The organism is Bacillus sp. V5-8f, from assembly GCF_002863565.1.
Taxonomy (GTDB): Bacteria; Bacillota; Bacilli; order Bacillales; family DSM-1321; genus Peribacillus.
Genome location: NZ_PGUW01000005.1, coordinates 1 through 115,343 on the forward strand (window position 1 = coordinate 1; position 115,343 = coordinate 115,343).

104 protein-coding genes and 3 pseudogenes (2 of these 107 only partly in view) are annotated in these 115,343 nt (G+C 41.7%); 8 read left to right on the top strand and 99 right to left on the bottom strand.

Features of this window, described 5'->3' with window-relative positions; all coding sequences use genetic code 11:
- Positions 1-214 precede the first annotated feature (214 nt).
- Positions 215-961, bottom strand: coding sequence for a type II toxin-antitoxin system PemK/MazF family toxin (locus CUU64_RS07610; protein WP_101632966.1), 747 nt, complete (start codon positions 959-961; stop codon positions 215-217).
- A gap of 399 nt (positions 962-1,360) precedes the next feature.
- A complete protein-coding gene (locus CUU64_RS07615; protein WP_142383604.1) occupies positions 1,361-1,612 on the bottom strand; it encodes a hypothetical protein in 252 nt (83 codons plus the stop codon).
- Between the two features lie 304 nt (positions 1,613-1,916).
- Here CUU64_RS07615 and CUU64_RS07620 point away from each other — a divergent pair, with 304 nt between their 5' ends.
- Positions 1,917-2,462 (top strand): DUF7010 family protein, encoded by a 546-nt coding sequence (locus CUU64_RS07620; protein WP_101632968.1) that lies wholly within the window; start codon positions 1,917-1,919, stop codon positions 2,460-2,462.
- Between the two features lie 53 nt (positions 2,463-2,515).
- Here CUU64_RS07620 and CUU64_RS07625 read toward each other — a convergent pair whose 3' ends face one another.
- The 11 genes and pseudogenes from CUU64_RS07625 to CUU64_RS07680 all read right to left on the bottom strand — a co-directional run bounded on the left by CUU64_RS07625 (position 2,516) and on the right by CUU64_RS07680 (position 9,450).
- Complete coding sequence (locus CUU64_RS07625; RefSeq protein ID WP_101632969.1) at positions 2,516-2,962, bottom strand: ArpU family phage packaging/lysis transcriptional regulator; 447 nt, start codon at positions 2,960-2,962, stop codon at positions 2,516-2,518.
- Positions 2,963-3,044: 82 nt separating this feature from the next.
- Positions 3,045-3,203 (bottom strand): hypothetical protein, encoded by a 159-nt coding sequence (locus tag CUU64_RS21915; protein WP_180954513.1) that lies wholly within the window; start codon positions 3,201-3,203, stop codon positions 3,045-3,047.
- Between the two features lies 1 nt (position 3,204).
- Positions 3,205-3,635: pseudogene (locus CUU64_RS07630) on the bottom strand (hypothetical protein).
- A gap of 29 nt (positions 3,636-3,664) precedes the next feature.
- Entirely contained in the window at positions 3,665-4,189 is a 525-nt protein-coding gene (locus CUU64_RS07635; RefSeq protein ID WP_101632970.1) for a hypothetical protein, read from the bottom strand.
- A gap of 32 nt (positions 4,190-4,221) precedes the next feature.
- A complete protein-coding gene (locus CUU64_RS07640; protein WP_101632971.1) occupies positions 4,222-4,491 on the bottom strand; it encodes a hypothetical protein in 270 nt (89 codons plus the stop codon).
- A gap of 2 nt (positions 4,492-4,493) precedes the next feature.
- A complete protein-coding gene (locus CUU64_RS07645) occupies positions 4,494-4,976 on the bottom strand; it encodes a sigma-70 family RNA polymerase sigma factor (protein ID WP_142383605.1) in 483 nt (160 codons plus the stop codon).
- A 110-nt stretch (positions 4,977-5,086) separates the two neighbouring features.
- Positions 5,087-5,320: a hypothetical protein gene (locus CUU64_RS07650; RefSeq protein ID WP_101632973.1), complete on the bottom strand. Its 234-nt coding sequence runs from the start codon at positions 5,318-5,320 to the stop codon at positions 5,087-5,089.
- A complete protein-coding gene (locus tag CUU64_RS07655) occupies positions 5,313-5,648 on the bottom strand; it encodes a DUF3310 domain-containing protein (RefSeq protein WP_101632974.1) in 336 nt (111 codons plus the stop codon). The genes CUU64_RS07650 and CUU64_RS07655 overlap by 8 nt, the downstream gene beginning before the upstream one ends.
- Before the next feature lie 337 nt (positions 5,649-5,985).
- Positions 5,986-6,519, bottom strand: a complete 534-nt coding sequence (locus CUU64_RS07670) for an ERCC4 domain-containing protein (protein WP_101632977.1) — start codon at positions 6,517-6,519, stop codon at positions 5,986-5,988.
- Positions 6,516-6,788, bottom strand: coding sequence for a hypothetical protein (locus tag CUU64_RS07675; RefSeq protein WP_101632978.1), 273 nt, complete (start codon positions 6,786-6,788; stop codon positions 6,516-6,518). The genes CUU64_RS07670 and CUU64_RS07675 overlap by 4 nt, the downstream gene beginning before the upstream one ends.
- Positions 6,789-7,088: 300 nt before the next feature.
- A pseudogene (locus CUU64_RS07680) lies at positions 7,089-9,450 on the bottom strand (phage/plasmid primase, P4 family).
- 167 nt (positions 9,451-9,617) lie between these two features.
- Here CUU64_RS07680 and CUU64_RS07685 point away from each other — a divergent pair.
- A pseudogene (locus tag CUU64_RS07685) lies at positions 9,618-10,711 on the top strand (tyrosine-type recombinase/integrase).
- 103 nt (positions 10,712-10,814) lie between these two features.
- Here CUU64_RS07685 and glnA read toward each other — a convergent pair.
- From glnA to CUU64_RS07725, 8 genes are all read right to left on the bottom strand, one after another.
- A complete protein-coding gene (gene glnA / locus CUU64_RS07690; protein WP_101632979.1) occupies positions 10,815-12,149 on the bottom strand; it encodes a type I glutamate--ammonia ligase in 1,335 nt (444 codons plus the stop codon).
- Between the two features lie 44 nt (positions 12,150-12,193).
- Positions 12,194-12,598: a MerR family transcriptional regulator gene (locus tag CUU64_RS07695; RefSeq protein WP_101632980.1), complete on the bottom strand. Its 405-nt coding sequence runs from the start codon at positions 12,596-12,598 to the stop codon at positions 12,194-12,196.
- Positions 12,599-12,731: 133 nt separating this feature from the next.
- The gene (locus CUU64_RS07700; protein ID WP_101632981.1) at positions 12,732-14,003 is read right to left on the bottom strand and encodes a methionine gamma-lyase family protein; all 1,272 of its coding nucleotides are present in this window, start codon (positions 14,001-14,003) and stop codon (positions 12,732-12,734) included.
- An 11-nt stretch (positions 14,004-14,014) separates the two neighbouring features.
- Positions 14,015-15,268 (bottom strand): GTPase HflX, encoded by a 1,254-nt coding sequence (gene hflX / locus CUU64_RS07705; protein WP_101632982.1) that lies wholly within the window; start codon positions 15,266-15,268, stop codon positions 14,015-14,017.
- Positions 15,269-15,759: 491 nt separating this feature from the next.
- Positions 15,760-16,707, bottom strand: a complete 948-nt coding sequence (gene spoVK / locus CUU64_RS07710; protein ID WP_101632983.1) for a stage V sporulation protein K — start codon at positions 16,705-16,707, stop codon at positions 15,760-15,762.
- A gap of 354 nt (positions 16,708-17,061) precedes the next feature.
- A complete protein-coding gene (gene hfq / locus CUU64_RS07715) occupies positions 17,062-17,295 on the bottom strand; it encodes an RNA chaperone Hfq (protein WP_101632984.1) in 234 nt (77 codons plus the stop codon).
- Between the two features lie 30 nt (positions 17,296-17,325).
- Complete coding sequence (gene miaA / locus CUU64_RS07720) at positions 17,326-18,282, bottom strand: tRNA (adenosine(37)-N6)-dimethylallyltransferase MiaA (protein WP_257985461.1); 957 nt, start codon at positions 18,280-18,282, stop codon at positions 17,326-17,328.
- 122 nt (positions 18,283-18,404) lie between these two features.
- Positions 18,405-19,019: a LysE/ArgO family amino acid transporter gene (locus CUU64_RS07725; RefSeq protein WP_101632986.1), complete on the bottom strand. Its 615-nt coding sequence runs from the start codon at positions 19,017-19,019 to the stop codon at positions 18,405-18,407.
- Positions 19,020-19,142: 123 nt separating this feature from the next.
- On the opposite strand from CUU64_RS07725, the gene CUU64_RS07730 reads away from it, so the two are divergent.
- From CUU64_RS07730 to CUU64_RS07740, 3 genes are all read left to right on the top strand, one after another.
- A complete protein-coding gene (locus CUU64_RS07730) occupies positions 19,143-20,597 on the top strand; it encodes an aminotransferase-like domain-containing protein (protein WP_101632987.1) in 1,455 nt (484 codons plus the stop codon).
- Between the two features lie 102 nt (positions 20,598-20,699).
- The gene (locus CUU64_RS07735) at positions 20,700-20,894 is read left to right on the top strand and encodes a hypothetical protein (RefSeq protein ID WP_101632988.1); all 195 of its coding nucleotides are present in this window, start codon (positions 20,700-20,702) and stop codon (positions 20,892-20,894) included.
- Between the two features lie 14 nt (positions 20,895-20,908).
- Entirely contained in the window at positions 20,909-21,208 is a 300-nt protein-coding gene (locus CUU64_RS07740) for a spore coat protein (RefSeq protein WP_101632989.1), read from the top strand.
- A gap of 427 nt (positions 21,209-21,635) precedes the next feature.
- Here the strand turns inward: CUU64_RS07740 and CUU64_RS07745 are convergent, their stop codons facing one another.
- Together CUU64_RS07745 and CUU64_RS07750 are read right to left on the bottom strand one after the other, a co-directional pair.
- Positions 21,636-21,839, bottom strand: a complete 204-nt coding sequence (locus CUU64_RS07745) for a 2-hydroxymuconate tautomerase family protein (protein ID WP_101632990.1) — start codon at positions 21,837-21,839, stop codon at positions 21,636-21,638.
- Entirely contained in the window at positions 21,820-23,016 is a 1,197-nt protein-coding gene (locus tag CUU64_RS07750) for a YbfB/YjiJ family MFS transporter (protein WP_180954514.1), read from the bottom strand. The genes CUU64_RS07745 and CUU64_RS07750 overlap by 20 nt, the downstream gene beginning before the upstream one ends.
- A 127-nt stretch (positions 23,017-23,143) precedes the next feature.
- On the opposite strand from CUU64_RS07750, the gene CUU64_RS07755 reads away from it, so the two are divergent.
- The gene (locus tag CUU64_RS07755; protein WP_101632992.1) at positions 23,144-24,049 is read left to right on the top strand and encodes a LysR family transcriptional regulator; all 906 of its coding nucleotides are present in this window, start codon (positions 23,144-23,146) and stop codon (positions 24,047-24,049) included.
- A 202-nt stretch (positions 24,050-24,251) separates the two neighbouring features.
- Here CUU64_RS07755 and CUU64_RS07760 read toward each other — a convergent pair whose 3' ends face one another.
- From CUU64_RS07760 to tdh, 11 genes are all read right to left on the bottom strand, one after another.
- Complete coding sequence (locus tag CUU64_RS07760) at positions 24,252-25,154, bottom strand: alpha/beta fold hydrolase (RefSeq protein WP_101632993.1); 903 nt, start codon at positions 25,152-25,154, stop codon at positions 24,252-24,254.
- 383 nt (positions 25,155-25,537) lie between these two features.
- Positions 25,538-26,296 (bottom strand): hypothetical protein, encoded by a 759-nt coding sequence (locus CUU64_RS07765; protein WP_101632994.1) that lies wholly within the window; start codon positions 26,294-26,296, stop codon positions 25,538-25,540.
- Positions 26,297-26,433: 137 nt separating this feature from the next.
- The gene (locus CUU64_RS07770) at positions 26,434-29,652 is read right to left on the bottom strand and encodes a DEAD/DEAH box helicase (RefSeq protein ID WP_101632995.1); all 3,219 of its coding nucleotides are present in this window, start codon (positions 29,650-29,652) and stop codon (positions 26,434-26,436) included.
- Between the two features lie 252 nt (positions 29,653-29,904).
- The gene (locus tag CUU64_RS07775; RefSeq protein WP_101632996.1) at positions 29,905-31,614 is read right to left on the bottom strand and encodes a sensor histidine kinase; all 1,710 of its coding nucleotides are present in this window, start codon (positions 31,612-31,614) and stop codon (positions 29,905-29,907) included.
- A 550-nt stretch (positions 31,615-32,164) separates the two neighbouring features.
- Complete coding sequence (gene mutL / locus CUU64_RS07780; RefSeq protein ID WP_101632997.1) at positions 32,165-34,108, bottom strand: DNA mismatch repair endonuclease MutL; 1,944 nt, start codon at positions 34,106-34,108, stop codon at positions 32,165-32,167.
- Positions 34,109-34,124: 16 nt separating this feature from the next.
- Entirely contained in the window at positions 34,125-36,773 is a 2,649-nt protein-coding gene (gene mutS, locus CUU64_RS07785) for a DNA mismatch repair protein MutS (protein ID WP_101632998.1), read from the bottom strand.
- Positions 36,774-37,009: 236 nt separating this feature from the next.
- Positions 37,010-37,546, bottom strand: a complete 537-nt coding sequence (locus tag CUU64_RS07790) for an outer spore coat protein CotE (RefSeq protein ID WP_101632999.1) — start codon at positions 37,544-37,546, stop codon at positions 37,010-37,012.
- 417 nt (positions 37,547-37,963) lie between these two features.
- On the bottom strand, positions 37,964-38,389 hold the full coding sequence (locus CUU64_RS07795; protein WP_101633000.1) for a YlbF/YmcA family competence regulator: 426 nt from the start codon (positions 38,387-38,389) through the stop codon (positions 37,964-37,966).
- Between the two features lie 2 nt (positions 38,390-38,391).
- Entirely contained in the window at positions 38,392-39,936 is a 1,545-nt protein-coding gene (gene miaB / locus CUU64_RS07800) for a tRNA (N6-isopentenyl adenosine(37)-C2)-methylthiotransferase MiaB (protein ID WP_101633001.1), read from the bottom strand.
- 243 nt (positions 39,937-40,179) lie between these two features.
- Positions 40,180-41,361, bottom strand: coding sequence for a glycine C-acetyltransferase (locus tag CUU64_RS07805; protein WP_101633002.1), 1,182 nt, complete (start codon positions 41,359-41,361; stop codon positions 40,180-40,182).
- Between the two features lie 69 nt (positions 41,362-41,430).
- Entirely contained in the window at positions 41,431-42,471 is a 1,041-nt protein-coding gene (tdh, locus tag CUU64_RS07810; protein WP_180954541.1) for an L-threonine 3-dehydrogenase, read from the bottom strand.
- Positions 42,472-42,713: 242 nt separating this feature from the next.
- On the opposite strand from tdh, the gene CUU64_RS07815 reads away from it, so the two are divergent.
- On the top strand, positions 42,714-43,247 hold the full coding sequence (locus tag CUU64_RS07815) for a hypothetical protein (protein WP_180954515.1): 534 nt from the start codon (positions 42,714-42,716) through the stop codon (positions 43,245-43,247).
- 74 nt (positions 43,248-43,321) lie between these two features.
- On the opposite strand, the gene CUU64_RS07820 is transcribed toward CUU64_RS07815, so the two are convergent.
- The 20 genes from CUU64_RS07820 to CUU64_RS07915 all read right to left on the bottom strand — a co-directional run bounded on the left by CUU64_RS07820 (position 43,322) and on the right by CUU64_RS07915 (position 65,695).
- Positions 43,322-44,188: a 2-oxoacid:ferredoxin oxidoreductase subunit beta gene (locus tag CUU64_RS07820; RefSeq protein ID WP_101633004.1), complete on the bottom strand. Its 867-nt coding sequence runs from the start codon at positions 44,186-44,188 to the stop codon at positions 43,322-43,324.
- Positions 44,160-45,926 (bottom strand): 2-oxoacid:acceptor oxidoreductase subunit alpha, encoded by a 1,767-nt coding sequence (locus CUU64_RS07825; RefSeq protein ID WP_101633005.1) that lies wholly within the window; start codon positions 45,924-45,926, stop codon positions 44,160-44,162. Before CUU64_RS07825 ends, CUU64_RS07820 begins: the two co-directional genes overlap by 29 nt.
- Before the next feature lie 253 nt (positions 45,927-46,179).
- Positions 46,180-47,100: a dipeptidase gene (locus tag CUU64_RS07830; protein WP_101633006.1), complete on the bottom strand. Its 921-nt coding sequence runs from the start codon at positions 47,098-47,100 to the stop codon at positions 46,180-46,182.
- Between the two features lie 166 nt (positions 47,101-47,266).
- On the bottom strand, positions 47,267-47,527 hold the full coding sequence (spoVS, locus tag CUU64_RS07835; RefSeq protein WP_003181955.1) for a stage V sporulation protein SpoVS: 261 nt from the start codon (positions 47,525-47,527) through the stop codon (positions 47,267-47,269).
- A gap of 209 nt (positions 47,528-47,736) precedes the next feature.
- On the bottom strand, positions 47,737-48,534 hold the full coding sequence (locus tag CUU64_RS07840) for a TIGR00282 family metallophosphoesterase (protein ID WP_101633461.1): 798 nt from the start codon (positions 48,532-48,534) through the stop codon (positions 47,737-47,739).
- A 271-nt stretch (positions 48,535-48,805) separates the two neighbouring features.
- Entirely contained in the window at positions 48,806-50,368 is a 1,563-nt protein-coding gene (gene rny, locus CUU64_RS07845) for a ribonuclease Y (protein ID WP_101633007.1), read from the bottom strand.
- A gap of 260 nt (positions 50,369-50,628) precedes the next feature.
- Positions 50,629-51,672 (bottom strand): recombinase RecA, encoded by a 1,044-nt coding sequence (recA, locus tag CUU64_RS07850; protein ID WP_101633008.1) that lies wholly within the window; start codon positions 51,670-51,672, stop codon positions 50,629-50,631.
- 338 nt (positions 51,673-52,010) lie between these two features.
- Positions 52,011-53,249 (bottom strand): competence/damage-inducible protein A, encoded by a 1,239-nt coding sequence (locus CUU64_RS07855; RefSeq protein ID WP_101633009.1) that lies wholly within the window; start codon positions 53,247-53,249, stop codon positions 52,011-52,013.
- Between the two features lie 20 nt (positions 53,250-53,269).
- Positions 53,270-53,854 (bottom strand): CDP-diacylglycerol--glycerol-3-phosphate 3-phosphatidyltransferase, encoded by a 585-nt coding sequence (pgsA, locus tag CUU64_RS07860; RefSeq protein WP_101633010.1) that lies wholly within the window; start codon positions 53,852-53,854, stop codon positions 53,270-53,272.
- Between the two features lie 79 nt (positions 53,855-53,933).
- The gene (locus tag CUU64_RS07865) at positions 53,934-54,845 is read right to left on the bottom strand and encodes a helix-turn-helix domain-containing protein (RefSeq protein WP_308302347.1); all 912 of its coding nucleotides are present in this window, start codon (positions 54,843-54,845) and stop codon (positions 53,934-53,936) included.
- Positions 54,846-54,853: 8 nt separating this feature from the next.
- On the bottom strand, positions 54,854-55,648 hold the full coding sequence (locus tag CUU64_RS07870) for a DUF3388 domain-containing protein (RefSeq protein WP_101633012.1): 795 nt from the start codon (positions 55,646-55,648) through the stop codon (positions 54,854-54,856).
- Between the two features lie 304 nt (positions 55,649-55,952).
- On the bottom strand, positions 55,953-56,210 hold the full coding sequence (locus tag CUU64_RS07875; RefSeq protein ID WP_101633013.1) for a DUF3243 domain-containing protein: 258 nt from the start codon (positions 56,208-56,210) through the stop codon (positions 55,953-55,955).
- Between the two features lie 83 nt (positions 56,211-56,293).
- Entirely contained in the window at positions 56,294-57,019 is a 726-nt protein-coding gene (ymfI, locus tag CUU64_RS07880; protein WP_101633014.1) for an elongation factor P 5-aminopentanone reductase, read from the bottom strand.
- Between the two features lie 75 nt (positions 57,020-57,094).
- Positions 57,095-58,381, bottom strand: a complete 1,287-nt coding sequence (yfmH, locus tag CUU64_RS07885) for an EF-P 5-aminopentanol modification-associated protein YfmH (protein ID WP_101633015.1) — start codon at positions 58,379-58,381, stop codon at positions 57,095-57,097.
- Entirely contained in the window at positions 58,381-59,658 is a 1,278-nt protein-coding gene (yfmF, locus tag CUU64_RS07890; RefSeq protein WP_101633016.1) for an EF-P 5-aminopentanol modification-associated protein YfmF, read from the bottom strand. The genes yfmH and yfmF overlap by 1 nt, the downstream gene beginning before the upstream one ends.
- Before the next feature lie 371 nt (positions 59,659-60,029).
- Positions 60,030-60,950: an ABC transporter permease gene (locus CUU64_RS07895; RefSeq protein ID WP_374702710.1), complete on the bottom strand. Its 921-nt coding sequence runs from the start codon at positions 60,948-60,950 to the stop codon at positions 60,030-60,032.
- A gap of 39 nt (positions 60,951-60,989) precedes the next feature.
- Positions 60,990-62,015: an ABC transporter permease gene (locus CUU64_RS07900; RefSeq protein ID WP_180954542.1), complete on the bottom strand. Its 1,026-nt coding sequence runs from the start codon at positions 62,013-62,015 to the stop codon at positions 60,990-60,992.
- 58 nt (positions 62,016-62,073) lie between these two features.
- Positions 62,074-63,609: an ABC transporter ATP-binding protein gene (locus tag CUU64_RS07905; RefSeq protein WP_101633018.1), complete on the bottom strand. Its 1,536-nt coding sequence runs from the start codon at positions 63,607-63,609 to the stop codon at positions 62,074-62,076.
- 191 nt (positions 63,610-63,800) lie between these two features.
- Positions 63,801-64,889, bottom strand: a complete 1,089-nt coding sequence (locus CUU64_RS07910; RefSeq protein ID WP_101633019.1) for a BMP family lipoprotein — start codon at positions 64,887-64,889, stop codon at positions 63,801-63,803.
- 80 nt (positions 64,890-64,969) lie between these two features.
- Positions 64,970-65,695 carry a GntR family transcriptional regulator gene (locus CUU64_RS07915; protein ID WP_101633020.1) on the bottom strand — a complete coding sequence of 242 codons (726 nt, stop codon included), beginning with the start codon at positions 65,693-65,695 and terminating at the stop codon, positions 64,970-64,972.
- Between the two features lie 435 nt (positions 65,696-66,130).
- Between CUU64_RS07915 and CUU64_RS07920 the strand changes: the two genes are divergently transcribed.
- Complete coding sequence (locus CUU64_RS07920; RefSeq protein WP_101633021.1) at positions 66,131-66,424, top strand: DUF6509 family protein; 294 nt, start codon at positions 66,131-66,133, stop codon at positions 66,422-66,424.
- A 69-nt stretch (positions 66,425-66,493) separates the two neighbouring features.
- Here the strand turns inward: CUU64_RS07920 and CUU64_RS07925 are convergent, their stop codons facing one another.
- A complete protein-coding gene (locus CUU64_RS07925) occupies positions 66,494-68,854 on the bottom strand; it encodes a DNA translocase FtsK (protein ID WP_101633463.1) in 2,361 nt (786 codons plus the stop codon).
- Positions 68,855-68,984: 130 nt separating this feature from the next.
- Positions 68,985-69,200, bottom strand: coding sequence for a YlzJ-like family protein (locus CUU64_RS07930; protein WP_101633022.1), 216 nt, complete (start codon positions 69,198-69,200; stop codon positions 68,985-68,987).
- Positions 69,197-69,904, bottom strand: coding sequence for a ClpP family protease (locus tag CUU64_RS07935; RefSeq protein ID WP_374702711.1), 708 nt, complete (start codon positions 69,902-69,904; stop codon positions 69,197-69,199). Before CUU64_RS07935 ends, CUU64_RS07930 begins: the two co-directional genes overlap by 4 nt.
- Before the next feature lie 438 nt (positions 69,905-70,342).
- Positions 70,343-72,007 (bottom strand): ribonuclease J, encoded by a 1,665-nt coding sequence (locus CUU64_RS07940; protein WP_257985462.1) that lies wholly within the window; start codon positions 72,005-72,007, stop codon positions 70,343-70,345.
- Positions 72,008-72,211: 204 nt separating this feature from the next.
- Entirely contained in the window at positions 72,212-73,003 is a 792-nt protein-coding gene (locus CUU64_RS07945) for a GNAT family N-acetyltransferase (RefSeq protein ID WP_101633024.1), read from the bottom strand.
- A 213-nt stretch (positions 73,004-73,216) separates the two neighbouring features.
- Complete coding sequence (gene dapA / locus CUU64_RS07950) at positions 73,217-74,083, bottom strand: 4-hydroxy-tetrahydrodipicolinate synthase (RefSeq protein ID WP_101633025.1); 867 nt, start codon at positions 74,081-74,083, stop codon at positions 73,217-73,219.
- A 28-nt stretch (positions 74,084-74,111) separates the two neighbouring features.
- Positions 74,112-75,356, bottom strand: coding sequence for an aspartate kinase (dapG, locus tag CUU64_RS07955; RefSeq protein WP_101633026.1), 1,245 nt, complete (start codon positions 75,354-75,356; stop codon positions 74,112-74,114).
- Between the two features lie 70 nt (positions 75,357-75,426).
- On the bottom strand, positions 75,427-76,482 hold the full coding sequence (gene asd, locus CUU64_RS07960) for an aspartate-semialdehyde dehydrogenase (RefSeq protein WP_101633027.1): 1,056 nt from the start codon (positions 76,480-76,482) through the stop codon (positions 75,427-75,429).
- A 174-nt stretch (positions 76,483-76,656) separates the two neighbouring features.
- Positions 76,657-77,256, bottom strand: a complete 600-nt coding sequence (locus CUU64_RS07965) for a dipicolinate synthase subunit B (protein WP_101633028.1) — start codon at positions 77,254-77,256, stop codon at positions 76,657-76,659.
- Positions 77,253-78,155, bottom strand: coding sequence for a dipicolinic acid synthetase subunit A (dpaA, locus tag CUU64_RS07970; protein ID WP_101633029.1), 903 nt, complete (start codon positions 78,153-78,155; stop codon positions 77,253-77,255). Before dpaA ends, CUU64_RS07965 begins: the two co-directional genes overlap by 4 nt.
- Before the next feature lie 193 nt (positions 78,156-78,348).
- Positions 78,349-78,633, bottom strand: a complete 285-nt coding sequence (locus CUU64_RS07975; protein WP_101633030.1) for a YlmC/YmxH family sporulation protein — start codon at positions 78,631-78,633, stop codon at positions 78,349-78,351.
- A gap of 150 nt (positions 78,634-78,783) precedes the next feature.
- Positions 78,784-80,010 (bottom strand): M16 family metallopeptidase, encoded by a 1,227-nt coding sequence (locus tag CUU64_RS07980; RefSeq protein WP_101633031.1) that lies wholly within the window; start codon positions 80,008-80,010, stop codon positions 78,784-78,786.
- Positions 80,011-80,178: 168 nt separating this feature from the next.
- Positions 80,179-81,144 carry a polysaccharide deacetylase family protein gene (locus CUU64_RS07985; protein ID WP_101633032.1) on the bottom strand — a complete coding sequence of 322 codons (966 nt, stop codon included), beginning with the start codon at positions 81,142-81,144 and terminating at the stop codon, positions 80,179-80,181.
- A gap of 235 nt (positions 81,145-81,379) precedes the next feature.
- Positions 81,380-83,497 carry a polyribonucleotide nucleotidyltransferase gene (pnp, locus tag CUU64_RS07990; protein WP_101633033.1) on the bottom strand — a complete coding sequence of 706 codons (2,118 nt, stop codon included), beginning with the start codon at positions 83,495-83,497 and terminating at the stop codon, positions 81,380-81,382.
- Positions 83,498-83,849: 352 nt separating this feature from the next.
- Positions 83,850-84,119, bottom strand: coding sequence for a 30S ribosomal protein S15 (gene rpsO / locus CUU64_RS07995; RefSeq protein WP_101633034.1), 270 nt, complete (start codon positions 84,117-84,119; stop codon positions 83,850-83,852).
- Positions 84,120-84,247: 128 nt separating this feature from the next.
- Complete coding sequence (ribF, locus tag CUU64_RS08000) at positions 84,248-85,198, bottom strand: bifunctional riboflavin kinase/FAD synthetase (protein WP_101633035.1); 951 nt, start codon at positions 85,196-85,198, stop codon at positions 84,248-84,250.
- Between the two features lie 34 nt (positions 85,199-85,232).
- Complete coding sequence (truB, locus tag CUU64_RS08005; protein WP_101633036.1) at positions 85,233-86,150, bottom strand: tRNA pseudouridine(55) synthase TruB; 918 nt, start codon at positions 86,148-86,150, stop codon at positions 85,233-85,235.
- 196 nt (positions 86,151-86,346) lie between these two features.
- Positions 86,347-86,715: a 30S ribosome-binding factor RbfA gene (gene rbfA / locus CUU64_RS08010; RefSeq protein ID WP_101633037.1), complete on the bottom strand. Its 369-nt coding sequence runs from the start codon at positions 86,713-86,715 to the stop codon at positions 86,347-86,349.
- 17 nt (positions 86,716-86,732) lie between these two features.
- Positions 86,733-87,011, bottom strand: coding sequence for a DUF503 domain-containing protein (locus tag CUU64_RS08015; RefSeq protein ID WP_101633038.1), 279 nt, complete (start codon positions 87,009-87,011; stop codon positions 86,733-86,735).
- Positions 87,011-89,221, bottom strand: a complete 2,211-nt coding sequence (infB, locus tag CUU64_RS08020) for a translation initiation factor IF-2 (protein ID WP_101633039.1) — start codon at positions 89,219-89,221, stop codon at positions 87,011-87,013. Before infB ends, CUU64_RS08015 begins: the two co-directional genes overlap by 1 nt.
- 19 nt (positions 89,222-89,240) lie before the next feature.
- A complete protein-coding gene (locus tag CUU64_RS08025; RefSeq protein WP_101633040.1) occupies positions 89,241-89,543 on the bottom strand; it encodes a YlxQ family RNA-binding protein in 303 nt (100 codons plus the stop codon).
- The gene (gene rnpM / locus CUU64_RS08030) at positions 89,540-89,824 is read right to left on the bottom strand and encodes an RNase P modulator RnpM (RefSeq protein WP_101633041.1); all 285 of its coding nucleotides are present in this window, start codon (positions 89,822-89,824) and stop codon (positions 89,540-89,542) included. Before rnpM ends, CUU64_RS08025 begins: the two co-directional genes overlap by 4 nt.
- A gap of 22 nt (positions 89,825-89,846) precedes the next feature.
- The gene (nusA, locus tag CUU64_RS08035) at positions 89,847-90,971 is read right to left on the bottom strand and encodes a transcription termination factor NusA (RefSeq protein WP_101633042.1); all 1,125 of its coding nucleotides are present in this window, start codon (positions 90,969-90,971) and stop codon (positions 89,847-89,849) included.
- Positions 90,972-91,006: 35 nt separating this feature from the next.
- Positions 91,007-91,477: a ribosome maturation factor RimP gene (rimP, locus tag CUU64_RS08040; RefSeq protein WP_101633043.1), complete on the bottom strand. Its 471-nt coding sequence runs from the start codon at positions 91,475-91,477 to the stop codon at positions 91,007-91,009.
- 257 nt (positions 91,478-91,734) lie between these two features.
- On the bottom strand, positions 91,735-96,051 hold the full coding sequence (locus CUU64_RS08045) for a PolC-type DNA polymerase III (protein ID WP_101633044.1): 4,317 nt from the start codon (positions 96,049-96,051) through the stop codon (positions 91,735-91,737).
- A gap of 202 nt (positions 96,052-96,253) precedes the next feature.
- Positions 96,254-97,951 (bottom strand): proline--tRNA ligase, encoded by a 1,698-nt coding sequence (locus CUU64_RS08050; protein WP_101633045.1) that lies wholly within the window; start codon positions 97,949-97,951, stop codon positions 96,254-96,256.
- 111 nt (positions 97,952-98,062) lie between these two features.
- Complete coding sequence (gene rseP, locus CUU64_RS08055; protein ID WP_101633046.1) at positions 98,063-99,334, bottom strand: RIP metalloprotease RseP; 1,272 nt, start codon at positions 99,332-99,334, stop codon at positions 98,063-98,065.
- Positions 99,335-99,340: 6 nt separating this feature from the next.
- Entirely contained in the window at positions 99,341-100,498 is a 1,158-nt protein-coding gene (locus CUU64_RS08060; protein ID WP_101633047.1) for a 1-deoxy-D-xylulose-5-phosphate reductoisomerase, read from the bottom strand.
- A 157-nt stretch (positions 100,499-100,655) separates the two neighbouring features.
- Positions 100,656-101,447 (bottom strand): phosphatidate cytidylyltransferase, encoded by a 792-nt coding sequence (locus tag CUU64_RS08065; protein ID WP_101633048.1) that lies wholly within the window; start codon positions 101,445-101,447, stop codon positions 100,656-100,658.
- Between the two features lie 25 nt (positions 101,448-101,472).
- Positions 101,473-102,246 carry an undecaprenyl pyrophosphate synthase gene (locus CUU64_RS08070; protein ID WP_101633049.1) on the bottom strand — a complete coding sequence of 258 codons (774 nt, stop codon included), beginning with the start codon at positions 102,244-102,246 and terminating at the stop codon, positions 101,473-101,475.
- Positions 102,247-102,638: 392 nt separating this feature from the next.
- Positions 102,639-103,196 (bottom strand): ribosome recycling factor, encoded by a 558-nt coding sequence (frr, locus tag CUU64_RS08075; protein WP_101633050.1) that lies wholly within the window; start codon positions 103,194-103,196, stop codon positions 102,639-102,641.
- 2 nt (positions 103,197-103,198) lie between these two features.
- Positions 103,199-103,921, bottom strand: a complete 723-nt coding sequence (pyrH, locus tag CUU64_RS08080) for a UMP kinase (RefSeq protein WP_101633051.1) — start codon at positions 103,919-103,921, stop codon at positions 103,199-103,201.
- 141 nt (positions 103,922-104,062) lie between these two features.
- Positions 104,063-104,947, bottom strand: coding sequence for a translation elongation factor Ts (gene tsf / locus CUU64_RS08085; RefSeq protein ID WP_101633052.1), 885 nt, complete (start codon positions 104,945-104,947; stop codon positions 104,063-104,065).
- A gap of 218 nt (positions 104,948-105,165) precedes the next feature.
- Positions 105,166-105,906, bottom strand: a complete 741-nt coding sequence (gene rpsB / locus CUU64_RS08090; RefSeq protein ID WP_101633053.1) for a 30S ribosomal protein S2 — start codon at positions 105,904-105,906, stop codon at positions 105,166-105,168.
- A gap of 162 nt (positions 105,907-106,068) precedes the next feature.
- Positions 106,069-106,734 carry a DUF6115 domain-containing protein gene (locus CUU64_RS08095; RefSeq protein WP_101633054.1) on the bottom strand — a complete coding sequence of 222 codons (666 nt, stop codon included), beginning with the start codon at positions 106,732-106,734 and terminating at the stop codon, positions 106,069-106,071.
- A 10-nt stretch (positions 106,735-106,744) separates the two neighbouring features.
- On the bottom strand, positions 106,745-107,059 hold the full coding sequence (locus CUU64_RS08100) for a hypothetical protein (RefSeq protein WP_101633055.1): 315 nt from the start codon (positions 107,057-107,059) through the stop codon (positions 106,745-106,747).
- Between the two features lie 235 nt (positions 107,060-107,294).
- The gene (locus tag CUU64_RS08105; RefSeq protein ID WP_101633056.1) at positions 107,295-108,062 is read right to left on the bottom strand and encodes a FliA/WhiG family RNA polymerase sigma factor; all 768 of its coding nucleotides are present in this window, start codon (positions 108,060-108,062) and stop codon (positions 107,295-107,297) included.
- Between the two features lie 173 nt (positions 108,063-108,235).
- On the bottom strand, positions 108,236-108,733 hold the full coding sequence (locus CUU64_RS08110) for a chemotaxis protein CheD (protein WP_101633057.1): 498 nt from the start codon (positions 108,731-108,733) through the stop codon (positions 108,236-108,238).
- On the bottom strand, positions 108,726-109,364 hold the full coding sequence (locus CUU64_RS08115; RefSeq protein WP_101633058.1) for a chemotaxis protein CheC: 639 nt from the start codon (positions 109,362-109,364) through the stop codon (positions 108,726-108,728). The genes CUU64_RS08110 and CUU64_RS08115 overlap by 8 nt, the downstream gene beginning before the upstream one ends.
- Before the next feature lie 5 nt (positions 109,365-109,369).
- The gene (locus CUU64_RS08120; protein WP_374702712.1) at positions 109,370-109,837 is read right to left on the bottom strand and encodes a chemotaxis protein CheW; all 468 of its coding nucleotides are present in this window, start codon (positions 109,835-109,837) and stop codon (positions 109,370-109,372) included.
- A gap of 142 nt (positions 109,838-109,979) precedes the next feature.
- Positions 109,980-112,040, bottom strand: a complete 2,061-nt coding sequence (locus CUU64_RS08125) for a chemotaxis protein CheA (RefSeq protein ID WP_101633060.1) — start codon at positions 112,038-112,040, stop codon at positions 109,980-109,982.
- A gap of 21 nt (positions 112,041-112,061) precedes the next feature.
- On the bottom strand, positions 112,062-113,156 hold the full coding sequence (locus CUU64_RS08130) for a protein-glutamate methylesterase/protein-glutamine glutaminase (RefSeq protein ID WP_101633061.1): 1,095 nt from the start codon (positions 113,154-113,156) through the stop codon (positions 112,062-112,064).
- A 117-nt stretch (positions 113,157-113,273) separates the two neighbouring features.
- The gene (locus CUU64_RS08135; RefSeq protein WP_101633062.1) at positions 113,274-114,140 is read right to left on the bottom strand and encodes a MinD/ParA family protein; all 867 of its coding nucleotides are present in this window, start codon (positions 114,138-114,140) and stop codon (positions 113,274-113,276) included.
- Positions 114,137-115,343 carry the 3' portion of a flagellar biosynthesis GTPase FlhF gene (gene flhF, locus CUU64_RS08140; RefSeq protein WP_101633063.1) on the bottom strand. The gene runs 2 nt beyond the window's last position, so only the last 1,207 of its 1,209 coding nucleotides appear in the window; only part of the start codon is in view: it crosses the right edge, with 1 base visible at position 115,343; its stop codon occupies positions 114,137-114,139. The genes CUU64_RS08135 and flhF overlap by 4 nt, the downstream gene beginning before the upstream one ends.
- On the bottom strand, positions 115,342-115,343 hold a 2-nt sliver of the coding sequence (gene flhA / locus CUU64_RS08145) for a flagellar biosynthesis protein FlhA (RefSeq protein WP_101633064.1). It continues 2,035 nt past the right edge of the window; a 2-nt sliver of its 2,037-nt coding sequence is all that appears in the window; its start codon lies off the right edge, out of view — the gene reads right to left on this strand; only part of the stop codon is in view: it crosses the right edge, with 2 bases visible at positions 115,342-115,343. The genes flhF and flhA overlap by 4 nt, the downstream gene beginning before the upstream one ends.

Sequence of the window (115,343 nt, forward strand, 5' to 3'; positions counted from 1 at the left end):
ACTTTTCAGCAGGTTTGCCATTATCGTTTTTAATGCTATTCACATGTTTTTCCAAGACTCTGGAACTAATTATTTAAACAATAGTACATAAGTATCAATACTTTTTTTAGATAAATTTACCTAAGATGTAATTTTTTATCTTCATTTCAAACAATCTTCACCTCAATCACCTCTTTAGGCATAATAAAAAGCACCCGATTATTTGGATGCTGAATTAATTGTCTATATTAGCTCTTCCTATATGAAACGCTATTGCCTTTTCTATTTCATTCAGTTTAGAATCATCTAACTTCGTTATATGCATTTCTAAATCACTCTTCTTTATCGACGTAATGAGTGGAATAGCAGCAAATTGTTCTCGATCCTCTATTTTTAAAGGTATAGATAAAGGCGAAGGAGTTGCATTACTTATAAGTGGAATACCTGTAACAAATGACGAATGTTTATTCCCAATATCGTTTTGTATAATTAAAAACGGACGAACAACTTTTCTTCCGTTATCGGACATAATTATGTTTGCTAAAAATATATCACCACGTACAATGTCTGATTTTGTATGTAAGTTATCCTTTATAAATGGCATTGACGACTGATTACTATCTTCGCTTAAACTAGTGTTTGTTTCTTTATAGTTTTGTTGTATGCTAGCGTTTAGTTTTTTAAATTCTGCGGAATTTTGTTCTTTCATCCGTTTTAATTCAAGTTCAAACTCTTCTACTCTTCTTACATAGTCTCCTGACTGAATAATTTTATTTATTGTAGTTTGAGCCTCAGTTATTTTTCTTTCCTGTTCAGTAAGGTTTTGAATTAAGACCTTCGCATTTTCTTCGCTTTCCTTAATTTTTCTACCCCAGTAACCATATAATAATGTTACTATTGCAACTACTATAGCAGCTATCGCAATTAACCAATTTACGTAATTACTAAGTAAGGTAATCTTATCATCTTTAGATTCTAGCAATACTTCATATACGTCCTTAGTTGAAACTGGTTCCTCTGTATTCGTAGCAGAAAAAAACTTGGATATCGTTGTTAGTAACAATAATTAAAAGAAAAATTATTACAAACAAAATCTGTTTCATATGGTACTCCTACATTTTTTGTTTTATTTTCTCATAAAGTGATTGAAAAACAAATATGTACCTCCCTTTATTTTGAAAAAGAAAAAAGCCACCTACAAAGTAAGTGACTCACCAGAAGGGAGAATGTTTCAAAACTTGGTACAATATCATCTTATCAGGGTATAAACCTAACAACACGACTTTATTTAGGATTATTTTAGGAAAGTTTTAGGAATATTTTAGAACGACTTTAGGAGTAAATAAAAAGCACTCACCTATGTGAATGCATTATCGATTCATTATTTACTTTCTATTTCATCAATACCACGTGAAGTAATTTTAGCCCGACAATAATTTTTTCCAAAGATTTTGTAGTTAACTAACTCTTTATCAGCTAAATACTCGTACGCTAGATGTTCTTGCTTTTCTCCTTCGTTTTCACGAAGATTATTATACCTAATAGTGGCTTCCCGACCTCCGTTTTTTTCGTTGTGGTCGTATAACTCTTGAAGCTTTTGTTCTCTCAATACTTTCTTTTCTGCTACTTCCATTTCCATCCCTCCCTCCTGCCATCTAAATACGACAAAAGGGAAGAAATTTCCTGCTTATACTCCAATTGGCGGTTTCTCTTTATTTCCCCCAACCGGTGGTTTTTCTTTAAATGCTCTCATTGTCCATTTCTCCCTTCATAAGATTCTATTTCGACAAAGAACGTTTGAATCCCTGTAGTTTCGGACTACGCTATAAATCTTTTAATTATTTCCTTCACTGAATAATAAAATGGTGGTAATTCTATTACAGTATTGTTAAATTATAGAAAAGAATAAAATACTAGTTTTATGAAGGCGTGTATTTATGAATCGAACACTCGAACAATTACAAACTGATATCATTTTGACTGCAAAGAAAGGGTTTCCTATTTTATTATCTGGTGCCATTGTCTTTTTACTATTTACCTTCATGCCCTTAGTTTTCCCGAGGAAAACCGTATATCTAATATGGATTTTTGGTTTGAGTGTCATTTTTCCATTTGGAATACTAATAAGTAAACTAGTGAATGTTAATGTTTTAGTTACTGATAATCCAATAGGTACATTAGGAGGAATAGTTGCAGCTCCTCAAGCATTTTACATACCTGTATTTATCATTGTGTATATGCATATCCCTGAATACCTTCCTTTTACTATCGGATTATTAGGAGGCTCTCACTTTCTACCCTATATGTGGATTTACAAAAGCAAAGCTTACTTATTTGTTACTTTAGCTACCTGTATTTCCTCTCTCATCTTAGGTGGATTCTATGTTGATTTATCCTTTACTCTCGTACCTTTGGCAATTTCTATTGTGTATGCAATTGGTGTTCTACTAATTCTTAGAGAACTTAAAGCCAATCCCGTTTAATCACCTTTTAATAGGTGATTTTTTTCTTTATTCCATTGTTGTGCAGTTTAAGTCTACAATGCCTTAGTCACAGCAATATTTAAGTTCAAAGCCAGTTTATAGAATGCGTTCCACCGGAATTTAGAAAATGTCTTTTCTGAAATAGGTGGCTGGAACTTGAAACAGTAAACCTTGTAATCAGATAAATAATCCGCATCCTCGGTCATATATCGTTCTTTGATAAGAAACTTCTCCATAGGTGGCAAACGATTCACAGCCCGTTCTGTACGTTCACAGAAATGTTGTCTGTACATCTGAGCATCCACATTATGAATGGCAATGCTGCCGGTCTGATCGCTGGTTTGATTAGTAGGCCCATGATATCTGACTTCACTACTTGCCGTTACCACGGCTTCTCTTTCCTCAAAAATTAAGTATTTGTATAACCGGTATAATTCAAAGTGTTTTTCCACTTTTGCCTGTGTTGCTTTTCTGTCTAATTCAGGTAGTTCAAAACTCATTCTCTAACCCCCATTACTAAGAGGTGCCCCGGGTCAATGAAGCGCCCAGGGCTATTATTACATGTAATCGATGAACTATTTATCAACCAATCTCTTTTTCAAAATCATTCATTTTCTTGATTATGGTTTCAATATCATCGATTCTTTTTCTGTTGCGTATTTTCCCATCGTTTTTTAATGCCCAAAGAAAATTCTCTAGCCTTACTTTAAGTTCAAACCAAGCGTCTTTATAATTTTCCATGTTAATTCACCACTTCATCTTCAAGGCTTAACTGCCCGTCCACAACCACAGTGTCATCATTATTGACTTTATATAATCAATGCCCTCATGCTGTTCCTCGTAGAACTCATCAATGGACATTTGAGAAGGTTTGAGATTAAGAGAAACATTGGCGCCGCCTAATGGATATAGTTTAGTAACCTTCTTTTCTACATCACGCTTGATATGGAATTTCAGAACGACTTTTTTATCGTCACGCTGGATGGACACAAATTCTGCACCAATTTCCCCAGCTTCACTTTCTTCCACATTGAGGAGAGCAATGGTACCCGGCATTTTCATTAATTCTTCAGCATGTGGAAGATCCCCACCTTGAACTTGGAAAAATAACACTTCTTTCTTGTCGTCCTTTTGGATTTTCTTAAATAATACGTTCAATTTAATTTCGCTCATTTTAATTAGCTCCCTTGATTTGTATTTTTTTAATTTCTTATCATGCCGCGATTTTCTCTAGCTTTTTTAAAATTAGGATTATATAAACCTCTAATATCAAAATTCCTTTCTTCGCCGAGTACAGATTTTTCAAACGCCCATTTATATAGTTCAGTTGGGATTACCGTTTTCGTAAAAGTTGATTCTTCTTTAGATGATTTTACTTTCACAACACCAAGCTGTGATTTTCTACGCACTCTACCAGGCTGTTTAGCTTCTTGAAATGTATATCCGTTTTTCATCCGCCATCTAAGGGTTTCCAATTTCACTCCATTGTCTAACGCTTCTTGTATTTGCTCTGGTGTTAACTTACTGAAAACACCTACGCTATAAGTACCCCTGGCACCCCTTTTTTCTTTTGGTCTGAGGGGTGGAGTATTGATTGCTTTTTCTTTTGTCCATTTCTTTTCATATGTCATTAATCGTTTATATAGAGTTCGATAAGTAATCCCATGACTCTTGGCGATTTCTATTTCTTCATCCGTAATCACGTTCAACCCGATATAATATGGCAAGATCACCACCCCTTTACAATTCGGATTGCTTGTTAACCACTCGTCCTAGCCTTAGCAAACCTTTCAGCAGCCTTTTGCCTTTGTTCTTCCGTTACAACCCGTTCTTTTTTCATACTGACCATTTTCTCGGTCAATTCCCCTCTGACAGCTATCGGTCTGTCATCCTCCGATTCTAGGACGAATAACTCCACGAAATTAGAGAGTTTTCGGATATGTTTGGGAACAGTAGAGTAAACAGTCCACTTACCTGTTCCATTGTCAAAAACCAATGTAGTTTCTTGTTCTTCTCGGGAATATCCCACATTCAAGCTCCTCTCATTTTTTCTAAAGCCTGTAAGTAAATTTTTCTGGGATGGGAACGACTAAATCCCATTTGTTCTGCAATCTCTGGAAAGGTGTAATTATTAAACCTTCGTATGACCACAGTTCTTTCTTTTTCACTAAGAAGGGAAAACAGTTCATGCAACCACAATCGGTTTATGACCAATCTTTCAGCATTTTTATCACTCACTAAATGGATAGGTTGTTCTTCATCATCAATGGTGACTGTCTGTCCAAGACGTTTTTGTAATTTACTATTCCGTGCAATATCCTTTAAGGCATTAACCATAAACCGTGCCCAGAACCCTAGAAAGGGATGCTTTCCTGGTTTGAACCATTTCAGTGCATCGAACGCTTTTATTGAAAAAACTTGGATTATATCTTCGATAGTTGTGTGTAAAACTTCCTCAACATACTGCTTGGAGAACCATTTTGAGATAAATTTGAGCATATAGGCTTGATACAAATTTCACCGTATAGCTTCTTCCACAGTTTGATGAAGGAGGACGACAGGACATTCGCCATCCCCTTCAATGATGCTTTTAATTTGTTCATCAGTTGCTAAGTGCCATTTCATTACAAAGACCTCTTTAATGCTTCATAAGCCTGCTCGACAACCTTTAACCGTTGAACTTCCAGGACTAAAGCTAAGTTTTCTTCATATACTCTAAAGCGAGTGCTTTTTCTCAAATCACGGATTGTCTTATGTAACTCCTCGATGATTTGAACCAATTCAAGGCCCTTTCGAGCAGATTCTGAAAAACTTTGTCTATGTTCGAAATATTTCTTGATGTCCTCGACTCTATCCATTGGGGCTGCCCTCCAATTCCTTTTTGTGTTCAGGAATATATTTTTTACCTTCATAGGATTCAATCAGGCGTTCAGAATTGAATCTCATTTTCTTCAAATCTTCCAAGCCGCCTTTCATAGATTCCCTCAAAACATATTTCAAAATATTTCCTTTGCAAAACCCTTGATATTCTTCAGGTGTGCATTTCACCTGCATAATTTCATAAATATCAATGCCGCCTTTGTGATAATGGTTAGGTGTGTTGATTAGATCTTCAGGAGCTTCTTCATAGTTGATATTGCGGACAGGAATCTTCACTCCTTCCACATGATTACAAAGGCATTTCATTGGTCAACCTCCTTCAAATATCCGGTTCTCACAAAATGATCTCTCCAAAGTTTTGCGCGCTTCTCCCGTTGCAATTGCTTTCTACACTTTGCCCAATACTTCTTACACCGCCTTTTGTTCATGGTTCATCCCCCTTTTATTCATCATCCAAGGAAATCATCCGAAGCCGTTTAGGACTATCCCCACAACGCTTTTCATAAATTGGGTAAGTCATATATCTAAGAAAATTTATGGTTTTATTCGTTTCTCTACTGATTTCCCGTATCGTTCCTTCGGTAATGAATTGTTCACCTTTATATAAAGATAAACTCGTTTGTGCCATGGTATTTTCATTGAATCAACCACCCTTCAACTGTTCCCGGGCCCTATACAAGAAATGGTGGTAGATATAATTCCCTGATGTCTTTGGATCCACAAAAACGGTTGAGAAATTGTATCTTGTTTCGAATGTTTTTAAGCTGCCTAATAGTGATTCTGGTTTGTACTGACTGCGATATTTACCGTTCAGAATTTTTTCATATCCCTGGAGATCTTCCACAATCAAGACGAATGGATGACGGGAAGCACGGATTAATTCATTTTCAAAACGTGTACGATCCTTGATTGATTCCACAAGTTCATCTACACCGTTTTTTCTTTCCAGCAGAGCATTTAAGTATAAATCCCTGTGTATGCCCAGTTCTGGAATCGCTGGAATCATTGCCGAATAATCTCCTGTTTTCATGGTCCTGATTCTGTATTGGACATCTTTCTTTCTGAAATAATCCAGAATATGCATATTCTTTTGCTCCCTGGTGTCCACAGTGATGATTAGGCTATCTAGGATTGTCTTTAATTCCTTATCTGAGAAGTGATAATTTATAGCGTTCACACCGTTGCTCCCTTCTTAAAGAAAGCCATTGCCCTATCATAGATTTCTTTTGATAGTTTTTCAGTTTCATCATTTTCATAGTTTGCTACTGGATCCGTAGCAGACCATCCGTTATACGAAAATTCCACAAAGAGTGTCATGATCATGTTCAGTGCTGCTTCATCCTGATTTAGCCAGGCATTAATTTTTTCGTTCATATTTTGCTCTTGACCTAAATAGAATTTAATAATCTTGTCCACAGTTTGATTAATCGCCTGTTTATTTTTCATTCCCCACCTCTTTTTGTAAGAAATTAGGAGTATTTCTATAAAAGGGTTAGTTAAGGGTTAGTTAATTTTCTAACTTTCTAACCCACCAAAACCTTGATATATCAACGTTTCTATTCCCTATGGGTTAGTGAGTTAGTAAAGGTTAGCTATTTTCTGGTTAAAGACTATATAATATATATTTATTTTTTATTTATTATTTTTCATGGGAGGTAACAAAGAAAATAACTAACCCTAACTAACCCATAGGCTGAAACCCTTGATACTACTGGGTTTTTCGGGGTTAGTTAACTTTTTCAAAAACTAACCCTTACTAACCCGTTCGCTATCAACTGTAAAAAATCCATTGCTTGTTAACTCATTTACAGTCAATCCCAGGAAAAACATTTTGTTTTTTGCCCCGATTTCCTTTTTTGAATCCCCGCACTTCCAATTGCCTATAAAATTGGCGGTTTTTTAATTCCATTTCATGATTCTTGTAGCACCAATTCCTATAATTTTCATATAGGGTTTTAGATTCGATTTTTGCTGCTGGATGGACTGTGCAGTTTTCACTAATGAAAGGACCTAAGATATCCATATCCTCTCTGTAGCTTTCTGTCGCTTCGGTCACGGCTTTCGGCTCACCCAATCCATCCTTCTGCCACTTCAAGCAGCCTTCCACAGCCCAGTGAAGGATCCCGGGCATTTCATTAGCCAGTTTTTCCGGTAAGTCATAGTCGATTTTTTCTTTTGGTATGGTGACAGTGAAAGGAATCAACTTGATCCTTCTCCAAATCCCTTCGTCTGAACCTTTGATTATCGGCTTATGGTTTGTCGTGAAGAAAACCTTAAACTCAGGAGTGAATTCAAAGTATTCTTGGCGAAGGAAACGTGCAGACATTTTTTCCCCACCGGTGATTTGCTTTACTAAGGCTTCTGATAGCTGTCCGCCTTCCTCGCTCTCTACGGCTGAAACAAACCGGGCACCATCCAACCGGGCCACATCATTGTTAATCCCACTGTCATTTTTCTTTTTGATGAAAGTATCGCTGTTTGCTTGCCGGCCGTAATCACCAATCAAATCCTTAATGATGTTAATAAAAGTGGATTTACCATTCCGGCCGTTCCCGAATAAGAAAAACATGATTTGTTCTTTCGTGGATCCTGTTAACGAATAACCAATGGACCTTTGAAGGAACTCAATTATTTCATAATCCGGTTTATCATCGGTGATGAATATGCTTTCTAAGAAGGAAATCCAGTTTGGGCATTTTGCATCCTTTTCATATGGAATCGGTGATATTTTTGTCAGTAACAAATCCCTATCATGTGGAAGGAGCTCACCTGTTTTCAGATCAATTACTCCATTAGCACAATTGAAAAGAAAATTATGTGAGTCAAAATCTTTCTTCCTGACAGATACCATAGGTCGAACATCTAGAATGCTATTTATCCGGATGGACCTTCGTTCGCATTTCTTCGCCCAATCCAATAATTGCTTTGCACGATATTTGTCTTCCTCGGCTTTTGATTCTGCATACAAACCTCTAAGTGTCTTGGCTGCAAGTGCTTCAATTTTCCTTTTGTTATCCTCCTGCCACTGTTTACCGTTCCAGATAAGCCATTACAACTCATTGCAGTATTTGAGGTTTTCGCCGTGATAGTAGACGATCCGTTCTGCATTTCCTAACTCGGTTAAGTGAAAAGTAGGTGGCTTGTCGATAATCTCTTCTGTTTCCTCAATGTCCTGGTCTCCGTTGGATATATAAATCTCGTAAGGTTTTTCCGGTACCGGTTCAAAATCAGAAATTGTTGAAGGAGTAGAATGGATGGCTGCATTGATGGTCAGCTGGCCGTATGTGTGTCCCTCAGATGAATGCATCTTGTCCCATTTCTCACGATACAGACTTGATTCCCGGAACATATCATCCATCTTTGCCGGGTCCTTATCCGTCCAAAAGGCTAAGTGATTGCATAAAGCAATATCTGTGGAAGAATGGTCACCATTGATAAGGTGGCCGTTGAATAAGTCCTGTATGGTTTTCCCACTCTTGGAGTTGAACATCTTCTCCCACAGTTCGAAGTTTGTCAGATTGCTAATGTCATGCCTCGGTGTGCCTTCCACACTCTGCTTAGGTGTGATTTTCTTTTCCTCTAGATATTTATCAAAGAGGGTTTTGAAATCCTCAGTACAATCATTCACTGGCTTATCGTTCAAGCTGTTTCCAGTAAAGGTGAAGTATCTACCGTGCCTATAAACCTCTAATCCAATTGTGGAATTTTTCTTCCCTGTCCCCGGACCTGGAAGTGGTAATCTTCCTTTGGTAATGATGTGTAATCCCTCACCACTTGGGGAATATTCTGTATAGCTATCAATTATTTTCATCACATCTTCAGCAAGTGTGGAAAGAACACCGCCATCCACACAATGGTCGATGTCTATTCCTATAAACGGATCATCTTTTGAAAACATAAACCCTATTCCGTCATATCCACCTTGATTGAAGTATTTGATGACTGTCGGACAGGTGGACCATGTTCTCCTGTTGTTAGACTGGGCCATCTCTCCAGTTATTTGATAAGGAACCTTTGTCTTTTTCCCATCACGCATTTCCGATTTCCACAATATCCAGTGAGGAGTATTTTTCAGTTCAACCGGTATCTTGTTAAAGTTGTATTCCATGCCGACTCCCCTTTAGAAAAAGAGGAGCAATGCTCCCCCTCCTATTCAACTAATCTTTATTTCTTTTATTAAAATGGCACATCGTTATCTGAGACTTTAATTTCATTCGCTGGTGGTTGTGCTTCAGAAACTTTGAATGCTTTGATTTCTGGGTATTTCTTGCCATCATGAAATATAAAGATCCATTAACTGAAAAGTTCAAGGAGAAATCAAAACGTGGTTTCACCACTAAGAAAGAAGCACAAAAGGCAGCTATAGATGAGGAAAATCGCTTAATGGAAGGTCATGAACAATCACCTATGTCTTTAGAACAATACCTTCTTACCTGGCTTGAGGAATATAAAAAGGGGACTGTTCGGAAGAATACCTACGAAATTCATGAAAGGAATATAAAGAATCACATTCTACCGTATTTTAAAAATGTTCTACTAAAGAATGTAAAACCGATTATGTATCAAAAATTCTTGAATCACCTTACTGAAAAGGAATACAGTAAACGAACAGTCGAAATTATTCATGGAACTATGTTTTTAATGCTTTTGAGAAGGCTGTCATATTAGGTAAAGTTCAAAAGAATCCTTGTGAAGGGGCTACAATAAAAGGGAAAACAAAAGAAAATACACTAAAATTTATCGACTCCACTGATATCCCTGTCTTCTTACAGGAAGCATATAAATATGATTATATTTACTGGATTTTCTTTAAAGTTTTGATTGAAACTGGTTTACGAAAAGGCGAAGCTGCAGCACTACAATGGTCTGATATTGATTTAAAAGAGCGAACTTTATCTGTTGCAAAAACACTCGATTTCCAAGCGAAAGATAGATCGGAGCTGTTTGGGGATACAAAAACCTATAATTCCACAAGGGTAATAACAATTAGTCAATCTTTGGCCAATGACTTGCACTTCCTTAAGAAGTACCAAAACCAAAATAAAATTGCATTAAATGATGTATATCAACATGACTTAAATTTAGTTCTATGCAGGAATGACGGCGACTTCTTACCGAAATCAACTTTATTTAATGCTTTTTCTAGGATATTAAAAAGGGCTGGACTTCCACAGTTCCCTATCCATTCATTAAGACACACCCATGCTGTCCTTCAATTAGAAGCTGGTGCTGACATGAAGTATCTCCAGAAGCGACTTGGACACGGAAGCATGCAAATAACAGCTGATGTGTATGCTCACGTTTCTAAGAAAATAGAAAACGATACAATGGACAAATTCGAAGCATATACAAAAAATATTTTAAATTAATTTGTGGGTATTTCGTGGGTACGCGTTAATACTCAATCCTCTATCCCTCTTTTTACCCACATAAAAAAAGCCCCGATACTAGTAGTATCAAGGCTGCCCCATATTAATACATTGTCATATACTGCTCGCGCTCCCAAGGGTGAACTTGTGTACGGAACATATCCCATTCGATCTCTTTTGCTTCGACAAAGTGTTCTAACAAATGGCTGCCAAGAGCTGAACAGATTACTTCGTTAGATTTCAAGACATCAAGCGCAGCTGCCAATGTAGCTGGTAGGTCAACAATGCCTGCTTCTTCTCTTTCTTCTTTGTTCATGACATAGATGTTGCGGTCGACTGGGTTTGGAGGAGTCATCTTGTTTTTGATTCCATCCAGACCGGCTTTTAACAATACAGCTAAAGCAAGATAAGGGTTTGCTGCTGGGTCAACGCTACGTACTTCAACACGAGTACTCACGCCACGCGAAGCAGGAATTCGGATCAGCGGGCTGCGGTTTTTCGCGGACCATGCTACATAGCAAGGTGCTTCATAGCCTGGAACCAAGCGTTTGTAAGAGTTGACAGTCGGGTTTGTTACCGCTGTAAATGCTGGTGCGTGCTTAATGACGCCGGCGATAAACTGCTCAGCCGTTTCACTCAATTCAAGATTTCCGCTTGTATCATAGAAAGCATTTTCTTTTCCTCTGAATAATGAAACGTTGCAGTGCATTCCAGAACCGTTCACTCCGAATAATGGTTTAGGCATGAAGGTAGCATGCAAGCCATGTTTACGGGCGATTGTTTTAACAACTAGCTTAAAAGTTTGGATATGATCGCAGGCAGTAATCGCATCTGCATATTTGAAATCGATTTCGTGTTGTCCAGGAGCAACCTCATGGTGAGATGCTTCGATTTCAAAGCCCATTTCTTCAAGCTCAAGAACGATATCACGACGGCAGTTTTCCCCAAGGTCAGTCGGTGCAAGGTCAAAGTATCCGCCTTTATCGTTAAGCTCTAAAGTAGGTTCACCTTTTTCATCCAGTTTGAATAGGAAGAATTCCGGTTCTGGTCCAAGATTAAAGTCTGTGAAGCCCAATTCCTTCATTTCTGCAAGGATGCGTTTAAGGTTAGCACGTGGGTCGCCTTCGAAAGGAGTGCCGTCAGTGTTATAAATATCACAAATTAAGCGGGCAACCTTCCCCTTTTCTGAAGTCCAAGGGAATATAACCCAAGTATTTAAATCAGGGTATAAGTACATATCTGACTCTTCAATCCGTACGAAGCCTTCGATGGAAGATCCGTCGAACATCATTTTGTTGTCTAGCGCTTTATCAAGCTGGCTTACAGGGATTTCAACGTTTTTGATTGTTCCAAGAATATCTGTGAATTGAAGGCGGATATACTTTACGTTTTCCTCCTTAGCCAAGCGTGTGATGTCTTCTCGAGTGTACTTTGCCATAACCATAATTCCTCCCAAATAAATTTTACTTTTTTAAGCTTTTATTATTGAAAGAAACGGGACATGTCTCCTTGGCGGAGTGTAGTGCGGTGCTTGCCACCATGCATTATCTCGTTTCTTAGAAGCTTGCGCAGTTCTTCATCAGTTAAATTAGGTTTTTGTAATTTTTTTTCAAAATTCTCGGATGTTGGCTCTTGTGAGTCTTCTTTCCCCGCGAAAATCTTTTTAATGCCTGCCAGATTGACACCTTGTTCGATTAACTCTTTGATTTCAAGGAGCCGGTCGATATCATTCAATGAAAAAAGCCGGCGGTTTCCTTCTGTCCTTTTAGGAGTAATCAGCTGATGCTCTTCATAATAACGAATCTGGCGTGCAGACAACTCAGTCAGCTGCATAACGATTCCGATAGAGAAAAGAGGCATCGAACGCCGAATGTTATTGCCGCTCATCCAAGCATCCTCCTTTAATTTGTTTGCCTATTTAAACTATATTATATGTTATGTTTTCTGTCAATGAAATGTAAGGTTAAATAACATTAAAATTTTAAAATAATCAGATAACTAATTCACATGCTAGTAAAAGTTATATTATATTGATTAATTTTTTATCGATCAAAGAATCAACGGCAGTGAGTACCGCTATTTTTACATGCGAATATGTTAAGCCACCTTGGACGTAGGCAACATATGGGGGTCTGGTTGGACCATCTGCTGTAAGCTCTATGCTTGCGCCTTGGATAAATGTTCCTGCAGCCATTATTACATCATCTTCGTATCCGGGCATATAGCTTGGATACGGAGTTACATAGGAATTCACAGGTGACGCAAATTGGACCGCCTGACAGAAAGCGACCATTTTATCCCGGTCATCAAATTGGACTGACTGAATAAGGTCTGTTCGTTTCGCATTCCATACTGGTGACGTGTTCATACCTAGTTTACTTAGAAAGGCCGACGTGAAAATAGCGCCTTTAAGGGCTTGTCCTACAACATGCGGAGCTAGAAAAAAACCTTGATACATTTCCTGAAGGCTGTAAAGCGATGCTCCTGCCTCAGCCCCGATCCCAGGTGATGTCAGCCTATAGGAGCATGCTTCTACATATTCCTTCTTTCCGACAATATAGCCACCGGTCTTGGCAAGCCCGCCACCTGGATTTTTAATCAGCGAACCAGCTATTAAATCTGCTCCAACATGGCACGGTTCTAGGGTCTCGACAAATTCACCATAACAGTTATCGACAAAGACCACCACATCCGATTTGATTTCCTTCACAAAATCAATCATTTCCTTGATTTCATCCACCGTAAAGGATGGCCGTGTTGCATATCCTTTGGAACGCTGAATCCCGATCATTTTCGTGTTCGGTGTTATTGCGTTTTGAACAGCGTCGTAATCAATTTTTCCAGCATTAGTAAGCGGCACAGAGCTATAGCCTATCCCAAATTCCCGCAACGATCCATTGCCGCTGCCACGAATCCCTACAATTTCTTCTAGAGTATCATAAGGCTTTCCCGTTATGTATAAAAGTTCATCGCCAGGCCGCAATATCCCAAAAAGAGAAATAGAAATGGCATGGGTACCTGAAATGATTTGTTGGCGAACCAACCCCGCCTCCCCGCCAAATACATCGGCATAGATCATTTCCAGTGTATCCCTTCCAATATCATCATATCCATATCCGGTTGAGGGGATAAAATGTGAATCACTTACTTTATGTTTCTGGAAACTTTGCAGAACCCTGTACTGATTGCTTTCTATTCTTTCATCGACTTCTTTATGGGCATGAGCAACCATTTCCTCTACAGAATCCACGAGGCCCTTTAAATATGCTCCATTTTTTAAATTCTCGTACATTTGTTTCTCCTTTATTTTGCATAGTTCTTGAGTTGTCCTGTTAGGGGATGGTCTACTAAAGCAAAACCTTTACACTCATAACTTTCCTTTTCTTCATCAAAGGATAAAGAACGCATAATGGTTTCATTTTTTAGCTGGGAGAGCAGCTTTCCCTCACTGGCTGGAAGGAACACATGGTAAGCTTCCATTTCGCTAATCACTGTTTCCTCAATTTGTGCCAGGACCGCTTCGAGATCCTTTTTTTCAAAGGCAGAGATCAACATGGACTTTTCCTTGGATGTTGGCACGAAATCTTCATTTTTCAAGTCCCTCTTATTATATAAAGTCAGCTCTGGAATATGGTTTACCTCAAGATCGGAAAGAAGCTCCCTGACTGTCTGTTCATGATTAAAATAATCTGGGGCTGAGGAATCCACGACATGGAGCAGTAAATCCGCTTCCTTTACTTCTTCCAAAGTGGAACGGAATGCTGCAATCAACGTGGTAGGCAAATCCTGGATAAATCCTACTGTATCAGTTAAAAGGACGGTAAACCCACTAGGCAGTACTGACTTTCTCGTCATCGGGTCAAGTGTGGCAAAGAGCAGGTTTTCTTCAAAAGATTCTGCTTCCGTCAATCGATTGAACAAGGTCGATTTCCCGGCGTTTGTGTAACCGACAAGGGCGACCTGGAGCGTTTTGTTCCTCTTTCTTCTGTCACGATATCGCTCCCTATGCTTTACAACAACATCCAGTTGTTCTTTTATATCATCAATCCGGCGGCGGATATGACGCCTGTCACTCTCCAGCTTTGTTTCCCCTGGTCCTCTTGTACCAATTCCTGCACCAAGCCTCGAAAGTGCCGTACCCTGACCTGCCAACCTTGGCAGCAAATACTGCAGCTGTGCAAGTTCCACTTGAAGCTTGCCCTCCTTGGAACGGGCTCTCTGGGCAAAAATGTCCAAAATCAGTTGAGTTCGGTCGATAACCCTAGCTGCAAAGTGTTGGGATAAATTCCTGATCTGACTTGGGGAAAGCTCATCGTTAAAGATAAGTAAGTCGGGTTCCAGTTCTTCTTCAAGGTTTTTGAGTTCCTCGACTTTCCCTTTTCCAATGTATGTTGAAGGATGCACACGGTCCCTCTTTTGTGTAACAGTGATTAACACCTCACCGTTTGCTGTTTTAGTCAAAGACGCAAGCTCTTCTAACGAATATTCATAACGAATGTCATCCTGTGTCGTTTGGCATCCGATCAATATGACTCGTTCTTTTTCTTTATGTTCCATCAATACTCACTTCCTTTAGTGTCCCTACCCATCATATCAAAAAAATGAAACATTCCAAACTAAATTGAAACAAGAAAGCTTTTTAAACTGCAAGCTTGTTTCAAAAGATGAGGTTTATTATATTCTCACCTATCAGCCTGCCCTAGTAATTGTAAAAAAGCGTAAAGAGACAGCTAATATAGCTGCCCCTTACACAATAAGAAAGATCACAATGAACTTCAGATAGCCCTGTTGCCAATGTCAGGATGATCCGGATACTCAATCCAAACACACTGGAGAAGGGTCTGAGGAACTCCTATTTGCCCTGTTTCTTCAATAAGCCCTTCCGCTGCGTGAAATCCACCTGTACATTTATTTTTTTATGGAATAACTTTCCTAAAGGAACTTTATCAGTTGGCACACAATAGGGGGAGGTTATTGATATACTCGGCGATTTCGTTGATTGCCGCTTTCGGTTCCTCCCTCTCTGTGGAATGCTTTTTGTTAAGGACTTAACCATCCTCTTCAAAAACTAAATCCTGGCTCCTTAAGGTTAACAAATCAGCCTTATCATAGGTGTCCTCTACTAATAGCCTCATTGCCTGCGCACGAATCGTCTTTTCTAGAACATTTCGGATATATCTGCCGTTTGAGAACGATATCGGCGCCAGCACAGTTTTTACGTAGGAAAGGTGATCCCTTAACTTGCGCTCAGCATCCCGACTCATGATATATTCACGGTCCTCAAGCATTCCTTTTGAGATGTCAATCAATTGGTCGATAGAATAGTCCGGGAAATCCACAACGATCGGAAAACGCGAATGAAGACCCGGATTAAGGGTAAGGAAATAATCCATTTCCCGGGAGTACCCTGCAAGGATAAGGACGAACTCATGCTGCCGGTCCTCCATATGTTTTACCAACGTATCAATAGCTTCCTTCCCAAAATCTTTCTCACCGCCCCTACCGAGTGAATAGGCTTCATCGATGAACAGGATGCCCCCGATCGCTTTTTTAATCAAATCCCGTGTTTTCTGGGCCGTGTGCCCTATATATTCCCCGACTAAATCTGCCCTTTCCGCTTCAATCAAATGCCCCTTGGAAAGGACCTGCATTTTAAGAAAAAGCTTCCCTATTAATCTTGCAACGGTGGTTTTACCCGTTCCAGGATTCCCTTTGAACATCATGTGCAAGGCTTGCTTGCCTACCTTCAACCCCCGTTCTTCTCGCTTTTTATTGACATAAATCCACGCGTAGATTTCTTTTATCATCAGTTTCATCTGTTCCATTCCAACAAGCGATCCCAATTCCTCCTCTATCTCCTTCAAGGCAACATGCTGTAAAGGGATTTGCCTTTCCTGAAGCTCTCTGGGAGGATCTTTTTTTAACGCTTTTCGGTTTTGCCCATTTAAGACAACATTTATTTGTCCGTTATTTTTCATACGGATCGGTTGTTCCAACGCCTTCACCTCTCCATTCCAAAAACGTATGCATATTGTATTAATGGGAATGCATGACAAGACACAAGTATTCCAACAAAACTAGACACACCTTTATGAATTCTACAATTTCCTGACAAATTTCCTTTGCTTTCAACAATTTTGTCCATCAACTTGTCATTTCCTGCGGTTTCCCAAGAAATATTTCCTACCTTTATTTGTATTCAATAAACGGAAAAGAAAGTATACTTTGTTGGAAAAATTGTTGATTGGGGGGATACGTGACTGCAGAAATTATAGCTCCTTTACCTTATGAGCCATTTTGAGTTTGAGAATAAAAAACAGGCACTCATGAATGTGCCTGCTTTAGGAAGGTTATTCTTTTGATTCGAAATCAATTTGAACATTGCGCTGCGGTGCGAAGGTGGAGATGGCGTGCTTGAAAACCAGCTGTTGCTTTCCTTCAGATTCAAATAGAACGGTAAAGTTATCAAAACCTTTGATTTGCCCTCTTATTTGAAACCCGTTTAATAAAAACACGGTACAATACGTACCATCTTTTCGTAATTGGTTTAAAAACTGGTCTTGGATATTAACGGATTGCTTCATTACTAAATCCTCCTCTATTCTCTCTATTTTTTATTTATTCGCTTTTAATGAGAGCTTTCCTGCAATAAAAGCGGATATTTCATCAAGTTTTTTAAATAAATTACTGGTATCGGTCATGTCAAACCAGCTAACGTCCATCTTATTTCGGAACCAGGTTAACTGACGTTTCGCATATCGACGGGAATTCTGTTTCAATAACGAAAGTGCCTCATCCAAAGTCATTTCACCATCAAAATACGCATAGAGCTCTTTATAGCCTATTGCCTGTATGGAACCACAATCTCTCAGCCCTTTTTCATAGAAAAAGCGGACTTCATCAATGAGCCCTTGTGAAACCATTAAGTCGACCCTTTTATTTATACGGTTGTATAATTTTTCTCGCTCCATCGTCAATCCAATGATTGCCGTGTCATACTTTAGATGGGTTTGTTGGACGGAAAGCTGGTCACTCATTGTCTTGCCAGTACAATGATATATTTCAAGGGCACGAATTACCCTTCTCACATTGTTAGGGTGTATCCTTTCAGCGCTTTCAGGATCAATGGCACGCAGTTTCGCAAAAACGGGTTCTATTCCTTCTTCCTCTACCTGTCTTTCAAGATTACTGCGATAAGCTGGATCCGATGGCGCTTCTGAAAAATGATAATCGTAAATCACTGACTGGATATATAAACCTGTACCGCCGACAATGATCGGGAGTTTCCCCTTCTTATGTATCTCAGGGATGATTTTATTCACGCAATCCTGAAATTCTGCCGCATTGAATGGTTCATCCGGTTCCTTGATATCAATTAAATAATGGGGAATCCCTTCTTTTTCTTCTTCAGTAATCTTAGCGGTTCCGATATCCATACCTTTGTATACCTGCATGGAGTCTCCGCTTATTACCTCTCCATTGAATCTTTTAGCAAGTTCGATACTTAATTTTGTTTTTCCTACCGCCGTAGGTCCAATGATCACAAGAAGTTTAGCTTTATTGCTCTCCAAATAATCCACTGCCTTACTTATTTTTCCCTATCTTACCATAAGAAAAGATTTCTGTTAAACATCTACCCATTATTTACAAAACAAATGGAATTTATTCTGCCGTTTTATTCTTCCGTACAAAATTAATCTAGAATCAGTGCTTTTGCTAAATAAATCGCAATCCCCCACATAATGAGCGCGGATATTTTATTCAAGATTACCATCAGCTTCCCTGATGTATCAATGCGGCTGAATATTTTTCCTGCTAATGCCAAAAAAGCAAACCATGTCCAGGAAACCGCTATACAAGAAAGGCTAAATAGAAGCTTTTCGTTTCCGGAATATTGCAATGAACTGGTGCCAATTACACCAATTGTATCGATTATTGCGTGTGGATTTAATAAAGATATGGTTGCAGCAAAGATCATCTGCCTTTTAAAAGAGTATGCTTCTGCCTTTTTGTCAATTGTGGTCGGTTTGCTTTTCCATGTCATCCAGCCCATATAAACCAAAAATATGACCCCAGCGCTCATTAACACAACTTTAAACCAATCATTTGCCAATACAAGGACTGAACTTCCTGTCACAGCAAGGATGATTAGCAACGTATCGCATACAGACGCTGTAATAACTACAGGCAGTGCCCGCAGATAGTTTGGCTGGGAAGCTCCTTGCTGAAAAATAAAGACATTTTGAGCTCCTAATGGCAGTATCAAACCAAAAGCAAGAATTATACCATGCATGAACACTTCTAACATCAAAAATCCTCCATTACATATTATAATTCTTCAATTGTATAAAGGAATGGAGCAAGAGTCTCCATCCATTTGGATGGTAGGAATACCAACCAAATTGTATAATAGTTGCTGAGGTGGATGACTATGAAGAATTTAGGCTGGAAACCTGACCGAATGTCGCCTGTCCCTTTACACAGGCAAATTGAAGAGTTTATAAAAGGAAAGATACTGAACGGGGAATGGTCGACTGGTACAAAAATCCCATCCCAAAGAGACCTTGCTGATATATTTAAAGTGAATCGAAGTACCGTTGTCTCCGCGTTGGATGAATTAACGGCCCAGGGGTTGCTTGAGGGGAAAAAAGGAGGTGGAACGAGGGTTATAAATAATACATGGGGTGTTGTTGGCACTGATACCCCATTGGATTGGAGTACATACATTCAAGCGGGGATGCACAAGCCAAACATGCCCTCAATCCAGGAAATTAACCGTGCTGAGTTCCAGCCAGGTATTATCAGGCTTGGCACAGGAGAATTATCACCCGATCTACTCCCTCATTATCAAATGGAAAACATATGGAACCGATTGTCTTCGCGACAACTGTCTTTAGGGTATCCCGAACCAAAAGGTGACTTCTTCTTACGAAAAACGCTTTCTGACCATTTACGAGGAATAGGCATCGAAATTTCCCCATCTTCCATCATGATTGTTTCCGGTGCCCTCCAAGCTTTGCAGTTAATCTCGATCGGCCTGTTGTATAGAGGGTCTTCCGTCCTGCTTGAAAAACCTTCTTATCTTAATTCTGTCCATGTGTTTCAATCCGCAGGGATCAAATTAGTGGGTGTTCCGATGGATAAAGAAGGGATTCAATCTTCCATGCTGGGGAAATATAAAAAGCAATTTGGCGGTGATTTATTATATTCGATACCTTCCTTTCATAATCCAACTGGCATTCTCATGTCTGAGGAACGGAGAAGATGTCTTCTTGCCATCAGCGAACAAGAAAAGCTGCCTATTGTAGAAGACGACGTTTACCGTGATCTTTGGCTTGATAGCCCGCCCCCACTACCATTAAAAGCAAATGATAAAAGCGGAAACGTTCTATACATCGGAAGCTTATCCAAATCTATAAGCCCCGGATTAAGAATCGGCTGGATTGCCGGTGCGGAACCAGTGATTGATCGCTTGGCTGATATTAAGATGCAAACAGATTATGGATCCAGTTCCCTGTCTCAATGGGCAGCGGCGGAATGGATTTCCACAGGTTTTTATCAAGACCACTTAAACCTTCTCAGGAAGGAACTGAAAATCCGGAGAGACGCGACAACGAAGCTTCTGGAAACGCATTTTGGAGGCCTTGCAACTTGGAGTGTGCCGAAGGGCGGTTTCTATGTTTGGTTGCGAATACTTCCATCAATCTCCATTCGAGAGCTTTTCGAAGCCTGTTTGAAAGAAGGAATCCTGCTTAACCCCGGTAATATCTACGACCGGAATGCGGCACAATATATAAGAATTTCCTACTCCTATGCCTCTCTTCAGGAAATGGAAAAGGCTCTTTCCCGCCTTTCTTCAAAAATAGACGATATAAGCAACTGTTAGAATAATTTTTTTCTCCCAAACCATAATAAAGTTGAAAGCCAATTTTATGAATTGGTTACAAGGATAATAAGATTTATCTGAATTATGTAGAGGAGGTATAGTATGCAACAGAATTTGGCGCTTCATGAATCCCTCGAAGTACACGAATTGTTAACATTCAAAAATAACTGTTTGACAAAGTCTTCTACAATGAGCGTGCTAGCGAAAGACGAGGAATTAAAACGGTTGCTTGCTATGGATGTAAAACAATCCAAACAGGAAATCGAGCAATTACTTTCATTTATGCCAAAACAATAGGAGGTAGTGCGCATATGAACGAAATTATCCAAAACATGACCGGCATGGGCGACATGTCGGATCAGGTAATTGCCACCGATCTTTTGATCGCAGCAAAGTCAGCAGTGAAAATGTATTCCTTTGCTGTAACAGAGGCAGCTACCCCGGAGCTTCGCACAACGCTCCATAGCCAACTTAATAATGCAATAAATATGCATGAACAGGTCACAGACTATATGATTGCAAAAGGATATTATCATCCATACAATTTTAACGAACAAATTAAGATTGACTTAACAACATCACAAACAGCATTAAATCTGCCGCAACCTTAACTTATCAAAAGAAGAAAGGACCCTTTGGTTCCTATTTCAGTCCTTTCTTCTTTTATTTTCTTTAAACACCTACACGGTCAGATCCCATAAAGCCTTGCGCTTTCTTTATAGAAACGATATGCGACCATGAAGTAGAAATGACATATGTTTGTCCGCATTGTGAACATTATACGAATAGTCCAGTTTTAAAAGCTGGAAAGGATTGATTTTGGTTTTGGTTTTCCTATTAAATAGCACAAAAAATGATTATTACGGCAGCAAATAAAACAATGAAATAGGGATTCGGATTCTTACCATTGGCGAACCCCTTCTATCGAGAATTTCAATCCAAACCTTTCATGACTTGTGATTTCTGTGATTGATCACACAAAGTCATCGTAATTGAAACTAATAATACCACTAAATTACAATTCTATAACAATTCAATTTATATCCCTTTTTTCCTTCTTGATGTAACGTTTTCCCCTGCAATGCCCCAATTATCTGTTGGTACCTCCTCAATGACCACTACAGTCGTAGCAGGGTTCTTGCCCAATACATCCTTAAGGAGGTTTGTTACTCCCGCAATTAGTTCCTGCTTCTGTTCAGCCGTTGCTCCTTCATTGGTAATTTTAATATTTACGTACGGCATAATTCAACTTCCTTTCTTTCTTTTTATTATAAAGACTTCCTGCTCCTAACAATAACACAGCCAGTAAAAGTGTGCCGGAAGCCAGAACAAAAGCCGCGTGATAGGAACCGGTTTCATGAAACAAATACCCGGCACCTGCCGGAGCAATGATCTGCCCCAATCCATATACAACAGTTAAGACACCAATTACCCGGTTGCTTCCAGAAGGCAGCATACTTCTTGCATAGGAAGTGGCCATTGTCGTGATTCCCATGAATGTAGCTCCAAAAAGAAATGCTCCAAGCAGCACGAAGAACGGAAGTTGGACCATTACCGGTAAAACCACACCTAATGCCTGCACAATGAATGCTATACAGAGAGCTTTGATGTAATCTAATCTTTTTGCCAGCGCCATCCAAAGATAAGTAGATGGAATAGCAGCAAGGCCGACAATAACCCAGGTAAAGGAAGAGATGTTATCCAAGCCCTCGGTACCCTTTACCATATCAACTAGAAATGTTCCGCTGATAATATAACCTAACCCTTCTAAGCCATAAGCAATGATTAGCGGAATCAGAATAGGAGGAATCGTTGCTCCTGTTTTAGTTCGCATAGAGGGAGACAATGTATCCCTAGATTCATCTTCACTGACAGCGATGTACACGACAACGCTTAAGACTAAAGAAAGAATTGAAAGGATGAGCCATATCCCCTGCCAGTTCACAAAAGCTTGTGCCACAGGAACGATGATTCCTGTAAAGAAAATTCCGGTTCCTACACCGCTATAAAAAATTCCTGACAGTATGGTTTTGCCGTTAGAGGCAAGTGCATCCAGAACAATGCTAGACGATAAAACAAATATCAAGCCGCTTGCCACGCCTGCTATGAATCTGAGAAGAAGCCAGCTTTCATAATGGTCTGCAATACCCATGCCTGCCATTGAAAGTATGCAAGCAAACAGGCTCCAAAGCAGCCAGATTCTTAGCTTTCTCTTGCCTGTTACAAAGCCTGCCATTCCAGCTCCTATAAGGTAACCCAGATAATTAGCGGATGCAAGATATCCCGCTTTAACCTCTGTTAAACCTCCTGACAATTTCATAAGCGGCAAAATCGGCGTATAAGCAAATCGGCCTATTCCCATTGCCACTATCAAAGCACAGAACCCGCCTGCCAGGAGGATAGAAATTTTTCTTTTCATCCACTGCCCCCTTTTCCAATTGATACTAATATTGTAAATTAAAATTAGTATCATTTAAAACGAATAAAAAAGATAAAAACCATCATTTTTATTGATAGCATTCCCTCGAAGCGAAAGGAGAGCCCTGATGGATACTACGAGCCTTAATGTATTTCTAACAGTTGCAAAAGAAGGAAACATTAGCAAAGCTGCAAAAGAGCTTAATTTTGTCCAGTCCAATGTGACTGCAAAAATTAAGCAGCTAGAGGCAGACCTTGATAGCCAGTTATTTTACCGGCACTCTAAAGGCGTTACTCCATCTCAAGCCGGAAAGACTCTTATTGAATACGCACATCGAATTCTTCACTTGCTTGAAGAAACAAAAAAGGCTGTTCAGGATTCGCCTATTCCGAAAGGAACCCTATCAATCGGTTCTATGGAAACAACAGCCGCTGTTAGATTGCCTCCCATACTTGCTGGCTATCATAAGCAATTTCCTGAAGTTAACCTGTCATTAACAACAGGCCCCAGTGAATATCTAGTTCAAGCAGTCCTTCAATATGATCTTGATGGAGCGTTTGTTGCCGGCCCAATTGATCATCCGGATTTACTCCAGCAGACCATTTTAGAAGAAGAACTTGTTTTGGTGACGGATGACCAAAAGGGCGAATTCAACCATATTAACGAATTAATGAGAAAACCAATTTTAGTTTTCCGTCAAGGGTGCTCGTACCGCTCACGCCTGGAGGCTTGGTTAAGGCTCGAGGGTCTTTTGCCGGTTAAAGTCATGGAGTTTGGCAGCCTTGAGGCAATATTAGGTTGTGTAATGTCAGGGTTTGGGATTTCTCTCCTCCCGAGGTCTGTAGTAAAGGATCTGCAATCCAGAAATTCGCTAAACTGTTACTCCCTGCCTAATGACTTCGGAAAAGTCTCCACGGTATTTATCCATAGAAAGGATTTATTTTTAACAAGTGCTTTAAAGAGATTTATTGATATAGTTCATTTGAATGCAACCGAAAAAGGGCAGGAAACCGAGTTTTTAGCTAAAAAATAACAACACAATAAACCAAAAGAAAGACAAAATGAAAAAGGGCATGAGCCGGGTTCAATACTCGACTCATGCCTAAGCAGACTGGAAAAATACTTGTCTAACTCTAGGGTTCAATCATTGTTCCCCAGCCGGAGTTAATAACTTACGTAAGACAATGAATCCCATTAAGCTAATACACGGAATTCTCCCCGAATTAAGATGGCATTTATAGAAATTCCAAAACCGTTTCTATAACCGTGTCGGGAGCCTCAAACGGTACAAAATGGCCTATTTCCGGCAATGTTTTTAGCGAAACATCGAAAAAATGTTCCCTTAATTTATCAGACCAGGAAACAGGTATTACCGGATCCTTCTCCCCCCATAAAACCTTCGTTGTTTGGTAGATTGGGGGTTTGGAGGATTGATTGACAGCTTGGACAGTTTTAGCGGCAGCCCTGGCCTTATAATATAAAATACTTTTATTAAAATGTCCTTCTCTTGTATAAACGTTAAGAATGTCGTTTAAATCGCCTATAGTTGCTTTTGACCCTGGCCCTGTCCAGTGATCATAAAAGTGTAAAATATAATGTTTGATGTTGTCAGTTGAGCTGCCTATTAAGGTTTCAGCTAGTGGTAAATTGTGAAGATGCTGGTACCAAAACTCCTTTTGGATTGAAGGTTCAAACCTCCTGCTGCCAATGCCGGGATAAGGCGGATTTAAAAGGACCATTCCCTTTACATACTCAGGATAACTATACGCAATCGTTTGGGCCACTGTTGCCCCAATATCATGGGCCACAAAAATCGCTTTTTGTATGTGTAATTCAGCCATAAGGTTTATAATGTCCCTGGCTAAATGCTCAGGTGTATAGCCCTCAGACGGGAGGATGTCAGGTTTGTCCGAATCACCAAAACCGCGGAAATCCGGAGCGATGACGTGACAATGTTCAGCTAGCCCTGGTATCACATACCTCCAGTCAAACCAGAACCCCGGCCACCCATGCAACAAAATTACAGGCTCGCCTTTCCCTTTCCTAACATAATGCAGCTTTATATTGTCTGTTTCTGTGGAGTAATAATGCTTCCATTCGTTGCTTGCCAAACTGGTATCGAATCCAAGAATCCTCATTTGCAACCTCCCGTCTAACTAAAGTCTTCTTTTATAAAAACGAGATCAAAATCCTAAGAGGTTATTCACGTGATCGTCAACTTTAGTATATTAAATATATTATACATTCACCTTTATATGTAAATAATCGGATATTTTTCTTTTAATTGGAAATAAACTCATGAAATAACAGGGTTAATCGTTCATTAACTATTTCTTATCTTTTTCATGAAATGCAGTTCCCCCAAATCTTCTTTACCATTGACTGAATATTATTCAATTAACGGTTATTCGTCCACCATTCTAATTGATATAAAGAATGTAATTCTTTAATCTATTCGTTGAAAGGAGCAAAATTTATTCACTCCTTTCTTTATAACCTTATTGAGAATGACACAACCAATTTATTTCACACTATATTCTGATAAAGCTTTACTACTCCAATCATCTAATTCAGCTATCTTCTTGGTTTGGTTAGATATGTCGTTCATAGTCCCTAGGAAATCGTCTAAAAAGTCTCTCGGAGTAGGGTAGGATTTAAAGTAGCTACTGTGTTTCTTAAACTTTCTAGTAATTAAAGTGATATGATGAATAATATAATCAACTTGTTTTTTAGTGCACCATATGATGCCCATGTTTTCTGTTACACAATTTTTCCTTGGGCAAAGGATTCCCTGCTCCATGTAGAAAGGATGGTCATGTTTCACCCAACAGAAGCACCATTTATTATTTTCATTATCAAATCCCACACATATATCCATGTCGAGGAATTCTATACTTTCAGAAGCCTTATTTTCTATGTAAATTAATTGAGCATAGTTCCCCTCAATTAATTCTCTGGCACTTTTCGTATTAAATTGTGAAGTTTCTAAAAGAAATGCAAACTTTCCTAACCAGTCTTTTTCCTCTATATAATTAGATATTCCTTCAAGTGGCTTATTATTTCTTGCATCTTTTATAACTTCGGTAAAGAACAAATTTTTACTGAACAAATTTAGATCTTTATGATCCTGGTCCAGAAGAATATATCTTTTTTCTATAAATGAGGTAGCAATCAGTAAATGTTTGTTTCCTTCATTCCAATCTAAATGAGCAACTAATTTACTATTGTATATTCTATCCTCAGATATTACATTTCTTAATTGTTTATCTATGTTAGTCATGTCAGCTTTAACTCCAGGATATATTTTTAAAATGATTATGGAATAAACAGATTTTTTCACACTGTTCCAGTTTGGTGAAATTCTAAGGTAAAAATCAATGCTTTAAAAACTTCATACTAAAATGATATCTTATCAATCTAAATCATTAAAATCTCTCGAATATCCTCTTCTGTAATCATAGAAGCTGAACTTTTATCTTTTGAACCCATAATCTCCTGAACCAATTTCCTTTTCTTTTCCTGTAAGGCATCCATTTTTTCTTCGATAGTGCCTCTTGTCACAAGCTTGATGACTTCTACAGTTTTTTTCTGTCCCATGCGATAAGCCCGGTCTGCTGCCTGCTGGTCTACGGCAGGATTCCACCATATGTCATACAAAATAACAGTATCAGCACCCGTTAGATTTAGGCCTGTCCCCCCCGCTTTTAACGAAATGAGAAATAAATCACGCTCTCCGGAATTAAACCGATCACATATTTCTACTCGCTGTTCTGATGGAGTCAAGCCGTCAAGGTAGAAATAGGAGTGCCCCCTTCCAACCAGCTCTTTTCCGATTAACTCAAGCATCTTAGTGAACTGGGAAAAAATTAACACTCTTCTGCCTGAAAGCTTTGATTCTTCAAGAATCTGCATCAGCTGCTCAAACTTTGCTGAGCTTCCTTTATAACCGTCCACAAACAGGGCTGGATGGCAGCAAATTTGACGCAGCCGGGTCAACCCCGCGAGTATTTTTATCCGGTTTTTCCTTAGGGTATCCTTTTCTAAATGCTTAAAAGTATCATGCCGGAGTTTAGCCAAATAAGCAGCGTACAGCTTCTTTTGATCTGGAAGCAGTTCCGTTGTCTCCAATAGCTCGACTTTTTCAGGAAGTTCTTCCAGAACATCTTCTTTCATCCTACGAAGCAAAAAGGGCCTAATTCTGCGGGCAATCGTTTTCCCGTTTAAATTGCTGTAATCCCTTAGTCCTTTAAGTAATTCAGGGAAAACAACATGAAAAATAGACCACAGCTCTTCGAGAGAATTTTCTACCGGTGTGCCAGTTAGAGCAAATCGGTGATTAGCAGATAACTGTTTTACCGTTCTGGCGGTTTGGGTAAAAGGATTCTTAAATGCTTGGGCTTCATCAAAAAACACGGTATGGAAGGCTTGTTTTTCAAACCATTTAATATCCCTGCGTAAAAGTGGATAAGAGGTAATCACAACGTCTATATCCGCTAATTCCCCCTGAAGTTTCATTCTCTCACTTTTAGTTCCATCCATTACGACAACTTGGACATCCGGAGCAAATTTCGTAAACTCACTGAGCCAGTTATACGTCAAGGATGATGGACAGACAATAAGGACCGGGAGTTTTCCACCACGTATGTCTAAAAGCACGGATGTTATGTACGTGATGCTTTGGAGTGTTTTCCCCAGCCCCATGTCATCCGCAAGTATACCGCCAAATCCATAGTATGCAAGAGTTTTCATCCAGTAAAATCCTTCCCTTTGATAGTCACGCAAAATAGAATTTAGACAATCGGGCACCATAAAATCCAGGCTCCCCGGATGTGCGAGTTGCTCCAAAAACGTTTGGAAGGATTTTTCTGAAATAAATGCCTTACTGCTTCCTATAAAATCCAGCATTTGCATCCCTTCAACGAGTGGGACACGGATGGATGTACCCTTTTGACTTTTTGCCGGAAGGGCATTCAGAAAGCGGTGAACTTCTTCGAATTCCCGTGTCTCTAATGATAATAGTGATCCATCCCGCAAGCGATAATACTTGCGCTTTTCCTCAAGAGCTATAAGAATATGACGGATATGTTTTTCATGAATGCCATCCATTTCAAATGTAAATTCCAGCCAATTGGTTCTTTCCTTTTTAAAGCCTACTTTTATCCTTGGGTGCGAGTTTCCCTTAAACAGCCTGTTTCGCACTGCTGTCGTAGCGTATATGTGAACAAGCTTTTGAAGCTTAGGGACAATATGATTTAAAAACTCGTATTCTAATTCCTCATTCTGCAAAAAATAGCCCGCGTCTGTTTTGGTAAACGAACTATCCTCCATGAGCTTAAGAATAGCTCCCTCCTTTTCCACATCTCTTATAAGAACAGAGCCGGCCTTCGGTTCAAGATTCTCTACAGGGTTAATCACAATATGCTCATAATGAAATTCAAGACCAGCAAGGAGCCGGTTATTCACGCGGTCTAGATATAACTTCGCGTCTAAAGGGGTTTTTCCAAATATTCCTGATATAACTCCCGATATAGTAACAGTGCCTACCTTTTTTAAACCTGGGACCACTTTTTCCAAAAACAGTCCTAACTGATCCTGGTGAATAGAAATTTGATTTGCACCTGAATCCTCCAGCATCTGCTGTAGATTTAAAAGACGGCTACAATCCTCACCACTCAACTGCACTATTTTCCCATCAAACATAACCGCACTATATGTATTCAGAACCTTCAGCCGATCCAAACCATTCACCAACAATTTCCACCCCTGACCCACCGACTCCGCAAGCTCGAATGTCAATGGAAGGAGCTCTTCTGTCAGCTGTAATCGCTTGTATACGACGCCTTCAACTATAAGCTTTACGATCGGCGCCTTACAAAGCATGGGTCTGACTCTCTCCCATGAAGATGGAGGGATGAGTAAACTTGTTTCTCTGTTTTCATAGTCATATTGTGACGGCAGATTCTCAATAAAGGTTTTTTCATCATAAATGACTCGAATTAGCTCCTGAATTAATGCATGGTTCAATTCATGAAAACAATGTAGCTGCGGGTCAAATGTAAAGGAACTAGATAGTGTATGAGAGCCGCCTTTATGAACCTGCTCCAAAAAATGCCGAATATTTTGAACTAGTAGCTGCCCGATTTTGATTTCTATACCCATAAGCTGTAATCCACTACCTACTAACACAGGCTTACACAAGAATTCGACTTCACAAACCTGCCTTGATTCAAAATGGAGTTGATGATCACTTGAGCGTCTAATTTGCTCGCTAAATAAACTGAACAAGTTTTCTGTCAGCGGGGAGTTTAGCGAATGTGAGATAGGCTCAGATTCAGCGATAGAGGTGTTTCCTGAACGGTTATGTTCAGTATACGCCAGAAGTACAGCTGCTACATGCTGGCATTCCTGCTGAAATGATACAAGGGAAGGACAACTGCATAATGCCTGAATATTTCCACTTGACTCAATATTTATGTCTACATGGAAATCTTCGATACCTGTAACGGTTGCGGAACATCCAATTGACGAAAATTTTTTAAATACGACTTTATCGGCACGATAAAAAGCCTCACCTCTTTTGAAGGAGACAGCACCGCACATTTCCATGATCTTTTTCCGATCCAATTTTAGTTTCAAAACTTTACTCCTTTCAAAAGCACGAGAAAGAAAACCGTTCACAAAAAACTGTTTCATTGCACTGTTTTGGTAACTAAAAATATTTTATTATAAAGTGGTTCGTGCATAAATATAGCAAAACCAGACAATCATTCAATACATTGAAAAGGCATTCTGGGGTAGCATTTGTGGTCGCTTTGGTTACCGCCACGTAAGTATCGAATGAAAAAGCATGCGCTAATGCCACATTCATTCCCATTATTCCTTTTTCTTTTACCGTTCATCCCTATGTTGACTATTTTGCGAGATTGGAAGGACAATGTTAAAACTCGTACCCTTATTCTCGTCACTTTTTACCTTAATCTCTCCGCCCATGGCTTTAACAATGCTATAGACGACCATGGTGCCAAGTCCTGTGCCTTTGTCTTTTGTTGTGTAAAAAGGCGTTCCCAGCCTCTCCAGCTGCTCCTCACTCATCCCTGTTCCACTGTCAGTGATACTTAGACATGCATTGGAGCCCGCTTTCTTTAAAGAGACACTGAGTTGTCCCCCTTCAGGCATCGCTTCAATTCCATTCTTAATTACATTAATCAAGCACTGATGAAGCTTTTCGGCCTCTCCGGATATATACAAACTTTCCTCCCCGGACACTTCAATATATACGTTATTCATATTTGCATACGGAATTACAACCGTTAAGACATGATCCAATTCTTCAGCCAAATCCAATAACGTTACATTCTCGAGCGACGGCTTCGCGAAGGTTAAATAATCGGTAATAATATGTTCGGCACGCTCCAGTTCATCCAACGAAATTTTGAGATACAACAACTTATCTTCCTCAGTATGATCACGCTCCTTTAACAGCTGGAGAAACCCTTTGATTACAGTCAGAGGGTTGCGCACTTCATGGGAGATGCTCGCTGCTATTTCACTTACTGTCTTCAATTTTTCCAGCTTCCTCATTTCTTTTGCCAATTTGCTGAAATTATTCGTAAAACGGATGCTGATAAATACGGAAATGACGATCGCGATAATAACGACAAGAGATCCTGTGATCAAAATATTCCGGCTACTTTGATCCGCAGATGCCGCCAAATCTTTTTTTCCAATGACAGTTATGTATTTCCAGTTACGATTTTCCGAAGTAATAACATGTAAAATGGATTCTTGGCCGTCTACTTTTGCCTCAAAGGTGCCTCCCTGCCTGATCGCTTCCAACTTGGGAATTTTTAATTCAGAGATTGATTCAAAATTCAATTCAGGCTTTTTAGGATGTGCAAGAATTGTACCATTGCTTTGCGTTAGAATGACATACCCGCTTCCGCCTATTTTTACATCATGAATCAGGCTCGTCAGCCCGTCCAGACTGACATCCAGCCCTATGACCCCGATTCTTTTGCCATTTCGTTGAATCGTCACGACATTGCTGACTATTTTATGGGTGATTCCCGATGAAACATAAGCACCTGTCATCAATACTTCGCCTGGGTCCTCAAGGGCCCTTACATACCAGGGCCGTTTTCTAGGATCATATCCAGGCAACGTGGGTCCTTCAGGGTACTGGATATATCGGCCTTCCTCAGTGCCCATATACACATACATTGCATCCGGATGGTTTTTTCCAAAGTGGGAAAATACCTCATAGATTTCCTTTTCCACTGCCCCATTTTTGCTTGGGGTCATCTGGAGGAATCCACCATTCCTTTTAATATCTTTATATGTAGTTATGCTGCTGTCCGCTTTCAGCACTCGCGGGTCCGTCGCCAGCGTATTCAAATCTTCCTCTATTCCCGTAAAGTACAGCGAGATCGCATTATCCACTTTTTCGATTTCCCTCAGACTGGAATTCAGATACTCCTGTTCAGTCGTTTCCCGGACCTTTCCGTTCGCAAAAAGCGTAATAATGGAAAGAGGAATTAATAAAAGAAGGAGTGAATTCAATATCAGCTTCCTCTTTGCTGAAAACCATTTAACTTCCATGACAAACTCCTTTTATCACAAACTGAATGCTTTATTGTGATGCCAATATTCAGGTATATTCTCTTATATTAATACTTTGGCTGATTAAAAACCTCCATTTATTCAAAATGTTTTAGAAACCCCTACATTTAATTCCTGTTCCAATATTTTGGAAATAGTTCAATTCTTCACAAAAGGCAGCAAGTTATTTAGGTGGTTTCTGCACAACAAATTCACTTTCCACTCCCCCTTTCAAAAAACAAATGACCCACCTTGGTCCGCATTCCTAAGAGGAATAGTGGGGTTTGTTTCAAATAATATACCGTAAATAGGTAGATATGTTAAGGTTTCCACTTCAATGTGTCACCAACCCGCACCAAGTACAATAACTTATTTAACTCAAATAATAAATTTCTGGAAAAATATGATAAATCATTCGAGCTATGTACTAGTAATTGCATATGAAAAGACACTTAGCAGGGAACATCTTTCTAGTAACATTAAATATGGTCAATTTATACTTAAAAACAGCCTAAAAACACTGTAGTATCAATGTTTTTAGGCTGTTATTTTACATCACCCGCTTGAACATCTTCTCCATTTCATAAGTTGAATAGGAGATGATGATTGGCCTGCCGTGTGGACAGGTGAAAGGATCCGTTGTCTGGCGCAGTTTATCTAACAGTGCTTGAATTTCATCGTTACGCAAATGTCGGTTCGCTTTGATGGATGCCTTGCAGCTCATAAGGATTGCTGCCTCTTCCCTTAACCTTTTGATATCCACTTTTTTCATCGAGAGTAGCTGCTCAATCATTTCTTCAATGATTTGCTGTTCGATTCCTGGAGGAAACCACTGCGGATGGGACCGTACGATATACGAATTGTACCCAAACTCCTCAAGGAAAACACCCACTCTGGCAAGTTCGTCGTTATATTCATTAATCCGGATGCATTCATCTGTCGAATATTCAAGTGTGATCGGTACAAGCATTTCCTGTACCTCTTCAGCCACCTGTCCCACCTTTTCAGAGTAGAATTCATATTTAATCCGTTCTTGGGCGGCATGCTGATCAATGATATACAGCCCATTTTCATTTTGGGCAAAGATATATGTGCCGTGCATTTGGCCGATTGGATACATAGATGGCACCCTGGAAGCTTTCGGTTCTTTCGGCCTTTCTTCCAAGGTATCGAACGGACTGAAGTCAAAACCGGACCCTGTTTCAGGTTCCGCTTCAGGATAAGGATGGATCTTGTTCGTTGCCCTAGTTTCAGGCTCATACATTGAGGGTTCCTGTTTAAACTCCTTTGGAGGCATAGTTTGTTTAAATTCGGGCTCACGAACAACAGTTTTAGAGAAGTATGGAGTTTCTTTTTCTGTATATTCACTTCCCGGTTCCGTGCTGTCTGATAAATGGTGCAGTTCAAATGAAGGCTGGTCTGATTCAGATATATGATCCAGCTCAAATGAAGGCTGCTCGGTCTTGACTTGGTCTTTTTTTATTGTCCCGGCTCCACTTGGAATTAGCTCCATTTTTCTGAATGCTGTTTTGATGGCCCCGGAAACAAGCTGGGTTAGCTCCGTCTCCTTACTTAAACGCACCTCCATCTTGGAAGGATGGACATTTACATCAACCAAAATGGGATCCATCTCAACGGAAAGCAACGCAATGGGATACCGACCGATTGGCAACAGAGTATGATACCCTTCCAGAATGGAATTGGCCAGCGGATAGTTTTTTATAAAGCGGCCGTTAATCATGGTTGAAATATAGTTCCTGGAAGCTCTTGTGATCTCAGGTAGTGCGAGATAGCCTTTCACCGTAAAATCGAGTGACTTAGCATCAACAGGAATCATTTTCTTTGCAATATTGAGTCCATAGATGGCGGCCAGTACTTGGCGGACATCTCCGCTTCCATTTGTATGCACCAGTTTTCTCCCATTGTGGGAAAGACGAAACGAAACTTCAGGATGGGCAAGTGCCATCCTGTTCACAACATCCGTGATATTCCCAAGCTCCGTATGGATCGTTTTCATATATTTCAGCCGGGCCGGTGTATTATAAAATAAATCTGAAACAGTAATATCTGTGCCTTTTCGGCTGGAAGATGCTTGAAGCTCCTTTACTACTCCGCCTTCCAGCGTAATGCGGGTACCGGCGCCCTCACCTGTACTGCTATTTAATTCAAACCGGGAAACGGAAGCAATACTGGGCAGGGCCTCACCACGAAAGCCGAGGGTGCGAATCCTGAACAAATCGTTCTCATCTTTAATCTTGCTTGTAGCGTGGCGCTTGAATGCAGTTTCCACATCATCTGGCAAGATCCCATCCCCGTTATCTATAATTCTGATCTGAGCAAGCCCAGCTTCTTCTAACTCTATTTCCACAATGGAACTGCCTGCGTCGATGGCATTTTCAACGAGTTCTTTTACAACCGAAGCGGGACGCTCTACCACTTCTCCCGCAGCTATTTTATTGGACAATGCCTCATCTAGCTGAACAATTTTTCCCATTGTATTTCCCTCGCTTTTACTTCAATTTCTTTTGCAGCTTATATAATACATTCAGTGCATCGAGTGGTGTCATTTCAAGAATTTCCAATGTTTTTAGCTCATCAAGGACCTTCTTTTCTTTTTGTGATGGCACTTTTTTCACTGGGACAGTCACATCGGTAAATAAGGAAAGCTGGGCCTCTTCTACCGAAGCAGCCGTCTCTGTTGCCTGAACAGATGGTTTGGCAATTTTTCCAACCTGTTCCTTTCCCGTTTGCCCATTCGATACTATCTTCTGATCGAAGCTATCGTTTTGTTCAAGCTGAAATAAAATTTCATTTGCCCTGTTTATCAATGATTCCGGTAACTCCGCAAGCTGGGCAACATGGATTCCATAGCTTTTATCCGCTGCACCTTCTTTGATTTTATGAAGAAACACAACATTCCCGTTATGCTCCACGGCACTTACATGGATATTCCTAAGGCGTAGAAGCTCGTCCGCTAACACCGTTAATTCATGGTAATGGGTAGAAAAAAGGGTTTTGGCGCCGATTTTTTCATGGATATATTCAATGATTGCCTGAGCGAGCGCCATGCCATCATAGGTTGATGTCCCCCGCCCAATTTCATCAAATAATATTAAGCTGTCTTCGGTGGCGTTGACAATTGCATTTTTTGCCTCAAGCATCTCGACCATAAATGTACTTTGGCCGGAAATTAAATCATCCGCAGCCCCTATTCGTGTAAACACTTTATCGAATATTGGCAGCACTGCTTCAGCTGCCGAGACGAAACAGCCTATTTGGGCAAGGATCGCGGTAAGTGCAATCTGGCGCATATAGGTGCTTTTCCCTGACATATTCGGGCCGGTAATTAGGAGGATTTCTCTGTCAGCGTCCATATAACAGTCATTCGGAACATATTCTTGTGTTTGAAGCACCTTTTCCACGACAGGGTGGCGGCCATCCTTCAAGACGATTTTCCGTTCATTGGAAAACATTGGTTTCACATAATGCCTTTCCTCACTGACAGTTGCAAAACACTGAAGCACATCAAGCTCGCTTATTGTTTTTGCAAGAGCTTGAAGCCTCGGTATAAACGATTTCACCTGTTCCCGGATCTCAAGGAACAAATCATATTCAAGGCCAATGCTTTTTTCCTCAGCCTGAAGAATTAAAGATTCCTTTTCCTTCAATTCTGGAGTGATGAATCGTTCAGCGTTTGTCAATGTCTGTTTCCGCTCATATCGGCCCTCTTCAAGAAGATGAATATTTGCCCTTGTTACTTCAATATAATAACCAAACACACGGTTATAGCCTATTTTGAGCGATTTAATTCCCGTTTTCTCCCGCTCTTGCCGTTCAAGCTGTGCAATCCAAGTTTTTCCGTTCCTGCTTGCATCCCGATACCTATCCAATTCAGCATGGAAGCCGTCCTGGATGATGTTTCCTTCTTTAATAGAAAGAGGCGGATTATCCACTAGTGACATTTCCAATAAATCGGTTACTTCCTCGCAAGGATCGAGTTTATTTGTTAGAAAAGAAATCTCATCATTTCCCATTGAAGCCGTAATTTCCTGAATGGCGGGGATTTGCTGAAGTGACTTTTTCAACTGGATCAAATCCCTGGCATTTACATTCCCAAACGCGACCCGGCCTGCTAGCCTTTCTAAATCGTATACTTCTTTTAACCGTTCCCGAAGATCCTGGCGTTCAAAATAGTGGTTTTTTAAGATTTCTACAAGAGATTGTCTCTTTTCAATCTCTTTCCTGTTGATCAAGGGCCTTTCAATCCATTGCTTTAACAGTCTTCCGCCCATAGCCGTTTTCGTTTCATCGAGCAGCCATAGCAGCGATCCCTTTCTGCCTTTGGAGCGTATGGTTTCTGTCAGCTCCAAATTTCGCTTCGAAAAATAATCAATTTTCATATAGGAGTTTGTCTCATATGGCAAAACAGGTTGTAAGTGGTCAAGGCTGCGTTTTTGTGTCCTGTATAGATAGTTTAGCAATCTTGAAACTGCAATCTGCGGCTTTCCTTCAGGTAAAAATTTAAACAAGGATTCAAAATTCCCGTTGTCATCGGTAGCTTCTTCATAGGAGAGGGCAGTGACTCCTCTTTCCTTCATTTTATGCTGCCATTGGGGCTCAAACCCGCTGCTTATTACTACCTCTTTTGCTCCTAAAATAGAAAGCTCGTTAAGAATATTTTCGAAGCTGCCTTCAACGATGGTAACCTTGGTTTCTCCAGTTGATAAATCATTGTAGGCAAACCCGTAAGTTCCATCCGCAAAATCAGTCACCGATGCAATGAAGTTGTTTTCTTTCTCGTCCAGGCCCTTCCCGTCCATTTTTGTACCCGGAGTAATTAGCTGGACCACTTCTCGCCTGACGACTCCCTTTGCTTGCTTTGGGTCCTCCGTTTGTTCACAAATAGCCACTTTGAAGCCTTTTTCTATCAAAATATCTATATAATTGGGGGCCGAATGATAGGGCACGCCGCACATTGGGATCCGTTCTTCACTGCCGCCCTCCCTACTTGTCAAAGTAATTTCAAGCTCTTGGGAGGCCTTTAGCGCGTCCTCAAAAAACATTTCATAAAAGTCGCCTAAACGGAAAAATAAAAAGGCATCCTGGTACTCTGCCTTGATTTTTAAATATTGTTGGATCATCGGAGTATAACCGGACATAGCTTTCAAAACCTTTCTGACAAGTATTGCTCTATGTAATCGTGTACTATATTATATCATAAGTAATTATGTTATTTATAAATCCGGTCCAATGTTAAGGTCCTTGTATATATTGGATAAAAATAAAACCGGATGAAGGTGACTCATCCGGGGATTACTTAACGTTATTATTCCACAAGCGGGAGTGCCTCAGAACAGTAGAAGCCACAGTTCCATTTATTGTTCTGCTGACTTTATTACTCATCCTCAAAATCAACAAGGAAATCCGGATTTAAATCTTCAAACTCTGCATCTGAGTCTAAGCCCCATTCTTCATCGTCACAGCCATTCGGATTGACGGCAACGCATACCTTCGTTTCTCCGACTACTTCCACAAAGAATTCCCTTTCCACATGTACCATGATCTTTTTCCCATCCGGGGAGATACTGGCCTCGATGCAGTTCGGCTGTTGGACTGCCTTGGCAATGATATCATCATCATCATTGTATTCAGGGTCCCGGTACTTTAAGGAAACGGTATCCGTATAATGCACTTTTTCACACACTAGGTCAGTTTTTGTATTATGTTGAGTAGAATACCAGACGTTAATTTCAAATGTACCGCGTATCTCCACTTTGTTGCCGATCTTTTTTGCCTCATACTTATGATTGATAATCCAGCAACCTAAAATGCTTGATGGTTGATGTGCCGGGGAAATGGTATGTGTGGACTTTGTATATTTACGTCCTTTTCCAACCACGGCCTTGGTTATAATTTCTCTGTATTGTGCCATGCTAGCGAACCCTCCTCATACAGTTTCCATTCATCCTATGCGTGTTATTAGTCCAGTGTGCGAATTATTTTTATAAAAGAACCTGACATCTGAATCAGTTGATTGCGATATTTTATGCCGTCATTTAATGATATGTGCCAAGACGGACTATTATGGTTTAGATCTGTTAATTATTAATTCGCTTTCCTTTAACGGGAGACTGGGAATCTATTCTTCTATATATATGCATATTTTTGCGACCAGACATTTATCATACTGCGTAACATAAGGAGGGGTGTTTTGTATGGATCATTTTTTATCAATTCACATGAAATTTGGTTACTCTCCGCAAATAAAAAAACTGCCTGTATTACTTAACTAGTACTACAGGCAGTTTTGTATTTAGAATCAAATTTTTTTAATGCCAGTTATAGGCAATCAGCAGCTGCTGCCGCCGGCACGGACTTTTGATCCTGTTTCACCACTCAGCAAATCGCCCCCGGTGGATTCAATAATCGAGTCCGTTACAGTATTGGATACCTGAGATGCAACCATCTGGAGCAAATCATTAACATCTCCTTGAGATTGTTTGAATTCCTGGACAATCGGAAGTTCATCCAATTCCTGCTCCAGTGCATCGATTTTATCCTGTACCTGCTTAAAAGCCTTATCTTTTCCGTAATTCTGGAAATTAACTGCTTGTTTTTGCAGGCTTTTGATACTAGCAATCATTTCGCGTACCTTCTGGTTTTCGTTAATTTGAGCTTCTGCACGCTTAAAGAAATCAACTTCTTCAGTTTCTGCAATCATTTTCGCAAGGTCTGCCGCTTTTGCTAGGATGTCATCTTTTGTATATTTCGCCATCTTTATTCCACCTCTACCGCTGTAGCTTCTTCAACCATCTCTCCGTTAAGTGACCAGGTTTTTGCTTCTGTAATTTTCACTTTAACAATCCGGCCAATTGCAGACTTAGGTCCTATGAAGTTTACAAGCTTATTTTTTCTTGTATAGCCGGCAAAAACATCCGGATTATTCTTGCTTTCCCCTTCAACAAGTACTTCCACTATCTGGCCTTCCATTTCTTTCATTTTCTTGGCGGAAAATTCGTTAACAAGAGCATTTAACCTCTGCAGACGTTCTTTCTTAACTTCCATTGGTACGTTATCTTTCATGTTTGCCGCGGGCGTTCCTTCACGCGGTGAATAAATGAATGTGTAAGCAGCATCATACCCCACTTCCCTGTATAGGGACAGTGTTTCCTCAAATTGCTCATCTGTTTCATTAGGATAGCCTACGATGATATCAGTTGTCAGGGCAACATCCGGAATAGCCGTTTTAATCTTCCTGACAAGGTCCAAATACTGTTCTCGAGTGTATTTACGTGCCATGATTTTAAGAACATCGCTGCTTCCGGATTGGACAGGAAGATGGATATGCTCGACTAGATTGCCGCCTTTTGCGAGTACTTCTATGAGGTAGTCATCGAAATCGCGCGGATGGCTTGTTGTAAAACGTATTCGCGGGATATCAATTTTGCGGATCTCATCCATCAAGTCAGCAAGACCATACTTAATATCTTCGAAGTCCTTTCCGTAGGCGTTTACGTTTTGGCCAAGAAGCGTAATCTCCTGGTATCCTTGGGAAGCCAAATGGCGAACCTCCTGGATAATATCCTCCGGGCGCCGGCTCCGCTCTTTACCCCTTGTATAAGGTACGATACAGTACGTACAAAACTTATCGCAGCCATACATAATATTAACCCAGGCTTTAGTCTGGCCTTTACGAACTTTTGGAAGGTTTTCAATAACATCGCCTTCCTTGGACCAAACTTCGATCACCATTTCCTTTGACATATAAGCATCATTCAAAATGTGCGGCAGGCGATGAATATTATGAGTACCAAAAATCATATCCACAAACTGGTGCTTGGAAAGAATTCGATTGACTACAGATTCTTCCTGAGACATGCAGCCGCATACACCAAGCAAAAGATCCGGCTTTTCCATCTTCAGGGCCTTTAAGTGGCCAAGCTCGCCAAATACTTTGTTTTCAGCATTTTCACGGATTGCGCATGTATTTAGCAGGATGACATTAGCATCTTCCACTGTTTGTGATGGTTCATATCCAAGTGCCATGAAGATTCCGGCCATTACTTCTGTATCATGTTCATTCATTTGGCAGCCGTAAGTGCGGATGTAAAATTTACGGCCCTCGCCCATCCCGCGATATTCCTCTGGAATCCCGAAGTCTTTATGATATTTTACTTCTTCTTTGCCTCGTTTTTTTGCATCCTTTAAGGAAGGCGGGACATATACGGCCTGGAAGTACTTGCTGTAATCCTTTTCGGATTTTTTGTCCGCTGAATTTTCAGCCTGTACTTTTTGTGAATCTAATCGTTGCTCTTCGTTCATGTTTATCCCCTTTCCAGTAAGCCAATTCCCCATAATGGGAAAACTTATTAACAGATAACCGCAAGCCATGTACTTTCTTTTAGTCGTTTTACCATACACATTACTATAGTATATAGCTTTTAATAGGAAGAAACAATACTTCACACAGGGGAGCGCTAATTGTTTGAGAGTTGTCACAGTCTTATATGTAAATCCGAGGCAGACCCTCCTATCCCCTGCCTCAGGAACCCTAGATCACTCTTGTTATCTTTTAATAATACCAAAGTCTTTACCGGCTCTATCAAAAGCATCAAGTGCCTGCTGCAGGACTTCCATAGAATGCTGGGCGGTAACGATGGTACGAACTCTCGCTGATCCCTTTGCAACTGTTGGAAAGGAAATTCCCTGTGCAAACACCCCGTATTCCATAAGCTTATCAGAGAAACGGTGTGCTAGTCCTTCATCTCCTACAATAACAGGAGTTATTGGCGTTTCGCTTTTTCCGGTGTTGTAGCCTAGGCTTCGTAATCCCTTTTTAAAGAATTTCGTATTTTCCCATAGCCTTTCTATTAACTCGGGTTCTTCCAAAAGAACATCAAGCGCTTCAATACACGCTGCCGTGACGCTAGGGGGATGGGACGTGCTGAACAAGAACGGCCTTCCTTTATGAATCAAGTAATTTATTAAAGTCTGTGTGCTGGCGACATAGCCACCCAGGACTCCAATCGCCTTGCTTAAAGTACCAACTTGGATATGGACCCTTCCATCAAGTCCGAAATGATTCACTGTACCTCTGCCATTCTTGCCGAGAACTCCTGATGCATGGGCATCATCCACCATGGTCAATGCATCGTATTTATCCGCCAGGGCCACGATTTCAGGAAGAGGGGCGATATTCCCATCCATCGAAAAAACTCCATCGGTAACAATAAGCCGTTTGCGGTATTTTCCGGTCTCCTTAAGAACTGCCTCAAGCGAATTCATATTTACATGTTTATATACCTTTCGTGCTGCCTTTGTTAAACGGATGCCATCGATGATAGAGGCATGATTCAATTCATCGGATATTACAACATCTTCAGGTGAGAGAATTGCGGAGAGTACTCCTTGATTTGTGGTAAAACCGGATTGAAAGACAAGGGTTGCTTCTGTGTGTTTAAATGCGGCCAGTTTTTTCTCAAGCTGTTCATGCATTGATAGCGTGCCGGCAATGGTTCGTACAGAACCCGTTCCCGCCCCGTATTTTTCAATGGCCTCTATTGCTGCTTTACGAAGCCGCGCATGCGAGGTTAGTCCTAAGTAGTTATTTGATGAAAGCTGAATTAGCTCCCTTCCATCAATCGTAACTTTTGCTCCCTGTTCTGACTGCAGTGGTACCAGCTCACGAAATGTACCACCCTTCTTCATGGCATCCAGTTCTTCATGCAAGTACTCAAAACCTTTCAGGGAAATCTCCTCCTCTAATGTTTACTATCTACTATGTTTATTTTTCAATAGCGCTATTAGAATCCCTTTTTAAGGATAAAGGACAATTTTTCCACAGTTTCCCTTGATCATTAAATCAAATGCTTTTTTATAGTCTTCAAGAGGAAAATGATGGGTGATGATTGGCTTGACGTCCACCTGCCCAGAGTTGAGCAGGCCAGATACCTGCTGCCAGGTTTTAAACATTTCCCTACCGGTAATTCCCTGAACTGTTATGCCCTTGAAAACTATATCTTCGGTAAAGTCGATTTCCACTAGCATTGAAGGCAGGCTTAGGATAGAAACGCGGCCGCCGTTTGTCACCATTTTAAATCCCTGGTTAATAGCGGTAGGATGCCCGCTCATTTCACATACAACATCTACTCCATTTCCATGTGTCAATCGTTGCACTATTTTTATAGGATCCTGCTTTGCGGAATTTATCACCACGGCTGCTCCAAGCTTTTTGGCTATAGCAAGGCGATAATCATTAACATCAAACGCATAAATCTTTGAAGCTCCAGCTGCTTTAGCTATACATACAGCCATCATGCCTATAGGGCCGCAGCCAATCACCGCTACATTCATTCCCGCAATTTCACCTGCGAGAACAGTATGAACAGCATTTCCCATAGGTTCTTGTAGGGAAGCCACATCATAAGGCATATCCTCCGGGTTTTTCCACAAGTTTCCTTCAGGTAAAACTACATACTCTGCAAAGCAGCCTTGTGTGTCCACACCGATAATTTTTGTATGTTTGCAAATATGAAACTTCCCGGATAGGCATTGCGGACATCTGCCACATACGATATGCGTCTCAGCCGAAACAAAATCCCCTGGTTTAACACTCTTAACCTTAGACCCTATCTTTGCTACCTCTCCCGAGAACTCATGACCGAACACATACGGGGGATTGACCCTTCCTGCCGCCCATTCATCCCAAGTGTATATATGAATATCTGTTCCACAAATCGAGGTAGCTTTTACTTTAATTAATACTTCCTCGTCATTAATTATTGGTATTGTGATATTTTCCAATTGGGCGCCATATCCACGGCAGTGCTTCACCAACGCTTTCATTTTTCCGTTCACCATGAACACTCTCCCCCAAAAAAATCGGGTTAATTCTTATCTTCATAGTATTCTAGCCTATCCAAAAAATGCATGTACCTTTCCATGTCTTTTTCACACGAACAATTGGTTACATAGAAAGTATGATTTATATCCGACTATGCATGTTTCTTTCATTCTTTTGTTGAATTGTGGACATTGTCCCATGCAGCTTGTCAATTCGTGCATAAAATATGTTAGAAATTCAATAAATTTTTTAAGGAGTGACAGCATGGGCCAACGAAACAAACGGCGCCGAGCACGAAATGAAGAATTTCGTGATTGTGATTGCAACTGCAATGAAGACTGGGATTACTGTGATGATTGGTGTGGCGATGAACCTGATGAGCGCGATTATGGATACAGAAATAGATACGGTAATGAATCCGAAGACTGTGATAATGATTTGGAAAACAGTGATGATGAATTCAGGCGAAGAGATGAAGAAGAAGACCGGCGCAGGGAAGAAGAGGAAGTTAGACGAAGACGTGAAGAAGAGGATCGTCGCAGGGAAGAAGATCAATTTAGACGAAGACGTGATCGATTTGGCAGAAGGGAAGAAGATTATAGGGACACTCGTGATACTGATTTCCGGAGCAGACCTGGAGCATTTAGAAACACACAAGAAGATGAACGAGACAGAAGAATCAGGCGTGGTCCATTCAGATGGTTTTAATCATCCATTATTTAAAAACCAGTTTACGAAAGCAGAAAGAATAAGTCCGGTTCATAATGAACCGGACTATCACATTTTTTAGCTATCTGAAAAATGGTGTTTACTGCGCAGATTAGGTTGAAGAAAAAATTATCGATTTGACAAAGAAAGAGTAGCTTACATAAACTCAGCGACTAGCTGGTCAAAACTTTTTTCGCTCAACCTTAGGTCTGCTTTTGTCAAAGATTCTTCCCCATAACCAGGGAGCAGTTCCTGATAAGACTGGCGCTCGGTATTTTGATAGATGATTCCAGTTACCAAACCATCATGTTCCATTACGGTTTGCATAGCCATTTCACGATTTGAAGACTCATAGCCTTCAATCGTGGCAAGCTTCGTTAAGTTCTCTTTAAACCAGTCATACGTATTAATTTTATTGTATGTTACGCATGGACTGAAAACATTGATGAACGAGAAGCCTTTATGTTTGATTCCTGCTTCTATGATTGCAGTCAAATCTTTTAGGTCTGTTGAAAAACTTTGTGCGACAAACGTTGCTCCAGCTGACAAAGCCAGTTCCATCGGTGAGATTGCCTGTTCAATGGAGCCCTCCGGCGTAGATTTCGTTTTAAATCCTGCCGCTGATCTCGGGGAAGTTTGCCCCTTCGTCAGCCCATAAATTTGATTGTCCATAACAATATACGTGATATCGATATTGCGGCGGATTGCGTGTATGGTATGTCCCATACCAATTGCAAAACCATCCCCATCCCCGCCTGACGCAATGACTGTCAATTCGCGGTTTGCCATTTTGACACCCTGAGCAATCGGAAGCGCGCGGCCATGGATGCCATGGAAACCGTAAGATTTAATATAGCCAGAAATACGCCCTGAGCAACCGATTCCTGATACCACGGCAAGCCCTTCAGGTTCAAGGCCGACATTGGCTGCAGCGCGCTGAATTGCGGCCTGGACTGAGAAGTCGCCGCAACCAGGGCACCAGTTTGGTTTTACATTATTGCGGAACTCTTTGAATGATGCCATTATCGACCAACTCCTTGCATTGTGAATGTATTTCATGCGGCAGGAACGGATTTCCGTCGTACTTTAGGATGCTTTTAATCTTCCTTACATTGCCGACATTCATTTTCATAATATTAGCTAACTGCCCTGTGGCATTATTTTCGATTACAACCACATTTTTAGCAGAATCTACTAACGTTTCAATTTCTTCAGCCGGGAATGGATGGATTAATCGGATGTGAGCGTGATTCACCTTGATACCCTCTGCCTCTAATCTGCCCATCGCTTCTTCAATTACCCCACGGGTTGAAATGTAACCAACAATCAGGAGATCTGCTTCTGCATGTGGCGCATTCTTATATACCGGTGTTTTAAAAGCAACCTGCTCAATTTTCCTCATCCGCTTATCCATTTGGGCTTTACGGTTCCCTGATGATTCAGACGGTTTCCCTGTTTCATCATGTTCAACACCTGTTACGTGGAATATACCGTTTGGTGTTCCTGGCAACACACGCGGGGAAATCCCATTTGCAGTTACTTCGTAGCGCTTAAAGTATTCACCGTTTTCCAATGCAGGAAGCTCCTCGGTAACCAGCTTACCGCGCCTGATTTCAACTCTGCTGTAATCAAGCGGCTCAACAGTCTGTTTGCCTAGCGACAGCTGGAGGTCTGAAAGAACGATTACCGGACATTGGTACTCTTCTGCCAAATTGAACGCCTCTGCTGTATCATAAAATGCTTCTTCAACCGTGCTTGGCGCCATCACAATTTTTGGTATCTCTCCGTGAGTTCCATAGATCATTGCCATAAGGTCTGACTGCTCCTGTTTTGTTGGAAGACCGGTAGACGGGCCTCCCCTTTGTGTATCAACGATAACAAGCGGTGTTTCGGTAATCCCAGAAAGACCGATTGCTTCCATTTTCAACGATAGGCCAGGACCTGCAGATGCAGTAAGCGCACGGATTCCGCCGTAATTAGCACCGATCGCCATTGTCGCAGCGGCAATTTCATCTTCTGTTTGAATCACCGTTCCACCAAGCGCAGGAAGTTTTTTAATTAAGTACTCCATAATTTCAGAGGCAGGGGTGATTGGATACGCTGCCATAAAACGGCATCCACCGGCGAGTGCACCAAGAGCAATAGCATCGTTACCAATCATAAATAATCTTTTTTTGCCATCCGCTTTTTCAAGTTTCATAGCTCCTACTTTATCGCCTAGCTTTTCTGTCATATGTTCATAGCCGGCTTTAATAGCATCCATATTCTTCTGGACAACCTGCTCACCTTTTCTGCCGAAGATTTCTCCGACAACTTCGGAAAATACATTAATATCCAATTCTAGAACGGCACTGGATGCGCCGATAGCTACCATATTTTTCATAAGGGATGTTCCAAGGTCCGTGGCAATTTCAGTAAATGGCACAGCATACAATACCGCATTCGTATCGTCAGGACGCACCGGGTTAAACTTGGCATCTGCAATGATAATTCCGCGATCATGAAGCTCTTTATAGTTTACGTCAATTGTCTCCTGGTCAAATGCAACAAGGATATCCAAGTCGTCGGAAATGGATCTTGTTTGCACAGTGCTGACACGAATTTTGTTATTTGTATGCCCACCCTTTATACGAGATGAGAAATGGCGGTATCCATACAAGTAGTATCCTAACCTATTCAGGGCTATACTGAAAATTTCCCCCGTGCTTTCAATACCTTCCCCTTGTTGTCCGCCAACTTTCCACGAAAGTTGATTGATCATGTTTTACACCCCTCCAGATACGGTTAAAATATTATTCTCTCGTGAAAACTACTATTGAGACACCCCTCTTAATAAATGTAATCATCTGAATATGTATAAAAATAGGTTCATTTTATCATAGGAAAGGTGTACTAAACGCTTTCAATTCTAGCCCTAAACCCCCAAAAAAGCAACCCTTTGCCAACAATAATTGGTAGTTTCAGAGGTAATTTTTTGTATATTTTGATAATTTAGAGAAATTTAGCGAACGCAGTTAGACAGGGAATCTGGATGAAAAATTTTTAAACAAAATTCCTTTTATAAAATCTTCAGGATAATGCTTGTGCAGTTCTTCAATCAGGTTACCGTATTCTTTGTAGGATGATAGATTATATACAGTGTAGTCGATACCGTCAAAGTCTGAACCGAGTCCAATATTTGTTGCGCCGCCCATTGCGGCTATGTAATCAATTTGACTAAGGACATCCCTAATACTTGCCCTAGTTTTTTCCGTCAAAAAATGGGGTACGAAGGTAATGCCTATTACGCTGTTTTTATTAATTAATGCATGAATTTGGGCATCCTTTAGATTTCGGGGATGCCGGCAGATGCTATAGACATTGGAATGTGACGCAATTGGAAATTCAGCAATTTCGATCGTATCCCAGAACGCTGCTTCCGATAAGTGTGAAACATCGCACCACACAGATTGTTTATTTAACTCTTTTACGACTTGTTCCCCAAAGGCCGTTAAGCCTGCCCCCCGCTTTTCCATGGCACCATCTGCAACCCTATTGGCGAAGTTCCATGTCAAACCGACGGCCGATACACCTAAACGGAGTAAGGTTTTCAACTTCATTAAGTCATCACCAATACAATCACAGCCTTCTAAAGTTAATACCGCTCCGATTTCTCCTTCCCGAAGACCCTCAATATCCTTTTTGCAAGTTACATGCTTCATTCCTGGCATCGTGAGTATCTTTTCATAGAAAATATCAACCATGCCGAGTGCTGCTGCAAACCTTGCATCCGGATGAATGTCCTCCGGAACATATATAGCAAAGCATTGCACCTTGCTGCCGGCAGCTATTAGAGATTGATAGTCAATATGAAGGTTTTCATTTTGTGAAAATGAGATGGATGGATCAAGAAACAATTTCATTAGTACATCGCAATGAGCATCAAAGATTTTCATTCATTCAGTTCCTTTCAATACAGTTTCTATCTCTAACTATTTAATAAATCATGCTTTGGTGAATCCACCTTAATGAGAACGGGATGTGCAGGAACAAACAAAACCTCTCACCCCTCAAAAAAAGAACCTGTCTGCAAAATGCAAACAGGAACCGACGCACTGCCAATTATCTAGGCTCAACAATAAGCTTGATAGCCGTACGTTCTTCGCCATCAATCTGGATATCTGTAAAGGCAGGAATACAAATCAAGTCTACTCCACTAGGTGCCACAAACCCTCTTGCGATTGCTACTGCCTTGACGGCCTGGTTTAACGCACCGGCACCGATAGCCTGGATTTCGGCCGCTCCTCTTTCTCTTAACACTCCGGCCAGTGCGCCTGCTACAGAATTAGGATTAGATTTTGCTGAAACCTTTAATATTTCCATCCCTAGTCCTCCTTGTTTTCCCCTTACCCATTGGATCTGTAGTCCATAGGTATAACTCTTTCCATTGCTACTATATTCAGGGAATAAACCCTGTATGACAAATACATCTGGACTTGTCCGAGAAACGCAAAAGGAAAATTTAGAGTTTGAATCGAACTTCAGGATAGGTAGCAAAATAACGGTCCTAAGTCTGACTACAATCCGCTGATTTATGAAAAAAATGGATTGTCATCATTGATGAGGATACGATCGATTTTTCGTGATTGGCCCGTTTGCTCATCAATGTCGATTATGACAGCACTTAAAATGGTCCTTCCTGATTTCGGAACCTCAAAGCGGACTGGTAAACTTGTTAAGAATCGCTGGATGACTGCCTCCCGCTCCATACCTAATATTCCATCATAGGGGCCGGTCATACCGACATCTGATAGAAAAGCCGTACCGTTTGGAAGAATCCGATTATCCGCAGTTTGGACATGGGTGTGCGTTCCGACGACAGCTGACACCCTCCCATCCAGGTACCATCCGATAGCCTGTTTTTCGCTTGTAGCCTCGCCATGGAAATCCACAAAAATAATTGGAGTCCTTTTCCTGGCCTCTTTCACCAGTTGATCCGCTTTAACAAATGGACAGTCTAGAGGAGGCATGAACGTACGACCTTGAAGATTAATAATGGCAATCTCGTATTGGTTCCATTTCAAAAACTTCAATCCGTTTCCGGGTGTTCCCGCAGGAAAATTGGCGGGCCGCACGAGGTATTTCGCTTTATCAATAAACTCAAAAACCTCCCGGTTGTCCCAAGAATGGTTGCCAAGTGTAACTGCCTGGGCACCCCATTCTAGGAACTCACGATATATTTTCTCAGTGATACCTCGGCCGCCAGCAGAATTTTCTCCATTTACTACTGTAATATGCGGCCGGTATTTCTCCTTCAGTCTTGGAAGATATTCCTTCAGCATGTCCCTGCCGGGTGATCCGACAACGTCTCCAATAAATAGCAACTTCATTTTAGATTCCTTTCTACCCATCCAATCCTTATACCTATGAAGGTACGGACTTCTTTTGGCAGTTCTTACCTGCATATAGCTGAACACAGAATAAGTACCCCACATTTGTGGGCCTACTCCTCTGTCTCTGCAAATACAAAGGCTCGCCACTCGCCGAGTTTTTCTAATTAGTTTATATAGGTATTGTAACATAATTCTTATAAAGTAATAATTGCCCCAACAGCAATCTGAGAATGGGTATAAAAAAAAGCAAAGTGGTGAAAACACCACTTTACTTTGCGTACTCAACGGCTCTTGTTTCACGGATCACCGTTACTTTAATATGTCCAGGATAATCCAATTCTTCTTCAATGCGTTTGCGAATATCCCTTGCAAGGCGATGTGCTTCAAGATCATCGATTTGTTCAGGCTTTACCATGATTCTCACTTCGCGACCGGCCTGGATGGCAAAGGATTTCTCTACCCCGTCATAGGATTCAGAAATCTCTTCAAGTTTTTCCAGCCTACGGATATAGTTTTCAAGCGTTTCGCTTCTTGCCCCAGGTCTTGCAGCTGATAGAGCATCCGCAGCGGCAACAAGGACGGCGATAATCGAAGTTGGTTCTGTGTCGCCATGGTGGGAAGCTATACTGTTAATGACAACAGGGTGCTCTTTATACTTGGTTGCGAGTTCGACGCCTATTTCAACATGGCTGCCTTCTACTTCATGGTCGATCGCTTTCCCGATGTCATGAAGCAACCCGGCACGGCGGGCCAGCGTTTCATCTTCACCAAGCTCAGCGGCTAGCAATCCGGATAATTGGGCGACTTCCATTGAATGCTTTAAAACATTTTGGCCGTAGCTTGTACGGAATTTCAAACGGCCAAGAATTTTAATTAGATCCGGATGGAGCCCGTGAACACCAACCTCAAATGTGGTTTGTTCCCCGATTTCACGGATATGTTCATCCACCTCGCGCCTAGCTTTATCCACCATCTCTTCGATCCGCGCTGGATGGATCCTGCCGTCCTGCACAAGCTTATCAAGCGCTAGGCGAGCAGTTTCACGCCTGATTGGATCGAATCCCGATAGGATAACAGCTTCCGGTGTATCATCAATGATTAGATCAATACCAGTAAGCGTCTCTAAAGTACGGATATTTCGCCCTTCACGCCCGATAATCCGACCTTTCATCTCATCGTTTGGCAAGTTGACCACTGAAACTGTCGTTTCTGCAACATGGTCAGCCGCACAACGCTGAATCGCCAGGGAAAGCAATTCTTTCGCTTTCTTGTCAGCTTCCTCTTTCGCACGATTTTCACTTTCCTTAATCATGACCGCGGTATCATGGGTCAGCTCTTTATCAAGACGGTCAAGAATGATTGCTTTTGCTTCTTCACGCGTCAAGCCGGAAATACGTTCGAGTTCAGTTTGCTGCTTGCGAACCATCTCGTCCACTTTGCTTTCCATCTCTTCAATATGCTGTTGTCTTTGGTTCAGAGAATCCTCCTTTTTCTCCAAAAGTGTTTCACGTTTATCTAACGTTTCATCTTTACGGTCAAGGTTCTCTTCTTTTTGCAATAATCGATTTTCTTGTTTTTGCAATTCAGTTCTTCGTTCCCGAACCTCTCGTTCTGCATCGGAACGAATCTTATGAATCTCATCCTTTGCTTCCAATAGGGCTTCTTTTTTAGCTGCCTCTGCTTCACGTTTTGCATCTTCTATGATCTGTTCAGCTGAGTTTTTAGCCCCTGCTATTTTGTTTTGTGATACAGTCTTGCTTACAAAATAGCCAACAACTGCACCGACGATTAGGCCAAGCAAAATGGAGATGATTACTGTAATGGGTTCCATCGTTTCACCTCCCCTTGCTATGAACTTGTAACTAAAGTCTGTCGGCATGTACATTGTACATAACTTCAATATACAGCACTTTGCTTTTCAAAATTTTAGTTTGAAAAAATGTAAAATATACATATTAATTGTATAGTTGTGAATTTTTGTTGTCAAGGGTTTGTCCTTGTGTGGCATGAATTATAGAGCGAAAGAACAACCTATTGCGTACTAATACAAAAAGGGTTGGCAGCAAATGCTACCCAACCCAATATGTTTCATTAATCAAGCAGTTCGAATTCCTTTTGGTCCTGTTCATCTTCAGGGGCAATATGCTCCCCGTCCAGATTGAAATGGTCACGTATTTTCTGCATGATCTCTAAACGAAGTTCTTCATTTTCCTTTAAGAACAGCTTTGCGTTTTCACGGCCCTGTCCCAGACGTTCGTCATTATAGGAATACCATGAACCGCTTTTTTGGATGATATCCAATTCAGAACCCATATCAATAATTTCACCTTCGCGGGAAATTCCTTCTCCATACATGATATCCACTTCCGCTGTACGGAAAGGAGGCGCCACCTTGTTCTTCACAATCTTGATTTTTGTCTTATTCCCTACAACATCATTTCCTTGCTTTAATTGCTCGGCGCGGCGGACTTCCAAGCGTACGGAAGAATAGAATTTAAGCGCGCGTCCGCCAGGGGTTGTTTCGGGATTGCCAAACATGACACCAATCTTTTCACGGATCTGATTAATGAAGATGGCGATTGTATTTGACTTATTGATCGCGCCTGAAAGCTTTCTGAGCGCCTGTGACATCAGCCTTGCCTGAAGGCCGACATGGGAATCTCCCATCTCCCCTTCAATTTCTGCTTTAGGTACTAGGGCAGCAACAGAGTCAATAACAATAATATCGACAGCACCGCTTCGCACCAAAGCTTCGGCAATTTCAAGTGCCTGCTCCCCTGTGTCCGGTTGTGAAAGGAGCAACTCATCAATATTGACACCTAACTTTTGGGAATAGGCTGGGTCTAGCGCATGTTCAACATCAATAAAGGCCGCCTGGCCGCCCCTAGCCTGGACTTCAGCAATCGCATGCAAAGAAACAGTTGTTTTACCTGAACTCTCAGGTCCATAAATCTCTATAATTCTTCCACGTGGATATCCGCCCACTCCAAGTGCAACATCCAATGCTACAGAACCGCTCGGCACGGCTGAAACTTTCCGGTCTGATTGTTCACCGAGCTTCATGATGGAACCTTTTCCGAACTGTTTTTCAATTTGCTTTAACGCCATTTCTAACGCCGCTTGACGATCACTCACTACGGTTTTCCTCCTCTATGTTTAACCAATCGGTATGCCTGATTGGGTTAAAATAAAACTGATAGATTTTTCGTTTGTCTCGTCTCAAAACCTATCTCTACTATATACTTTTTTCCCTGGTTTGCCAAGTAAAAAGTCGAACATTCATTCGTTTTTTTTATTAACACTTTGGTGGCGAAAATGTCTGTTTTTCCCAAATTAAATAACCTTTTAAAGGTAATATTGCATTAGAAACAGGTATTTTTGTGATTTATCTGTCTATTTGGCGTGTAAACAGACCTAAAGTACGGCAGGACAAGCAAAAAGCTGGGCAGCTCCTGCCGGCCCAGCTTCCGCAGTTATTCAGTTAAATGCCGGAGCAAGTAGTGGCAGCCATATTTCACGCTTCGAATCCGGTTTTGTGCCCTGCTGCCTACAAGATTTAAACGTTCAGACTTTGTCTCACCATTGCGGAAGGATATGCCTATAAATACTGTCCCCACTGGCTTTCCTTCCTGTTCATCCGGGCCTGCTACCCCTGTAAAGCTGAGACCGACGTCTGCATCCACAAGTTTCCTTACGTTTTCTGCCATTTCCATTGCACATTCCCCGCTAACAACACCATATTCGGAAATGGTGTTGTCACTCACTTTAAGTACATTAGCTTTTACATCATTCGTATATGAAACAACCCCGCCTTTAAAAACTTTTCCTGCACCCGGGATAGTTGTGAGATATTCCTGGAACATACCTCCGGTCAAGCTTTCTGCAGCAGCGATTGTCAATTTTCTCACCGTCATCTCCTTAACAAGCTCTTTTATCAAGGATGTTTCATTACTTCCGTAATAGTATTCTCCCACACGGTCCAAGATTTGTTTTTCTGTTTCTGCTATCATTTCTTCACATTTTTCCCTTGAAGAATGCTTGGCGGTTATCCTTAAGGTCACTTCACCCTCGGAAGCGAGTGGAGCGATCGTTGGATTTGTTTGGTTTTCTAGCAAATCTTCAATCTTTGTTTCTAGAAGTGATTCCCCTATGCCGAAAAACCGTAGAACCTTGGATTCAATTCGTTCATGCGACTTGAGCTTGTTCATGATGCTCTTAAAGCCATAGCCTAAAAACATCGGCTCCATTTCTTTAGGCGGTCCCGGCAATAGCATATATGTTATTCCTTTTAACGTTAACACCATCCCCGGTGCCATCCCATGGTCGTTGGGCAGCACTTCAGCACCTTCGAGCACTAGTGCCTGCTTCTTGTTGTTTTCGGTCATTTCACGCCCTGTTTTGCTAAAGTAAGCCTGTATGGATCGCAAAGCATCTTCATCATAAACAAGACCCCTGCCAAGGTGGCGGGAAATTGTTTCCTTAGTTAGGTCATCTTTAGTTGGTCCCAACCCCCCGGTAAAAACAATTAAGTTTGCCCGCGATTCTGCGTTTTCAATGGCGGCTTCAAGGCGTTTATTATTGTCCCCTACAACAGTATGGTAAAAAACGTTCACACCCATTTCCGCAAACTTTTGGGATAAAAATTGCGCGTTGGTATTCACGATTTGCCCAAGCAGCAGTTCAGAGCCCACTGCAATAATTTCAGCATCCATGACTCACCCTCCTAAGCCATTTATTTAGAATTCAAAAAGACTTGCTTATTTTTTGCAAAATAGTCCCATCCAGACCAAAGGGTAAAGAACAGAGCTACCCACAATGCTATATTCGCAAACGGAAAGGAAATCAAGGAAAATGGCAGATTGTGCAACAGCAAGGCAGAGATAGCAATGATCTGGGTCCATGTTTTTATTTTACCAAGCATGTTCGCTGCCACCACTTCCCCAGTTCCCGCGAGAACCAGCCTAAGCCCGGTTACCGCAAACTCACGGCTTATAATTGCAATGACTATCCATGATTGGCCATAGACGAGATCCAAATCAACCAAAACGATCAACGCGGCTGATACAAGGAGCTTATCTGCCAGAGGATCAAGGAATTTCCCCAGGTTTGTGACAAGATTCAGCTTGCGTGCATAGTAGCCGTCAATCCAGTCGGTTGTAGCGGCGATGATAAATAACAAGGCCCCGATAACATGGGCTACTGGAATAGATTCATCATCGAGCCGCCACTCGCCCCAATTGAACGGTGCTAGCATAAGAATTAAAAACAAAGGGATTAAAAGAATCCTTGATACAGTAATTTTATTAGGTAAATTCACAGACGTTAACCTCCCAATCGTACAAGCTTATACGAGATTTTAAAATGAACAAAGAGAAAAATAGCCACCTTAAAGATGACTATTGGGCTTTAGCAAACTGAATGGTTATATTCTGGGTAACCATGTTAGTAGGAGAAATCACATATTCCAGTTTTTGTCCATTTACAAATATTTGGGTATCGGCTGCATTCCCAATAACGATTACTGCCTCTTTTTCATTCGTAAAATCCATTTCCTGGCTTTGATTTTGCTTAAGCGTTCCCTGGAAGAAGGATTTTCCGCTGCTATTTTTTATGTTTACCCATGTTGTACCTGTAGATGAAACCTTCAATGTGAATTTTTCAGCATTTTTCAGCTGGAATGTGCTGTTTTTCCCACTGGAGCTTACAGATGCAAGTTCCTGTTTCACTACTGCAGGTTGTTCCGGTTTTGCCTGCTCTGCCGGTTTTTCTTTTTGTTCAGATTCTTGTTCTTTGTTGCCAGACTCTTCTTTCTTTTTTTCATTCGTCAACGGAGAGTCTTTTCTTTCCTCATAAGCTACCTTTTCCTCTTCCGTTTCTTCCTTCGCTTTGTTCTCTGACGCATTAAAGTTTTTAGCAATCAAAATATAGATCAAGATCGCGGCACCTAAGATAAAAACACCAGCAAGTATTTTCGGGAATAATTCCATGGCTTTAGAATTTCCCGAAGGAACTGTCTTCCTTGATTGCACCCTGGAAAGCTTGGTAGGCATCTCACCATTGGAGATGCTAGGTACATCATTTTTGTACTGGTCAAAAATTTCTTCAGGAGGAAGGCCAACCGCTTCACAGTACTGCTTGATAAATGCGCGAACATAAAATTTTCCGGGCATCATATCATAATTTCCTTCTTCAATGCCGATCAGGTAACGCTTTTGGATTTTTGTCGCTTCTTGTAAATCGTCCAAGCTCATGCCCTTTGCTTCCCGAGCTTCTTTAAGCCTGTTTCCTAATTCAGTCAAATAAACCACCTGCCATATTAAAAATCAAAAGAACCAAAATCCGAGCCCGCAAATTGGCCGTTTTGGTCTACAACTTCATATGTAATTTCTTCCTCGGGATTATTCCGGAGCTCAATAATATAATCAAAGTCCTCCAGCGTGTACTCTGTGTTTTGGATGAAAACATCCGGGTGCTCGACAACCTTGACTGAATTTAATCTCATAATTTCACGGACCAACTGCCAGTGACGTTCATTAGCCCTTCTGGTAGAAACAATTCCATCAAGAATGAAAAGGTTATCGTCACTGTATTCATCCTCAATCAACTGGCTTCGAATCGTCTGTTTTAGCAATGTGGAGGAAACAAACAACCACCGCTTATTGGCGCAGACGCTTGCTGCCACAACCGATTCCGTTTTTCCAACACGGGGCATGCCGCGAATGCCAATTAATTTATGCCCTTCCTGCTTGAAAAGCTCGGCCATAAAATCTACTAACAAGCCAAGCTCGTCCCGGACAAACCTGAATGTTTTCTTATCATCGGCATCCCGTTGTATATAGCGGCCGTGGCGGACTGCAAGGATGTCACGTAATTTCGGCTCTCTCAATTTAGTTACCTTTATCGTATCCATCGTCTGCAGGATCGATTCAAACCTTTCAATATTCCTGCTGTCCTTTGTCAAAAGCAGCAATCCGCGCCTGCCCTCATCGACACCGTTTATCGTAACTATATTAATAGATAGCATTCCTAGCAATGATGAAATATCACCTAACAATCCCGGGCGGTTTTTTTGAATTTCATATTCGAAATACCATTCTTTGCTTTCAGTCATCACACTAGCCTCCTCGGCGACGGGCAGTTTCCTCGAGACCAGGGGAATAATACGGCCTGTTACGACAAAAGTTTATCCCTCTGCTTCAATTAGATTGCAAATTAACTCCACTTACAAATACTGGTTGCCCTAAAATAATTCGCCCCCGGGCGAGTTTTAATCTAGATTCTATAATATAGCATTTCATAGTAAGTTAAAAGGAAAAACCTTTTAAAAATTCCTTTTTATATAGTGTGGCCTGCCACACATGATAAATCCCCTTCCTGGCAATAAGGAAGGGGATTTCACAGCATGAATCCTGGAATTAACGACTACCATTATTTTCTACTAATTTAACCATGAGGCTTGCGATTGTATGTTTTTCATCTTCAGACGCCACCGACCAAAGATCTGCCAAAACACGTTCCTGTTCGTTTTTTGGATCAACTTGGTTGGCCAGGTAATCGCCGACTTCAGTAGCTAAATCGTTGATTGCGCTATGGGAAAGCCCTTGGCTTTCACCCTGATGCAATCTGTCGCCTAAAAAGTTTTTCCATTGATCCCAATTTTCCAATACAGACATGTATGATCATCCTTTCCTTCAAAATGGTACAGTCGTATTTTGCGAAGGAACCGCGTTATTTATACCATCAAATTCTTGGCCACTTAGGTGTACCAACCTCCATTTACTCTTAAGATTTGCCCTGTGATATAGGAAGCTTTATCGGATAGTAAGAATTCTACTGCATCTGCCACTTCTTCTGGTATCCCTACGCGCCCCATCGGAATGTCACCTTTAATTAAGTCAAGATCTTCTTCGCTAAACGATTCCAACATCGCTGTGGAAATCGCTCCTGGGGCTACTCCGTTCACCCTAACACCGGTTAAAGACAGTTCCTTGCTCAATGCTTTAACAAAAGCATTTTGCCCCCCTTTTACCGTCGAGTAAAGAACCTCACACGAAGCACCGGTCTCGCCCCATATGGAAGTAATAGCAACGATCGCACCCTTTTCTTGATTGATAATCTTCGGCAGAAGCTCCTTTGTAAGCAGAAATGGAGATTTTATATGCAGCTGAACCATTTCATCTATGAGCTCTTCATTCACATCTGTAATTAGTCCGTAATGGCTGTTGCCGCTATTCAAGACAATAGCGTGTAAGGAATATATATTTTCAGCCAATTTTTTATACCCCGATTTTTGGCTCAGATCTGCCTGAATTGGGATTATTTCAATATCATATGCAGAAAGTTCTAATATCAGCTGCTCAATAGCTTTCTTATTTTTATTAAAATGTAAATATAAGGAATAATTTTCTTGAGCAAGCTTTAAAGCAATGGCCCTGCCTATTCCACCGCTCGCTCCAGTTATCAGCACAAATCGTTTTTCCAACCATTTCTCCTCCTATTCCTTAAGACACCGTATAAAAACCTTGTCTCCATAATTGGGACAAGGTTTTTATGCGGATTATTTCGGCAACACTTGGCAGACGGTAATCCGCTCGTCATCTATCAGATGAACTGCTGCCTCTCTAACATCCTGGCTTGTAATTTTCTCAAGAGCAGGAACCACATCGAACAAATCCATTTCATTAAATGCATAACGTGTGAATTGATTGGCTATATACTCAGGTGAATTTAATGAGCGGAGGAACGATCCGATTTTTTTCTTTATTGTCCTGGCAACCGTTTCATATGTGATGCCTTGGCCGGATTTGGCCTTCTCAAGCATCGTCTTCAACCTATCAGTCAGCTCCTCTGGCTTGGCTGAGTCCCCTCCGATTAACGCAAATCCGAAGCCTTGTTCCTGTGTGTAATCATACGAAAATGATTGATCAATTAATCCTTCCGAATATAACTCTTCATAAAAATCTGAGCTCCTGCCAAAGAGAACCTCAAGTAGCACATTAACCGTCAGTTCAGCATTAAGCATTTCTCCACCTGTGAGATTCACGTCGGTTGCTTTGACACCGACCATCACTTTTGGCGTTTGCACATTCATTTTCAGAATTTGGGTTTTCTTCGCAACGGTTGCAGGCTCCATCTCAAAATTTCTCGCAATTTCAGGTTGTTTCTTATATTCCTTGCTATTTTGATTTTCCCTAATGAGCTTCATGGTTTCGTTAGGATCTACCGGCCCGACAACGAACAGGAGCATATTGCTTGGATGATAAAAGGTTTCATAACATGTATACAGCATATCCTTCGTAATTTCGGCTATAGATTCCACCGTACCCGCAATATCAATTTTGACCGGATGATTATGGAACATATTCTCGATACAGCCAAAATAAAGACGCCAATCCGGGTTATCATCGTACATATTTATTTCTTGTCCGATGATTCCTTTTTCTTTCTCAACCGTTTTTTCTGAAAAATACGGTTCCTGAACAAAATCGATGAGGGTCGTCAGGTTTTTTTGAAAATCAGTAGTGCTAGAGAACAGGTACGCTGTCCTAGTAAAAGAGGTAAAAGCGTTAGCGGATGCACCCTGTTTGCTGAATTGCTGAAAAACATCCCCATCTTCCTTCTCGAACAGTTTATGTTCCAAAAAATGAGCAATTCCGTCAGGAACCTTAATGAATTCATTTGTATCCAATGGTTTGAAATGGTTGTCAATCGAACCGTATTTGGTTGTGAATGTGGCATATGTTTTATTGAATCCCTGTTTAGGAAGTATGTAAACTTGTAAGCCGTTTTCCAACTTTTCGTGGAATAATTCCTCCTGGAGCTGGTCGAAGGTTATTTTCTCCATTATTCCTGCACCTCCATTCCTGTCAAGAAATAAATCGTATCACATTCGATTTTTTGGGCAACGTTTATAATCTGTTCTTTAGTCGTTTTTTCCGTTCTATCCATCCATTCATCCAACGAAATATTTGAGCCGGATACAACATTATGGTAAAGGATTTCCACTAATCCCCTAGCTACATCAATCGTCTCCAAGATCTGGTTCCTCACTACCGCCTTAGTCTGAGAAAGTTCATCTTCTGTGAAATTGCCCTTTTTCATTTCCTCCATTTGCTGGCGGATAATATCAACCGCCTGGTCGTAATTTTTGTTTTCTATTCCCGACATGACCATAAGCAACCCTTTATGGCTCTCTATACGAGAAGCTGCATAATATGCTAGACTGGCTTTTTCACGCACATTTATGAAAAGTTTTGAATGAGAGAAACCGCCGAAAATACCATTGAACAACTGAAGCGCGTAGTAGTCCTCGTCACCATACACAACATTCGTACGATAACCGATATTGAGCTTGCCTTGTTTGACATCCTGCTTTTCAATCACTTCATTTTCTTTTTCTACTTTTTTCTGTACTGGATTAACTATTACAGCATTACGTTCGCTTAAGCTAATATATTTATCTGCAAGGCCTTCTGCCTCTGTTTCGTCGACATCCCCGATTATATAAAGGTCAATCTCATCCTCAGCAAGCACTTTTTTATAGTACTCAAATAATGACTCGGGGGTTATCTTGTCTATATCCTCCTCGTTTCCCGTTTGTTCGAGGGCATATGGCTCATCCTTACACATTTCCTCGACGAGGCGTTTTGCAGAATAACGCATTTTATCATCATAAATGGAGTGGATGCGCTGCTTTAGGGAACGTTTTTCTTTCTGTACAGTATTTGGTTCGAACGCTTCGCCTTCAGTTTTAGGATGAAATATCACATTTGTCAATAACTCGAAGCCTTTTGCTAAAAGCGGAGTTGGATCTGACAAAAATTTTTCATTTGCAATTTCCATTGTCAAAGTAATAATATGATATTCTCCTTTTTTACCAACATCAACATAAAGGTTTGCCCCATACAGGTCATCCAGATAGGATCGTAGTTCTGTGGAAGTGGGATGCCTTTCGGTCGCACTCTGTAACACGTATGGCAGCAACGAACGTAATGTCACTGTACCTGCAGATAAAGGAGCCTTCATTTTAAATACCAGGGTATTGGTTTTATACTTTTCCGTCTTGACAACATGGAGCTTATATCCCGGTCGTGCTTTTAATATATCAGAAGCAATCGCCATGTTAAGAGCCCTCCTCGATAAATCGCTTATGTAATAAGCTTTATTGTTTGTTGTACGTTATTCTTTTAAACATCGGATGAAGAAAAATCAATCAAACAGTTGCCGAATTGCATGACTCGGCAAGGAAGGCTTAGGACGGGGAACACTATAGAGGTGGATAATTTTTCTTTCTTATTAAAATATACATGGTTTGGCAATTTTCATGCAAGTTAGATGAACAATTCAGTAACAAGTTGACATAATATTATTATTTTTTACCAATGGATAATATGCATCTCAGAGTAACTGTCCAAAAGAAAAAACCCAGGAACGCTGATTTTACAAAGTTCCTGGGTTTTTGAAACCAACATGTCTAGGCGTCGTTTATGGTATTAACGGCTACCTTTTATATACGGCTGACCAGATGCTTTTGGTGCATCTGCTTTTCCGATAAAACCTGTAAGTGCAGTAATCGTGAGTATATAAGGTGCAATCAATAGATAAACAGCTGGTATATCCTTAAAGAACGGTAACGAAGCTCCTACAATGCTTAAAGATTGCGCCAATCCAAAGAACAATGCCGCTCCCATAGCGCCCAACGGATGCCATTTCCCAAAAATCATTGCGGCAATCGCCATAAAGCCCTGTCCGTTAATTGTGGAATGGCTGAAATCAAGCGTAACGGTCAAAGCATGAACAGCTCCCCCGATGCCACCAAGAGCTCCCGAAAGCATTACGCCAAGATACCGCATTTTGTAAACATTGATTCCCATTGTATCTGCAGCCATCGGATGTTCACCCACCGCACGAAGACGGAGACCAAAGGGGGTTTTGTAGATGATAAACCAAACAACAATCGATAAAAGAATGGCAATATAGGAGATGTAATACCCATTAGAGAAAAATATCTTCCCGATAACCGGTATGTCCCCTAAAACGGGAATGTCCATTTTATCAAACGTTTCCTGGATAATGTCGGTCTGGCCCTTCTCGTAAATTTTTTTGACAAGGAATAAAGTCAAACCAACAGCAAGCAGGTTAATAGCCACCCCGCTGACAGTCTGGTCGGCCCTGAATGTAATGGAAGCCAATGCATGAAATAAGGAGAAGAACATTCCGGCAACCATTGCTGTTAGAAGGGCAACCCAAGGAGTCCATGCACCAAGCTGTTCATCAAAAGTTAAATTAAAAACAATCGCAACAAACGCTCCAATGACCATAAGTCCTTCAAGACCGATATTTACAACCCCGGAACGTTCAGAGAAAACGCCTCCGAGCGCAGTGAAGATAAGTGGTGCTGCAAGGGCAATCATAGATGGCACGATGATTTGCAAGATCTGATAGAAGTCCACTTATTTCACCCCCTTTTTTGAAAAACGTGAAAGTATCCAGCGAATAAAATAGCTTGATGCCACAAAGAATATAATTAGTGCAATAACGATATCTACAATTTCGTTCGGCACTCCTGCTTCCAGGGGCATATTAAGTGCACCATTTTTCAGTCCACCAAATAGCGCAGCCGCAAGCACAACACCGATGGCGGTATTTCCTCCAAGTAGGGCAACAGCGATTCCATCGAAACCAACACCGGTAAATCCGCCTTTAATTGCCGCATAACCAAATGTTCCTAGACCTTCCATTGCTCCTGCCAAACCTGCGAAAGCCCCAGAAATGACCATTGAAAGAACAATGTTTTTATTCACGCTCATTCCTGCATATTCTGATGCATGATGATTGAAACCAACAGCCTTTAACTCAAAACCAGTTGTGGTTTTTTCAAGGATGAACCACATAACAATCGCACACGCAAGTGCAATGATAATGCCCCAGTGCATACGGGAAAGGTCTGTCCAGTTTTCGAAAAAAATCGAACGTAATGATGCTGATTCTGAAATATTTTCTGTTTTATCCTGTTTATCTGATAGAACATTTAATATTAAATAGTTCGTAATGTGCAAGGCTGTATAATTAAGCATGATTGTAACAATTACTTCATGAACCCTGAATCTTGCTTTAAGCAGCCCTGGAATAAAGGCCCAAAATGCACCAGCTGCTGCTCCTGCGAGCACTGCGAACGGCAAATGAACATATTTAGGGAGATCGAACTCAATTCCTACCCAAACAGCAGCCAACCATCCGACAATTAACTGTCCTTCTACACCGATGTTGAAAAGGCCAGTCCTGAAGGCAAATGCTACAGCAAGCCCAGCAAGGATATATGGCGTAATCTGGCGGACTGTTTCACCTAAATAATATTCATCGCCGAAAACACCATTTAGCATAGCTGAATATCCTGAAATCGGGTCATAACCGCTTACGAGCATAATTACCGCCCCAGCTAGCAAGCCCAGAAGGACCGAAAAAATAGGAATCAGCATGCTACGGGCAGAGGCTATTACATATTTCATTACTCTTTCTATATACTCTTTTGATTTTTTAGACATGAGAGGTCTCACCTGCTTCCAATCTCTTGCTTCCAGCCATCAGTAATCCTAGTTCCTGTTCATTGGTTTCCTTTGGATCAAGGATTGCGACGATTTCCCCTTCGTAAATAACGGCAATGCGGTCACTAATATTCATGATTTCATCCAGTTCGAAGGAGAGAAGTAAAACTGCTTTTCCATGATCACGGTGCTCGATCAGCCGCTTGTGAATATATTCAATCGCACCGACATCTAGCCCGCGTGTAGGCTGCGCAGCAATGAGCAAATCCGGGTCCCGATCGACTTCACGGCCGATGATCGCTTTTTGTTGGTTCCCTCCTGATAAAGCCCTGGCCGGCGTATATTCACTTGGCGTTCTCACGTCAAACTCAGTTATAATCTTCTTTGCCTTTTCATAAATTTTTCGATAATTCAACACGCCGTTTTTGGAGTTTGGTTTTTGATAATAAGTCTGCAACGAAATGTTTTCGCCTATTGTATAATCAAGCACCAGTCCGTGCTTATGGCGGTCCTCTGGAATGTGGCCCAAACCGGATTCAGTAATTTTACGCGGAGCCTTATTTGTGATGTCTTTTCCATTGATTAAAATGGAACCTGCCTCTGCTTTACGGAGGCCTGTGATTGCCTCTATCAACTCAGACTGCCCATTGCCATCTACACCGGCGATCCCGACAATTTCCCCTGCCCTGATAGAGAGATTTAGTCCCTTGACAGCTTTGACTTCACGTGAATCATTAACTTCCAGTCCTTTTATTTCTAAAACCTCACCAGCAGGCTTTGATTCCGACTTTACTGTTTTAAAAACCACCTCACGTCCTACCATAAGGCTTGCAAGCGCGTTAGGGTCTGTTTCGCTGACAGTAACTGTCCCAATCCCCTGTCCTTTACGGATGACGGTAACTCTGTGGCACACCTCCATGATTTCTTTTAATTTATGGGTGATCAGAATAATTGACTTACCTTCCTTAACCAAGGCTTTCATGATAACGATCAGCTCTTTAATTTCTTGAGGAGTCAGTACCGCTGTAGGTTCGTCGAAAATAAGAATTTCCGCTCCCCGATAGAGTGTTTTCAGAATTTCAACCCTTTGCTGCATCCCAACTGAAATATCGGCTATTTTTGCTTCAGGGTCAACGCTTAAGCCATAGCGTTCAGATAGTTCTCGTACCTGTTTATTGGCGGACTTAATATCAATTTTTCCAGCAACCTTGGGTTCTTGGCCAAGTATAATGTTTTCCGTTACTGTAAAGGGATCGACAAGCATGAAGTGTTGATGGACCATTCCGATTCCTAAATCATTGGCGATATTCGGGTCAGTTATTTTAACCGGTTTCCCTTTCACTCGGATTTCGCCCTTTTCCGGTTGATACAACCCAAAGAGGACGTTCATCAGGGTGGATTTTCCCGCTCCATTTTCCCCGAGGAGTGCATGGATTTCCCCTTTTTTTACCTGAAGCGTTACATTGTCGTTTGCAACGATTCCCGGGAATTCCTTCCGGATATTCAGCATTTCAATCACATATTCCACTTATTATCAACTCCCTAAAAAGATCGCTAATCTAGTTATTTATAACCTTACATCTTTAAGAAAAAACCAAAGGAAAAACCACAAAACTTTCTTTATAGTTTTTCTTTTACTTTTTTCTATTTATCTATTCCCATAAAAAGGAGGAATAAGCGGCCCGCAACCCCAGTTATTCCTCCTATTCTTTCATCTTATTAAAATTTCATTGCTTTAAGCTCGTCACGTGTTTTAGGTACTTTAACCTCACCTGATTTAATTTTCTCAGTCCAATCTTCTACGGCTTTTAAAGCATCTTCTGAAACATTTTCTTTATGGTCTGCAATCGCGACCGCATTTTGGTCAAGGCCGTATTCAATTACTTTGCCGCCAGGGAACTCGCCGTTCTTCGATTTATCGGCAAGGTCTTTCACTGCAATATCTACACGTTTTACCATTGAAGTCAATGTAACGTTGTATTCTTTATCGCTAGCCTTAACTTTTCCTTCTTCAAATTGGTCACGGTCAACACCGATTACCCAAACATTGTTAGTAGGATCTTTCTTCTTCAATTCCTTGGCTGCTGCAAAGACACCATTACCGGTACCGCCAGAGGCGTGATAAATCACGTCAATGCCTGAGGAATACATACTGGATGCAATAGCTTGGCCTTTATCTGCCGCACCGAAACTTCCAGCATATTGGACCTTAACATCAGCTTTAGGATTTACAGATTTAACGCCAGCGATAAAACCGGCTTCGAACTTATTAATTAGGGAACCGTCAACACCGCCGACGAAACCGATTTTATTTGTTTTGGTCGTCTTGGCAGCAATTACGCCGACTAGGAACGAACCTTGCTCTTCCGTGAACGTGATGCTAGCCACGTTAGGCTTTTCCACTACAGAATCAACGATCGCGAAATGGGAATCTTTACGCTGGTCAGCAACTTTCGCCATAGGCTCTGCTAAAAGATATCCAATGCCATAGATCAGGTCAAAATCATTGCGAACCAAAGTATTTAAGTTTGTTGTATAGTCAGCATCTGATTTTGATTGGACATAATCGAATCCTTCTTTGCCTTTTTCCAAGCCGTTTTCTTTACCGAATTCCTGAAGCCCTTCCCATGCGGATTGGTTAAAGGATTTGTCATCAACACCACCGATGTCTGTTACCATGCCTACGGTGAAATTATCTTTTTCAGATTCGCCACCTTTTGACGCTGATTCTTCATTGCCACATGCCCCCAGCAATGTGCCGGCTGCAAGAACCAAAGACAGCGCTAAACCAAATTTACGCTTTTTCAAGGTTTGTTCCCCCTAAAGAATATAGTTGATTAGTCAGAAACGGGTTGGAAAGAAGAATGAACCTGGTTCCCTGCAAGCAATTAAACCCTTTTACGCAAAACTTGAAAACTAAAAGTATCAGCTTTAAAGAAATTTACTGAATATAGAACCGGCTCATCTTTCTCGTCATAATGCATTTGCTTCAAAACCAAGAGAGCGGCCTCCGGGTCGCATTCCAGGATAGGAGAAACTTTCTCATGGTATCCGAGGGGTTCTATCTTCGCAACTGCGTAAACGATCTTGCGGTGTGCTTCCTTTTCCAATATTTCAAAGATGGACTCATCCTCATGAGAAAATGTTTCCGGAAGGAAATGTTCTGGAATTTTATCCACACAATATACCACCGGCTCTCCATTTGCGGTGCGAACCCTCTCCATTAAAACAATCCCTGTATCCAATGAGCTCGAAAAACGGCGAATGTCCTCATCAGTGGGTTCCTCTGTTTTTGAACTTAAGAAAATCGTTCCCGGTTTCATTCCTGCTTGCTTGATCATGTTGGTAACACTGTTCAGCTGTTCGATTCCCGAAGTGAACACTGGCTGGGCATTTACAAATGTGCCAACACCGTGGCGACGGATAATGATATTTTCCTCTTCAAGAATCCGCAGTGCTTCCCTTAGCGTGGCTCGGCTTACACCAAGTTTCTTGGCTAAATCAAACTCCGATGGAAGCTTTTCCTTTTCCTTGTATATTCCCTTTTCAATGTCTCGTTTAAGGCGATCGATGACTTGAAGATACAAATGCCGGTTATCAGACTTGATAGACATGCAGGTTCCTCCACCCAATTTCTTAAGACATCAGACCTCTGATGTGTAATCGTTCCTACTAATCGAACATACTATATCATTTTTTCAATTATAAATAAATAGAGAATTGCCATTTGTCCTAAAAAACAGAAGACAGCGAAATAAACGCGCTTTTTATACAGGTTAGCCCTCGATTCTCAGGAAAATCCCACCTGTATATTCATGCATTATTTTATGTATTCTCGAATCGGAAACTCGCTTTATCACCTTTGTTTTTCAGTATAAAAACAAGAGGTGATTAATTAGTATGTCACAATTACATTCAATTTTTATTCACGTTCTATTCATTGAATGAGAAGAAAAGAAATGAAAACATTTTTAAATAAAAATAGTGGATGTTTTTTTTTAATACTTTTTAGGTATAATAATTTGTAGCTTGGAGAAAGGATGATAAATATGTTGGCCATTACTGGGTATAGCGTAGAACGGCTAAAGGATCCGTTTGGGATTCTGAGCGGGGAAAGATATGAGTTCTTCCTAGATATAGATGTTTCTGAAGATGATGAATTGTTCTCCGAAAAAGGGTTGAACATAAGGGTCCTTTACACCGTTGATGGAGATAAGCAGGAAATCATAAAATACGATATCATTGAAAAAGAAACGGAAGAAATTCTCGACTTCGAACTAGAAGAGGACGAAGAAGCGATCATCAATTCCTTTTGTAAGGAACACCTGTCGGAAGCAGAATAAATCTTTAGAAACAGTAAAAAGGAGGCTTACCTGAGGTGTTTTCCTCAAAGGTGGCCTCCTTCCTGAATTTCATGAGCTATGTGCTTCGTTTCCAGGATCTTTTGATACTAGAACGTTCCTTGGCTTGCTTCCTTCATAGGGCCCTACTACCCCTCTTGCTTCCATTTCGTCTATTAACCTAGCTGCGCGAGTATATCCAATTCTAAACCGTCTTTGAAGCATGGATACTGATGCCGTCTGCATCTCGATAATAAGCTGTACCGCTTCTTCATACAGGTCATCATCTACTTCTCCTACGGCTTCACTAGTTTCATCAGGAATCATTTCTTCATTGTATTGCGCCTTCTGTTGTGAAATCACATAATTCACAACATCCTCCACCTCTTGGTCTGATAAAAACGCTCCCTGAACACGAACAGGTTTCGAAGCCCCTACTGGCAAAAACAACATGTCACCACGGCCTAACAGCTTTTCAGCACCACCCATATCGAGAATTGTCCTTGAATCTGTCATTGAAGATACACTGAAGGCAATTCTTGAAGGGATGTTGGCTTTAATGACACCAGTTATGACGTCAACAGAAGGTCTCTGTGTTGCGATGATTAGATGGATTCCAGCTGCCCGTGCCATTTGGGCAAGGCGTGTGATTGCATCTTCGACATCAGAGGAAGCAACCATCATCAGATCTGCAAGCTCGTCTACTATAACGACTATGTATGGCAATAACGGCTGCTTGTCATTTTCCTCCATGTTATGGCGGGTGACATGGTCGTTATACCCTTCGATATTTCGCGTACCCGTATGTGAAAACAATTCATAACGGCGTTCCATTTCACTCACTACTTTTTTCAATGCCTGGGAAGCTTTTTTCGCATCTGTTACTACTGGTGCTAGCAAATGAGGAATACCGTTATAGACGTTCAATTCTACCATTTTAGGGTCAATCATCATCATCTTTACTTCATGCGGCTTAGCCCTCATGAGGATGCTTGTAATGATCCCGTTTATACAGACCGATTTACCGCTCCCTGTAGCCCCGGCAACGAGCAGGTGAGGCATTTTATTCAGCTCAGCAAGTACGGCTTCACCGGATATATTGCGGCCTAGTCCAATTTGCAGCTTTGCTTCAGGCTTTATGTATTCTTTTGCCTCCAGGACCTCCCGCAAAGAGACCATCGCAATATCCGAGTTTGGTACTTCGATGCCGATTGCTGATTTGCCGGGTATCGGGGCTTCAATCCTGATATCCTTCGCCGCCAAGGCCAAAGCTAAGTCGTCTGCAAGGCTTACAATCCTGCTCACCTTGACCCCGACATCCGGATGTACTTCATACTTTGTTACCGCAGGGCCGAGATGGACCTGGGTGACCTTTGCTTTGACACCAAAGCTATGGAAAGTACGTTCCAGCTTGGCTGCATTTTCATTAATCAAGCGGTATTCACCGCTTTGGTCCGCCTTTTTCGGCTGGCTCAGCAGCGATAGAGATGGAAGAGCATACTCTTTATTTTCCACTTCTGTGAAAGAAATCGGAGGTGTTAGTTCCTCTGTTTCCGTTTCATCGTCCATAGCAGCAACTTTGTTCTTTCCCTTTTTATTATTATCTACTTGCGACGAACCGTTATTTAATTCATCAGCCTCCGGACCATAAGCCGTGTCAGCAAAGTTTGAAATAATTGGTTTATCAGGTTCAACGGGCAGTAACGCTTCTTCCTGCTGGTCATCCTGTTCGGATGCCTGTGTCAGCTTAGGTAAAGACGCTTCCTTCCGCTTTTTCTTTTTCTCCCGTTTTCCTTCCTTCCAGTTCCTCATATCTTCCAGGAACGCTGTCCATTGCCCCCCTAGAAAACTTCCGAATGCGATGATCAATCTTCCAAGCGTATCTCCCACCGTTTTTCCTGTTAAGAGTACAAAACCTGAAATGATTAATAAGAAAGCTACGATTTTCGATCCAGCCTGATCAAAAAGGAAGTAGGATACTGCAAACATAAGAGCTCCTATCATCCCGCCACCGAGATCAACCGTGCTTGTTTCCCCACTCACTTCCATCCAAAATAGCTCCCAAGTGTTTGAAATGACACTCGGCTTTTTGAACGGCCCACCCTCGGCGAGCAGTTCGAAAAGTGTGACGTGGCTAAGCAATAGGATGCTCAATACAATAAAATAAGTCCCCACAAGCTGCCTTTTTAATAAGAAAGGGATTTGCCTTTTAATCATTATATAAAAGCTTGCAGCAATGAAACCTGCCAACAAAAGGATGTACCATTCACCCATGAAAAAACGGACAAGAAATACGATGGCATTGCCGACCGCTCCCAATTTGGCAATTGCAATCGCGCTTAGCCCTAAAATAATCAGCCCCGCTAATTCAAACTTTAATGCCGATTTTAATTTGTCCGTGCTCTTTGAGTTCCTGCGTTTTCTTTTCGCCATTTTATCACCTGTATTTTCGTGCAATCTATGTATGCTCTTGATGAATAAAGAAAGCAGCCACATGGCTGCTTTACTTGAATTAATATAAGTATAACATATATGTTACTATGTTGGTCCAATTTTCTAATTTCTAATCGTTTAGATAAACGGTTGAACCGGGCTGAAAAGACTGATTTAAATAATGTGCCGGGTCCGTGCTTAAAATGCGTTCTACTCGGTACCCTCTGCCTTCTTGCATCTCCGCAGAAAGCTGCACTCCTCCTACGTTAACGGTGACAAATTTGGCATACTCGTTCTCGGCTGCGGGAAAAATTTGTTCAAGCGGTGTCATTGTATAAAGGATCATTGTATCATCCCTTCTTGATTTATCACTTGACCCTTGGATTGTTCAATTAATTCATTAAGTTTTCTCATAGCCTGTCCAACTCCGCCGACTTCATCTATCAATCCATATTCAACGGCATCGGTTCCTACAACATTAGTCCCAATGTCTCTGGTCAAATTCCCTACAGCAAACATTAACTCCTTGAATCTTTCAGCAGATACCCTGGAGTGCTTTGTGACAAAATTGACAACTCTTTCCTGCATCTTATCTAAATATTCGAAGGTTTGTGGAACGCCAATAACCAGTCCCGTCAAACGGATAGGGTGTATGGTCATGGTCGCGGTTTCCGCAATGAACGAATAGTCAGTTGAAACAGCGATTGGAACACCAATAGAGTGGCCTCCTCCAAGTACGATCGAAACAGTCGGCTTTGATAATGATGCAAGCATTTCAGAGATCGCTAACCCTGCTTCCACATCGCCACCTACTGTATTTAAAATAATAAGAAGACCTTCGATATTTGGATTTTGCTCAATTGCCACGATTTGCGGGATTACATGCTCGTATTTTGTTGTTTTATTTTGTGGAGGCAGTTGCATATGTCCCTCGATTTGACCAACAATGGAAAGGCAGTGAATCCGTGAATCCTGTGACATTTGAGGAACGTTTGTTTGCCCTAACTGCTGGATTTTTTCAATTAATGGTGAATTTGCCCGCGGCTGCATTTCACCCGGCGCGTTTGGAATGGGAGCGTTTGGCATAGGAGCATTCGGCGCATTCGGATTTACTGTGTTAGGGTTGGGCTGATCCTGGGATGTTATGGGTTGAAAAGATTCATTTTGAAATGTGCCGTGTTGATAGGGCCCATTTTGAAAGGTTCCATTTTGAACGGGTGAGTATTGAAAAGGCCTGTTTTCGAATGAAGCATTGGGCGTATTTTGAAAAGGCAAGTTTGGCAAATTTGGTCTTTGGTCCATGGATGGATCCCCTTTCGTTATTGTATAGGGTTATTATTATCTGAAAAAAGCTGCTTCATACTTTTTTTTACACATTTTTCCCAATCACCTGAACTTGTTTTTGTTTCTCCAATATTCTATTCATTTTTTTCTTACATTTAAAAACCGGCATGCATAGCGCACGCCGGTTCAATTCTCTCATGAATATTAAATTTCCATTATAATAGGCAAAATCATTGGACGCCGTTTTGTCTTTTCAAATAGGTATTGGTTTAACGAGTCCCTTATATCCTGTTTAAGCGAAGACCAATCGAATGATGGACCGCTAGCAGCCTTTTTCACAATTTCCGTTACCATATTGGAGGACTCGTCCATTAGTTTCTCAGATTCCCTCACATAGACAAATCCCCTTGAGATGATCTCAGGTCCCGCTGCAATTGATTTGTCCTGCCTGTTTAATGTAACAACTACAATCAAGATCCCATCCTGTGATAACAAACGGCGATCCCTAAGCACGATATTCCCGACATCGCCTACTCCGCTACCGTCTATAAGAATATTTCCTGCAGGAACTTTTCCTGAAATACGGATCTTGTCATTTTTGATTTCAATGACATCCCCTTTTTCAGCAATCACAATATTCTCTTCCGCCAATTTGGCTGACACACCCACCTTGGCATGGGCAGTAAGATGACGATATTCCCCGTGTACCGGAATCAAGTATTTCGGTCTCATCAAGTTGATCATCATCTTTAGTTCTTCCTGGCTGCCATGTCCGGAAACATGCACTCGATACCCGCCTGAGACCACATGAGCACCTGCTCTGTATACCAAATCGATGGTTTTATAAAGGATTACTTCCCCGCCCTTTAATGGCGAAGCAGCGATCATGACCGTATCTCCTGCTTTAATATTGACCTGTTTATGTGTTTGTTTTGCCATCTTTTGCAGGGCGGTAATCGGTTCACCCTGATGTCCGGTGGAGAGAATGACGATTTCATCATCAGGATACTGGTTAATTTCTGAAATTGGAATGATCATATCTTCATTGACCTTTAAATATTCTGATTTCAATGCTGTCTCATACACACGCTCAAGGCTTTTTCCCACAACAGCCACTTTCCTGCGAGTCAATGCTGCAGCATTGAACACATGCTGGATTCGGTTGATATTCGAAGCAAAACATACAACGATAATCCTACCGCTTGCATTATAAAACGCATCGGTCATATCCTTTGCGACAATTGCTTCACTAGGAGTATAGCCTGGATTTTCCGCGCCTGCGCTATCAGAGAGCAGGCAAAGGACGCCCTGTTCCCCAATTTGCGCCATCTTACCTATATCAGGCTTATACAAATCTGCTGCTGCCTGATCAAACTTAAAATCACCCGTGTAGACAATCGCTCCTTCTGAAGTATGAATAACGATCCCAACTGAATCAGGAATGCTGTGATTGGTCCTGAAAAAAGAAACGTCACCCTTTGGAAAAGATAACCGATCCTGTGGTCCGATTTCAATAAATTCCGCGTTGCCCTTAAAGTTATCCTCTAGCAATTTTGCTTTAGCAAGCCGGGTTGTAAGTCTTGTCCCGTATACAGGCACATTCAAGTATCTAAGTACATAAGCGAGGGCTCCCATATGGTCTTCATGCCCGTGGCTTAAAAAAATGCCTTGTACGCGTTCCCGGTTTTCCATTAAATATGTTATATCCGGAATAACAGCATCAATTCCGAGCATCTCCTCTTCAGGAAACATCAAACCTGCATCCAATACAAAGATGTCGCCATAAACCTCGGCTGCATACATATTTTTCCCTAGTTCTCCCTGCCCGCCCAGGGGAATGATTTTTATGTTGTTATATTCTTTTGGCAATAGTATATCCTCCTTAAAAAATCCGTACAAAACGATAGTTAAATCTATTATACCTGATGCAAAAAAAACATGACAACACATACACTTTTTTTAAGGAGAATTTAATAAGCTGTTTCTATCTAGTTCACCTTTTGTTTCAACGCATTTGTCAGGTTATCTTTACAAAAAGCACCTGTAATAAATTTTTCAATCACATAATATTCTTTATTTTTGGTACATTATCCAATGGCCAATTGTCTTATATCCTAACCTCTGGTATATGCGCCCTGCTGCAGGGTTATCAAAAAATAGGCAAAGCGATTTCCCTTCTGACAAGATATCAGCGGTGAGTGTCTTGACCACTAGACTTGCAAATCCCTGATTTCTATAATCCTCTGCAGTGCAAACACCAACAACCATTGCCGAAAATGTATTTTCGGCCGTAGTCGATGCTGCTGCCGCCAATTGGCCGTCGACTTCGTAAATATAGGTTCTGCCAGTTCTTGTTTCCATACTTTTTTTTAATATTTCCTTCGCATTCGGATTTGGCATAAATTCCTTGATTGTTTCCCTTAAAGCAATAATTCTATCTATATCTGAAAAATTAGCCTGTTTTATATGTAATGGATTAACTGAACAGCCTGTAAACGAATCCATTGTACATTCTGCAAAAAAGGTTGTTTGCTTTTTTGTAAAGCACTCTGACAATTCAGATTCGAATTTTGCTACAATATCCGCTTTTCCTGAAATACCGCTTACATTTTTGTTTTTCTTTATTATACCGATGAAACCATCTGTATCGAAATCTCCTTTTGCGTATGGAATATAGGAATCATAAAACCTAAGCAAAACAGCGCGTAGATTGCCGTTTTCTCCATAATCTCCCCAAAGGTCTTGAAATTCAGTTTCATAACCAAACGTTTCTAAATCCCCTATGATAAACAGGTTTATTGAAGCTTCTTCTTTCAAGAACTCCTTTACTTCCCTATCATCAGCCAGAGTCAATCTCTTAATCAGAATTATCCCCCCCTTTGAAAGCCCAAATAGATATTTAAAAGTATAGGGGTAAGCCTGCAGATTGGGAAGAAAAAATTTATATTACGTTTTGAGAAAACTTATTTTTTAAGAAATGTAAAAAGCCAACCCTTAAATGAACGGCAACTCCAATTAGTAGATGTGTCTAACAATTGGAGTGCACTTCAGATTTGGTTGACTCTTCAACAATTCATATTAATTAAGCAATTGATTTAATGTAATTCTTTCTTCTTCTGTGAGAGGCACTAGCGGCAGCCTAACTGATCCGACGTCCAAACCCCTTAACTGAAGGGCAGTTTTGACAGGAGCTGGGCTTGGGGCTGCAAACAAGCTCTCCATGATTGGTAAGAGACGCTGATGAAGCTTTGCAGCCTCTTTAACGTTCCCCTGTAAAAATTGATCAATCATTTCTTGCATTTCTTTACCGATGATATGGGAAGCAACGGATACAACCCCTGTTCCGCCAATGGAAAGAACAGGAAGAGTAAGGCCATCATCACCACTATAGAGCTTAAAATCATCATCGGTTCCTGCAACAATTGCTGTCATTGCATTCATATTGCCGCTTGCTTCCTTTACAGCGACAATGTTAGGAACCTTAGAAAGCCTAATCACCGTTTCCGGTTCTATATTGACAACAGCGCGGCTCGGGATATTATAGATCATTACAGGCAACGATGTGTTTTCAGCTATTGTTTTAAAGTGCTGGTACAAGCCCTCCTGGCTTGGCTTGTTATAATAAGGCGCTACAAGCATGATTCCGTCTGCACCGTTTTGTTCGGCCTTTTTCGTTAGCTCGATGGAAGCATACGTATTATTACTTCCTGTACCCATTATGATCGGAACTCGTTTGTTGGCTTCCTTGGCCACATGCCTTAATAAAGCGATTTTTTCTTCACTGGACAACGTTGGAGATTCCCCGGTAGTTCCGGCTAGAACGATCGACTCAGATCCATTTTCAATTAAGTAATTCACTAATTGTGTAGTTTTGGCAAAATCGATATTCCCCTTCTTATCAAATGGGGTAACCATTGCAGTTGAAACTCTTCCTAAATTCACCATATCTTACACCTCTTGAATTAATTGACAATCATATCTCTGTAATGCGGTACTCTACTTCATCCTTATGAAGCTGGAAGGCATCGTGCAAGGCATTGACAGCTTCTGCCAATTCAGTTTCCTTAACAAGGACCCAAATGGTAGTGTGGCTGTCCGCCGATTGGAGGATGCTGATTCCCTTTTCGGAAAGGGCTGTAACGATTTTTGCCGCCACACCAGGGACACCATTTATTCCGGCCCCTACAACAGAAACTTTTGCACACCCGGTTTGGATAAGAGGCTGGTGGCCCAGTTCCTTCAGGATTTCTGTGGCCCGCGCTGTCATCTCATCCGTTACAGTGTAGACGACACCATTCGGTGAAATGTTAATGAAATCCACTGAGATGGCCGCATTTGCCATTGACTTAAAAACCTCTGCCTGAAGGTTATATTGGGCCTCTTTTGCGGTCACTTTAATTTGAGTAATATTTGAGACATGGGCGATCCCCGTAACAAGGCGTTCCCTGATATCACTCCCATTTCTTTCCCTGTTAATAGTTGTTATTAACGTACCAAGGCCGTCTGAATAGGTCGAACGAATCCGGATTGGAACTTTGGCCTCCATCGCAATCTCAACGGCACGGGGATGTATGACCTTTGCTCCTTGGTATGCCAGGTTGCAAATTTCATTATAGGTTACTACAGAAAGCGGCCGTGCATTTTCGGCAATCCTTGGATCGGCTGTCATAACACCTTCCACATCTGTGAAAATATCAACCCACTCGGCGCCTATTGCAGCTCCCAGAGCAGCAGCGGAAGTATCACTGCCTCCCCTGCCGATGGTGGTGACGTCACCATTTTTTGTTGCTCCCTGGAAACCGGCCACAACAACAGCATCGTAAAGCTCTAACTCTTTAAAGATGCGGTCGCATTTCATATCGACAATTTTAGCATTCGTATGGTCACCGTTCGTTCTGAAACCGGCCATCGCTCCAGTAAAGGCCGTTGCTTTTATTCCGTTGTCCAGCAGCATATTCGAAAAGACAACCGCTGAAATGGTTTCGCCAACAGATAAAAGCAAATCCTGTTCCCTTTTTGAAATTTTGCTTTCAGACCCGTTTACAAGTGAAAGAAGAGTATCCGTTGAATATGGCTCTCCCTTTCTGCCCATTGCCGATACAACCACTATCACTTTGTAACCGTCGCCGATCGCTTTTTGGATATGCCTAAAAGCGTGTGATCTGCTTTCTTCGTCACGGACAGAAGTTCCCCCGAATTTCTGTACGATGATTTTCATAGTAACACCTCAAATATAAGCCAGTCTTCCCCTACGTAAAAAGCTGGCAATCCTAATATTCATGCTGTGATTATTTTACTGTGACTAATTCTAATTTTAAAAGGCTTTCCGCGATTTGTACGGAATTCCAAGCCGCTCCTTTTAGAAGATTATCGGAAACGACCCACAAATGGAACCCTTTCTCCTCATCAAGGTCCTTTCGGATCCTTCCTACAAAAACATCATTTTTTCCGACTGCAGCTGCCGGCATAGGGTAAACTTGATTTTCCGGATCATCCTGCAGTACGACACCCGGTGCTGTAGCAAGAAGATCTTTTAGCTCAGAGGCGGTTACCCCTTCACGACCTACTTCAATATAAACAGACTCTGAATGGCCGGTTACAACCGGGAGTCGAACGCAAGTAGCTGCTACAGGAAGATCTTGCGTGTGCATGATTTTTTTCGTTTCATTGATCATCTTCATCTCTTCAAATGTGAAGCCGTTCTCTTGGAACTTATCAATTTGCGGGATAACATTGAACGCTATCTGATAGTGGTTTTCGTCACTCTTCACCGGCAGCACTGACGCTGTGATTTCTTCGTTGTTCAAGATAGCTTGTGACTGATCCATCAACTCAGATATCGCAGCTGCCCCGGCGCCGGATACAGCCTGGTAAGTAGACACTACTACTTTATTAAGGCCGAATTTCTGCCTGATTGGCTCTAGGGCCACTACCATTTGGATGGTAGAGCAATTCGGATTGGCAATGATTCCGTTATGGGATTTTAAATCCTCTTCATTCACTTCAGGCACGACGAGCGGCACATTTTCGTCCATACGGAAGGCGCTTGTATTATCAATCACGATTGCTCCACGCTTAACGGCCTCCGGAGCCATCTCCTTTGAAACTCCGCCGCCTGCGCTAAATAAAGCAATATCGATTCCTTCAAAGCTTTCCGGCTTTGCTTCCTGTACTTCTATTTCTTCACCTTTAAATAAAACCTTTTTACCTGCTGAACGGGCTGAGGATAAAAGGGTTAACTTTTTTATTGGCAAATCTCTTTTTTCCAGTGTTTCGATCATTTGCTGGCCTACTGCCCCGGTTGCACCCAGAACAGCAACATTCAATCCGCGTACTTCTGTCATCGAACATTCCCCTTTTCAAAAACCATACAGATTTGTAATGTATCTATAGCAATTTTTTTCACCTATGCTATCAAGAATATCATATATTTTATCATATTAGTATGTGAAAGAAACTAACTTTTCACATAAAATGAAGGAAAACACTATATGGTTTTTTGCTTATGCTCTTTTTTCTCAAACGGGGTCTTTATATCTTTCTACGATAACAGGCTGGATCTGTTGACCGTTTAAAGCATAAATAATCGTATCCCTTATCATACTCATTCGGGCTACCATGGAGTTTGGTTTTCCTTCAGGGTCATCCTGTCCGTATGGGACAAAATAGATGTCTTTAGCTGCCATCAATCTCATTAAGTTGACCCCGTTTAAACCGAGTGCATCATTTGTTGAAATACCGAGAACAACCGGACGGTGGTTACGCATCGTTGCTTTTGCCGCCATTAATACTGGCGAGTCGGTCAGGGCATTTGCCATTTTGCTCATGGAACCTCCTGTTAATGGCGCTATCACCATACAAGCTAAAGGCATTTTAGGACCAAGCGGTTCTGCTTTCACTATTGTATCAACTACAGGATGGCCAGTTAGTTTCTCGAGCCTTTCAATCCAGTCTTCTCCTTTGCCAAACCGCGTTTCTGTATTCTTGACCGTTGATGTAACAATGGGGATGACTTCAGCGCCTTCATTAACTAATTTCTCAATTTCCGGAAAAACTATATCATAGGTACAATGAGAACCGGTAAGTCCAAAACCGATCCTTTTTCCTTTTAAACTCATGTCGTTTTCCCCTTTCTTTTCTTCATGTCATCCTTAATGAGCTGCGCAAGGACATTTGCCAAAATTTGACCGGCTGTTTTTGGAGCTACGATCCCTGGCAAACCTGGTGCAAGCAAAGCCTTAATTCCCCTTTTTTCTGCATAACGGAAATCAGTGCCGCCCGGTTTCGAGGCAAGATCAATCACCAGAGTATGAACAGGCATGTTAGCCAAAACAGAAGCCGACACTATGAGTACAGGAATTGTATTGATACATATATCGACATCGCGGACTGCCGTGGCCAAATCGTTCAAGTGGAACGGAGTCATGGCCATTTCAGTAATTCTAGCGAGATCCTCGCTTTTTCTCGCCCCTACCTTCACTTTCGCCCCAATTGCCTGGAAAGTCCTGGCTACACTCATTCCTGTCCGTCCGAACCCAAGTACCGCAACATTTGATCCATGAATGGTAAAATCAGTATGCTGTATCGCCATCATCATGGTTCCTTCTACAGTCGGTATGGAATTATAGATCGCCACATCATCTCTTTCAAAAAGCTGTACCAGCTTTCGATTCGCTTTCTTGATGATCCCGTTTAAGTAATCATTGCTGATTCCGGAGTAGATCGTGCAATGCGGTGGGGTTCTGGAAAGAATTTGCTCTGTAATGATTACCTCCTCGTTAGAAAAGATCGTTTCTACCTTTCCTTGGGAATTTGTGCCTGGAACCGGTAAAATGACAGCATCGATTTCTGAAAGGTTTAGATCGTCCAGTTTGTCCTTAACCGCGCCGGTAAATGAATGATCCAGCTGTTCAAAACCTACCAATGACAGTTTGGCATCAAGCTCCGTAAGTTTGCGAATAACCTCGAGCTGCCTTGCATCCCCGCCGATCACTGCAATTTGCACGCCTGTGAGCATTTGCCGTCACCTTCTTTTATTGAGATAAGCCTGCAATATCCAAATTCGTGTTTTTCCCTCACATCTTATGATTTTTTTTTTAAGAGGTGAATCAAAGTGCCCATGCTTGTCAGGCAAATCCCTAAAAATAAAAAAACCGCCTAATTCAAGGCGGTTGGTGATTTATTCCATAGATACGTTGCTTAATGATCTGTTAATCGGGAAATTTTATTTTATGGGAATTTTCCTGCTCTAAATGTGGCTGGTGATCAGGGATATCAATGATAATCATATCAGTTCCAATTTTTTTTATATGACGCCATGGGACACGGATTTCACTCCCGTTTTTTCTCAATCCGAACCATTTCACAGATGGAATGATAAGAGCGGTTATTTGTCCGCTCTCATTTATCTCAAGATCCGTCTGACCCAGTATCCCTAGGCGTTCTGCCCGTTTAACATCCACAATTTCTTTTCCGCTAAGTTCGCTAAGCCGCATGAAGCGTTTCCCCCTCTTTTTCCCTTTATTAATCTATATCCCTTTCAAAGGACAAATAGAAGTAATTTCAGGTGAGAAGACAGTCACCACGCGAAAAAAAAGACCTTGCTCTAATGCCTGTGGTTAGGCAAAAAGCATGGCCCCTGTTTACTACTTCCATCCTTCGAGCGGACTGATTAAAGAACTGGAAAAATTGTCGGTGAAAATCTGATTAGCAAGTGCATTTACGCTTTCCTCTGTTACTTCATCAATCATTTCAACAATTTCATCGAGGGATTTATGTCTTTCTAAAAGAAGCTCATTTTTCCCATTTCTGCTCATACGGCTGTTTGTACTTTCTAGACTTAGCATTAAGCTGCCCTTTAATTGCTCTTTGCTGTTATGCAATTCTTTTTCCGTGATACCGTCACGCTTCAGGGTCTTGAGTGTTTCCTGAATGGTTTCATACAGGCTGTCAAGTTGGCCTGCCCCTGTACCACCATAAATTGTAACAAGACCACTATCCTGATAACCGGAATGGTAGGAATAAACGGAATAAGCAAGACCGCGTTGTTCCCTTACCTCCTGGAAAAGGCGGCTACTCATACTTCCTCCGAGAATATTATTCAGTACAATTAAACTATATACATCCTTATGGCCGATTTGCAGCCCTTCAAAACCAAGGCATAAATGGGCCTGTTCCGTTTCTTTCTTTCTGGTAAGCTTGTTCTGGTGGAAAACAGGTTTGACAAGTTCTGCTCTGCCGTTACCTCCTTGGTAGGAACCAAAGTAGCCTTCCACTTCTTTAATAAAGCTCTCATCCACATTGCCTGCAATGGAAATAACTACCTTATCTGGTGTATACATATCATGAACATATTTTTTCATCGTTTCACTTGAAAACGTGTTCAGTGTTTCCTCTGTACCCAAGATTGGATAACCTAACGGATGTTTTTCATAAACGGCCTGACTCAATAAGTCATGGACAATGTCATCCGGAGTATCTTCATACATTTTAATCTCTTCTAAAACGACATTTTTTTCTTTCTTTAACTCCTCCTCATCAAAAGTGGAATTAAAGAACATATCGGATAGTATCTCAAGAGCCAGGTTTGCATGATTGTCCAGCACCTTGGCGTAGTAGCACGTATACTCTTTAGAAGTAAATGCATTTACCTGTCCGCCAATGCTGTCAAAAGCTTCCGCGATTTCCCTGGCATTACGGTTAGTGGTGCCTTTAAAAAACATATGCTCCAAAAAGTGTGAAATCCCATTCAGTTCAGGGGATTCATTCCGCGAACCTGTTTTAATCCAAATACCGATGGCAACGGAACGGACTGTCGGAATATTTTCTAGAACAATTCTGGCTCCATTTTGGCAAGTATATTTCTTTATCAATGAATATTCCTCCAATTCTCTGGTGTCAAAAAAAAGCGTAAGTGCCCACTAGGGGATCGTTGGCTAAACTACTGCCACCCCATGTGGCAAAGCCGGCGTGTATGTCGTAGCCGACATCAATAAAAATTTACAATTTATACTTTTTACTCCCTCTGAAATTTGCACCCTTTAATGAACGATCCTTGTTTCTTCCAACGCTTCTGAAACAGTAACAATATGAAGATCTTTTCTTTTTATTTCCTTGATTAGCGTTTGTAAAGACTGGGCAGTTGAATCAGTAGGATGCATAAGGACAAATGCACCCGGATGAACTTTTGTAAGCACTCTTGAGGTCAATACGTCTGGGGAAGGCTTTTGCCAATCGATCGTATCAACGCTCCACATTATCGTACCCATCCCTAATGAAGCTGCAAATTTAATTGTCTCATCCCGGTAGCTGCCACTCGGGGGAGCAAACCATTTGGACTTTACTTTATTATTTGTTACAGCCTGTATCACTTCATTGGTCCTCTGCAGTTCGGTTTTAGAGGCTTGGGATGAAAGAGTCCTCATATCAGGATGTGAATACGAATGGTTGCCAATTTCATGGCCTCCTTCTTCGATCATCTTTACAAGCTCCGGATTATTCTTTGCCCATCTTCCTTCAAGAAAAAACGTCGCCTTTACATCATTTTTCTTAAGAGTGGATAGCATGTCCTGTAAATACTCGTTACCCCAGGCTACATTCACTAAAAATGATACAACCGGTTTGTCAGGGTGTGCCCGGTAAATTGGAGCCGGTTGAAGATCGCCCAGATGAACTTTAGGTGGGATCTGCCTGTAAATGAGATTTTTCTCATCAAATTTTCCGGACTTTTTCATAATATTATAGGATGCTTCAACATCCACTTTGATCCCGTTATAGCCAGGAACGGTTTTCCACACCGGATCGATTCTTGCATCCATGGGCGGAAATTCAAACTGCTTGCGTTTAGACTCAATTTCTCTATAGAGGCGGTCTGTTTCGGCAGCAGTATAGGCCGCCCTTTCTTTTAAAACGATCATATAATGATGGGTATAAGGATTTTGCACTAATAACCATGATATACCGGCAATGGTAGTTATCGCAACTATCTGCTTCCAATTATTATTCATGTTTCCAACCTCCTTCATACAATATGTATGAGGAAGAAGGACAAGGTAGACCATATTGCCTTTTACAGAGCACCTTATATGGTGACAATTCATTAGAAAACATCCAATTGATGAGATTAAATAGGCCGAATGAAACACCATCCATGCCTTATGTACATATCGAAATGTCTTTTTTTCAAAAAAAGCATGCGATTTTTAAATTAACCGCATGCTGATGGATCATATGCCCTTGTTATTACTTGGGATTGTTTTCCGTTTCTTTTTGCTCTTTCAGGACAGCTTTACGAGACAAGTTGACCCTTCCCTGTTTATCGATTTCCGTAACCTTGACAAGAATTTCGTCCCCAATCGATACAACATCTTCAACTTTTCCGACTCGTTCCTCAGCAAGCTCGGAAATATGAACAAGGCCATCTTTTCCATTAAAAATTTCCACAAAAGCGCCGAATTTCTCGATACGTTTGACTTTACCAAGATACATTTGGCCTACTTCCACTTCTCGAACGATATCTTCAATGATTTTCTTAGCTTTCTGGTTCATTTCTTCATCTACGGATGAAATAAACACAGTGCCATCCTGTTCGATATCGATCTTTACGCCAGTTTCTTCAATGATTTTGTTGATTTGCTTTCCGCTTGGCCCGATTACATCCCGAATCTTATCTGGATTAATGGTCAAGGTCAGGATTTTTGGTGCATATTTGCTTAATTCCTGACGCGGCTGGTTCAAAGTAGCCAGCATGGAATCAAGTATGTGCATACGCCCTCGTTTCGCCTGTTGGAGAGCTTCTTCAAGAATTTCTCTAGACAGCCCTTCAATTTTAATATCCATCTGGAGGGCAGTGACCCCTTTTTCTGTTCCTGCCACTTTGAAGTCCATGTCGCCTAAGTGGTCTTCCATCCCCTGGATATCAGTAAGAATCGTATAATATTCACCTGATTTAACGAGTCCCATCGCTATTCCGGCAACCGGAGCTTTTATAGGGACACCTGCATCCATCATAGCTAGAGTACTTGCACAAATGCTCGCCTGTGAAGTGGAACCGTTCGATTCCAAGACCTCGGAAACTAGCCTGATTGTGTATGGGAAGTCATTTTCAGCTGGAATCACAGGTTCAAGAGCCCTTTCACCGAGCGCCCCATGCCCGATTTCGCGTCGTCCTGGCCCTCTCATAGGACCCGTTTCGCCGACACTAAATTGTGGGAAATTGTAATGGTGCATAAAGCGCTTGGATTCTTCTGTTCCGAGCCCGTCTAGAATCTGAACATCGCCTAGAGCCCCTAGTGTACAGATTGACAGGGCTTGCGTTTGCCCACGGGTGAATAAACCAGATCCATGTGTTCTTGAAAGCAGGCCGACCTCAGAATATAGTGGCCTGATTTCATCAGGATTACGGCCGTCAGGACGGACCTTCTCTTCTGTGATAAGGCGGCGTACTTCTGCCTTAACTAGTTTATTAAGGATTTCCTTTACCTGCTTGAGCACAGTCTCGTCCGCTTCTTTTTCGTCATAACCAGCAATGACTCGATTCTTCACTTCTTTAATTGCATCTTCACGGGCATGCTTTTCCTGTACCTGTACCGCTTTATTGATGTCCTCCACACACATAGACTTAACCTCGGATTCAAGGTCGGAATCCAGTTCATAAAGAACCACTTCCATTTTCTCCTTGCCAATCTCTTTGACTATGCCTTCTTGGAATCCAATCAATTTTTTGATTTCTTCATGTCCGAACATAATTGCTTCTAGCATCGTTTCTTCCGGTACTTCATCAGCTCCGGCTTCTACCATATTAATGGCATCCTTCGTGCCAGCAACCGTTAAATTGATATCGCTTTGTTCCATTTGCTCCACAGTCGGATTGATAATGAATTCATTATTAACCCGGCCGACAACAACCCCTGCAATAGGGCCCCCAAAAGGAATGTCAGAAACCGAAAGTGCCAGGGAAGAGCCAAACATCGCAGCCATTTCTGTTGAACAATCTTGATCCACACTCATCACAATGCTGACAACCTGCACTTCATTACGGAACCCATCAGCAAACAACGGGCGAATTGGGCGGTCAATCAATCGGCTAGCAAGAATCGCCTTTTCACTTGGCCTTCCCTCACGTTTTATAAAGCCACCAGGTATTTTCCCAACAGCGTATAATCTTTCCTCATAATTAACCGTCAAAGGAAAAAAGTCCAGATTTTTTGGTTCCTTTGAAGCGGTAGCCGTACTTAATACAGCACTATCCCCGTACCTGACAAGGACTGCACCGTTGGCCTGCTTGGCCAATTGGCCAATTTCGACAACGAGCTTTCTGCCAGCCCAGTCGAATGAATAAGTTTTCTTATCCTGCGCCATTCTTTCTAAACCCCTCTCTACTTCTTCGAATCAGGGGTCTGGTATTTTAACCCGAACCCTTATTTGATGAATGATATATATGTCAATGTAAAAAGCCATATAAAACAAGCTATACTTATTATGCACGAAAAAAACAAGCGTTAACAGCGATATGGATGAAATATGTATAAAATGACCAAATTTGTTGAAATACTTTTTTTCATAAATTTTTGGTGACGCTAGGCCAAAAAACAAAAAACCAGCGTCTGCTAAGTGCGATAGATCGTAACATAACCGCTAGAGGGTAATTCGCCCGGAATTTATGTAAATTAACCTAACAAAAAAGCGGGAAAAATCCCGCTTTCATGAAAGATTATCGGCGTAAACCTAACTTGTTGATAAGTTCACGGTAACGAGTAACATCTTTATTACGTAGGTATGTTAAAAGGTTACGGCGTCTACCTACCATTTTAAGAAGACCGCGACGAGAGTGGTGGTCTTTCTTGTGAACGCGCAAGTGCTCGTTCAAATTGTTAATTTCTTCAGTCAGGACAGCAATCTGTACTTCTGGAGATCCAGTGTCAGTCTCGTGAGTTCTGTACTCATTAATTAGTTCATTTTTACGTTCTTGTGTAATAGCCATCCATTTCACCTCCTAATTATTTCATGAAAACCCCAGTTACCGAGCCAGCGCCGGAGATTCGACAAGCCAAGTAATGGTTATTTTTCATACATTTAATAGAATACAACTTTTCGGAATAAATTGCAAGTCTAAACCGTAGTTTTATTAAAATAAGCTTGGGTTTCCGCTTTATCGGCTTCAATTTGTTTGATAAGGTCACCCAGCCCAGCGAATTTTTGCTCGCTTCGTATCCTCTTATGCCACTCAACTTTTACTTCTTTACCATAAAGATCGCCGTCAAATGAGAGGATGTGCACTTCAACGGTTGGATGTTCTGGCCGCTTTTCATGAAAGGTAGGCTTATAGCCGACATTGCAGACACCTTCATGCCAGCTTCCATCTATTTTTATGCGAACGGCATAAACGCCGGTAGCGGGAAATAAATAATTATCCCTCACTTCGACATTTGCGGTCGGAAAGCCCAGCTTACGTCCCCGTTTTTCACCATGGACTACAATACCTTGAGTCGAATAAAAGCGTCCTGTTAAATGGTGGAATTCAACAAAATTCCCTTCGTCCAAAGTATTCCTAATTCTGGTAGAACTCACTTTTTCGGCATCAAGCATTTGTTTTTCAACAGTAGTATGGGTAAACCGTCCTCTTGAATAGAAAGGAAGGGTTTTCATATTACCCTCTCCATATCGGCCATATGTGTAGTCGAAACCTGCCACCACATGCCGTACATTAAGATTTATTAAATAGTCGTCAACGAATTTCTCTGGATGCAAGGAGGCAAAATCCTTTGTAAAATGAATGATGAACAGGTAATCAACACCCAAATCCCTAATGAGGGAGATTTTGTCCTGAATAGGTGTGATATAACGGATATGCCTAACATCTTTACCAAGAACCGCAGATGGATGGGGGTCAAAGGTCATGACACCTGAACTAATCCCCTCAAGCTTGGCTTTATCTACAGCAGTTTGTATTACTTTTTGGTGCCCTTTATGTACACCATCAAAAAAGCCAAGCGCGATGCATAGCGGCGGGAAATCGCCGGCATTAAAGTGATGAGGATGCTCTATTGCAATAACTTTCACGTTCCATTCTCCTCTTTCTTCCGGAAAAACTAATTTAATCCTGGGCTAAAACCTTTATGGGCTTCACCAGATTTGGTTTATTCGGGTGAATGCTATATATGGCAAGCGCCTTTTGCCTGTTGTCCACCATTACGAAAGGATTTCCCTTTGTAATAGGTAAGTCTGCAGGTTGTTCTAAGACAGCACCGTTTTTTACTTTCTTTGCTACTGTATCATTAATCTGATATTTCGGCAAATGAATTAAGCCTCTTTCCAACGGTAACAAAAGATCTTCTTTTCGTTCCAATGCTGCCATTTCTTCTACTTCTTCAAAGGTTTTACAGTCTTCACGTGTGAAGCCGGCTGATTGGATCCTGACAAGGTTAGACATATGCGCTGGATAGCCCAGTCTTTCTCCTATCATTACGGCGAGTGTCCTGATATAGGTTCCTTTACTGCAGCTGACCCTGAAACGGAAGGACACGGTAGGCCCTGAGAATTCTTCTCTGTCATCAAGCAATGTGAGCTCGTAAATAGTTACCGTCCTTGTGGGCCGTTCGACAGCAATCCCTGCTCTTGCATATTCATATAGCTTCTTACCGTTTACTTTCACTGCCGAATACATTGGCGGTGTCTGCTGGATTTCACCTGATAGTGAAGTCAGCACTTGGAGAATCCGTTCTCTTGGGATTGTACCTGATACAGGTTGTTCCTCTACCTTCTCTCCTCCCGCATCCTCAGTGGTTGTCGAGAAGCCTATTGTTACTTCCCCTTCATAAGCTTTCCCGGCATCAGTTATGTATTCCGCTATTTTTGTGGCCCTCCCTATACATATAGGTAAAACTCCCGTGACATCTGGGTCAAGAGTTCCAGTATGTCCAACCTTTTTTGTCTTCAAGATTTTCCTGAGTTTAAATACACAGTCATGGGATGTCATCCCCTTTGGCTTCCACAGCGGCAGAATTCCTTCCAATACATTCACCTCTTTTAATGATACAGATTTTATTGCTTATTTTTTCATATAATGAAACATGGATTCTGTAGCTAGTCCATATTTTATTGAAGGTCCTTCCCGCAGAAAGGCAGAAAAAAAGATAGACAATACATGTCTATCTCTGATTCAAGCTGACTGCAAGCTATATAAAAAGGCAGCCCGGCGCTAATAAAAACTATTCATCATCGCTACGAGAGACTTTTTCTTCTGCATGGATTTGATGGATCAACGTATCGATCCTATTTCCATAGGCAATGGATTCATCAAATTCAAATGCAATTTCAGGCGTTTTGCGCAGCCGGATTCTTTGCCCAATTTCAGAACGAATAAATCCTTTTGCCTTTGCTAAGCCTTTAAGCGTATTTTCTTTTTGTTCCTCATCACCAAGCACCGAGATATAAACGGTTGCCTGTTGGAGATCCCCAGTTACGGCAACGTCTGTCACTGTGACAAAGCCAATCCGCGGATCCTTGATTTTGCGACCAATGATCTCAGTCAGCTCTTTCTTCATCTGTTCGCCAACACGATTTGCACGAAGGCTCATAAAATCACCTCGCTAGCCTAAAGCCATTCTATATCTGTTATTGTACGTTCAAGTTCCGGAAACGAATCTAGAAATTGCAGGGCATTCTGCAATTCTCTCTCAGTTGCCCCACGGGATGATGCTACGGTCACAATGGCAAGTTTTGTCCTTTGCCACACATCCTGATATTCGACTTCTGCGACCGAAATATTGAATTTTTGCTTGAGCCGTGTCATGACACGCTGAAGCACGGCTCGCTTTTCTTTTAATGACTGGGCGTCATGGATAATGCATTCAAACTCGGCTGAGCCGATCATTACTTGCGTTCTACTTCTTCCATTACGAAGGCTTCAATGACGTCGCCTTCTTTGACGTCGTTGAAGTTTTTAATCGTGATTCCGCATTCATAGTTTTGGGCTACTTCTTTTACATCGTCTTTAAAGCGTTTCAGGGCATCGATTTCACCTTCGAAAATTACTACCCCCTCGCGGATTAAACGTACGCCGCTATCTCGCGTAATCTTTCCATCGGTCACATAAGAACCTGCAATTGTACCGACTTTAGAAACCTTAAATGTCGTACGGACTTCAGCCTGGCCGATGATTTTTTCTTCAAATTCAGGATCAAGCATCCCTTTCATCGCAGCTTCGATTTCCTCGATTACTTTATAAATGATGCGGTGCAGGCGAACGTCGACGTTCTCTGATTCGGCAGCACGCTTGGCATTTACATCCGGGCGCACGTTAAATCCGATTACGATGGCGTTGGATGCAGTTGCCAGGATAATATCTGATTCGGTAATTGCACCGACACCTGTGTGGATAATTTTAACTTTGGCGCCTTCCACTTCAATTTTTTGCAGTGAAGCAGCCACCGCTTCAGCCGACCCTTGAACATCCGCTTTTAAGATGATGTTCAGTTCTTTTATTTCCCCTTGCTTCATTTGTTCAAACAATGTATCCAAAGTTACACGGGATTTTTCACTGCGTTGTGAAGCAAGTTGTTTCTGTGAGCGGGCTTCCCCGACCTGGCGGGCTGTTTTTTCATCTTCGAATACGATGAAACGGTCTCCTGCCAGCGGTACCTCATTTAAACCTGTAATCTCAACCGGAGTGGAAGGACCCGCTTCTTTTACGCGGCGGCCAAGATCATTAACCATTGCGCGTACACGGCCGAAAGTGTTACCTACTACGATCGGGTCACCAATTTTCAGCGTACCGTTTTGAACAAGAAGGGTCGCTACAGAACCTCGGCCTTTATCAAGCTGTGCCTCAATTACCGTACCGATTGCCCGTCTGTTTGGATTCGCTTTATACTCTTCCACTTCGCCGACAAGAAGGATCATTTCCAGCAAGGAGTCGATGCCTTCACCGTTCTTAGCTGAAATCGGAACAAATATGGTATCGCCACCCCATGCTTCCGGTACAAGGCCATGCTCAGTTAGCTCTTGCATTACGCGATCCGGATTGGCTGCCGGTTTATCCATTTTGTTCACTGCTACAATGATAGGTACCTCAGCCGCTTTAGCATGATTAATTGCTTCAACTGTCTGAGGCATTACTCCATCGTCAGCCGCCACGACCAAGATTGTTATATCTGTAACCTTCGCACCGCGTGCACGCATTGTAGTAAACGCCGCGTGACCAGGTGTATCCAGGAATGTAATTTTCTTGTCATTAACTTCTACTTGATAAGCACCAATATGCTGTGTAATGCCACCCGCTTCGCCTTCAGTCACTTTTGTATTACGGATGGAGTCGAGCAGGGTAGTTTTTCCATGGTCAACGTGACCCATGATCGTAACGACAGATGGACGCTCGATCAGATCGGCTTCATTATCTTCCGTAACCAATACTTCAAGATCGGTAATATCCACTAAAATCTTTTCTTCCACTTCGACATCATATTCGCCTGCAACCAACTCGATTGCATCTTTATCAAGCGATTGGTTAATTGTTGCCATTACACCTAGCATGAAAAGCTTCTTAATGATTTCAGAAGGTTCACGGTGCAGCTTCTTTGCGAGCTCGGCAACCGTCAGGGATTCGGTGAAAGTGATTTTTGAAGGAAGCTCTTTTTCTTTTCTCTTTTGAACCGGCGCAGACGTGTGCTGCTGAGGTTTTTGTCTGTTGTTTTTATTACGGTTATTGTTCCTGTTATTATTATTGCCTTTGAAAGCTTTCTGGTTATCCTGGACAGTTTTCTTTCCAGCCACAGGTTTTGGAACAGGCTTCTTTTGGATTTTTTCGGTCTTTTTCACTACACCGGTATTATCATCCGCTTCCGCTTCGTACGTTTCCAGTGTGGCGTGCTGTGTTGGCTGCGGTCTGGCAGCCGTATTTTGTCCGGACTTTGGTTCAGTACTAGCCTTTGGCTGGTATTTTTCATTCAATTTTTCAACAGTTGTATCTTCTAATGCTGCCATATGGTTTGATACCTCAATGTCCATTTCTTTCAGTTTATTAATAACGTCCTTGCTTGAAACGTTTTTTTGTTTTGCATATTCATATACTCGTAATTTGGTCATGCGTTCACCCCCGTAAAATTTAATCGAGCAGCGTCTGGAGTTTTCGTGCAAAACCATCGTCCAGCACGGCAATGGTGACTCTCTCTTCCTTGCCGATCGACTGGCCAAGAATGGACCTGTTTTCCACTCTTTTGATAGGCACATCATAATATCTGCACTTATCAATGATTTTTTTTTCTGTATTTGAGGAAGCGTCCATAGCAAGCAACACTAGCTTTGCTTTTCCGTTCCTTATCTCCTTAATCACTAATTCTTCTCCGGAAATCAGCTTACGCGCTCGATTTGCCAAACCTAATAGAGACACCCATTGATCTTGTTTCATGAATTCGGATGCTTCTCCTTTTCCGCCATTTCCAGTAATTGTTCATATATGGAATGATCGACTTCCGCTTCCAGGTTGCGCTCTAGCACACTTTTTTTCTTGGCAAGCTCAATAATGCCCGCATCCAGGGTGAGATAAGCACCGCGACCAGACTTTTTTCCGGTTGGATCAATGCTTATTTCGCCCTCTTTTGTGCGGACGATCCTAATTAATTCCTTTTTAGGCCTCATTTCGCCTGAAGCGACACACTTTCTCATCGGAATTTTTTTTCGGCTGTTCACAGCGGGTCACCTCCTATCAAGCTTACTCATTATCTTCAGAGAATTCATCGCCTGTCTCATAGCTGTCCCTGCTTAATAGAGGTTCCTGCTCTTCAACAGGGTAAATGCCACTTTCGCGTGCTTCCGTTTCACTCTTGATATCTATTTTCCAGCCGGTTAATTTTGCCGCAAGACGAGCGTTTTGCCCTCGTTTCCCTATCGCCAGGGATAACTGGTAATCCGGCACGATGACCGTAGTAGCTTTATCCTCTTCTTGTACAATGACCTCAAGTACCTTCGATGGGCTCAAAGCGTTGGCTACAAAGACAACCGGGTCTTCTGACCATTTGACAATGTCAATCTTTTCACCTTTCAGCTCGTTTACAATCGCTTGTACTCGTTGGCCTTTTTGTCCTACGCAGGAGCCGACTGGATCAACTTCTTCGTTATCGGAATGCACAGAAATTTTTGAGCGGTCTCCCGCTTCCCTGGCCACCGATTTAATTTCCACCGTACCATCGAAAATCTCAGGTACTTCAATTTCAAAAAGGCGCTTTAAAAGCCCTGGATGTGTACGCGAGACGAAAATCTGTGGGCCCTTGGATGTTTTTTCTACTTTTGTGATATATACTTTAATCCGGTCATGGGGCTTGTATTGTTCATTTGGCATCTGCTCGCCTGCAGGCAGCAACGCTTCAATCTTCCCCAGCGATACATAAATAAATCGTGAATCTTGACGTTGGACGATACCGGTCATGATATCCTCTTCACGGTCAATGAATTCGGAATAGATAATGCCGCGCTCTGCTTCCCTGACGCGCTGGGTTACTACTTGCTTTGCAGTTTGCGCCGCAATCCTTCCGAAATCTTTCGGAGTTACTTCCATTTCCACCACATCGTCAATCTGGTAGCTTGGATTGATTCCTTTTGCTTCTTCCAGAGAGATTTCAAGACGTGGATCGAAGACTTCGTCAACAACGTCTTTTCTCGCAAACACTCTCATCGTACCCTTTTCAAGGTTTAAGTCGATACGGACGTTTTGTGCCTGATTAAAATTGCGGCGATATGCAGAAATAAGTGCCGCTTCGATAGCGTCAATTAGGACATCTCTGGAAATGCCTTTTTCTGTCTCCAATATATTGAGAGCATCCAATAAATCACTGCTCATGGTTGGTCCCCCTTCATCATTTATTTCCCTAATCTTTAAAAAGTGACCGCCAGCCTTGCTTTCGCCACTTTTTCATACGGAATGACGACAGTATTCTTTCTTGTCTTAACCGTAACTTCCAACGTCACTTCCCGTCCGTCAAACCCGGTTAGGAGGCCTTCAAATTCTTTTTTATCAAGAATTGGTTCATATGTTTTTATGTACACATTTTTCCCGACTGCCTTTTCAAAGTCCTTTTCTTTCTTTAACGGCCGTTCAGCACCCGGTGACGATACCTCTAAGAAATAGTTTTGCGGAATCGGGTCTACCTCATCAAGCTTCTCACTAAGCTTTTCGCTAACCTGGCCGCAATCTTCAATATCTACTCCGCCCTCTTTATCAATGTATACGCGGAGAAACCAGCTCTTACCTTCTTTGGCATATTCAACTTCCACCAGCTCCAGCCCTGATTCATCCAGGATCGGAGTCACCATCTCTTCTACAATTTCAGTTACTTTTTTACTCATAAGCTGCCTCCATACATGGCCGGACGTCACTTGATCTACCGGTGCCGGCGATTCCACAAGGAGTGGCAGGTTTTGACCGGCATTTCTTTTGTCCGGAGCTTTTATTATAAATAAATTAGTTATTTACAATAGGAAAGAGTGGGTTTCCCCACTCTTACACTTGGTTTCTTAGTATTTCCAAATAAAATATACCATAATCGCGGCTTTTTTGCAAATGAACCAAAAGGGGTGGTTAATATCATGCTTGATGAAACACATTAGAACAAAGAAAGTTGGTTCTGGTCCGGAAGAGATTCCAGGCAGCCTTGCTTGTCGAGGTACTCAAGAATCGTTTTTGATACTTTCCCCCTCTGCTGAAGGTCTTCTTTAGAAAGAAATTCCCCTTCTCCCCTTGCACGTACTATATTCAAGGCGGCGTTTGTTCCAAGTCCTGGAATTGAATTAAAAGGAGGGATCAATGTATTGCCCTCGATGATAAATTGATCCGCACTTGATTTATATAAGTCAACTTTTTGGAAAGAGAATCCTCTTTCACACATCTCCAGGGCAAGTTCAAGCACCGTCAATGTATTTTTTTCCTTTGTTGATGCATCTAGACCCTTTGCGTTAATCTCTTCGATTTTAGCACGAATGGACTGTGAGCCCCGTACCATCGCATCGATCTCAAAATCTTCTGCACGGACCGTAAAATAAGCAGCGTAATACAAAAGGGGCAAATGAACCTTGAAATAGGCTATTCGCACAGCCATTAAAACATAGGCGGCGGCATGCGCCTTAGGAAACATGTATTTAATCTTTTTACATGAATCAATATACCATTCTGGTACTTCATTCTTCCGCATTTCTGCTTCAAACTCTTCGGAAAGCCCCTTTCCTTTACGGACAGATTCCATGATTTTAAAGGCAAGAGACGGCTCCAAACCTTGGTAAATCAAATAAACCATAATGTCGTCACGACAACCGATAACCTCTGACAGTGTACAAATACTGTTGTGTATCAGCTCTTGTGCATTGCCAAGCCATACGTCTGTACCGTGTGAGAGGCCCGAGATCTGGACCAGTTCTGAAAATGTCGTCGGTTTGGTGTCTTCAAGCATCTGGCGGACAAAACGTGTACCGAATTCAGGAATGCCAAGCGTCCCTGTCTTGCACATGATTTGGTCTTCTGTAACACCGAGTGACTCAGTACCCGAGAAAATTTTCATTACTTCAGGGTCATCTGTGGGTATTGTTTTAGGGTCAATGCCGCTTAAGTCCTGCAGCATCCGGATCACAGTCGGATCATCGTGTCCAAGTATATCGAGCTTCAATAAGTTATCATGAATGGAATGGAAGTCAAAGTGAGTGGTCTTCCATTCCGAAGTCTTGTCATCAGCAGGAAATTGGACCGGTGAAAAATCATATATTTCCATATAGTCCGGAACAACGATAATTCCGCCCGGGTGCTGGCCGGTTGTTCTTTTCACGCCTGTACAGCCTGCCACAAGCCTGTCAACTTCTGCTCCCCTTAGATGAAGGTTATGATCTGACGCATATCCTTTTACATAGCCATAGGCCGTCTTTTCGGCAACAGTACCAATTGTTCCAGCTCGGTATACGTTATCCTCACCAAAAAGGACTTTTGTATAGTTATGGGCATGAGGCTGATACTCCCCTGAGAAGTTCAAATCGATATCAGGAACTTTATCTCCTTTAAAGCCCAGGAACGTTTCAAAAGGAATATCATGGCCATCCTTTTTATATCTCACACCGCAATTCGGGCAATCCTTGTCCGGGAGGTCAAAACCTGAACCGACAGAACCGTCATTGAAGAATTCCGAATGCTTGCAGCTTGGACAGACATAATGCGGCGGGAGGGGGTTGACTTCTGTAATTTCCGTCATCGTCGCAACGAATGATGAACCTACCGAACCTCGGGAACCAACAAGGTATCCATCATCCAGTGATTTTTTTACAAGCTTATGTGAAATTAGGTAAATAACGGCAAATCCATGGCCGATGATGCTTTTTAGTTCTTTTTCCAATCGGGCTTCGACGATGTCCGGCAGTGGGTCGCCATAAATGCGCCGTGCCATGCTATAACTCATCTCGCGCATCTCGTCTTCTGCACCTTCAATTTTCGGTGTATAAAGGTCGTCTTTAATCGGTTTAATCGGCTCAATCATATCCGCTATCTTATTAGAATTGTCGACTACGATTTCCTTCGCTTTTTCTTTACCGAGAAAAGAAAAGGCTGATAGCATTTCATCTGTCGTCCGGAAATGGACATCAGGCAGCTTGTGGCGGTTCAAAGGATTTGCCCCTCCTTGGGAACCTACAAGGATTTTCCTGTAGATTTTGTCGTTAGGGTCAAGGTAATGAACATTGCCAGTGGCGACAACTGGCTTCTCAAGCTTTTCCCCGAGCTTTATAATATTCGAAATGATGCCCTCTAATGATTTTTCATCACGGACATATTCCATTTCAATCATATGTTGGTAGACTTCTTTTGGATGAATTTCAAGATAATCATAGAATTCGGCGATATCTACAACTTCCTCAAAAGCCTTCTGCATCATTCCTTCAAAAACTTCACCTTTGTCACAGCCCGAGCCAACTATGAGGCCTTCCCGATGCTTTTGCAACTGTGAACGGGGTATGCGCGGAACCCGATAAAAATAATTGAGATGCGAGATTGATACTAATTTAAAAAGATTTTTCAATCCTGTTTCATTCTGGGCAAGCAACGTACAATGATATGGGCGTGAACGCTGATAAGCATTTCCCTCTCCCATATGTTCATTCAGCTGATCGTGAAACACAATTCCTTTTTCAGCGGTATCCTTTAACATTTTCATAAGAAGATAACCAGTTGCTTCAGCATCATAAATCGCTCTGTGGTGCTGTGTAAGTTCAATATCGAATTTTTTAGCAAGTGTATTAAGCCTGTGGTTTTTGAACTCCGGATATAAAAAGCGTCCCAGTTCCAATGTATCAATGACTGCATTTGCTGCTTTCGGATACCCTATTTTTTTATAGCCAACATTCAAAAATCCCATGTCAAAGCTCGCGTTATGGGCAACCAAAACAGCATCGCCCACCCACTGCCTGAACCTTTCAAGGACATCTCCGACTTCCGGTGCATTTTCGACCATCTCATCTGTTATCCCTGTCAATTCTATAGTCGTGGCTGACAAAGGATGGTGCGGGTTGGCAAAATCCTCGAAACGGTCTATGATTTCGCCATTATGCATTTTTACAGCTGCAAGCTCAATAATCGTATCATAGACGGCAGACAAGCCGGTGGTTTCTACGTCAAAGACAACATATGTATCTTCGGCAAGAACCCGATGGGCATCATTATAGGCAATTGGTACACCGTCATCCACAAGATTGACCTCGACCCCGTAAATGATTTTTATATCGTTTTTCTTACCAGCCCCGTATGCCTCCGGAAAAGATTGCACAACGGCATGGTCAGTAATTGCTACTGCTGTATGTCCCCATTTTTTTGCCTGGGCAACCATCGCAGAAACAGGTGTCACGGCATCCATCTGGCTCATAGGTGTGTGCAGATGCAACTCCACCCGCTTTTCTCCTTCCGGTGCTTTGTCCACCCGGCCGACCTTGGAGATTTCATTAATATCATTCGCAATCATTACAAGATCGCGAACAAAGGTATCGTTTTGGATACTTCCCTGGGCACGGACCCACATCCCTTTTTTGACACGGGACAGCAAAGCAGCGTCCTCTTTATCCCGTGAAAACATTTTAACTAGGATTGAGCTTGTATAATCTGTGATTTTAAATGTCAATAATGTACGGCCGCTTCGAAGTTCCTTTGTTTCCGCATCAAACACAAAGCCCTCAACAGCAATACGCCTCTCTTCATCGACAATTTGGTCAATTTGCCTGAAATCTGCGTCGTCCTTGATTGTATAACCAATTTTAACAGGTCCCTGATATTCACTTACATCTCCGGATTTTTCACTTTCTTTCTTCTGCATTTCCGTAATGGCTGCAAGTGCCTTGGCTTCGTCTTCTTTCTGCTTCTGGAGCATAAACTCCTGGTAATCTTCCTGTGAGCCAGAAACTTCAGCTTCAAGGGATAAAGGAGGAAAACCAAACTTTTGATAAATATTCGAAATGATTCCAGCATACTTACGTTTTAACTGGCCGGCTTCTGCATCATTGCGTGCATTTACAATTAGCCGGTTCCCCACAACCCTTGGTTCTTGTTCATTCAAAAGTGCTAATAGCGCTGGGGATATTCCTTCTAGTTCACCTATGCAATTTCTCCAGTAATCCTTAATGATTTCTTCGGTAACTTCGGGATTTTCAACATGGATACTGAACGAAACGGCAGCAATGTGGGCAAAGGTAGCGGAAAGGTGGGTAGCCAGTCGTGTATGTACACTACAAGGAATCAATTCTTGAAGCTTAAAAGCGAAATGCCAGCTTTTTGCTTCCCTTTCGATGGAAAGCTTTTGGATCTCAGCACGGTAAAAATACTTAACAAATGCATCCTCCGTAAGACCTAGCTGCTGGAGCAAGAGTTGAAATCTCTCTCTTCCACTATTCGGATTTTGATCCATTTCCTCTCTCCCCTATCTTTAGTCCTAATCTATTAATTATTTCATAAACTGTGAAAGCATAATATTTGTAGCACCTCTATGGCGACAACCGTAATTATATCATATCTATCTATTATAAAAAGCAGCTTATAGCCGAAAGAAAAAGGTACCATCTTCATGACTGATACCCTTCTCCTTACTATTTTATAATTTTTGTCCCCTCTTACAAGATCTGACCAAGCTCCCCGGCAAGTTCTGTACGGTTAACTTCAAGAACTTCTCCAGTTTTACGGATTTTCACCTCAATGACTCCATCTGCGGCTTTTTTGCCTACCGTAATCCTTACTGGGATTCCGATTAAATCAGAATCGGCAAATTTGACACCCGGACGCTCTTGACGGTCATCCAACAAGACTTGGTATCCCTGCCTGCGCAGCTCTTCATATAAATCTTGAGCAAGTGACGCCTGAGTTTCATCCTTTACATTGACCGGAATCACATGAATCTGGAAAGGAGCGAGGTTTTCTGGCCATACAAGACCGTTTTCATCATTAAACTGTTCCGCCACAGCTGCAAGGGTACGGGAGACCCCTATTCCATAGCATCCCATGATCATCGGCTGGCTTCGGCCGTTTTCATCCAGGAACAATGCGCCCATGGCTTCGCTATATCTTGTGCCGAGCTTGAAAACATGGCCTACTTCAATACCTTTAGCAAATTTGATTGTACCGTTGCCATCCGGAGATGGGTCTCCTTCTAGGATGAAGCGAAGGTCAGTAAAGGCTACATCAGTGAAATCACGGCCAGGATTTACATTGACATAATGATAATCCTCTTCATTTGCTCCGCAAACACCGTTCACAATTACTCCGACTGCGTGGTCAGCGAGGATCTCCACATCACCGGTCACATTGATAGGTCCGAGAGATCCGATGGAGCAGCCCAGTATCCGCTTTGTTTCTTCCGGTTGCGCCAATTCCACTACTGAAGCAGCATAATAATTCTTCAATTTTATGTCATTTACTTCATGATCTCCGCGTACAAGAACAAGGACATTCTTTCCATCCACTTTAAACAATAGTGTTTTGATGCATTCCTTTGCCCCAACCTGTAGAAATTCAGACACTTCTTGAATGGACTTTTTGCCTGGTGTGTGAACTTTTGTAAGCTCTTTTTCATCTTCAGTGCTTTTTTCGTATTTTGTGACGACAGGAGCCATTTCGATATTAGCTGCATAATCGGAAGAATCAGAGTAAGCAATGGTATCTTCCCCTACATCCGACAGCACCATAAATTCATGGGTGTCTTTGCCGCCCATTGCGCCGGAGTCCGCAATGACAGCCCTAAAGTTCAAGCCGCACCGCCGAAATATATTCGAATAGGCAGTGAATAGCTTTTGATATACTTCATCAAGGCTTTCCTGATTTGCATGAAAAGAATAGGCATCCTTCATGATAAACTCGCGGCCTCGAAGCAAACCAAAACGCGGACGCTTTTCATCACGGAACTTCGTTTGAATTTGATACAGCGACAAAGGCAATCGCTTATATGATTTTACTTCATCACGGATCAAGCTTGTGATGACTTCCTCATGTGTGGCACCAAGGGCAAAATCCCGTTCATTCCTGTCTTTCATTCTCATTAATTCAGGGCCGTATGAATACCAACGTCCTGATTCCTGCCACAATTCAGCCTGTTGTAATGCCGGCATCAATAGCTCCACCGCTCCTGCAGCATCCATTTCTTCCCGGACAATCGCTTCAATCTTTTGCAGCACCCTTTTTCCAAGCGGCATAAAACTATAGACCCCGCTTGCATTTTGTCTTATAAATCCTGCTCTCAATAAAAGCTGATGGCTCTTGATTTCAGCATCAGCCGGAACTTCCCTTAGTGTAGGGATTAGTATCATACTTTGTTTCATTTAGTGCACCTCTTAATCTTCATCTAATTGTTGTATCTAGCAGCCACTTATCATGTCCAAAAAAGAGGCAGCAGGGAATTTGAATTCTCTGCTGTCCCATCTTTGGCCCATTTAGTTGAGGAAAAAGCGCTGGATGTCGTTCCATGTCACCACAATCATCAATAACATTAATAGCGCAAACCCAATTAAATGCACAAGACCTTCCTTTTGCCTGTCGATCGGTTTGCCCCTTAATGCTTCTACAAGGAAAAATAACAGCCTACCGCCATCAAGTGCCGGAATTGGGAGAAGGTTCATAATTCCCAGGTTAATACTTAGTACTCCTGCCCATCTCATTAATGAGAAAACCCCCGATTCAGCAACTTCTTCGGTAGATTTATAAATACCGACCGGACCGGATAGCGCATCGATGCTAAATTGTCCTGTTACAAGCATGCCCAGCATCTCAAAAATCTTGATTGTCCATAGGTAGGTTTCTGAAAAACCGTGAGTTATGGCTTTTAACGGAGATTTCTCCACCGGTGGATACACTCCGATCACACCGACTGTTTGGCCATCGCGTTCCACTTCTTTAGGCGTCACAGGTACCTCTATTGTTTGGCCATCGCGCTCCACAACGAATTCGATTTCTTTGCCCGGACTTTTCTGTATACTTTCCTGTACATCCATCCAGGTCGAAACTTCATTCCCATCAATTGACTGAATTTGGTCTCCAGCCTTTAAACCTGAAGCAATAGCAGCGCCATCCTTTGTCAATTCTCCCAATCGCGCTTCATCAACGACAACACCTTGGAATAAACCAATCACCAGAAAGATGAAAAAGGCTAAAATAAAGTTCATCATCGGGCCGGCAAAAATAGTCATGGTTCTGTGTCCAAGCGATTTTGAGGCAAACTGGCGTTCATAAGGAGCGATTTGGGTTTCGACGCCATCTTCAACCGTCACGGCCTCCTTATGGACATGGAAGGTTTTTAAGATGTCTTCCTCACCTTCCTCATAACCCTGAATGGTTAGCCCATGTTCCAAATCTGCCTTTTCCACTTCTATAATCCGGATATCTTGATATTTTTCTTTGTTATTCAAAACAATTTTTTTGACCACCGCATCCTCATCAAGGACAAGACCTACTCTGTAGCCGGATTTAAGTTCGACAGTTTCGGGATCTTCACCCGCCATGCGGACATAACCGCCAATTGGCAGCAGTCTGATGGTGTATAATGTCTCCCTTTTCCTAAAGTTAAAAACTTTTGGTCCCATTCCAATCGCAAATTCCCGGCACAAAATCCCTGCCCGTTTTGCGAAATATAGGTGACCTAATTCATGAAAAAATACCAGGGCTCCAAAAATGATTATGAAAGAAACCACTGTTTGAAGAGTTTGCACTTCTAATCACCTCTTTTTCAATAGTGTTTTTACAAATTGTCGGGTTTCCCTATCGATTTCTTGGATAACCGTTAAATCCGGAGCAGCAATCGCCTTATGATTAGTAAGTGCTTTTTCAATTATTGTTTCTATTTCCAAAAAAGAGATCCTGCCTTCCAGAAAACCGGCAACAGCTATTTCATTGGCAGCATTTAAAACGGTCGGCATAGAACCGCCGATTTCCCCTGCGTCATACGCAAATCGGAGGCACGGATACCGGCCAAAGTCCATTTCTGCAAAATGCAGCTTCCCAGTTTCAGCCAGGTTAAGCCGATTAGAATTCATAAGCGGCAATCGGTCGGGATATGTGAGTGCATATTGGATCGGTACCCTCATATCAGGTGTGCCCAGTTGAGCAATCACGCTTGAGTCATGAAATTCTACCATTGAATGGATGATGCTTTCCTTATGGAGCAGTACATTAATTTTCTCATATGGCAACCCAAACAGCCAGTGGGCTTCAATTACCTCTAAACCTTTATTCATCATTGTTGCAGAATCTATGGTAATCTTTGCTCCCATGGACCAGTTTGGATGATTTAAAGCTTCTTCCACTGTTACATGTTGAAGTTCTTCTCTCGTAAGGTCCCTGAAGCTGCCACCTGAGGCCGTAATAATAAGCCGCTCAATATTCTTTTCTTTTTCACCTTGAAGGGCTTGAAAAATGGCAGAGTGCTCACTATCCACAGGCAGCAGCTTAACCCCCGCTTTTTTTGCTTCTTCCATGACTATATGTCCTGCTGTTACAAGTGTCTCCTTATTGGCGATTGCTATATCCTTTTTTGCGCTGATCGCCTGCAATGTCGGATACAATCCAACACTGCCTATTACTGCATTCACTAGAATATTGGCCTTTTCGTATACAGCGACTTCAGCAAGCCCCTCATCACCATAAGTAAAAGCAATTCCTGACCCTGCAAATTCAATTTCTAAAGCTTCACAATCCTGCCGAAATTGGACAGAGACAAGCTCTGGATTGAACTCTTCGATGAACAGCCTAGCCTGCGAGAGATTTTTCCCGACAGACATGGCAACAATCTTAAATTGCCCAGGATGCTGCCTTACGACATCGGCCGTCTGTCGGCCTATTGATCCGGTAGCACCTAAAAGGCTGATATATTTCAAAATGATTCAACTCCTAACAAGTAATGCGCCAAGCACTGTTGTTCCTCGAACGTCTGTAACCATTGCCACATCCTATGGCTAAACTAGACGTCAGATAAAGAAAGATTGCATGAACCTTATAGACAAAATATCTGATTCTTTGGTGAATCTGGGCAGTTCAATCTACCAAATGCAATAAATGTAAAATGGGCAGAATAAAAATCAAGCTGTCAAGCCTGTCTAAAATCCCACCATGTCCAGGAAGAAGCTTGCCTGCATCCTTCACGCCATAGTGCCTTTTGAAAGCAGATTGCACAAGGTCGCCTAATTGTCCAAAAATAGATATCAATACACTCATTATCAACAATGTGACAAGGGACGAATCAAGGCCGTTGAAGATAAAAAAGAGCAACCCTACGATCATACTGCTCGCGATTCCCCCGAAAAAACCTTCAACCGTCTTATTCGGGCTGATTTCCGGCCAAAGTTTCCTTTTCCCGATGGCACGCCCAACAAAATAAGCACCAGAATCAGTAGCCCAAATTGTAAACAGTGCAAAAAACACATAGGCTAAGCTGGCCTCCCGGGTTTCATACAAATAAAAGAATCCCATTCCAACATATATAACCGATAACAACAGAAATCCAGCGTCGTCGAATGTAAATTTGTTTTTGCTGATCACTGTAGTGATTAATAATAAAATCACCGCCATGAGTACAAGCTCGATGTTCCGGTAATCAAAGTCCATGAACAAGATAGTGTACTGCTCAGGAAGCAAGACCAGCCATAACAGCAAGAATGAGATGATGGAAGGAAAAGAAAAAATGCGGATTTTTTTCATTCTTATCAATTCGGATAAACCAATTGTCCCCATAACATATACCAAGATGAGGAATGGTTGCTTGCCCAGTATAACAAGTGGCAAGAATATGGCTGCTGCGATTACTGCCGTGATGATACGTTGTTTCATTATTTTATGTTCCTCGCCTTCTCAACTAGACCCCGCCATATCGCCTGGAACGTCGTTGGTAAACTTCAATAGCTTCCAATAAGTGTTCTTCCCTGAAATCTGGCCAAAGGACATCAGTAAACCAAAACTCTGAGTACGCCGCCTGCCAGAGCATAAAATTGCTCAAGCGGATCTCTCCGCTAGTGCGGATAAGCAAATCCGGATCAGGCAATTTGCTGGTCATTAAATAACCAGAAAATATGTCCTCAGTAACATTTTCCCCTATTATACCATTTTTAGAATCCCTGACTACTCTATTTACAGCATCTATTATCTCTGCACGGCTCCCATAATTCAGAGCAAAATTTAAGATCATACCGTCATTGGTTTTTGTATCTTTAATTGCCTGGTCCACAGCCTCACGAGTGTGATCAGGCAAAGCTGATTTATCGCCAATCATACCCACCTGGACATTCTCAGCAACTAGCTCTGGGAGGAATGTCCCGAGAAATTCCTGGGGCAGCTTCATGAGATAGTCCACTTCATTTTTTGGGCGTTTCCAGTTTTCAGTGGAAAATGCGTAGACCGTCAATGTGTTGACACCCAGTTCATTGGCGAGCCTGGTAATCCTGCGGACGACCTTCATGCCTTCATGATGCCCGGCTACGCGCGGGAGAGCCCTTTTTTTGGCCCAGCGCCCGTTTCCATCCATAATGATCGCAATATGGCGCGGAACTTCATCATTCTTCACATTTTGAATTCTATTTGTTACATCAGAAGAAGCATTATTTTTGAACCAACGCTTCCAAAATGAATACATACTTTTTGTCCCCCATCAGGTTGTACTCTATATCTAATCTTATCGTTTTTTTTCCTATGTATGAACTCTTTTATAATATCAAAAAAATAAACCTTCTCCTATAATAAATCATGAAAATGGCAGCTGCCCTAATTTATCTTATAGAATGCTAATCAAGACTTCAAGTTTTCTCATACGGAAAATGATCGTTACGCCTGCCTAGCATAAAAAAAAGAGGCCTAAAGTGCCAATGGACAGGTATGCTTATACATGCAGCATGATAAAAACCAAATTGATTTTTACTAGCGCATGATTAGCAAGGACCTGATTACATTTACACTTTGGCCTGCCAATTTTCAAACCATATGCACACCGAGGATTTCTCTTATTTTCGCCTAATGGTTCACTTTTGATTAAACTTCAAGAATTTCTTTCTCTTTATTTTTCGTAATATCATCGATCTTTACGATGTGACTGTCCGTCATTTTTTGAATATCATCCGAATAGCCCCGTAGGTCATCCTCGGTAATCTCCCCGTTTTTCTCAAGCTTTTTCAAATCATCATTAGCATCCCTGCGAATATTTCTAATAGCGATTTTCGCATCTTCCGCTTCTTTTTTTACGACCTTTACCAGTTCTTTACGACGTTCCTCTGTTAAAGCCGGAATTGCGATGCGGATGATTGACCCGTCACTTGTAGGGTTGAGTCCTAAATCCGATTTTAGAATCGCTTTTTCAATTTCACCAAGAATTGATTTATCATATGGCTGGATAACCAATAGACGAGCCTCTGGTACTGAAATACCCGCCAGCTGGTTTACCGGTGTTGGAGCACCATAGTAATCAACGGAAATTTTATCGAGCAATGATGCGTTTGCTCTGCCTGCACGAATGCTTGCTAATTCGCGGGTATATGCACTGATTGCTTTTTCCATTCTTTCCTTTGTATTTGCTATCACTGTTTTCGGCATAATTATTTCCCCCTCACAATAGTTCCAAGCGTTTCACCTAAAACTGCCCGTTTTATATTACCTTTTTCCATTAATGAGAAGACAATCAGCGGAATGTTGTTATCCATGCAAAGTGAAGATGCCGTAGAATCCATAACTTCTAAGCCTTCCTTTAGGACATCCAAATAAGATAGCTCATCATATTTTTTCGCGTTCTTGTCTTTTACCGGATCAGCACTATAGACTCCATCAACATTGTTTTTTGCCATCAAGATCACTTCGGCTTCGATTTCTGCTGCACGGAGTGCCGCAGTAGTATCTGTGGAAAAATAAGGATTCCCTGTACCAGCAGCAAAAATGACTACACGTTTCTTTTCCAAATGCCTTATCGCCCTTCGCCTGATATAAGGCTCCGCCACCTGTCTCATGTCAATTGAAGTCTGGACTCGTGTTTCAATGCCAAGCTGCTCCAAGCTGTCTTGAAGGGCAAGGGAATTCATGACTGTAGCAAGCATCCCCATATAATCTGCATTAGCACGGTCCATCCCCATTTCACTGCCTATCTTTCCTCGCCAGATGTTTCCGCCGCCTACTACAACGGCAACTTCAACATCCATTTCTGCAACCTCTTTGACTTGTTCTGCAATCGATTTAATGATTGACGGATTGATGCCAAAACCCTCGTCTCCGGCCAAGGCTTCACCGCTTAGCTTTAATACGACACGTTTATATTTCGCGCTGCTCATCCAGAACCTCCAACTATGTAATCTTTATGTTCAACCTGATGCCTACCTGCTTTGGAAAGGCCATTAGAATTAGCGTTCCATTCGAAAATAGGGAACACTGGTAGTGTTCCCTATTAAACAATTTATGCAAAGAAACTATTTTCAGTCTTTTTTAACCTGGCTCATAACTTCTTCTGCGAAGTTTTCCTGACGTTTTTCAATACCTTCTCCTACTTCGTATCTTACGAAGGTCGTGATTGTGCCGCCTTTAGACTTAACAAACTCGCCAACCTTTTGGTCAGGGTTTTTAACAAAGGATTGGTCCACTACGCAAATTTCTTCATAGAATTTACCGATACGGCCTTCTACCATTTTCGCTACGATTTTTTCTGGTTTTCCTTCATTTAAAGCCTGTTGGGTAAGAACTTCACGCTCACGCTCGATTTCATCAGAAGAAACCTGGTCGCGGGAAACATATTTAGGCTTTAAAGCGGCAATGTGCATAGAAACATCTTTTGCAGCTTCTGCATCAGTTGTTCCTTCCAAGAGTGTCAATACAGCGATTCTTCCACCCATATGAAGGTATGCACCGAAAGCATCGTTGTCACTCTTAGTCATTACTTCAAAACGGCGAAGGGTAAGTTTTTCACCAATTTTAGCGATTGCTGCGTTGATGTATTCTTCAACCTTTGTACCGTTTTCCATTGTTTGTTCCAATGCTTCTTCAACAGTTGCCGGTTTTTTAGCAAGCAAATGTTCAGCCAACTCCTTGACTAACACCTGGAAGCCTTCATTTTTAGCAACGAAGTCAGTTTCAGAGTTTACTTCAAGGATAACTGCTTCGTTACCTTCAGTAAGGATGTATGTTGAACCTTCAGCTGCAATGCGGTCTGCCTTCTTAGCAGCCTTTGCAATCCCTTTTTCACGTAGGTAGTCAATTGCTTTTTCCATATCGCCATCAGTTTCTGTAAGTGCCTTTTTGCAGTCCATCATTCCGGCACCAGTTTTTTCACGAAGTTCTTTTACCATTTGCGCAGTAATTGCCATAATTGGAAATCCTCCTCATATTATGTAGCTTGTATAATCTTTTACCATTTTGCCAGAAATTAAGCCCAGATTACAAGTTATTGGACAATGTTTGGCATAAAAAAATGAAAACATACTAATGAAACAGTTAGAAGGAACAGCTTTGAAAACTCATTTCCCTTATCCGCCAAAAAAAGGTGATAAAAGGCATTATCCTCTTATCACCTTTCCCTAACTGATTAAGCAGTTGTTGTTTCTGTTTCAGTCTGAGTTTCAACTTCCGGTGCCGCTGTTTCTTCACCTTGCTTAGCTTCTAAAATAGCGTCAGCCATTTTACCTGTCAATAATTTAACAGCACGGATTGCATCGTCGTTCGCAGGGATCACTACATCGATTTCATCCGGATCGCAGTTAGTGTCAACGATACCTACAAGAGGAATGTTCAACTTATGAGCTTCAGCAACCGCGATACGCTCTTTACGAGGGTCAATCACGAAAATTGCATCCGGAAGGCTCTTCATATCTTTAATCCCGCCCAAGAATTTTTCTAGGCGTTCCCATTCTTTTTTAAGTTGAATTACTTCTTTTTTAGGAAGAACATCGAAAGTTCCGTTCTCTTCCATCTTTTCGATTTCTTTTAAACGAGAGATACGCTTTTGGATTGTTTCAAAGTTTGTTAAAGTTCCACCTAACCAACGTTGGTTTACATAGTACATACCAGAACGGATTGCTTCTTCTTTAACAGACTCTTGAGCTTGCTTTTTTGTACCAACGAAAAGAATTGTTCCACCGTTACCAGCAAGTTCCTTAACGAAGTTATAAGCTTCTTCAACCTTTTTTACTGTTTTTTGAAGGTCGATGATATAAATGCCGTTACGCTCAGTGAAGATATATTTCTTCATCTTTGGGTTCCAACGGCGTGTTTGGTGTCCGAAATGTACACCAGCTTCAAGCAATTGTTTCATAGAAATTACTGACATTTTGTTTCCTCCTAAATGGTTTTGTTTTTCCTCCGCCCCGATCATTTCCAAACAGAAACTGTTGATAACAGCACCATCCGCATGAATCACGAAGCGTGTGTATTAACACCAAGACATAATATAACATATTACAGTTTTTCCAGTCAAGGGATTTCGTTTCACTTACCTCTGGAATTTTAACAGCAATTCAATTTCCGTTTTTCCCCGGTTTAACTTTTTGGCAATTTGATCGATTGTCATACCTTGTTCGTGCATTTGAAAAATTTGCTCGGATAGCGTAGGCTGCCCTTTTGCTAATGAGGCTTTAAGAGCTGCTTTAAAATCATCCGTATCATTTGAATCAATGTTAACGTTTGATGCTGTTGGGTTTTCCCGATTGTCCAAAACGGAAAAATCCACTTTGTCTTCTTCCTCTTTCAATCCAGCAGGCTGGTAACCGGAATTTATTTCAGTTTCATCATTTAATGGTTGCTTTTTATAGGCTGATATAGCGAAATTTTTGGAGAGGATGACTGAATTTGGTTGTTCCGCTTCATATGTTGTTTTCTTTTTGGAAGAAAGCTTTTCGCCTTCTGCAGCGCCCACGGTGGGTGAAGATTTTGCATTCCCAGCAGGAGCCTTCAGCTGCCTGACTTTTTTTAGCAGTAAATCATTTTCCTCCTTCATTTCCATCATAAAAGCGGCCAGTAACTCTTCCATTTCGGCAACCGATTCCTTTTGAATTCTTTCTGCTTGCTTCAACCGGTTTTGGCGTTGAAACAGGATAATGATGGCCAGGACTGTGAGGATGTTTAGTATAAAAAGAATGAACATGAAAAATGCGGACATATAACCCCTCTTATCCTGAAAAGTCTATACTTTTTCCTTTATAAGGATGTTGCGAACTGCTTTGTTTTGCTTCTGTTGTTACCTTCTGGTCATGCTTCCAGCCACCAGCTCCCTGCCCGTTGTTGCTATTGCCGCTGTGAAACAAAGGTTTCTCTTTTTGTTCCTGTTTGAGGACGGCAGACCTTTTTTTCTCATCTTCCTTTTTCATTTCACTTGCTGCGTTATGAAAAGCAACCTGGTCACGGAGCTGCCATCCCTCCACAACATTTCCGGCCTCGTAAGTACGCGGCAACGCTATTTGCATTTCTATCGCTTTAAAGCTCATAATCCTTCCATTCCTTTACATCGGAACTGATTACTTTGACCTGTCCTTCACAAATTGAAGGAGATGCTCCCTACATTTATTAAAACAGTCGACGCACAAAAAAAGTCCAGACTTTTAAAACACTTTATTGTGTAAGAGGAGTTAACGGTGTGTTGAAGATAAAGAATTTTAGTTGAGAGTGTAAAAATAGAAAACACCATTCATCCTTTAATAAAACCAAACGGGTGATTCATCGTTAATGCCTTATGTCCTGCAAAATATTTTTCAATTTATAAATCGCTCTAGAGTGTATCTGCGATATTCTAGAAGTGGAGAGTCCCATTACCTGGCCAATCTCGGTTAATGTTAGCTCTTCTTTATAAAACAACTGCAGTACCAGCTGCTCCTTTTCATTTAACGTTTTAATCACACGCAATAATTCGTTGTATAATTCTTCCTTCACCAGGTTATCCTCTGGTTGCACGGCCTTTTCATCCTTAATATGAAAATTGTTGCCCTCTTTTTCTTCTTGATCCTGGGGCGATTCATCCATGGAAAGAACATTTGCAAAAAAGTTTTCATTGAGTGCGGAATAGACTTCATCTTCTGGTATATGCAAAAATTCAGCTATTTCCTTTGGATTAACATTCCTCATTAATTTTTGTTCGAGTTCATAGGTGGCTGCTTCAATTTTTTTTGCTTTCTCACGGGCGCTACGCGGCAACCAGTCTTCCTTCCGCAGGCCATCAAGAATCGCCCCGCGTATCCGGAATGACGCATATGTATCGAACTTCAAATCCCGCTTTGGGTCAAACCTTTCTAAAGCCTCAAAAAGCCCCATCATCCCAAGGCTTCTGATATCATCCCGGTTTACATTCCTCGGCAGGTTGACGGATATTCTCTGTACATGATAGGAAACAAGGGGGAGATATTTCTTCACCAAAATGTCCCCTGCTTGAGGATCACGGCAGTCGATCCAATTTTTCCAATGTAACTGCTCTTCTCCGGTAGTCAGTTGAGACATGGGATTCCTCCTAACGCTTTATCAAAAAAACATTCTTAAAATCTGTTATTACTGTTTTTCTATTACTATTATAACAAAAAAAACCAATCTATTATAGAACTACAAGCTCTTCAAACATTGCATATTTATTCCATTTTTTCGACTGGCCTCCATAATGTTTACCCGTCCGGACATTAGATATCGATACTTCCCTTATTAACTGTCCTGATATTCAACCTGCAGGTTTTCGGATCAAACTCAATGGTTCTTCCATTGTTTCCGCCCACATCTTCCGATATAATCTGAATCCGTAAATCTGTTAGCTTTTTCCTGACTGCCTCTACATTTCTCGGACCGATTCTCATCAAATCATTCCCCGACGAAAACTGGAACATTTGCGCTCCCCCGGCTATTTTCGCTTTTAAGGTAGAAATCCTGGCCCCTTCTTTCTGTAGTTTCTCTACCATTTCCTGTAATGCTGTATCCGCATATTTCGCCGTATTGATCTGTGTACCCTTAGAAAGGGACGAATCAGGAAGCATAATATGGGCAAGGCCAGCGATTTCTTTGGCCTGGTCATATACAACTACGCCTACACATGAACCAAGGCCCGAGGTTCTGATTGTATTCGGGGGCCTCACAATAGCCATATCCGCAATGCCGACTTTGGTTATTCTTAACATATCAGTCATTTCCCGTAACCCCTAAAGAGTTAAAGATAGTCTCAAAGGATTGAGGATCTGGCAAAAGAAAAAAGTGGCCATTAACGCTATTCACATCACAGCCATCCTCAGAAAGGGCCGTGTCGATTACGATGGCATAATCACTTACCTGTGACAACTCAATTAACCCATACCCAAGAATTGCACCTACCATATCGAAGCTTAAAGCTGGCACTGAAGGGTACAGATTCAAACGGGTAAAATCAGATAAAGCGGAGAGATAGGAGCCAGAAAGGATATTCCCCAATTCCTGCAGAGCAGACATCGCCATCTCTGAAAACGGCTGCTTTTCAAAAGAAAAATCACTTTCTTCCGTCATCTGATGGATAAAGTCGGTGGCTTGCTGCAATGGCAGGATAAAAAACATACTTCCTGGGGCATCACCCTCAACCCTCAGAAAAACACTCGCAACCACTGTTTCCGGGCCTCCCGCCAAATCCATCATTTCGTCAAAGGACAAAATCCTTACATTAGGCACTTTCATATCGATTTTTTTGTTTAAAAGGGTGGAGAGCGCCGTAGCAGCGTTTCCGGCTCCAATATTGCCTATCTCTCTCAATATATCAAGCTGGATAAAAGAGATTTTCTCTAAAAAAGACATGGGCCTTACCCTTCTATCCTAATAGGCTCTTTTAGTTCCGCCGGGTTTAAAATTTTCTCTAAGTTAACCAGAATCATCAGCCGCTTTTCAATTTTCACAACCCCAGAAATATACTCGGCTTCTACCGTGCCAACAACCTCAGGCTGCGGCTCAATATTTGCTGTAGGGATATCAACTACGTCATTTGCGGCATCTACAACCAATCCTACTTCCATATCCTCTAACGTAACAATGATAATCCTTGTGCTGTCCGTGTATTCCGTTTCTTCAATTTCAAAGCGTGCCCTTAGATCAATGATTGGCGTAACAACACCGCGCAGATTAATGACCCCTTTGACGAACCGGGCCGTTCTGGGAACACGAGTGATATGGAGCACCTTCTCAATGGCCCTGACCTGGTTTACAGGAATTGCATATTCTTTTTCCTTAATTTGAAAAACGATGACTTTTATTTCTTCTGCATCTATACGGATTGACACCAGCTTTCTCCCCCTCTTAACATAATTCACCTTATGAATACTAATCTTCTTTCTCTAATTAAACCCTTATAACAAACATGGGGCCCAACAGTTCCGAAGGGCGGAACGCGGAGCCCCTAGAAAATTTAGCGAAACGTTATTTAATTAACGAATTGCAATCCACAATTAAAGCAACTTGTCCATCGCCAAGTATGGTTGCCCCTGATATTGCAAAGGCGGAGTTGAGATAATTGCCCAGCGACTTAAGCACAATCTCTTGTTGGCCGATAAAAGAGTCCACCACAAGGCCTGCCATTTTATCCCCTTTTCTGACGATAACCACAGACAAGAATTCATCATCCTCTGAAAAACAAGGTACTTCGAAAATATCTTTTAAGAAAAGCAGCGGCAATACTTTGCCACGGAAGTCAATGACCTGTTGGCTATGGGCATTCATTATGTCTTCTTTCCTGATAATCGCCGTTTCAATAATAGAAGAAAGTGGGATGGCGAACTTTTCTTTCTGGATTTCAACAAGCATAACGGAGATAATCGATAATGTAAGTGGCAGTTGAATAAGGAAAGTAGATCCAGCGCCTTCCCTAGAATCGATGGAAACCGTTCCGCCTAATGACTCAATTGTGTTCTTCACCACGTCCAGCCCAACACCTCGGCCTGACACATCAGAAATCTTCTCAGCAGTAGAAAAGCCGGAAGCAAAAATCAATTCATAAACCTGTTTATCGGTTAGAGACGATGCGGTTTGCTCTGACACAATTCCATTCTTCAAAGCTTTTCTTAAAACCTTTTCCCGGCTGATTCCTGCCCCGTCATCGGTAATTTCTATAAAGACATGGTTCCCGCTGTGGTACGCCTTAAGCAAGACTGTCCCTTCTTCACTTTTTCCGTTTGCTCGACGGACCTCGGGCGTTTCTACGCCATGGTCGATTGCATTCCTAAGCAAGTGAACAAGCGGGTCGCCGATTTCGTCGATTACAGTCCTATCCAGCTCTGTTTCTGCACCGACAATTTCAAGGTAGATTTTCTTGTTGAGATCCCGTGCAAGCGTGCGAACCATTTTAGGGAATCGGTTGAACACCGTCTCTACAGGCACCATTCTCATATTTAGGATAATCGTTTGTAAATCACCTGAAATACGCGACATCCGTTCAACTGTTTCATGTAGTTCCTGATTGTTCAAATCCCGGGAAATCTGCTCAAGCCTTCCCCGGTCGATAACAAGCTCTTCAAACAAGTTCATGAGAATATCCAGTCGCTCAATATTCACGCGGATTGTTTTGTTATTCGCCTGCTTAGTATTTGAAGCCTTCGTTTTTGTTTCTTCCTGCCTGGCTTCAGGCTTCGGTACATCTGCAGGAGGCAATATTACGCTATCTGCTGGCTGCACTAACTTTTCTGATTGTTCAGACTCCTCTTCTCGTACCGTAAGGCAGTCAATTTCGTTAATTTCCACCTTTTCCACTTCGGAAACCTTCATGATTTTCTTTATCAGATCTTCCTTTGGCTCCTTAGTAAGGAAGGTAACGAGAAACTCCTGGTCAAACTGTTCTTCCTCCAGCTGCTCAGCTGATGGCAGGGATTTAATCACTTCTCCAGTCTTTTCGAGTACCTCAAATACCATAAAAACGCGTGCAGCCTTCAGCAGGCAGTCTTCCCTCAGAGCAATAGTAATTTCATAACTCTGGAAACCTTGCTCCCTGGATTGCTGGAGCACCGTTAATTCGAATTCATCATACTCGCCTTTCATGCCTTCCTGTTTCACTGGCGCGGCTGTTGCTGCTACTTCCGCATCCGCTGTCACGCCAACAAGCGGCGACTCTCCCTTTTCAATTAACTGCAATTGAGCGACAACTTTCGTTACATCTCTTTTGCCGTCCCCGCCCTCAGAAATGGAAAGAACCATAGCTTCTAGGTCATCCACCGCTTCGAAAATTACATCGAAAATCTCAGGACTCAAGGTAATTTTTTGATTGCGGATAGCATCAAGGACGTTTTCCATTTTATGCGTTAAATTGGCCAGATCTTCATAACCCATGGTTGCAGACATACCCTTCAATGTATGTGCAGACCGGAATATTTCATTTACAATGGCAAGATTATCGGGATGTTTTTCAAGCTCCAATAATTGCTCGCTGCATGTTTGAAGGTGTTCTTTACTTTCATCTATAAAGACCTCTAAATATTGGTTCATATCCATAGAAACCACACCCCTTAAGGACTAATTACACAACTTTACAATCGCGTTTGCTATTTTATCTAAGTTTTCCACTGAATCTACTAAACCGGTGGCAATTGCAGCCTTGGGCATCCCGAACACAATGGAAGTTTCCGGGGATTCTGCAATCGCATTTACATTTCCTGTTTTCTTCATCCGTTCCAGCCCTGCTGTCCCGTCACTACCCATCCCTGTCATTATGACTGCTATTTTGGAGAAATCGGAAATTTCACTTGCCGACTCAAACAGCACATCCACTGAGGGCCGGTGACCGCCACGGATATCGGACCCGTCAACTGAAACGGCAAGAGCCATTCCAACCTTTTTCACTTTCAAATGCCAGCCGCCAGGTGCTATATAAGCAGTACCTTTATGCAGGATCTCACCGTCTTCCGCTTCTTTGACTTTTATATTTGAAAGAGAATTAAGCCGGTCTGCCAAAGACTTGGTAAATCCGGGAGGCATATGCTGGACAATCAGGATAGGAGCATCCAAGTTTGCCGGAAGTTTTGTCAAAACCTCTTGCAACGCCCTCGGTCCACCTGTCGATGTACCGATTACGACCAATTTCTTAAGTCCTGAATTCCATTTATTTAATATGGCCCGTCTTTCTTTTTCTGGTTCTATTTTACTATATTTGTTTCTATCTGCCAGTAAACTTTCGACATTTCTGTCACTTTTTTGCAGTCTATGAACGCTTATCCTGCTTGCAGCAATAACTTTATCAATTAATTCCTTTTTAATCTTGTGCAAATCTAGGCTGATGGCGCCGGATGGTTTCGCAATAAAGTCAAAGGCCCCAATATCCATAGCTGTTACTGTATTTTCCGTTCCTTCCTTGGTGGTGCTTGAAAGCATGATTACAGGTGTCGGACACTGCTGCATTATTTCTTTCAATGCTTCAAGTCCATTCATGACCGGCATTTCCACATCAAGGGTTACGACGTCCGGTTTTTGCTCTTTTATCTTACTGATCCCTTCTTTACCGTTCCTGGCTGTACCAACCACTTCAATCCGTGAATCTTCCGTCAGAAATTCGGAGATCAGTTTTCTCATAAAAGCAGAATCTTCGACAATAAGCACTTTTATCCTTTTCATTTTAGGGACCTACTTTCATCGAAAACTCGCCCGATGGCAAATTCCACGCCAAGGGCGCTGTTGCACTATACTTATTTCCTAAAGATTGGAACCGCAGTTTTTTTACTGTATCCATTTTTAACGTGATAAAAAGTAATTCTTAAGTTTTCCGAGAAAATTATTTTTTTTCAATGTAACACCATCCCGGAAATCACCCATTTCATAACGTACTGCTATTTCTGAAAGCGCTTTGGATGCAATGGAGATACTGTTATCGACCACAAAGGGTACTTGCTTCGCCACTGCCCTTGAAACCGATTTATCGTCTGGCAGAAAACCAAGAGGAGTGATTTCTTTTTGCAAGAACTTACGCAATGCACTCTGCAAGCGGTTAATTGTATCTTGTCCTTCCATTTCTGATTGGACCCTATTGCATATCAGGTAGAAGGAAATGCTCTCATTTACAGAATGCAAGTATTTCATTACAGAATAAGCATCCATCACCGCTGTTGGTTCAGGTGTCGTCACTACGAACAGGTCATCCACGCTAAGCATGAACCGAGAAGATTCATGACTGATCCCAGCACCCATATCGAAAATAATATAATCATACTTGTGCAAAAGACTGTTGAACTCTTCAAGGAAGCTATCAAACTGTGATTGATCTAGATCAAACAGCTTTGTCAAACCTGTACCGCCGGCTATCACTGAAATATTTTCCGGGCCACTAGAAATGATTTCAGAAAGAGGCGTTCCATATTCAAAAAAGTCGATTATACTGTGCCGGGAGGAATTCCCCATTAAGATATCAATGTTTCCCATGCCAATATCCATATCAAAAAGCAAAACGCTATGACCTTTTTTGGCTAGGGTAATGGAAAAGTTAAGAGAAAAATTAGATTTTCCCACTCCACCTTTCCCGCTTATTACCGCAATTGTTTTAGCCGCCTGCATACTATTCGCTTCTCTTATCCTCTTTCGTAAATGTTCAGCCTGGTCCTTCATTGCTTATACGCTCCCAGAATCATCTTCGTTATTAAACGCGGACTGGCCTTTTCTATATCATCAGGGACATCCTGACCGTTTGTTATATATGCTGCGCCAATTCCATATTTCACAATGAAATTCAGCATCGGGCCATAACTGGACGTTTCATCAGCTTTTGTAAAGATAATCTGTTTGATCGGAATGATAGAAAACTGTTTAAATATTTCTTCCATATCCCTTTGCTTGGCTGTCAGAGATAAAACCAGATACGTTTCCATTTCGCGATCAAAGTCTATGATCTTTTGCAAATCTTGTACATAGTCCTGATTCCTGAAATTCCTTCCCGCGGTATCGATGAATATCAGGTCATAATGAGCAAATTTATCCGCGGCATTCTTGAAATCTTCCAAATTATAGGCTACTTCAATCGGGACATTTAAGATCTTGGCATAAGTCTGAAGCTGATCAATGGCAGCAATTCGATAGGTGTCTGTCGTAATGAAGGCAACCTTTTTGTTTTGCTTTAAGATGCTTTCCGCCGCTATTTTAGCGAGCGTGGTAGTTTTCCCTACACCGGTTGGTCCCACAATGTTGATATATTTCTTGTCAAAGCTTCCTCCAAAACTTGACACAGCCTCAATCTTGCCAGTCAGTTCCGCTTCAAGCCAGCCGGTAATTTCATCCCTCGAACTCTCATGGTTACCGGAAAACCACTGATTTAACAAGGCATTCATAAGCTCCGACCTGAGAGGAGGGTCTATGTCTTGTATTTCCAACGTTTTATATATTTCCTGTAACGGAGCAGGGTATTTTTTTTCAATATCGGAAGTTTCATAGTTTATGCCTTTTACCAGATCCCTAAGCTCTGCCAATTCTTTTAATATTTCTCCGGTCGGCTGGCTTTGAGCCTGAATCGCCGTTGGCCCAATTGGAGCTCCATTGATTTCGGGAACCGGTTTTTCAATGATTCCTCCGGGAATTGGAGGAGTGGCGTTTTTTTCAGGCGGCAGTTTTTTCTGCTTCTGCTTTTTCACCGGTGGATTATGCTTCTCAGATGGGTCAATAGCTGCGACCACTTCAATATTCCTTTTTCTGAACAACCCGAGAAATCCTCTGGAATAGACAGGCTTAGAACTTAGAATGACCGCGTCATTTCCAAGCTCTTGGCGGATATCTTTCATTGCTTCCGACATGGAGGAAGCCACATATTTTTTTACTTTC

Excerpts from the sequence above, each read along its gene's own strand:
- CUU64_RS07615 (WP_142383604.1), bottom strand. The coding sequence starts at position 1,612 with ATGGAAGTAGCAGAAAAGAAAGTATTGAGAGAACAAAAGCTTCAAGAG.
- CUU64_RS07620 (WP_101632968.1), top strand. The coding sequence starts at position 1,917 with ATGAATCGAACACTCGAACAATTACAAACTGATATCATTTTGACTGCA.
- CUU64_RS07625 (WP_101632969.1), bottom strand. The coding sequence starts at position 2,962 with ATGAGTTTTGAACTACCTGAATTAGACAGAAAAGCAACACAGGCAAAA.
- CUU64_RS21915 (WP_180954513.1), bottom strand. The coding sequence starts at position 3,203 with ATGGAAAATTATAAAGACGCTTGGTTTGAACTTAAAGTAAGGCTAGAG.
- CUU64_RS07650 (WP_101632973.1), bottom strand. The coding sequence starts at position 5,320 with ATGGATAGAGTCGAGGACATCAAGAAATATTTCGAACATAGACAAAGT.
- CUU64_RS07655 (WP_101632974.1), bottom strand. The coding sequence starts at position 5,648 with ATGAAATGCCTTTGTAATCATGTGGAAGGAGTGAAGATTCCTGTCCGC.
- CUU64_RS07675 (WP_101632978.1), bottom strand. The coding sequence starts at position 6,788 with ATGAAAAATAAACAGGCGATTAATCAAACTGTGGACAAGATTATTAAA.
- glnA (WP_101632979.1), bottom strand. The coding sequence starts at position 12,149 with ATGGCAAAGTACACTCGAGAAGACATCACACGCTTGGCTAAGGAGGAA.
- CUU64_RS07695 (WP_101632980.1), bottom strand. The coding sequence starts at position 12,598 with ATGAGCGGCAATAACATTCGGCGTTCGATGCCTCTTTTCTCTATCGGA.
- CUU64_RS07700 (WP_101632981.1), bottom strand. The coding sequence starts at position 14,003 with ATGTACGAGAATTTAAAAAATGGAGCATATTTAAAGGGCCTCGTGGAT.
- hflX (WP_101632982.1), bottom strand. The coding sequence starts at position 15,268 with ATGGAACATAAAGAAAAAGAACGAGTCATATTGATCGGATGCCAAACG.
- hfq (WP_101632984.1), bottom strand. The coding sequence starts at position 17,295 with ATGAAGCAATCCGTTAATATCCAAGACCAGTTTTTAAACCAATTACGA.
- CUU64_RS07725 (WP_101632986.1), bottom strand. The coding sequence starts at position 19,019 with ATGTTAGAAGTGTTCATGCATGGTATAATTCTTGCTTTTGGTTTGATA.
- CUU64_RS07730 (WP_101632987.1), top strand. The coding sequence starts at position 19,143 with ATGAAGAATTTAGGCTGGAAACCTGACCGAATGTCGCCTGTCCCTTTA.
- CUU64_RS07735 (WP_101632988.1), top strand. The coding sequence starts at position 20,700 with ATGCAACAGAATTTGGCGCTTCATGAATCCCTCGAAGTACACGAATTG.
- CUU64_RS07740 (WP_101632989.1), top strand. The coding sequence starts at position 20,909 with ATGAACGAAATTATCCAAAACATGACCGGCATGGGCGACATGTCGGAT.
- CUU64_RS07745 (WP_101632990.1), bottom strand. The coding sequence starts at position 21,839 with ATGCCGTACGTAAATATTAAAATTACCAATGAAGGAGCAACGGCTGAA.
- CUU64_RS07750 (WP_180954514.1), bottom strand. The coding sequence starts at position 23,016 with ATGAAAAGAAAAATTTCTATCCTCCTGGCAGGCGGGTTCTGTGCTTTG.
- CUU64_RS07755 (WP_101632992.1), top strand. The coding sequence starts at position 23,144 with ATGGATACTACGAGCCTTAATGTATTTCTAACAGTTGCAAAAGAAGGA.
- CUU64_RS07760 (WP_101632993.1), bottom strand. The coding sequence starts at position 25,154 with ATGAGGATTCTTGGATTCGATACCAGTTTGGCAAGCAACGAATGGAAG.
- CUU64_RS07765 (WP_101632994.1), bottom strand. The coding sequence starts at position 26,296 with ATGACTAACATAGATAAACAATTAAGAAATGTAATATCTGAGGATAGA.
- CUU64_RS07775 (WP_101632996.1), bottom strand. The coding sequence starts at position 31,614 with ATGGAAGTTAAATGGTTTTCAGCAAAGAGGAAGCTGATATTGAATTCA.
- mutL (WP_101632997.1), bottom strand. The coding sequence starts at position 34,108 with ATGGGAAAAATTGTTCAGCTAGATGAGGCATTGTCCAATAAAATAGCT.
- mutS (WP_101632998.1), bottom strand. The coding sequence starts at position 36,773 with ATGTCCGGTTATACTCCGATGATCCAACAATATTTAAAAATCAAGGCA.
- CUU64_RS07790 (WP_101632999.1), bottom strand. The coding sequence starts at position 37,546 with ATGGCACAATACAGAGAAATTATAACCAAGGCCGTGGTTGGAAAAGGA.
- CUU64_RS07795 (WP_101633000.1), bottom strand. The coding sequence starts at position 38,389 with ATGGCGAAATATACAAAAGATGACATCCTAGCAAAAGCGGCAGACCTT.
- miaB (WP_101633001.1), bottom strand. The coding sequence starts at position 39,936 with ATGAACGAAGAGCAACGATTAGATTCACAAAAAGTACAGGCTGAAAAT.
- CUU64_RS07820 (WP_101633004.1), bottom strand. The coding sequence starts at position 44,188 with ATGGCATCATTCAAAGAGTTCCGCAATAATGTAAAACCAAACTGGTGC.
- CUU64_RS07825 (WP_101633005.1), bottom strand. The coding sequence starts at position 45,926 with ATGATCAATCAACTTTCGTGGAAAGTTGGCGGACAACAAGGGGAAGGT.
- CUU64_RS07830 (WP_101633006.1), bottom strand. The coding sequence starts at position 47,100 with ATGAAAATCTTTGATGCTCATTGCGATGTACTAATGAAATTGTTTCTT.
- spoVS (WP_003181955.1), bottom strand. The coding sequence starts at position 47,527 with ATGGAAATATTAAAGGTTTCAGCAAAATCTAATCCTAATTCTGTAGCA.
- CUU64_RS07840 (WP_101633461.1), bottom strand. The coding sequence starts at position 48,534 with ATGAAGTTGCTATTTATTGGAGACGTTGTCGGATCACCCGGCAGGGAC.
- rny (WP_101633007.1), bottom strand. The coding sequence starts at position 50,368 with ATGGAACCCATTACAGTAATCATCTCCATTTTGCTTGGCCTAATCGTC.
- CUU64_RS07855 (WP_101633009.1), bottom strand. The coding sequence starts at position 53,249 with ATGGATGCTGAAATTATTGCAGTGGGCTCTGAACTGCTGCTTGGGCAA.
- CUU64_RS07870 (WP_101633012.1), bottom strand. The coding sequence starts at position 55,648 with ATGACTGAAAGCAAAGAATGGTATTTCGAATATGAAATTCAAAAAAAC.
- CUU64_RS07875 (WP_101633013.1), bottom strand. The coding sequence starts at position 56,210 with ATGTCTGTATTGGAAAATTGGGATCAATGGAAAAACTTTTTAGGCGAC.
- yfmH (WP_101633015.1), bottom strand. The coding sequence starts at position 58,381 with ATGGAGAAAATAACCTTCGACCAGCTCCAGGAGGAATTATTCCACGAA.
- yfmF (WP_101633016.1), bottom strand. The coding sequence starts at position 59,658 with ATGGCGATTGCTTCTGATATATTAAAAGCACGACCGGGATATAAGCTC.
- CUU64_RS07895 (WP_374702710.1), bottom strand. The coding sequence starts at position 60,950 with ATGATTGCCCTTGCAGCACCACTTATCTTCACTGCGCTCGGAGGCGTT.
- CUU64_RS07900 (WP_180954542.1), bottom strand. The coding sequence starts at position 62,015 with ATGCTGATTCCTATTTTTTCGGTCCTTCTGGGCTTGCTAGCTGGGGCG.
- CUU64_RS07915 (WP_101633020.1), bottom strand. The coding sequence starts at position 65,695 with ATGTCTATCAAGTCTGATAACCGGCATTTGTATCTTCAAGTCATCGAT.
- CUU64_RS07920 (WP_101633021.1), top strand. The coding sequence starts at position 66,131 with ATGTTGGCCATTACTGGGTATAGCGTAGAACGGCTAAAGGATCCGTTT.
- CUU64_RS07925 (WP_101633463.1), bottom strand. The coding sequence starts at position 68,854 with ATGGCGAAAAGAAAACGCAGGAACTCAAAGAGCACGGACAAATTAAAA.
- CUU64_RS07930 (WP_101633022.1), bottom strand. The coding sequence starts at position 69,200 with ATGATCCTTTATACAATGACACCGCTTGAACAAATTTTTCCCGCAGCC.
- CUU64_RS07935 (WP_374702711.1), bottom strand. The coding sequence starts at position 69,904 with ATGCAGCCGCGGGCAAATTCACCATTAATTGAAAAAATCCAGCAGTTA.
- dapA (WP_101633025.1), bottom strand. The coding sequence starts at position 74,083 with ATGGTGAATTTAGGAAGAGTTTCAACTGCAATGGTTACCCCATTTGAT.
- dapG (WP_101633026.1), bottom strand. The coding sequence starts at position 75,356 with ATGAAAATCATCGTACAGAAATTCGGGGGAACTTCTGTCCGTGACGAA.
- asd (WP_101633027.1), bottom strand. The coding sequence starts at position 76,482 with ATGACAGAAGTACGCGGATTGAATGTTGCTGTTCTGGGTGCAACCGGG.
- CUU64_RS07965 (WP_101633028.1), bottom strand. The coding sequence starts at position 77,256 with ATGAGTTTAAAAGGAAAAAGGATCGGTTTTGGACTTACCGGTTCTCAT.
- dpaA (WP_101633029.1), bottom strand. The coding sequence starts at position 78,155 with ATGCTCACAGGCGTGCAAATTGCAGTGATCGGCGGGGATGCAAGGCAG.
- CUU64_RS07975 (WP_101633030.1), bottom strand. The coding sequence starts at position 78,633 with ATGCGGCTTAGCGAACTTAGCGGAAAAGAAATTGTGGATGTTAAACGG.
- CUU64_RS07985 (WP_101633032.1), bottom strand. The coding sequence starts at position 81,144 with ATGAATAATAATTGGAAGCAGATAGTTGCGATAACTACCATTGCCGGT.
- pnp (WP_101633033.1), bottom strand. The coding sequence starts at position 83,497 with ATGGCGCAGGATAAGAAAACTTATTCATTCGACTGGGCTGGCAGAAAG.
- rpsO (WP_101633034.1), bottom strand. The coding sequence starts at position 84,119 with ATGGCTATTACACAAGAACGTAAAAATGAACTAATTAATGAGTACAGA.
- rbfA (WP_101633037.1), bottom strand. The coding sequence starts at position 86,715 with ATGAGCCTTCGTGCAAATCGTGTTGGCGAACAGATGAAGAAAGAGCTG.
- CUU64_RS08015 (WP_101633038.1), bottom strand. The coding sequence starts at position 87,011 with ATGATCGGCTCAGCCGAGTTTGAATGCATTATCCATGACGCCCAGTCA.
- infB (WP_101633039.1), bottom strand. The coding sequence starts at position 89,221 with ATGACCAAATTACGAGTATATGAATATGCAAAACAAAAAAACGTTTCA.
- CUU64_RS08025 (WP_101633040.1), bottom strand. The coding sequence starts at position 89,543 with ATGAAACAAGATCAATGGGTGTCTCTATTAGGTTTGGCAAATCGAGCG.
- nusA (WP_101633042.1), bottom strand. The coding sequence starts at position 90,971 with ATGAGCAGTGATTTATTGGATGCTCTCAATATATTGGAGACAGAAAAA.
- rimP (WP_101633043.1), bottom strand. The coding sequence starts at position 91,477 with ATGAGTAAAAAAGTAACTGAAATTGTAGAAGAGATGGTGACTCCGATC.
- CUU64_RS08045 (WP_101633044.1), bottom strand. The coding sequence starts at position 96,051 with ATGGATCAAAATCCGAATAGTGGAAGAGAGAGATTTCAACTCTTGCTC.
- CUU64_RS08050 (WP_101633045.1), bottom strand. The coding sequence starts at position 97,951 with ATGAAACAAAGTATGATACTAATCCCTACACTAAGGGAAGTTCCGGCT.
- CUU64_RS08065 (WP_101633048.1), bottom strand. The coding sequence starts at position 101,447 with ATGAAACAACGTATCATCACGGCAGTAATCGCAGCAGCCATATTCTTG.
- CUU64_RS08070 (WP_101633049.1), bottom strand. The coding sequence starts at position 102,246 with ATGTATTCATTTTGGAAGCGTTGGTTCAAAAATAATGCTTCTTCTGAT.
- frr (WP_101633050.1), bottom strand. The coding sequence starts at position 103,196 with ATGCCGAAAACAGTGATAGCAAATACAAAGGAAAGAATGGAAAAAGCA.
- pyrH (WP_101633051.1), bottom strand. The coding sequence starts at position 103,921 with ATGAGCAGCGCGAAATATAAACGTGTCGTATTAAAGCTAAGCGGTGAA.
- tsf (WP_101633052.1), bottom strand. The coding sequence starts at position 104,947 with ATGGCAATTACTGCGCAAATGGTAAAAGAACTTCGTGAAAAAACTGGT.
- rpsB (WP_101633053.1), bottom strand. The coding sequence starts at position 105,906 with ATGTCAGTAATTTCTATGAAACAATTGCTTGAAGCTGGTGTACATTTC.
- CUU64_RS08095 (WP_101633054.1), bottom strand. The coding sequence starts at position 106,734 with ATGTCCGCATTTTTCATGTTCATTCTTTTTATACTAAACATCCTCACA.
- CUU64_RS08100 (WP_101633055.1), bottom strand. The coding sequence starts at position 107,059 with ATGAGCTTTAAAGCGATAGAAATGCAAATAGCGTTGCCGCGTACTTAC.
- CUU64_RS08105 (WP_101633056.1), bottom strand. The coding sequence starts at position 108,062 with ATGTCTCAACTGACTACCGGAGAAGAGCAGTTACATTGGAAAAATTGG.
- CUU64_RS08110 (WP_101633057.1), bottom strand. The coding sequence starts at position 108,733 with ATGACTGATATGTTAAGAATAACCAAAGTCGGCATTGCGGATATGGCT.
- CUU64_RS08115 (WP_101633058.1), bottom strand. The coding sequence starts at position 109,364 with ATGTCTTTTTTAGAGAAAATCTCTTTTATCCAGCTTGATATATTGAGA.
- CUU64_RS08125 (WP_101633060.1), bottom strand. The coding sequence starts at position 112,040 with ATGGATATGAACCAATATTTAGAGGTCTTTATAGATGAAAGTAAAGAA.
- CUU64_RS08130 (WP_101633061.1), bottom strand. The coding sequence starts at position 113,156 with ATGAAAAGGATAAAAGTGCTTATTGTCGAAGATTCTGCTTTTATGAGA.
- CUU64_RS08135 (WP_101633062.1), bottom strand. The coding sequence starts at position 114,140 with ATGAAGGACCAGGCTGAACATTTACGAAAGAGGATAAGAGAAGCGAAT.